Genomic DNA, 115,343 nt, shown 5'->3' with positions numbered 1-115,343 from the left:
TGGTACGTTTGTTATCAATATCGGCGATCTGGTGCAGCGCCTGACCAATGATCGGTATCTGGCCAATCTGCATCGGGTCGTGAACACCTCGGGGCGCGAGCGGTATTCGATCCCGTTCTTCATCGACGCCGATTACGATGCCGTGTTTGAACCTCTGCCATCTTGTGTTGATGCAGATAATCCTGCTCGCTACGCTCCTGTCACCTGTGGCAGCCACAAGTTCGGGCGCTTTGCCAAAAGCTTCCCGCATCTCCAGGCCAGGGTGGCCTGATCCAGTTCCGGCCCCGGTTGTCGGGGTCTCATTTCACCGCAAGTACGGTGGGAATATGAAATCCGGGGTGACGCCGTCACGGCCCGAAGATCTGTGAAGGAAACAAAATGAAATCACATGCGAAAGTGGTGGTTGTCGGTGGCGGATGCGTAGGTGCATCCATTCTCTATGGATTGACTCAGCACGGATGTTCGGACGCAGTGATGCTGGAGCGCACCACGTTGACTTCAGGCTCAACCTGGCACGCGGCCGGGCTGCTGGTGACTTTTGTGCGCTCGCACAACGTTTCGAAGATGACGATGGAAACCATTCGCATCTATACCGAAGTCGAGGAAAAGATGGGCTCATCGGTTGGTCTGCGCAAAGTCGGCCAGCTGCGCGTTGCCAATACCGAAAAACGCTGGGATGAGTTTCAGTCCTATATCTCGATTGCCGAGGCTGCGGGCGTGCCCTGCAAACTGCTGACCCCGGAAGAGATCGCCGAGGTGCATCCGCTGCTGAACCAAAGCCCGGATATTCGTGGCGGCATTCTGCACACCGAAGATGGTTACGTGAACCCCGCCGATATCACCATGGCGATGGCGAAACTGGCGCGGGACGCAGGCGCGAAAGTGTATCAGAACACTGAGGCGCAATCCTATGAAAAGCTCGATAATGGCCACTGGAAAGTGACCACAAACCAAGGCGAGATCACCTGTGAGCATCTGATTTTCGCCACCGGCAACTATGCCCGTGAAAACGCCCGCCGCGTGGGTTTGGACCTGCCCTGTATCCCGATCGTTCACCAGTACTGGACCACCGAGACCGTACCTCTGCTGAAAGAGCGCCGCGCCGAAGGCCTGCCTGAATTCCCGATCCTGCGGGATGAGGATTATGGCGCATATCTGCGCGAAGATGTGGGTGGTATCCAGTTCGGTCCCTATGAATTCACAAAGGATCTCAAGCTGTTCGCCGAAGACCGCGTGCCGCCCGATTTCGGTGCCGATCTGCTGCCCGAGGATTTCGACGCGGTGGAAACCCAGTGGGAACGCGCCATCGAGCGGGTGCCGACGTTGGGCGAGGTGGGCATCAAGGCCAACACCCGTGGCCCGTTCCAGATGACCCCGGACGAACTGCCTCTGGCCGGTCCCGCCCCGGGGCACGAAAACCTGTGGCTGGCCGAAGGGATGCCCGGTGGAATCCTGTGGGGTGGCACCGTGGGCGAACGCCTGGCCCGCTGGATCGTCTATGGCGATCCGGGTATGGATATGTCGGAACTCGATCCGCGCAGGTTCTCGGACTATGCCTCGAAACGCTGGACCATGGACAAGGTGCGCGAAACCTGGGGCACCCATATGAACGCCCACGTTCCGGGCGAAGATTTCCCCAATGCCCGCCCGATGAAGACCATGGGCTCCTATGACCTGCTGACCGCCCATGGCGCTGTCTGGACCAGCTTCAACGGCTACGAATTCCCCCGGTGGTTTGCCAAATCGCCGGAAGAGGCGATCCCCGAGCACAGCTTCCGCCGCACCGACCATATGGAACGGGTGCAGGACGAGGTGCGCACTACCCGTGAGAAGGCCGGTTTCATTGAAATGTCACCGATGACCAAGTTTATCGTGCGTGGCCCGGGTGCGGCCAAATGGTTGGACAGCATCATGGCCAACAAGCTGCCCAAGGTGGGCCGTATGACCCTGTCGCTGGCGCTGAACGCAAACGGCGGCATGGACGGCGAATACACCATCGTGCGCTATGCCGAGGATGATTTCTATCTGATTTCGACCCCGAACTGGTGCGCCTATAACTGGGATCAGCTGCAGCGCCAGATGCCCAAGGATGGCTCGGTCGTCATGGAGGATATCTCGGAGCAGTTGGGCGTGATCGCGCTGGCTGGACCAGAGTCGCGCGAAATTCTGTCGAAACTGACCGACAACGACCTGTCGAACGAAGCCTTCCCATGGCTGTCGGCGCAGATGGGCGAGGTGGGCTATGCCAAGGGTGTGCACCTGCTGCGCGTGTCCTATACCGGCGAGCTGGGCTGGGAGTTGCACCACCCGATCGGCTATAACCGCCACATCGTGGATCAGTTGCTGAAAGCGGGCGTGAAGCCTTTTGGTCTGGAAGCGCTGGAGTCGATGCGGCTCGAGAAATCCTATCGCGCCATCAACCGCGAAATCTGCAAGGACATGACCCCGTACGAGGCCGATCTGGGCCGCTTCGTGGCCTTGACGGAAAAGATCGGCGGGCAGGTTTGCGAACGCGATTTCGTCGGTAAGGCGGCGCTGCTGAAGCAGAAGGAAGAAGGTGGATACAACACTCTGGTGACGCTGAAACTGCCATTCTGCGATACCTCGGTGATGTTCGACGAAGGCGTCTATGCCGATGGCAAGCTGATTGGTCGGGTCACCTCGGGCGGGTTCTCGTATTACTGCAACCACGACATCGCCATGGCGCTGGTGCCGCAGGATATGACCGCGCCAGGCACCAAGATGCAGGTTCTGGTCCACAATGAGATGCGCGACGCCGAAGTGATCGATGTCTGCGCCGTTGATCCCACCAGCGCCCGAGCGCGCGCCTGATCCGGAGGATTTGAAATGGCAGAAGCAAGAGCACGCTCAGGCCGTGGCGGCGGACGCGCGGCACGGGTTCAGGCCCGTACAAACCCGGCCCCCGTCTATCTTTCGACCCTGAACCGCAAGGTCGGTCCCATCGATCTGCTTGGCCCCGAAGGGGTCGAGCGCATCCACAATGCCGCGATGACTATTCTGGAAACCACCGGCATCGAGTTCCGCGATCCCGTGGCGTTGGCCGATTGGAAGAAATACGGCGCGGATGTGCAGGGCGAACGCGTGCGCATCGGGCGCGAGATGCTGATGGACCTGATCTCGGCGGTGCCGTCAGAATGGGGCTATGCGGCGCGCAATCCCGACCGCTCACTGCGGGTGGGTAACCGCAACTCGGTGTTCGCCAACGCCTATGGCGCGCCTTTCGTCTATGGTCTGGACGGCGTGCGCCGGCCTTCGATGCTGGAGGATGCGCACAATTTCTTCAAGCTCAGTCAGATGAGCCAGTCGATGATGGTGCCGGGCATCCTGCCGGTCGAGCCGCAGGACGTTCCCGTCCCGCAGCGCCATCTGGAACTGGTGCATGCGGCGCTGACGCTGACCGACAAGCCGATCAAGGGCTCGGTGCTGTCGGAACAGGCGGCGCGCGACTCGGTTGAGATGACCCGGATCGTGTTCGGAGAGGAGTTTGTCGACAACAACGTCGTGATGGCCGCACTGCTGAACTGCAACACGCCACTGGTGTGGGACGAGACCATGCTGCAAAGCCTGCGCGTCTACGCCTCGGCCAATCAGCCCTGCCTGCTGTCGCCTTTCGTTCTGGCGGGTGCCTCGACCCCGGCCAGCCCGCAGGGCGGTGTGGCGTTGCTGATCGCGGAATCGCTCGCGGGCATGGCCTATAGCCAGATCATACGTCGCGGCGCGCCGATGGTGCTGGGCGTGGCGATCATGGGTGTGTCGATGAAAACCGGCGCGCCGATGATGGGCTCGCCCGAACCCGGTCTGATGAACCTGTTGGTGGGTCAGATGGCGCGGTTCTACGGCGTGCCGTGGCGCACCTGTACCATGTGGACCGGCTCGAAATCGCCGGACATGCAGGCGGCGTTCGACACCGCCAATACCATGTGGCCGGTGCTGCTGGGCGGGGCGAATTACATCGTGCACTCGGCGGGCTTTTTGGAAGGCGCGCTTGGGGTCAGCTATTCGAAGTGGGTGCAGGACACGCTGCAGCTGGAGAACTTCCACCGCTTTTTCAGCGGCTTGGTAGACGAAAACCTGGACGCGCTGTTGGGCGATATCGACAAGATCGGACCCGGAGGCCATTTCCTGGGCACCGACCACACTCGCGAAAACCCGATGCACATGAACCACTTGCAGAACAACGACAGTTTTGAACAGTGGGAGGCCGAGGGTTCGAAGACCGCAGAAACGGTCGGCACGGAAGAGGCGGAACGGATGCTACGAAATTATATCCAGCCGCCGATGCCCGACGATCAACGGGGTGCGCTGGATGAGTTCGTCGCCAAAAAGCGCATTGAATACAGCGCCTAATACATACAAATGAGGTGCCCAGGCACCTCTTTTAGTTTCATAAGGACAGGATCAGGCAGATGACTGAAATTGCAACAAAAACACTCTCGCTGGATGAGGTGAGGGATCTGGCGAAATCCGTCCTGGTTGCGGCTGGAATGGATGAGCGTGGCAGCGATCAACTCGCAGAGATTGTCACCAAGTCGGAACGTGACGGTCCGCGCAGCCACGGGTTGCGCATGCTGCCGGTCTATGTGCAGAGCTTTACCTCAGGCTATGCCAATCCTGCCTCCAATCCCAAAGTTGAGCGTATCGCACCCAGCGTTCTGCGCGGGGATGCCGGCAATGGGTATTATCAGATCGCCGCGTCCATGGCGCTGGACGAGTTGATTGCCATGGCTCGCGAAAACGGCATCGCAGCGTTTACCTGCGCCAACAGCCATCACCTTGCCGGTCTGCGCTTTGACACCGAGCCACTGGCCGAGGCCGGGCTGGTTGCACTGGGCGTCGTGAACTCATTGTCGATGGTGGTGCCGCAGGGTGGTGTGCGTCCGGTCTTTGGCACCAATCCGATGTCCTTTGCCTGCCCGCGTCAGGGTCAGGATCCGATTGTCTGGGATCAGGCCTCGTCAATGGTGGCGCTGATGGATATCCGCATGGCCGCAGCCGAAGGGCACGATCTGCCGCGTGCCGCCGGCCTCGACCCCGACGGTCAGCCCAGCACCGATCCGAATGCTATCCTGGAAACCCGCAGCCTGCTGCCCTTTGGCGAGCATAAAGGAGCTGCAATCGCCTTCCTGATCGAGGTGATGGGTGCAGCCCTGGCCGGGGGTACGCTGTCAGTGGACAACGCCAATCGCGAAGCGCACGGAGCGCTGAACATCAAGGGCGGCTCGACCCTGATCGCGATTGATCCGAAACGGTTCGGCAACGCCGCGTTCGACGACTATATCAAGCGCATCTGTGCCGAGATTGAAGGCAACGGCGCGGCGCGCGTGCCCGGAGATGGTCGATTGAAGAACCGTGCTGCCTCGCAAGCCAATGGCGTACAGGTCAGCACGGAACTGCTGGCTCAGCTGGCTGAGCTGCAATAATCTCCTTTCAAGCGATAGGCTCGGTGGCGTTTGCCACCGGGCCTATGTCCGGCACATTGACCACCTGAATTGTCATGCGGCTTGGTCTCTGGCGGGTGTTTCATTGACTGCGGTCATGAAGGCTGGGGCGTCTGACCAAAATCGGAACCGCCAATTTCGTACCTAGAGAACGGAACCGCCGTTAATCTGTTATTCGCAAAGATTTTATTCCGTGACGATTGCGATTGCACCAGCATGTTTTTTGCTGCGAGTTGGGTCAGTTTCACGAGTTTGCATAGGTGCACGACAGATGCGCCGCGCACGACCAGCAACATCGCAGCACCCGGTGCATCACGTCCGGGTGCCGGATCATGAGAAAACCGAGGGTTCCGGATTTTTATTGAGACAGAATTCTGGCTCCAGATCGGGTTCCACGAGTTATCTCGTAATATCAGACCGTACTGCCAACGCCGACATAGCTGTCAAAGCCCGCGCCCAGCACCATGGCGGAGGAATAGATGTTACGCAGGTCGACCATCCGGGCGGATTTCATCGTCTCGGCCAGATCGCTCAGATTCAGCGCGCGGAACTCGTTCCATTCAGTAAGCAGCACAATTGCATCAGCATCTTTCGCCGCTTCATACGGATCATCCATCCAGTTGACGCCGGGCAGCAGCTCTTCACCCTCGGACCGGCCCTGAGGGTCAACCACGCGCACGCGGGCACCACCGCCGATAAGGGCAGGGACAATGGTCAGCGAAGGCGCATCGCGCATGTCGTCTGTATTGGGTTTGAAGGTGACCCCGAGTACGGCAACGGTCTTGCCATTAAAGCTGTCATTGCAGGCCTCGCGGATTTTGTCGATCATTCGCTTCTTCACTTCGTCATTGACGCGCATGACAGTTTCGGTGATCTGCATCGGATAGGCGTGATCCTGTCCGATCCGAGCCAGTGCAGCAGTGTCTTTCGGAAAGCACGAGCCGCCATAACCGGGACCTGCGTGCAGGAACTTGTTGCCAATGCGTCCGTCCAGCCCGATGCCGCGTGCGACCTCTTTGACATCGCCACCGGCGCGTTCGCACAGGCCCGCTATTTCATTGATGAACGTGATCTTGGTCGCCAGAAAGGCGTTGGCCGCGTATTTGATCATTTCGGCACTTTCCAGATCGGTGGTCAGGATCGGGAAATCGCGCAAATATAGAGGGCGATAGATCTCGGCCATAACCTCGGCGGCGCGCTCGCTTTCGACACCAACAACCACGCGGTCCGGGCGCATGAAGTCGTCAATGGCTGCCCCTTCACGCAGGAACTCGGGGTTCGAGGCCACGTCGAATTCAGCCTTCGGATTGGCCGCTGCGACCACCGATTGGACCTTGCGGTTGGTGCCAACCGGAACGGTCGATTTTGTGACAACGACTGTATAATCGGTGATCGCATGCGCGATCTCTTCTGCCGCAGCCATTACATAGGTCAGATCAGCATGGCCATCGCCGCGCCGCGTAGGAGTGCCCACGGCGATGAACACCGCGTCGGCCCCATCCACGGCGCTGGCCAGATCGGTGCTAAAGCTCAGGCGCCCGGCGGACACGTTCTTGGCCATCAAAACATCAAGCCCGGGCTCGTAGATCGGAACCTCACCGGCTTGCAACATTTCTATTTTGCGTTCGGATTTATCAACGCAGATCACATCATGGCCAAAGTCGGAAAAGCAGACGCCGGAAACCAGCCCGACATATCCTGTGCCAATCATTGCAATACGCATTCTTCAAATCCTTTTCTTCGATCAGAAAACACCCGGTACCTGTCTGGTGTGATGGGCGAGCTTGCCCCTTCGGCATGGGGCCTATTCATCTTCGATGACCGAATATGCGCTTAACGTGACGGTGTTCAAGGCGATTTTGTCAGGACCGCAGGCAATTGCCCAAACTGCCGTAGTTTTAGTGCCAGGTGGGCCCTCAGCACATCGCATAACATCTGGCAACTTGAAAACTGAAGACAGATATACCGTCTGGCCGCAGGTCTGGAAGGTATCAACCCGCCAAAAGTGTCCGATTAGATTTCTGATCGCTGGGAGACAGCCCGAATTTGCGCGAAAACTCCCGGCTAAACTGCGTTGGGCTTTCATATCCCACGTCATAAGCAGCTGATGCGACCGAGCTGTTTCCCGATTGCAGCAACCGGCGCGCCTCGAGCAGGCGCAGTTCCTTCTGATATTGCAACGGGGTTGTCGAGGTGACGGCCTTGAAATGCTCGTGAAAGGCCGAAAGGCTCATTCCCGATTCATGCGCAAGATCAGCGACAGGGATGCTGTTCTTATAGTTGCTGCGAATAAAGGCGATGGTCTTTGAGATACGGCTTGCGGGACTTTCATGCCGCAATAGCTGCCGCAGCATACCCCCGTGACGGGCGCGCAGAAGGCGGAAATGGATCTCTTTCAGAACCAGCGGCGCAAGAGCGCAGGCCTCGACCGGATCGTGAGACAGACGATAAAGGCGCGCGACAGCATCCATCAACGCCTGATCCGAGGCGGCGACATTCAGCGTCTGTGCCTCACCGTCCTCGATGTCTCCGATCTCGTCCACCAGACTGCGGACCAGTGCAAGGTCGAGTGTCAGGGCCAGCGCGGCATATGGTTCATCGGCGCTGGCTTTGATCACCGCCGCTTCGACAGGCACAGCGTGGCTGACGATCAGCGTATCGCCCGCACTGTAGCGGATGACGCGCCCGCCGATATGCGCTTCTTTTGCACCCTGAAGGACCAGGCACATGACGGGCTCGTAGAAACCGGCGGAACATTCGGTCGTTTGGTCATTGCAAAACGCATAAAATCCTTTGACGCCGGTTTCGCACCCGACACCCATTGCGTCTTTCGAGCGTACCTGTGCGAAAACCTCCGCCACCAGATTATCGGGTACCATCAAAATCCCTCCTGCTCCTTGAAAATATAGCGGTTTCGCGCTGCCTGAAAACACTCATCCAAGGCTTGTCGGAGAATTAGGCAGATCATTCGGAGGATAAGGCAGCGCAATCGCCTCTCAGAGCATTACCCTTAACGGAAGCTAATCGCGGGAGGGTGTCATGTACAATAAGGCGGTCACGAGAATTGGCCTTGTGGCAGACCAGCGTATTGCCAAATCCGGTCTAAGTATCACGCTGGCTGAATTTCTCAGAAACAAGCTGATGCAAACGGCTTTGCGTCTCGAAGGTCTGCGACACAAGGGTATGAGGGCCATTCCCGTGACAACGGATGTAGCCAGCGCCGGTTTCGCACTGACCGGCGGCAGGCGAGGCCTCCCCGACGTTTTCCCGGAATTCGAACAAACCAACCACTTGCCAAAAGAGAGACCTTGAAGCCATGGCGATTGAACTGAAACTGAATGGCCAGACGCATAGCGTCGAGGCCGAACCGGGCACCCCGCTTTTGTGGGTGATCCGGGATGAGCTGAAGCTGACCGGCACCAAATTCGGCTGCGGTGTCGCGTCCTGCGGGGCGTGCACTGTTCATATGAATGGCGAGCCGATCCGGTCCTGCCAGACTTATATCGAAGATGTCGAAGACGCCGAAATCACTACCATAGAAGTGATCGATCAGGACAAGATCGGTGCCGCCGTGCAGCAGGCATGGCTTGAACTGGACGTGGTCCAGTGCGGTTATTGCCAGTCCGGTCAGATTATGAATGCGGTGGGCTTGCTGCGCGAAAATGCCAAGCCCACGGCGGCAGAGGTCGATGACTACATGCACGGAAACGCCTGTCGCTGCGCCACCTATCAACGTATCCGCGCCGGTGTTCTGCGCGCATCCGAAATTCTGGAGGCCTGAGATCATGACAGCCACTCTTTCCCGCCGTGGGTTCCTGAAAACCGCCGCCGCTGCAGGGGCGGTTCTGTATGTTGGTGCAAATGCCGATGGCGTCATGGCCGCATCCGGCCAGGCCGACGCGATGCTGAATCCCTTCGTCAAGATCGACAGTGACGGCAACGTCATAGCCATCGTCAAGCATTTTGAAAAAGGGCAGGGGCCTGCCACCGGTCTGACCTCGTTGATCGCCGAAGAACTGGGTGTCACCATGGATCAGATCGGCTATGAATTCGCGCCTTCTGATCCGAATGTGTACAACAACATTCTGTTTGGCCCGTTTCAAGGCACGGGTGGATCCACCGCGATGGCGAATTCCTGGGTGCAATACCGGACTGCTGGTGCCAATGCCCGCGATATGCTGATCAAAGCTGCGGCTGAGGTCTGGGGAGTCGACCCATCCTCTCTGGATATTCAGGAGGGCTTGATCACCGGGGCAGGCAAATCCGCACCTTTGGGTAAGTTCGTAGCCGCTGCTGCCAGTTTTACGCCCTCCGAAACGCCGCGCCTACGTGATCCGTCCGAATGGAAGATCATCGGTAACTCGAATACGCGTCGCAAAGACAGCCCGGTCAAGATCAACGGCACCGCTAAATTTGCGATGGACGTGCAACTGGACAACCAGATGGTCGTGATGGTCAAGCGTACCCCTCAGCGCGGAGGCACTGTTGCTGGCTTTGATGATAGTGCCGCCAAAGACATTAAGGGCTTCATCATGGCCCAGACCCTGCCGACCAAGCACGGTGTTGCGGTGTATGCCGAGAACACCTGGGCCGCGATGCAGGCGCGCGAAGCGTTGCAGGTCGAGTGGGACCTGTCCGCCGCCGAGACCCGCTCGTCGCAGGAAATCCGGGACGAGATCATGGCGGCACTGGATGCCGCGCCGATTTACAATGTCAACAAGGCCGATCAGGATGCGATTGCGGCTGCCGTGGATGGGGCGGCTACTATTGTGGAAAAAACCTTCTACTTCCCGCTGCTGGCGCACGCCCCGATGGAGCCTTTGAATTGCACCATCGAACAAACTGCGGATGGGGATATCGTGCTGCATGATGGTGCGCAGATGCCGACAGGTCCGCACATGGCCTATCAGCAGATCTTTGGCTTGCCTGCCGAGAAGATCCACATCAACACGATGCTGGCCGGAGGTTCGTTCGGGCGTCGCGCTACACCAGATGCGGATTATCAGGTCGAGGCTGCACTGGCTTTTGCGCTGACCGACCGTTCACGTCCGGTCAAGCTGGTCTGGGATCGCGAAGACGACATCCGGGGCGGTTACTACCGCCCGGCCTTTGGCCACAAAGTTCGGGTCGGGCTGGACCAAACCGGGGCCATCGTCGGCTGGCTGCATCAGGTCGCCGGTCAGCCCGTCATCAAAGGCACCCCATTCGAGGCGGTTCTTGTGCATGACGGAATTGATCATTCCAGCGTCGAAGGGTTGGCGGACAGTCCCTATGCCATTCCGGGCATGGCGGTTGGCCTGACCGACACGGAAAAGGCGACCTCGGTTCTGTGGTGGCGCTCGGTCGGGCATACCCATACCGGCTATGTCATGGAGGTCATGATGGACATGGCGGCCAAGGCGGTCGGTCAGGATCCGGTCGCGTTCCGTCTGAGCTATCTGCAGGGCGATGACAAGGATCGGGTGCGCAAGGCGGGGGTTCTGAAACTGGCGGCCGAGAAAGGCAACTGGGGCAACCCGCAACCGGGCAATGTGCAGGGTGTCGCCGTGCACAAATCATTCGGGTCCTATGTGGCCGAAGTGGTCGAAATCTCGGGCAGCGTAGAGGACGGCATCCGTATCGAAAAGGTCACCGCAGCCGTCGATTGCGGTATCGCGGTCAACCCGGATGTGATCAGGGCGCAGATCGAAGGCGGTATCGGCTATGGCATCGGGCACGCGATGCGCGATCAGATCACATTGGACGGTGGTGCGGTCGAACAATCCAACTTCCCGGATTACGAGCCGCTGCGGATCTCGGACATCCAGTCGATCGAGACCCACATCGTACCTTCGGCAGAGGCCCCGACTGGTGTTGGCGAGCCCGGAACACCGCCCGCGGCGCCTGCTTTGGCCAATGCGATTTCCGAGCTGGATCTCCGGGTTTCAGAATTGCCAATGAGCGAAAACGGAGTTTCGTTCGCTTGATCAAAAACGGTATCGCCGGTTTATTCGGCGATACCACGCGGCTGACGCAGCCCTAACACTTGCGTGATTTTTCGGCGTTGCAGCAAACTATCCTTTGCGCTGATCACCGTCTCAATCCAATACTGCGCCAACGGCCATAGTTTTCGGAGCGTTCATGCGGGTAAGCGTCGGCATCGCTGTTTCAATGCTGGTTGCCCTTTCGATTGGGGTCTCGACGTTCATCGTCCACTCGCTGTGGTGGACGACGGCGCGCGATAACAGCCGCATGCTTGCCGCCGAGATCAACACCCAGATCGCAAACACGGTTCGCATTGAGGTCGGCGTGACACTCAGATCAGCCGAGGCCGCCTGGGCCGCTGTGCGTACGATCTTTGTCCAGAATGTCATCGGAACACGTCAGGCCGACAAGCGCGAGTTTGTCTTTCTGTCGCAACTGCAGGCGCAGCCCAACATTTCATGGATTTTCTTCGGTTGGCCGGACGGGAATTTCTTTGCCTCGCACCGTCTTGGGGACGGCGGGCTTGAGATGATCGAGATCGACAAGAATATCCGCGACCGTATGTTGCGGAAAGACCGCTATATCTTCATTCCGGGTGATATCCAGTTCGAAGAACGGAGCTTTACCGAGACATCCTATGATCCGCGTGAACATGCGTGGTACGGCAATTTCTTGAATATGAGCTCTCAAGGCTGGATCGAGGCGCACGGCCTGCCGGGCAATGAAAAGACCGTTTATGCCTTTGCCGGTCCGGTCGATGTCAATCGCAGACGGCAGGGCGTGCTTGCGGTTGCGATCGAAACGGACCGGTTGTCGCGCTTTCTGGCGACGCTGCATCCTGGTGAGTTTGGCGCAGCTTTCATACTCGACGCAGACGGCAAAGTTATCGCCGTTCCCGATGCTGATGCCGATGAAACCACCCCGGCGCGCATGGGTGAAGGAGAGTTGTACGAGGTCGCCATGATCTCGGGCGAAAAGCTATTGGGTGATCGCGCGGCAAACATGGCTGGCAGCCAGACCACGCGGATCGTGATCGACGGCGTGCCCTATGCAGTGGCCTTGACACCATTGGGGTTCTACGGCTGGCGGGTGGCCACGGTCATCCCGGAATCCGCTTTCTTGTCGGGGATCGACAAGACTTTGATAAACCTTCTCTATATTCTGGTCGGCGTTGTTGTGGTTGCCACCGGGCTGGCGATCTGGCTGGTACGTCGAGTGGTTGCGAACCCATTGGCACAAATCGCCGAAGACCTCAGCAAGATCGAACGTTTTGATGTCGAGCGCATCTCGCGCAGACCCTCAAGACTGTCTGAGCTTGCAAACCTTTCGGCGGCCACGGCCAGTATGGCGGCGGGTCTGTCGGCGTTCCGGAAATATGTCCCGACGGATCTGGTGCGAATGCTGGTTGCCGAGGGCATCAAGACCGAACCGGGTGGTGATATTAAGCCGATCTCGGTCCTGTTTTGCGACGTCGCCGGTTTCACTGGACTGTCCGAAAAACTTGGGCCCCAAATTGTCGAACTGATGGAGCCGTTCTTTAGTGCGGCATCGGCTGCGATTGCGCGCCATGACGGCACCATCGACAAATTCATGGGCGACGCCGTGATGGCGTTCTGGGGCGCGCCACGCAAGGATGACTGTCATGCCCAGAACGCGTGCTGTGCCGCGCTTGATCTTGTGGCGGCGGTCAAGGCGGCGGGTATCGAGGACGAGGCTGGCAACCCGTTACGCGTGCGGATCGGGTTGAACAGCGGTGAGGCTCTGGTCGGGAACATCGGATCCGAACAACGTCTGAATTACACCGCGATCGGTGATGTTGTGAATGTTGCCAGCCGTCTGGAAGGGGCGAACAAGGAATACGGCACGATGATCCTGATTGGTCCCGAGACCCGGCAGGAGGCTGGGGATACCATCATCGTGCGCGAACTGGATACGCTGACAGTGTTCGGGCGCAGCAAAGAGCTGGTGGTCTACGAGCTGATCGCGATGTCTGATGATTTCGACGGATCAATGATGTGGATCGAGGCCTATGAACAGGGACTTGCGCATTATCGCGCCATGCGGTTTGAACAGGCTGTAGCCGCTTTTGATACCGCTGACCGGACACGAAACGGCGATCCGGCATCGTTGGTGATGAAGGCACGAGCCTTGACCTTGCTTGAGAACCCGCCTGCACAGGATTGGCATGCCGTCACGAATACGGAAAAATAACACCTGGCGGACTATTTCAGTACTGGGACAGATCGCAGCCTCTGCTTGGCGAAGTCGATGAAAGCGCGGGTTTTTGCGGGGGCTCGTCGGCCCTCGACATGAACCAGATGGACAGGCAGTGGGGACGGCTCGTAGGTGTCCAGAACCGATTGCAGTGTGCCAGCCTCAAGATCCGGTCCGATCTGATAGGACAGCACCCGGCATAAGCCCCAGCCCTGACGCGCAACCGAAATCGCTGCCGCCACGCTACTGACCATCAGGCGGGGCTTGATGCGCACCGTCTCTTGCTGGTCGAGGCCGAACCGCCAGTCGGTCACGGGGCTTATGCCAGCGGCGGATACGATCTGGTGCGATTGCAAATCGGACGGGGTGCCCGGCACGCCGTGCGTGTCGAAATAAGAGGGTGCCCCGCAGATCATTCGGCGCACATGCCCGACCCGCACGGCGGTTAACCCCGAGGACGGCAATTCGCCAATGCGCACCGCCAGATCAATGCCTTCCTCGACAAGATCCACCACGCGGTCGAGCATCAGGACATCAGCGGTCATCCCGGGGTGCTGATCCAGAAAATCGGTCAGGATGGGTGCAACATGAATGCGCCCGAACTCGTTCGGGCAGGTAATGCGTAACTGGCCAACCGGATTGGACGCCGCACCGCGCGCGGCATCATCGGCGGCTTGCAACTGCGCCAATATGTGTCGCGCGTCTTCCAGATAGGCATGGCCGACCTCGGTCAGGCGCACCCGGCGGGTCGTGCGCGTGAACAGACGCGCGCCCAACCGCTCTTCAAGTGCGTTGACCCCCCGGGTCGCCGAAGGGGCGCTGAGCCCCAGCTTGCGCGCGCCACCTGCAAAGCTTTCCGCGTCGGCAACGGCGATGAACACTTCAAGGGTCTGGAGGCGATCCATTATCATCAATTCCTGAAATAATGACTTTCCAACAGAGTATATTCCTTTGCTCGACAACGTAAACTAGCTGTTTGGCAACAGGTTCACCTCGAATTGGATTTGATCATGAACGCAGAACCCCCACGCCAACCCGTCCCGCCTTTCACTGAGGAAACCGCCAAGCTCAAGGTGCGATTGGCCGAGGATGGCTGGAATGGCCGCGACCCTGCCAAGGTTGCACTGGCCTATACGCCCGATACCGAATGGCGTAACCGCGCCGAGTTCCCAAAAGGCCGTGAGCAGGTGCAGGAGTTCCTGACCCGCAAGTGGAACAAGGAACTGGATTATCGCCTGATCAAAGAGCTGTGGGCCTTTGCCGGCAACCGGATCGCGGTGCGCTACGCCTATGAATACCACGACGACAGTGGCAACTGGTTCCGCGCTTACGGCAACGAGAATTGGGAATTCGACGAAAATGGCTACATGGCCCATCGCCATGCTTCGATCAACGAGCTTCCGATAGCGGAAGAAGACAGGAAATTCCGCTGGCCTCTGGGCCGCCGCCCTGACGACCATCCCGGCCTGAGCGATTTGGGCCTCTAACCAGAACTGGATACCACGATGACACCGATCAAACTCTACCGTAATCCCAAATCCGGCCACTGCCACCGGGTTGAATTGATGCTTGCGTTGCTGGGTCTTCCTTACGAGACGATCGATCTCGACATGGCCAATGGCGCGCATAAAGCCCCCGACTATCTGAAGATCAGCCCGTTCGGTCTGGTGCCCGCGATTGACGATGGCGGGTACACGCTGGCGGATTCCAACGCGATCCTTGTGTATCTGGTGCAGACCTACGCGAAAGATGCGCATTGGATGCCGACAGATCCTAAAACCGCCGCCGAAGTTCAACGCTGGCTGACGGTCGCGGCGGATAACGTCTATTCCGGCCCCTGCGCGGCCCGTCTGGTCAAGGTTTTCGGCGTGCCGCTGGATCATGGTGCGGCGGTGGCCAAAGCCCATGCTCTGTTCAATGTGATGGAGGCGCATCTGGATGGCCGCGACTGGCTGGCCGCCGATACAATCACTATCGCCGATGTAGCGGGCTACAGCTATATCGCGCATGCCCCAGAAGGCGGCGTGGATCTGGCGCCTTATCCCAACGTTCGCAACTGGCTGACCCGGATTGAATCGCAACCCGGTTTCGTCGGCATGGCAACCTCGCCCATCCCCGAGCTTGCCTGACACCCAAAGGTCAGTGCCCAGGCACTGACCTCTCCCTTCAGGAGGATTGGAGACATGGATCAGAAAGCAGAAAACACTCCCTTTCACGCAGGTGAACGCGCAGCGCAAGAGCGCGCGGGTGTTGGCGATATCTCGAAATGGGCCAGCGGGTTCATCCGGGATTACATGCCTGACCAACACCGGGATTTCTACGCTTCGCTGCCATTTCTGGTCCTGTCCGGACGGGACAGTTCTGGTGCGACATGGGTGACATTGGTCGACGGTCCCGAAGGGTTCATCCGCTCTCCGGACCCGCAAACCCTGACACTGGATACAGCCCTTCAAACGCGGGATCCATTGTCCGGGGTCTTTGCGGTGGGAACCGATGTGGGTCTTATCGGGATCGAGCTATCCAACCGTCGCCGCAACCGCCTGAGTGGACATATACGGTCGGCAAATGGTGGCTATGTGATCGATATCCGGCAGACTTTCGGCAATTGCCCGCAGTATATTCACGAGCGTGTCTGGCGCCGGGTAGACAACCAAGCCGGCTCGGCGAAGCACTCAGAAATGTTGACCCCGGATCAGATTGACCTGATCACCCGATCCGAGACGATGTTCATTGGGTCAGGGCATCAGCAAGGTGCTGACTCGCCCTCGCGTGGTTTTGATGCCTCACATCGCGGTGGCGCACCGGGGTTTGTACAGGTCAAAGACGCGCGCCATCTGCGGATACCGGATTACGCGGGCAACAATTTCTTCAATACCATCGGTAATCTGATTACCGACCCGCGGGTCGGATTGGTGTTTGTCGATTTCGAAACCGGCAGTCTTTTGCATGTCACCGGTCGGGCCAATATCGATTGGCATCCAACCGATGCCAACGATGATGACGCCTGGCGCATGATCGACGTGACCGTCGAGGCCGTGATCGAACGCCCGAATGCGCTCGCGCTGCGTTGGTCCAGGAAGGATCAGACCCGCCGGTTCAAACTTACGCGCCGCGTGCCCGAGGCGCAAGGCATCACTTCGTTCCATCTCAGCCCGACGGATGGAAAGGAGGTCTGGCCGTTTGCCGCCGGGCAGCATCTTCCCATCTCTGTCACTCTCCCGGGGCGGGCCGATGCGATATCGCGCAGCTATTCGCTGTCCGGTGACCCAGGTGCGACCGACAGCTATCGCCTGACCATAAAACGTGAACCCAGGGGTGTGGTATCCCGCTTCCTGCATGACGCTGTGCAAGAAGGGGCCGAGATCATCGCCTCAGAGCCTGCCGGTGATTTCACCTTGCCGCAAAGCGATCAGCCCGTGGTGCTGGTCAGTGCCGGAGTCGGTGTGACGCCTATGATAGCCATGCTGTACAGCGCTTTGGCGGAAGGGCGCGATCATCCACTGTGGTTTGTGCATGGGGCCAGAAACGGTTCTGAACATGCTCTGCGTGATGAAGTCTCGCAACTCGTTGCGCAAATTCCAGACGCGCAGGCCAGGATTTTCTACAGCCAACCTGCCGCGACCGATGTGCCGGGGGTAGATTATCAGAGCCGCGGGCGCATTACGCCGCAAGCGCTGATCGATCTGAATGCCGGACCGGATGCGCTTTATCTGCTTTGCGGACCGGGGCCTTTCCTATCAGATATCAAAACCGGGTTGGAGGCGCTGGGTGTTCCAGCGCAGAATATCTCATACGAGGTGTTCGGGCCGCAGCGGCAATGAAACCCTCTTCGATCAGGTCGGATCATCGTCCGGCCTGGGGTCTTTATACCGACCGAGGTCCAGAATTCCGGCCTGAACGGCATCCTGACGGATCAACGCATCCTGCACCTGATCGCTGACGGCCCAGAAATCAGGGCTGGTACGCCGTATCCCGAAGGCCGAGACCAGTTGCATCCAATCCGTACCGGTTTTCACCGCTTTCAGAGCGTGCACAAAACTGTCCAGTTGATCCCGCTCGACGGTGAAAAAGAAGTTCGGATAACTGCCGAACAGTCCGGGAATGATGGTCAAGATATCTGATTGCGGCTCGCGCCGTGCGGCCTCATCGAACAGAAAGGCCACATTGTCATGGGCCTTGTCGTGGATCAGCGTGAACATCTGCGGTTCGTTGGATTTATCGCTCACCACGAGGATCGACAGATCAGGCAGGAATTGCACCCAATCCCCCGTCTGGTTTGCGAGCGCACGCAAATGCTGCCCCGGGTCTGGGGCGTTTGCAGCCGGGGCACAGCCCGCCCCATCGCACCTGTTTATCGGGTCCGTCAGTGGCCAAAGCCCGGCACCACGCCGGAGCAGGTTCAGCAGGAACTCTTGCTTCGGGGTATCGGTTTCATATGCAATCGCAGTGGGAAAACTGTCGTCAACGCCGCGGCGATGCCAATAGGTGTGGATCTCGCTGAGTATCCCTTTGTACCAGCTTTTGTGCATGTCTGACCGCACGTCCTGCGGCATAAAAAACAGAAACGTATCCTCGCCCTCCATGCGCAACTCGTCCATATAAAGCCGCGTCAAAAGTTGATGCTCGACCCGTCCAAAAACATCGTATCCGGCCACGAGGTCATAGTAGATACGCTCAAAAATCGGATAATCGAGCACCCAGGCGGTTTCGGGAATGGTGCCATGAAACCCGGTCATGGCAGAGGCGTTGTCGAAATGGCGAAACACGGTGATCAGCGCATTTGGGTTTGAGCCATCGCCATCCCAGATGGCATCATATCCGAACCCGGTTTTATGCACCGGACTTTGCCCATAGCGGGCGTCGCGAAACTTGAGGTACTGCACCTGATTGTTGTGCGAAAAACCCTGCAGCTGATCCAGCACCCCGCCGCCGCTGTTCGAGACGGGCAGCTCAAGAAATTCAGACCCATCCTGCAGATAGCTGGGATCAATGACGGACAGATCTGCGTCCGGGTCCAGAAAGCTGACCCAGAACCGATCTTCGATGACATCTACAGCCGTTTCACCATGACAAACCGGTCCGCGAATAAAACTGCGGACAAAGAACAGCGCATCGTCGAGCAGAAACTGATAGCGACTGCGTGGCGGGATCGCGGCAAATGTCGTGAACGGGTTTCCACCCTCGCTTTCGCCGTATCCGGGCAGTTCTGCGAGGGTCCAGTCGGCGTTCAGGAACAAGTTCTGGTACCGCTCCATCCGTTCCGCGCTGAGCGGATAGACAAGGTGTTCCTTATGTACGATCGTCTCAGTGACCGGTTGCAGGCGATAATAGAACGACCCACTGCCCGGATCGTCAAAGGGGCGACGCGTGGCGATAACATCGATGGCTTTGCCCCCCGGTGTGCGCGAGCGTACGAGTTGAAAAAACCGGCCGGGGACATCGCCCTCAAAATGCAGCCGGGCCAGAAAGAGATGTTCATAGACATATCGGCTGATCAATTGGCCGCGCGGGTCGGTATCGTTCAGGAAAGCTTCCCATTCAACGATCTGGCGCTTGATCTCGTCAGGCAATTCCTCGGTTTTGGACGTCGTCGGTGCGCCTGCACGCGCCCATGCGGTCAGCAAGGTGTAGTCATCATCGCTCAAAGGCGCAGTCGCATAGGGCATTCCGGCCGAGGGATGGGACGCGCTGAAATCGTCGAACTCTTCTGATGTGGGACATACCAGGGGCCTGTCAAGCGCCAGGCCAAGCGTATCGGGGATTGGTTTATCTGGTGCCAAACCGTTCTGACGGCTCAGATCAAGGTAGCGTTCAAGCAATTGGGGCGTGACGGAATGAAACCCAAGTTTGTGCCATTCGGGTACGGATTGCGCATCCACTCCCAACCTTGTCGGCTGTGCATCCGAAAGCCGTTGAGTGTGATAGACCGCCTCTTTGCTGCCACCGCGCAAAAGGCCCTCGTGCGAGGTCAGTTTCAGCTGGCAAGGGGCGTCATAGCAGCTATGGCAAACCACGCAACGTCGATCCAGCACGCCACGCACAGCGGTCCAGTCTTCGGTTGACTGCGTCTGGGCCTGCGCTTGCAATCCCGCGTCGCAGAAAAAAACAAGCAAACCGGCAAAACCTGTCGCGATTATCCGTCTCAACAACGTTTGTGCTTGCAACATTGACGCCTCACCTGGCCACCGGCAATTCCCTGCTTCGGTAGATTGGCGCGGAGCGCGCGCCCATGTCGAGTCCCTTGAAAGAACCAATCGAGCAGCTTCGGGTTAACAAAACGTTTTATAAACCTGTCCTGAATCCACAAAGCGCGAAAGCTTGCACATTTGGCGCATTTGAATGCACTTGGTTATATTGCCGCTGACGATAACGGGTATTGCTTTTTGCCTAACTTCTCCAGTTCGCCATCCGTTCTGACAAAACGGGCCGTAACTCTTGGCTGCGCAGCTTTGGGCACCGGAGTGTTCTGGCTTCTGAAACTGCCGTTGCCGTTCCTGTTCGGCCCGATGACTGCCTGTCTGATTGCTGCATTGGCGCATGCCCCCATGGCGGGGTTCGGGCAGGTTTCGATTGCGGCCCGAACGATATTGGGCGTTGCGGTGGGTGCGTCGATCACGCCCGACCTTTTTGCGGAACTTCCCAAGATGGCGGCCTCGATCCTTCTGATGCCGCTCTTCATCATTCTGATCGCGCTGATCGGAGTGCCGTTTTTCCGCAAGATGTGGGGCTTTGACGGTATGACCGCCTTTTATGCCGCGATGCCTGGCGGTTTGCAGGACATGATCATTTTCGGCACAGAAGCGGGCGCTGACCCACGAGCGTTGTCCCTGATCCACGCCACCCGCGTTCTGATCATCGTCACGCTGGCACCATTGTTCCTTGCGGTTTTCTACGACGCTCAATTGTCCAACCCGATCGGCGAACCCGCGCGCGATCTACCGGTTCACGAACTGGTTTTGATGGTTCTGGCTGCGCTGATCGGCTGGAAAGGGGGTGAGCGAATTGGGCTCATCGGAGCCTCGATTCTGGGCCCCCTGATCCTGACGGCCGCGTTATCACTTGGCGATCTGATCCACACTCGCCCCCCAAGCGAAGCGATATTGGCCGCCCAGTTCTTTATCGGATGCAGTATCGGAGTGAACTTTCTCGGCGTCACCTGGCTCGAGCTGTGCCGGGTTGTGGCAGCGGGGTTTGCCTATGTGGTTCTGTTGGCGGTGCTGGCCGCCGTGTTCACAGCAATCGTCACCAACTTGGGTCTGGGGAAACCGGTTGAGGCCTTTCTGGCCTTCGCGCCTGGAGGTCAGGCTGAAATGACGGTTCTGGCAATCGTTTCGGGCGCTGATCTGGGTTTTGTGATCACGCATCACCTGATCCGGATCGTATTGGTCATCATCGGCGCGCCTATCGCGGCAAATCTCATCATGCGTTACTTCAAGCCCAGAAAGTAGCTTGCGCTTAAAACCTGACAATCGGCGGCCATTTTTCTGCCGGTGCCGTCCGGTTAAACGCCCAAACCCCCCATGCGCGCGCGCCAGATGGTTGCTTGTCCGATCCATTCGAGGCTAAGGGGAACAAAGGTCTCGATGTGGAAGCCCATCGGGCACATTCATAGTCAAGACAGGTCCGCTACGTGAAAACCAGCCAGAAAAGCAAAAGCCACAAAGCTGCGCCGTCTTTGCAGGAAAGAAACCGCCGTAAACGGATACGCAATCGTATCCTGATATTGCTGTCTCCGGTAATCCTTCTGCTGTCGCCCGTGCTGGTGCCAATCTACTTTATTGTGCGTAATTACAAAAACGCGTCACCGCAAAAGTCGGTTGGACGGATGGGCGCTCTTGCCGGCAATCTGGCGTCGGTCAAGCCCGCCCCGCAAGACCCCGATGAAGAAGCGCGCGTTGACGACATTCCCGACACTTTCGCGCTGTGCCGCGTGATCGGGAACGACCTGGTGCCGCGCCACAAAGCGGGGCAGTCACTGCAGAATGTCCGCTTCATACTCGAAAACGAACCTGACTTGCAGGACTGTACCAAACTCTGGATTCTGAACCGGATCGTTGACCCCGAGAACGAAGCCGCGCTGATCGCCCTGCTTGAGAAACACGGTCAGAAATACAAGCGCATTCCGTTTGATCCCGCCAAATTGCAGGCGATTGGCTATGATTTCGCGCCTTTCGATTCACCGATTTTGTTTGCCGACGGGACAATGGATGGGCTGGATGATGAGACCCGGGGCAAGCTGGTCACACAGGCTTATCGGGCACGCAACAATTATGTGATGAACAACAACGGTGCACGCAATCAGGCGCTGGAGTACTGTCTGGAGCACGCCAAATGGGCTCTGCCCTTCGACGGGAACTGCTATTTTACCAAAAGCGCCTGGGACGCGCTGCATGACGATATCGTTTCTCAGCGCGACAAGCGGTATTTTTGCGTGCCCATGGCGCGGATGCAGAACAATGACGATCTGCTTGCGGACGCAAGCAAACCTGACGCCAACGAAGAGCCGCAGATGGCCTTTCGATGCGACACACTCCTTAAGTTCGACGAAGCGCACCCATACGGGCGGCGGCCCAAGGTCGAATTGTTCGTGCATCTGGGCATTCCTGGCCCATGGCAGGACTGGCCGGTCGAAAATTTCGATATTCCCCCGCGCAAGGTCCACGCCGAGGGCCATCGCGTGGGTCATGCCGGGTGGGTGGCCCGGCTGTTTTCAGGGCAGGCAAAGCTGGAGCAATCAGGCGGTAAGACCCTTAAGAACCGCGGTCTGGCCCGGAACGAAGCGATCTGCGCCACCTTGGACATGCTCGAAGCGCGCCGTATGGCCGATACCGTTGCTGAGGGCGCGCCAGTGTTTTTTGATACAGCCCGGATTGATGCGCTGGCGGGGGCAGCGGAAGATGCCGATCTGATTGCGGTGACGTTGGCAGCCAGTGACGCCCTGACCCGGGGTCCGTTTTCAGTAGTCGACAAGCCCGAGCCCGGACCCAGCGGGGACAAGCACGACTATTTTCACCCGTCGCCCTATTGGTGGCCCGACCCGAAGAAGAAGGACGGTCGGCCCTATGTGTTCCGCGATGGAGAGAGAGTCCCCGGCACGCAGCTATATGAGCCAGAAAGCGACCGCTTTGACCGGACCAGATTGCAAAGACTGTTTGATGATACGACCGCCCTTGCGCTGGCGGCGAGACTTACTGGCGAGACCCGCTATGAGGACCACGCCGCACGTCTGGTCAAAACCTGGTTTGTCGATCCCGAAACCAGAATGAACCCCAATCTGGATTATGCGCAGGTGCGGTTGGGGCATAAGGGCGACAAAGGTCTGGCGCATGGTCTGATCGAGACCAAGGATTTCTATTTCTTCCTCGATGCAGTTCGGTTGCTGGACAATGCCGAACTCAGCCAGGGCCTGCGCGATTGGTGCGCTGATTTCCTCGGGTGGCTGACGTCCAGCGATCAGGGAAAGGGCGAAGCCCGGGCCAAGAATAACCACGGGACGTGCTTTGACCTGCAAGCGGCTGCTCTGGCGGCATTTTTGGAGGATTCAACGGCATTGCAGCGGATCAACCTGCGGGCGCAGGCGCGGATTTTGGGCAGCATAACCGAAGATGGCGAACAACCGCATGAGATGACCCGCACGCTGACCCAGCATTATTGCGCGTTCAACCTGCAAAGTTGGATCAACCTTTTCAACTTGCTTGAAGGAACCGGTTTGCAACCGTGGAGCAGCGATGCAGCCGACAGATTGATCGTGGCCATGCGCAGGTTACTGACGGATTCGGTCGAAGGCTGGACGCATGAGCAGATCGAGCCGTTCGAATTCGCGCGCTTGGTCCCTATCGACGTTACTCTGCGCCAGCAGACCGGTCAGGGGATTTTGCACTCGGCGGAGGCTCCGGCCTGCTTCCATCCCCATGACGGCATTCCGCCTTTCTGGCGGCTGGCTCGGGGCTATGACAGTCTTGGCTAATTAAACACGGTCAATAAAGCCTCAGGATTCCTGCGGGCCTTGCTCGAATTCGCAAAATTCTTCTGCGATTGCCGTTGCAGCCGCATCCAGCAAGCGCGCGCCGTCTTCAGGTGTTGCCAGCGCGGAATGCGATCCGACACGCCCGTCCGGAAAATCCGCTCGGTGCTCATCCGGCGGGCCATGCCGGTCGCCTGCGTGGACGCGCATATAGTCAGGGCTTAGCTTCTGGGGTGGCTCAGCAGCCTGATTGGAGGGAAGTATACCCAAAAGCGATTGCGTGATGGCGATCTCGGATGGGGTGGCGTGCATCCCTTCCCAGTCCCCATAGAGTTCCCTGCGCAGGGTGTTCACCACCTCCGGCTCCCACCAACTGCGGATTGCCATCTGACCGGGCAAAAGCGTTGCCGCAATCTGGCGTAACGGATCCAGATTTGCCCCGTGTCCGTTGACCACGAACACACCCTTGAAGCCTTGCGTCAGAAGCCCGTGGATGACTTCGGACGCGAGCCGTTGGAAAATCTCGGCAGAGACGGACACAGTTCCGGGAAACCCGGTGTTGAATGGGGCAGGGGTGTAGGCAAGAGGCGGCGCAACAATGGCGTCGCAGCGTTCAGCGGCGTCGAGTGCGATGGCTTCGGCACAGATCGTGTCGGTTCCGATCCGGCCCATCGGTCCGTGTTGCTCGGTCGATCCCACCGGGAGCATCACTGCCGCACCGCCTTTGATATGGGCGTCAACTTCGTACCACGTCAAATGATCCAGCTTCATGGCGATCTGAATGTCTGGTACGCGCCCGGCAATGGTGCCGGACGCCCGATCAGGTCAGAGACCCCATTTCTTGCGGTTTTCTTCAAAAAACCCTTGCGCCTTCTTAACTTCGATCCAGTTGTTCACGTAGTTGATCCAGACCTGATCGCCCTGCGGCAGGATCATTGCAATAGGCGATGGCGAACGTGGACCCGCGTTCTTGACGCGCTCGATTGGGAATTTCGCCTCGAGGGTCGAGCCCTCGATATTCGACGTGATGAAGACATCCGCACGTCCGGCGATCACTTCCTGAAAGCCACGGGCGGGGGCTTCGACCACTTTGATGTTGGCGTCGGGGAACCATTCGCGCACGCGCTTTTCAAAGGTTGTGCCAAGGGTGGTTGCAACGGTGACATCCGCATTGTTGATCGAGTCATAGCCATCGAACTTGTCCGCTTTGTCTTTGTTCGTATATGGGAACAGCTCGACTGCGATATAGCTGTCCGAGAACCCCGCCACCTTCATCCGCGGCGGCGAGATCGAGGCCGAGCCGGTCAGGTGGTATTTGCCCGCCACCACACCATTCACCAGCGTTTTCCAGTCGGTGGGCACATATTCGACCTCAACCCCCAGATCGGCGGCCAGCTCGTTCATGATGTCGATATCATAGCCCTTATAGCTGTTGGTCGCCGGATCACGTAGGGACATCGGGTTCCAGTCTCCGGTGGTGCCGACCTTCAGAACTCCGGAATCCAGAACCTCATTCAGGGCCGATTGCGCCTGTGCGGCACCGGACAAAACCAGTCCGAGCGCGGCAGCTGCCGCTGCTTTTAGAAAAGTGTTCATCAATTTCTCCTGTTGGTGGCGTTTCGGCCTTGAAGCCGTATTCTTTGTTGATTTAAGCGCAAAGGGAAAGATAACCTCAAGAAAATATTCAGCTAAGAATGAAATAGGGGCAGGCCAGCCAATGCCAGACGCCGCCATCGAACTTGTGGACGTGAACAAATGGTTCGGTACGTTTCACGTTCTCAAGGACATCAACCTGACGGTCGGAAGCGGCGAAAAGGTGGTGATTTGCGGGCCGTCCGGGTCTGGTAAATCCACTGTTGTCCGGTGCATCAACCAGTTGGAAAAACACCAGAAAGGCACGATCCGCGTGGACGGGGTCGAGCTGACGAATGATCCCAAGACCATTGCTGCGATCAGTTCTGAGGTCGGGATGGTGTTTCAGCAGTTCAACCTGTTTCCGCACCTGACCGTTCTGGAAAACCTGACGCTGGGCCCGATCAAGGCACGGGGTCTGAGCCGCAAAGAAGCCGAGGAAAAAGCCCGCCATTATCTCAACCGGGTCCACATCCCCGATCAGGCAGACAAGCGCCCGATCCAGCTGTCGGGTGGCCAGCAACAGCGCGTCGCGATTGCCCGGTCGTTGTGCATGGAGCCCCGGGTGCTGCTGTTTGACGAGCCAACTTCGGCGCTTGATCCCGAGATGATTTCGGAAGTGCTGGATGTGATGGTCGAGTTGGCGCAGGAAGGCATGACAATGGTCGTCGTCACCCATGAAATGGGCTTTGCCCGCAAGGTGGCCGACAAGATGATCTTCATGGATGCGGGTGAGATTGTCGAAGAAGGACATCCCGAGCATTTCTTCACCAAGCCTCAGTCCGAGCGGTGCCGCAAATTCCTCAGCCAAATCCTGCAGCACTGAGAGAGGCCGATGAAAAAACTTCTTCTGATATCGCCGCTTGTGTTGCTGGCAGGTTGCTCGTCTTCGCAGACCTGGGGCTGGTATGTCATCAACCCGACGACCGACTCGGGCTGGACGAATGTGAAATTCCTGATTTCGGGCATGGGGTCGACCATTTTGATCTCGTTGATCGCGGCGGTGCTGTCGATCGTGGTCGGTCTGTTGGTGGCGCTGCCGGGTCTGTCGGAAAAGCGCGGCTGGCGGCTGGTCAACCGGGTCTATGTGGAGTTCATCCGCGCCATCCCTCTGCTGCCGATGCTGTTCTGGGTGTTCTACGGGTTGCCTATCGTGTTCCAGTCGATGGGCCTGAATATTCCCATCGACCCGTTCTGGGGCGCAATTATCACGCTAGCGATCTCGGACAGCGCCTTTACCGCAGAAATCTATCGCGCCGGCATCCAGTCGATTGCGCGCGGCCAGCGCGAGGCGGCGCAGACGATCGGGCTGAACTATGCGCAGACCATGCGCTATGTGATCCTGCCGCAAGCGATCCGACGTATCCTGCCACCTCTGGCAAATCAGTTCATCTACATCGTCAAGATGAGCGCGTTTGCCAGCGTCATCGGCATGCAGGAACTGACCCGCCGTGCCAATGAACTGGTAGTGACCGAATACCGCCCGCTGGAGATCTATACCCTGCTGATTTTCGAATACCTGGTCCTGGTTCTAATCATCAGTGCGGGCGTGCGCTGGCTGGAGCGCCGCATGGGCGCGGATGAGCGCGGATAAGGAGCATACGCATGGATTGGAAAGATTTCATGGCCGAGACCGAGGCCAATATCGGAACCTTCTCGAAAGAGGTGCCGGAAACCGTGCGCGGGTTCGGGATCATGGGCAAGGCTGCTAAAACCGACGGGGTGCTGAGCGAGAAGACCAAGGAATTCATGGCCCTCGGTATCGCCATTGCCACCCGCTGCGACAGTTGCATCGGATTTCATGTCAAATCGCTGGTCCGACTGGGTGCCACGCGCGAAGAGATGTGCGAAGCCCTGGCGATGGCGACCTATATGGGTGGTGGTCCATCTTATGCCTACAGTGCCAAGGCGCTGAAGGCCTATGATGTGTTTTCGGAGTAAGCTAAATGCGCCCTGATCTGGCCGGAGCAAACGGGTTCATTCGAAACAGCTGGTACGTTGCGGGCCGGTCCGAGGATTTTGGCCGCGAACTCAATGCTGTACGGATGTTGGACGAAGAGATCGTGATTTATCGTGATACGGCAGGCAAGGCCATCGCGCTTGAGGATGCCTGCCCGCACCGCAAGCTGCCCCTGTCTCGTGGCACCATTGAAGGCGATCACGTTGTCTGCGGATATCACGGGCTGACCTTCGGCTGCGGCGGCGAATGCGTCAGCGCGCCGACCCAGTTGGACAACCCGCCACGTCGCGCTGCCGTGCACGCCTATCCGGCTGAGGATCGCTGGGGTTTCCTGTGGCTGTGGATGGGAGAACCGGAACAGGCCAGCACGGATGACATCATCGACATACCCAATTTCGACAACCCTGACTGGGGCAAAACCCAGAAGGGCGCGATGGAGATGGCGTGCCATTACCTCTATATCATCGACAACCTGCTGGACCCCAGCCATGTGGCCTGGGTGCATTTGACCTCATTCGCCGGGGCAGGGACGGATAATCGTCCGCTTGACGTAGACGAGACCGAGGGTGGCGTCATTGTGTCCCGCTGGATCGCGGACGAGCCCGCGCCGCCTTATTACGCGCCGATCCTGCCGTTTGGCCCAAGCTGCGACCGCAAGCAGCACTACGAATGCCGCTTGCCATCGACGGCAATCAACATGTCGGTTTATACGCCGACAGGTGAGGGAGGCGCAGACCGCCCGATGTCACCCAATGCCTTCGTGAACATCTCATACAATTTCATCACGCCGGTTGATCAGGAGACCTCGCGCTATTTCTGGTTCCAGCACCGCAACATGCACGCAGGTGATGCGGCCATGTCCCAGCGTATGTTCGAAGGTGCGGTGATGGCGTTCAATGAAGACAAAGAGGTGCTGGAATACGTCCAGACCGGAATGGCGCGCCGCAAGAGCGGTTATATCAATCTTGGGCTGGACGCAGGCGCGATGCGATTTCGATCGCGTGTCGCACGGGTGATCGCGGAAGAGGCGGGTTGATCAGGACGCGCTGAGCCTGCCATTGGCGCCCTGACCCACAGCTTGTTCCGGGGCGTCGAACACTGCTTTGACGCAGGGATATTGTTCAAGAATCTGGGCCCCTCCAGGTATTCGATCAGAGTGCAGCACGCCAGCATCCCACACTGCGACACCGTCCACGAGGACCGTCGGGTCCAGAACGTTCAGCGAAATCTCCCCCGGCGCATAGTGTCCGCAGGTGTGAAAATGCAGCAAGCGTGGATTTCCGAAGGCCGAACCGCTCCACTTCTCGAAATTCTGAAATGCGGGGGCAGTATAGGCACAGCCGGGATGAATACCCGCATGCCACGAATGCATGGTCAGCGGATCAAGGCCGAACATCTTGCCGATCTTTGCATAATGCATCTCGGCGCAATGCACATCCATCGGATGACCCGTAAAACCCAGCAGCTTGCTGTTTTCGAACTGAACGGCCAGCGATTCACGCAATTCGCAGCCGTAAGGCTCGTAGAATTTTGAACCGGTCCCGACCAGAAAGCCATCCTGCATTAAAGTGCCCGAAAACCCCTGCGCGGGAACGGGGGCGAAGACGGACATAGGGAACCGTGCAACACTGACATCCGTGGCACCCTTTTTGGGAAAGGCTGCGCCGGGACCGCTAAAATCCGTGCCCAAAGGACATGTGACTCGAATATGCTCCGCACCCGCCAGCAAGGTATTTACCGCGTTTTTCAGGGCGACAAAGCCGAAGTAATTCGCCCGTCCAAAACCTGACGCAAGCGCATCCTTGTCCAGCGCATAAGACATGATCGGATGCACGTCGGCCAGATCGGCATCGAACCGGATCTGGTCGCCGGTCCGCGACAGGAACAGGGTGCGGTCGGCGGCCTTCATTGCCGCGATGACATCACCGGACAGCTTTGGACCCATCGGATCAAAAGGGATGGTCTGCATCGTCGCCTGAATGCCCAGCGTCTGCGCGCATTCCAGAATGCCTTGTGCAATGTCGGTATCGTAATAGTCGCTACCAGGTGCTTCGCAGAGAACAAGCAACTGATCGCCCGCCGACAGCCCTCCGCATCGGACCAGCAGGTTTTCCGCACCGGCATGTAGGTCCGATTTGTGCATTCCGATGATTCCTCATGTGCCAGTTTCAAAGGAGATATATACCCGCCTCACGTTTCTGTTACCGCCAGAAAACGACGCCTTTCAGAAAATTTCTGCTGACACGTCTTTCCGCATTGTTCATATGCTGGATTAGCAGCCGACAGGAGGAACAGGAATGAGCGCCTGGATCGAGATGATCTCTGACGAGCAGGCGGATGGCCGTCTGAAGGAATTGCTGGATAATGCCAGAACACCACATGGCACGGTCGATACGGTGATGCGGGTCCATTCGCTGCGGCCAGAAACGATGAACGGGCATGTGGTTCTGTATCGTTCGATCCTGCATTCAGACGACAACAAGCTGCCATTCTGGTTTCTGGAGGTGGTGGCCAGCTATACCTCCATCCTTAACGACTGCACCTATTCACTGACGCATCATTTCATGAATGTCCGCAATCTGCTTAAGGATCAGCCTCGCAGCGACAGGATATTCATGGCACTCAAGGCACACCGGCCCGAGGATGAGTTTCAGGGCAAGGAACTGGCCCTGTTGCGTTATGCCGCGAAACTGACCACGGATGTCGGTAAGATGGTCAAATCCGATTTCGAGGCGCTGAAACTTGCCGGTTGTGACGATGGCGAGATACTCGAGGTCAATCAAGTCTGCGCATATTTCAACTATTCCAACCGCCTGCTGAACGGATTGGGTGCCACGACTGAAAATGATGTGATCGGGTACTACAAAGGCGACGACTGAGTGATCGACAGTGATCTGAATCGGTGACGCAAAAGGCGCGGCATTCGCAACAGCGGCAGTACAATAATGTGGCCCAATGAGGCTGCGAACCAGCAATTTTGGGCTTTGGCAAGTCCATGATAGGCTGGGGATGTTGCTGTTTGGCTTTTGCGGTTGTTTTTATGGTTTTTTCTGTCACCCGACTGATCGAAGATATTTCCAACAATATGATCGGTGCGGGCAGCTTCGAACAACGATGGCAGGTGATCGACAAGACACTCAAAGGTCTGGGGGCTTCGGCGTCCAACGCGACAGCGATCGACGCGCGAACCGGCGCTTCGCATTGGTTCAAAAGCAGTCTCGAACAAGCGGTTCTTGAAGCATACGTTTCGGAACAGCACTACAAAAATGACGTTCTGGTGCAGCATGCAGCCTTTGATGGCAGCCCGATTGTGTGGCAGCCGCACGAAGGATGGTCATCTGCGACCAAAGCGCAGGCACGTTTTGTTGATTTCGTGTCCGATAACGGGCACCAAGCTATTGTTTCTCAAACCAGAATTGGTCGGAACATAAACGATGTCCGGTGCCTGAGCTTCTGCTCAAAATTGCCGGTGAAAGAGGTTCTGGAGGCCGAAAACCTGGAGAGAATACAGCTGGCGATGAATCTGCTGCTGCCCTGGGTGAGTTGGCCCGAAAACCAGACCGGGCCGGGATTTGCAAAACTGAACGGCAAGCCATTGTCCATGCGCGAGGCAGAAGCACTGGCGTTTTTGGCGAGCGGGTTTCAGTATAGCCGCATTGCCGAGGCTATGGGCGTCTCGGAAGCCATGATAGCCAAGCATTTGCGATCTGCCCGGCGCAAACTGAATGCCCGCACCCGCGAACAGGCGGTAGCGATCGCTATTCGCGACAACCTGATCAGTTTGTAAATGTTGGGATTGCGGCCTTTTTTCCGGGGACCGGATTCAACCGCGGCTTCTGAATACAGTCTGAGAAAAAAATTCTTGTTCAAAACGAGACTGATTACAGAGGATTAAACAACGGTTTCAAGTTGCGCTGCGTTTATCGGTTTTGGCACGAACCCATCAGATGAGTTTCACGAATGCCCGGATCATCTTCACCATTCTGACGAATGGTCGGGCGATGCCCTTGATCTGTGCCACACTGATACGTTTTCTATACCAGAATGGCGGCGCAGCAGGGATGCAAAGATCAGGTGATGACTGAGATCAGAAACGAAGGCATGCGGATCGGCGGAGAAATCATCTTCACCGACGAAACAGTGCCGGTGCACTATCCGTATACCGACGAAGTGGTTGGCCACGTGCCCGCGGGAAAGGCTGAACATGCCAGCCGCGCCTTTGAGATTGCGGCAGCATATAAGCCCAAGCTGACCCGCTATGAGCGCAACCGGATCCTGCAGCGCGCCGGAGAGCTGATTGGCGAGCGCCGCGATTACCTCACCAAATGGCTGGTGCTCGAGCTGGGGATTTGCCACCAGCATGCGCTCTATGAAACCAAGCGCGCGCAGGATGTTTTTCAGTTCGCCGCCGCCGAGGCGCTGAGGGATGATGGCGAGATCTTTTCCTGCGACCTGACCCATAACGGCAAAGATCGCAAGATTTTCACTAAGCGCGAACCGGTCACTGCGATCAGCGCAAATACCCCGTTCAACCACCCGCTGAATATGGTCAGCCACAAGGTGGCACCGTCGATTGCCACCAATAACTGCATGGTCTGCAAACCGACCGAATTGACGCCGCTGACCTGCCTGACGCTGGCAGATATCCTCTATGAGGCGGGTCTGCCGCCCGAGATGTTCCAGGTGGTCACCGGCTGGCCTGGTGACATCGGGGATGAGATGATCACCAATGAACATATCGACATCATCACCTTCACTGGGAGTGTGCCAGTGGGCAAGATGATCGCGGCCAAAGGGGGCTACAAACGGCAGGCGCTGGAGCTTGGTGGCAATGATCCGTTGATCGTTCTGAATGATCTGTCCAGGGCCGATCTGGACCGGGCTGCGACCATTGCGGTGGCCGGTGCCACCGGCAATTCCGGCCAGCGCTGCACCGCGATCAAGCGTGTATTGGTGCAGGAAAGCGTAGCTGACGCCTTCGTGCCGCTGGTGCTGGAAAAGGCCAAGAGGATCAGGTACGGCGATCCGCAAAACCCCAAGACTGAGCTGGGCTGCGTTATTCACGACAAAGCCGCTGAGATGTTCGAGAGCCGCGTTTTCATGGCCGAGAAAGAGGGGGCAGAGATCCTTTATCACCCCGGCCGTCAGGGCGCGTTACTGCCGCCTATCGTGATCGATCATGTGCCCTATGGCTGTGAATTGGTAAAAGAGGAAACCTTTGGCCCGATCATCCCTATCCTGCGTGTACCCGACGATGATGAAGCAGTGATCGCGATCTCGAATTCAACAGAATTCGGGTTGTCGTCAGGTGTCTGCACCAATGACCTCAACCGCGCCATCGCCTGTATCAACGGGCTGGATGTGGGCACCTGCAACATCTGGGAACAACCCGGATACCGTATCGAAATGTCCCCCTTCGGAGGCATCAAAGCCTCGGGTAACGGCGTCAAGGAAGGTGTCATCGAGGCGATGAAGTTCTTTACCAGTGTCAAGACATACTCCCTCCCGTGGCCGGGGTGAGACTCCGACCGAACATATTCAGATTGTGCATTGTATTATCGGAAGATTCTGGCAGTATCGCAGCCGCATTCTGATCTTCTGGCAAATTCCTGGCTTGGCGATGAATCATTCGTGGATCGATAAATTCAAAGGTCTCAGCGGCTTGCCGGCTGAAGTTCGCGCAGATTTGATCCGCGGCAGCCAGATAGTGTCTGTCCCGTCGGGGACCCAGATTTTCGCGCCCGGCCAGACGGCTGACAATCTCTTGCTGCTGCTGGAAGGCACTGTCAGGGTTCAGCAAAAATCCGAAACCGGGCGCGAAGTGTTTCTGTACCGGGTTCACGCGGGCGAAAGCTGTGTGCTGACAACAGCGTGCATGCTCGCATTCGAGGACTATTCGGCAGACGGGATTGCCGAAACCGATGTGTCCGCCGTTGCGATACCGAGAAAAACCTTCGACGATCTGGTTGCACGATCTCCGGTATTTCGTGAGTTCGTGTTTACCGCCTATTCCCGCCGGATCACCGACCTGTTCACGTTGATCGATGACATCGTCTTTAAACGTATGGACGTCCGGCTTGCCTCTCGCCTGCTGGAACTGGCCCGGGAGGGGAGCGTCGTCCGCGCAACCCACGCTGTATTGGGCACTGAACTGGGAACAGCCCGCGAAGTGATTTCGCGCACATTGTCAGAATTCCAGCGCCGGGGCTGGGTGGAACAATCCCGAGGCGAGGTGCATCTGATCGATCGGGATGGTTTGCAACGGCTGGTGAAATCGGCAGGACCCGGGGTCTGAGTCCCGTTACATTCCAACTATTGAAGACTTTGGTGATCAAGTCACCAAAGCTCTGACTGTACATGTGCAAATGTCTTTCCATCGATTCTCGAAGGAGTGAGACATGCCTAAGAACATGGGGAAATTTGATCGCGTTATGCGCATCGTGATGGCCGTGGCTCTGGCATACGCGGCTTTGGGCACCAGTGCGTTTGGTGCTGGCATACTGGTCTGGCTGTCACTGATGATCGCCGCTGTTTTCACGCTCACGGCGCTTGCAGGCAATTGTCCGATCTACAGCATTATCGGCCTGAAAACCTGCCGGGACTGCTGATGGCTGAGACCGTATTCACACCTTGGACATCGCTGGCAGGCGGTGTCCTGATCGGGGTTGCATCGGTTCTGCTGATGTTGCTGATGGGGCGTGTGATGGGCGCGACCGGCATTCTGGACGGGATACTCCATCCGGCGTCGAAAAACGACCTTGCGTGGCGCCTGACATTGCTGGCTGGTATGGCGACCGGACCGTTGGTGATCTGGTTGACCACTGGACAGATGCCAGCAGTGCAGGTGCCCGAGTCCACCTCCGCCTTTGTTTTGGGTGGCGTGATCGTTGGGATGGGCGTGACCTTCGGAGCGGGCTGCACCTCGGGCCACGGAGTGTGCGGTATGGCACGGCTGAGCGTGCGTTCCATCGCTGCGACGCTGACATTCATGCTGTTCACCTTTGTCACAGTTTTCATCATTCGCCACATCATCGGAGGATAAAGCATGAGGCTAATCGCTACCTATCTGACAGGGCTGATCTTCGGCGTCGGTATATCGCTTTCGGGCATGTCGAACCCGGCCAAGGTGTTAAATTTCTTCGATGTATTCGGTATTTGGGACCCGTCCCTGATCTTTGTGATGGGCGGAGCATTGGTGACCACTTTCATCGGCTACAAGCTGGTATTTGGCCGGTCCGCGCCGGTGTTCGAACCTGCCTTCCACCTGCCGTCTGCCAAGCGGGTTGACGCAAAACTCATCGGCGGCTCTGCGCTTTTCGGTGTCGGCTGGGGCATCGCAGGCTTCTGCCCGGGTGGCGCTTTGCCTGCGCTTGGCACCGGCCGATGGGAGGTTTTTGCCTTCGTCGGCGCCCTGATCGCGGGCATCGCGTTTGCCAGATTCATCCAATCCGCGCTGACGCCTGACCTGCAGACCAACATCTGAATATCATCCTGAGGAGAGACGATATGACCCCCTATCCCGTGAACATCACCGTCAAACCCGAGGTTTTTGCGTTCTTTGACGCGGCAACCAACACAATCAGTTATATCGTGAAGGACCCGAGCTCGAATGCCTGTGCGATCGTCGACAGCGTCATGGACATCGACTATGCGGCTGGGCGCATCACCTTTGATCACGCAGACGAACTGATCCGAGTTGTTACCGACAAAGGTATGCAACTGGAGTGGATCATCGAGACCCATGTGCATGCCGATCACCTGTCCGCCGCGCCCTATATTCAGCAGAAGCTGGGGGGCAAGATCGGGGTCGGCTCAAAGATTACGGTGGTGCAGGACACATTCGGCAAGGTCTTCAACGAAGGGACCGAGTTTCAGCGCGACGGCTCTCAGTTCGATGCACTGTTTGAGGATGGCGACACTTACATGATCGGCAATATGCAGGCGTTTGCCATGTACACGCCCGGTCATACGCCCGCCTGTATGGTGCATGTGATGGGCGACGCTGCATTTGTCGGCGATACGCTGTTCATGCCTGATGGCGGGTCGGCCCGTGCCGATTTCCCGGGTGGCGATGCAGGCGTACTCTATGACTCGATCCAAAGGGTTCTGACCCTGCCGGACGAGACCCGGTTGTTCATGTGCCACGACTATGGTCCGAACGGACGCGATATTGCGTGGGAAACCAGTGTGGCCGAAGAAAAGGCGCACAATATCCATGTCGGCGGCGGCAAGACAAAAGATGAGTTCGTCAAGTTTCGTACCGAACGCGATGCGACGCTGGCCATGCCGAATCTCATCATCCCGTCGCTGCAGGTCAATATGCGCGCGGGCGAAGTGCCGACCGACCCGGACGGCAATCCGGTGCTCAAAGTGCCCGTCAACACGCTGTAACCGGTGAAAAGGAGCACAGAGATGGAGTTTCGCACCATATCGCCCAAGTTCACCGTCAGCCCCCAGATTACGGTTGAAGATGTCGCGACCATCGCGGCGCAAGGTTTTCGCAGCATTATCTGCAACCGACCCGATGGCGAGGGTGCAGATCAACCCTCGTTCAACGAGATTTCCGCCGCTGCCAGAGCCGCGGGAATCGAGGTGCGCTATGTTCCCGTGCAATCGGGCATGGTCAGGGATCAGGATGTTCAGGCGTTTGCCGAAGCGATGGATGATCTGCAGCGCCCCGTTCTGGCCTATTGCCGGACCGGAACGCGCTCGGCCACGCTGTGGTCATTTCACGAGGCGCAAAAGCGCCCGATCTCGGAAATCCTGATGGCAACCAAGACAGCGGGCTATGACATGAATGGTGTTGCCCGCCGCATTGCCAATGGTGGCAAAACGCCGACCGATGCCGGAGACGCCCATTTTCAGGTGGTGATAGTTGGCGCAGGTGCCGGCGGTATCTCGGTCGCGGCTGGCCTGAAATCGCGGCAACCCGATCTGGATATCGCAGTGATCGACCCGGCGGATATTCATTATTATCAGCCCGGCTGGACCATGGTTGGCGGCGGTATCTTCGATGCGCAGACGACGGCAAAGACGATGGGCAGCCTGATCCCGAAGGGCGTTCACTGGATCAAGGCCGGCGTCGCCGCGTTCGAGCCGCAGAACGATGCGATCGTGCTCGACGGTTGTCGGGTGGTGAAATACGACCGTCTTGTCGTGTGCCCGGGGCTAAAGCTGGATTGGGGCAAGGTCGAGGGGCTGGAGGATACGTTGGGCCGCAACGGTGTGACCTCGAATTATCGTTACGATCTGGCGCCTTATACCTGGCAGTTAGTGCAGAACATGAAGAAAGGCCGGGCGATCTTTACCCAACCGCCCATGCCGATCAAATGCGCCGGGGCGCCGCAAAAAGCTATGTATCTCTCAGGCGATGCCTGGTTTCGCCGGGGCGTGCTGGGGGATATCGATATCCAGTTCATGAATGCGGGCGGCGCGCTGTTCGGGGTCAAGGACTACGTGCCTGCGCTGATGCGTTATGTCGAGAAATACGACGCTACGCTGAATTACTTCCATAATCTGGTTGCAATCGATGGCCCGGCCAAACGGGCAGTGTTCGAAGTTGCCAAACCGGACAGTGCGCCCAGCACGCTTGAGGTTGCGTTCGACATGATCCATGTCTGCCCGCCGCAGACGGCACCGGATTTTGTCCGGGTCTCTCCACTGGCGGATGCTGCGGGCTGGGTCGATGTGGATCAGGCGACGCTGCGCCACAAGCAGTTTGACAATATCTGGTCACTTGGTGACGTGATGAATGCGCCGAATGCTAAGACCGCGGCTGCAGCGCGCAAACAGGCACCGGCCGTGGCAGACAACATCGTTGCCGACATCGCCGGACGCTCTGCCGTGGCGCAATATGATGGCTATGGTTCGTGCCCGTTGACGGTTGAGCGTGGCAAGATCGTACTGGCCGAATTCGGTTATGGTGGCGCATTGAAGCCCAGCTTCCCGCAATTTCTGATCGACGGCACGCAGCCCAGCCGTCTGGCATGGTTCCTCAAGGAAAGCCTGCTGCCACCGATCTATTGGAAGGCGATGTTGCGCGGCAAGGAATGGATGGCACGCCCGGAAAAACTGAATGTGGCCTCGGAATAACCCAACCCTCCGAAAGACCCAGATGATCGAACAATTCCGCCGATATGTCCCCATCCTGGACTGGGGGCGCCACTATACACGCGCGGCGCTTTCCAACGACCTGATTGCGGCGCTCATCGTCACGATCATGCTGATCCCGCAATCGCTGGCTTACGCGCTGTTGGCAGGGTTGCCGCCCGAAGCTGGCATCTACGCCTCGATCGCGCCCATCATGTTCTATGCCATCTTCGGTACCAGCCGTGCTCTGGCGGTTGGGCCGGTGGCGGTGGTCTCGCTGTTGACGGCCACGGCCATCGGACAGATTGCCGAACAGGGCACGGCGGGCTATGCCATCGCGGCCTTGACGCTGGCCTTCCTGTCCGGAGCAGTTCTGCTGCTTATGGGTATTCTGCGCCTGGGATTTATGGCCAACTTCCTGAGCCACCCGGTCATTGCCGGGTTCATTACGGCTTCGGGTCTGTTGATAGCGACCAGTCAGCTCAAACATATTCTAGGTGTCAGCGCACATGGGCATACTTTGCCTGACATGGTTATCTCGATCCTTGCGCATCTGTCCGATGTCAACTGGATCACTCTGACAACCGGCATGCTTGTCACCGGATTTCTGTTCTGGGTGCGCAAGAACCTCAAACCGTTTCTAAAGCGGCTCGGGGCGGGGGCGGTTCTGGCTGATATCCTGACCAAAGCCGGACCTGTCGCAGCTGTTATCGCCTCAACCGTTGCCGTCTGGGGTTTTGATCTGAACGGGCAGGGGGTGCAGATCGTCGGGGAAGTACCGCAAAGCCTGCCACCGCTGACTGTACCCGGCTTTTCGATGGACCTGTTGGAGGCACTGGTTGTTCCGGCAATCCTGATCTCGATCATCGGTTTTGTCGAAAGCGTCTCGGTCGCGCAGACGCTTGCCGCAAAGAAGCGCCAGAGGATTGATCCGGATCAGGAGCTGATCGGTCTGGGGGCGGCAAATCTTGGCGCCGCATTCACTGGCGGATACCCGGTCACTGGGGGTTTTTCGCGCTCGGTCGTCAATTTCGATGCCGGAGCAGAAACGCCTGCCGCCGGCGCCTTTACGGCAATCGGGCTGGCCATTGCGGCCGTTGCGCTGACACCGTTGGTCTATTACCTGCCCAAAGCCACGCTGGCAGCGACGATCATCGTGGCCGTCCTGAGCCTTGTGGACCTGTCGACCCTGCGAAAGACCTGGACCTACTCTCGTGCTGATTTCACTGCCGTTACTGCAACCATCGTGCTCACGCTTGGCCTGGGCGTTGAGGTTGGCGTTGCTTCCGGTGTGGCGATCTCGGTCTTGCTGCATCTTTACAAAACCTCGCGTCCGCATGTGGCCGAAGTGGGTCTTGTTCCCGGAACTCAGCATTTTCGAAATATCCTGCGTCACAACGTCGAAACCGATCCCTGTGTGGTGACCTTGCGCGTGGATGAGAGCCTGTATTTCGTGAACGCCCGCTTCCTTGAAGACCTGATTCAGAGCCGGGTGACCGAAGGCAGCGCAGTTCGCCATGTAATCCTGATGTTTTCAGCCGTGAACGAGGTTGACTATTCCGCGCTGGAAAGCCTTGAGGCGATCAACCATCGTTTGTCGGATATGGGTGTCGGCCTTCACCTGTCCGAGGTCAAGGGTCCGGTAATGGACCGGCTTCGGCGCACTCATTTCATTAGCGCGTTGAACGGGCAGGTGTTTCTATCGCAATTCGATGCCTGGGTCGGGCTGAGTCACCGACGGGCGTTGCACATTGCCGCCGAGCGGTCAGGGGTCTGAGGCCGCCTCAACTCATGCAGGATCCAGTTGGCTAGTTTTTCTTGAACGCGTCCCTCAAAGCATCTCCAAAGGCGCTGCTTTGAGTGTCCTGCCGCTGGTTCCGCTGTTGTGGTGCACGGGATTTGCCTGCGCTTTTCTGATGGCCACGCCCGGCTTTGTCCTCGCGCGCAGAGGCCCCGCCATCCTTGCGCATCGTCAGTCCGATGCGCTTGCGCGGTACATCGACCTCGACCACGCGTACTTTGACAACCTGACCGGTTTTGACCACCTCATGCGGGTCTTTGACGAAGCGGTCGGCCAGTTGGCTGACGTGAACCAACCCGTCCTGATGCACGCCGATATCGACAAATGCGCCAAAGGCCGCGACGTTTGTGACGGTGCCTTCAAGAACCATGCCGGGCTTCAGATCGGTGATCGCCTCGACCCCATCGGTGAATGAGGCTGTCTTGAAGCTGGGTCGAGGATCCCGACCGGGTTTTTCCAGTTCGGCAAAGATATCACGCACGGTCGGCAGGCCGAAGGTGTCATTGACGAATTGTTCGGCGCGCAGACCTTTCAAAGCTCCGTCATGACCCATGATCTGGCGGATATCGCGGCCACATGCGGCGACGACGCGGCGGGCGACGTCATAAGCCTCGGGGTGAACGGATGAGGCGTCTAGTGGCTCTGCCCCATCGCGGATACGCAGGAAGCCTGCGCATTGCTCAAAAGCCCGGGGGCCAAGGCGCGCCACCTTCAGCAGGTCTTTGCGCGAGGCAAAGGCCCCATTGATATCGCGGTGGGTCACGATCGCCTCGGCCAATCCCGGTCCGAGGCCTGAGACATGCGACAACAGCGGTGCCGAGGCGGTGTTAAGATCGACTCCCACGGCATTCACCACATCCTCGATCACTGACTCCAGCGACTGAGACAGTCGGTGCTGGTCCACATCATGCTGATATTGGCCAACGCCGATGCTTTTGGGCTCGATCTTGACCAGCTCGGCCAGAGGGTCTTGTAAGCGGCGGGCGATCGACACAGCGCCCCGCAGCGAGACATCAAGATCGGGGAACTCACGCGCTGCCAGTTCCGAGGCTGAATAGACCGAGGCCCCGGCCTCGGATACGACAACTTTGGTGGGCGCTTTGACGGTTTTGGGTAGCAGGGCGAGCGTATCGGCCACCATCCGCTCGGTCTCGCGGCTGGCGGTGCCGTTGCCGATGGCGATCAGTTCGATCTGGTGGGCGGCAATCAGGTTCAGGATGGCGGCCTGTGCGCCCCGCAGATCATTCTTGGGCTGGAACGGATAGAGCGTATCGGTCGCCACCACCTTGCCGGTCGCGTCCACGACAGCCGCCTTGACGCCGGTACGGATGCCCGGGTCCAGACCCAGCGTTGCCCGCGCACCTGCCGGGGCGGCGAACAGCAGGTCCTTGAGGTTACGTGAAAACACCTGAATAGCTTCGTCCTGCGCCCGGCTGCGCAGATCGGCCATCAGTTCGACCATCATCGACAGCGACAGCTTCACGCGCCATGTCCAGCCCGCCACCTTACGCAGCCATTTGTCTCCCGGCCCATCTCCGCTTGTATGCAGATGCGCGGCCACCATCGCCTCGGCCCGCGCGGCACCCGCTTCGGGTTCGGGCGCGATGTCCAGCGTGACGATCCCCTCTTTAGAGGCACGCAGCATCGCCAGCGCCCGATGCGAAGGGGTCTTGGCCCAAAGTTCAGTATGATCGAAATAGTCGCTGAACTTTGCACCTTCCTGTTCCTTGCCTTCGACGAGCTTCGCGGTCAGCAATGCCTCGCGTTGCATGAAATTGCGCAACTCTCCCAACAAGGCAGCATTCTCGGTCAACCGTTCGGTGATGATATCGCGCGCGCCGTTCAGAGCGTCTCTGGCGGCTGGAACAGCTTCACCCAGATATCCGGCGGCCAGTGTTTCGGGATCTGCCAAGCGATCCGCCAGAATGGCATCGGCCAGTGGTTCCAGCCCGTTTTCGCGCGCGATCATGGCCTTGGTGCGGCGCTTGGGTTTATAGGGCAGATAGATGTCTTCCAACTGGGCCTTGGTCTCGGCCTGCGCTATGGATTTCACCAGAGCGTCCGTCAGTTTCCCCTGATCCCTGATCGAGCCCACAATCGCCTCGCGCCGGGCTTCAAGCTCTCGCAGATACGTCAGGCGGTCTGACAGTGTACGCAGTTGTGTATCGTCCAGCCCGCCGGTCACCTCTTTGCGGTAACGCGCGACAAAGGGCACCGTCGCGCCTTCATCCAGCAGTTTTACCGCAGCCCCGACCTGTTCCGGGCGGGCATTAATCTCGGTGGCGATGGTGCGGGCGATGCGGTCCAAAGGGGCCTCCTGACAGACGGTTGGGGGACTGTCTTAGCCAGAGGGGCAGGCGAGGGGAAGAGGGTTTCCGCCTCAAACCCCGCTCTGCACGAAAACTGCACGAGCATTATGCGGCGATCTGCACCGCAACCCGTCAGAAAGAAGCCACGTCACAACAAAAAGGAGCAGTGATATGGGGCAGTTTATTGTGCGCGGGGTGCCGGATTCGGTGCTGCAGGATAGCTGGTGGTTCGATACGCCTGAGCAGGAACGCAACCGGAGCGACGGCAGTCTGGGTCCAGGCAAGCGCCACGCTGCAAGTGGCTTGGTCATTCTGGTGGCATTGGCGGATGTATTGTTTCTGGACCACGCACCGGGGGTGTCGCTTGCGGTTTTCGCGCTGGCGGTGGCTGGCGTCGTATGGCTGCTGCTGGGGCGGCGAACCGGCTTGATTGGGCCTGCGATCATGCTGATCCTGAGCGTTCTGCCAGTGGTGGAATACGTGCAGGCGCTGTCGGTTGCCTTTTTGCTGGGCGGTTCCACTGTAGCGTTATGCTGGGCAGTTCTGGGCCACCGGAGCGGCGCGTCCTGCCGCAGGTTTCTGTCTCAGTTCCCGGTTCTCGCTATCCGGCAAGCTATTGCAGCGATCCGCAACTGCCAGTCGTCCGCGCACGCTGACGGCGCGCTTCTGCGCTTGTTGCGCGATTGGGGCTTTCCGGTCGGTGGCGCTTTGATTTTGGCTTCTCTCATGGTCTCGGCGAATCCGGTTTTGTCGGATTGGATGGATCGGCTGTGGCGTTTTGATCTCAGGTTCGAGCGGGTTCTGTTCTGGCTGGGGGCGGCGGTGATGATCTGGCCGGTTCTGGCGGTCGCGGTGCAGCCCGGATTGCTTGCCCCGCGTGCGGGACCTCAACGGTCCCGTTCATTGCCCGGATTGGGATTGAATGCTGCGTCTGTGGCCAACGCGCTGATCACGTTCAACCTGCTTTTGGCTGTACAAACAGTTATGGACGTGGCGTTTCTGTGGGGGAATGCAGCACTTCCCGAGGGGATGAGCCACGCCGAATACGCCCACCGCGGTGCCTATCCCCTGCTGGCGACTGCATTGCTGGCCGGGGTCTTCGCATTGGCCGCGCGCCCGTTTCTGGCTGAACGGCGGGGGCTGACCGGTTGGATGATGCTGTGGTTGGGTCAAAATGTTCTGCTGGTGGTCTCATCCCTCATGCGGTTGTCACTGTATATCGAAGCATATGGCCTGACCTATCTGCGCGTACACGCCGCGATCTGGATGGCTTTGGTGGCCACCGGGCTGTGTTTGACCGGATGGCAGATACTGCGCGGCAAATCGAACCGCTGGTTGCTGATGCGATCCTGTGCGCTTGGCCTTGGTGTGCTCTATGCCTGCTGTTTCGTGAATTTCGCAGCACTAATTGCACGGGAAAACCTGCGTCACCCACAGCGATATGACGCGTATTACGTTTGCCAGCTTGGCCCGATGGCCGCCGCAGAGATTGCGCAATCCCCGCGCCCGACAGGCTGTTCCACATGGGTTCCACAGATCAGCAATTGGCGGGAATGGGGGTTTCGCGCAGATCGAGTGATCCGTAATCTGGCCACCAAAGCTAAGCCGGAGACAGCTCATGAAAATCCTCGTCGTGGATGACGACCCGCGCCTGCGCGAGCTGGTCTCGATCACGCTGGAACGCGCGGGCTATCAGGTTGTGACCGCCCGCGACGGACAAATGGCGCTGACCCATGCACTGCGTGAAGCCCCCGATCTGGTGGTGCTTGATGTGGGGCTACCCGAACTGGACGGGCTTGAGGTCTGCCGCAAGCTGCGCGCGCGGTCAGAGGTGCCGATTCTGTTTCTGACCGCTCGTGATGATGAGATTGACCGGATTCTGGGTCTTGAACTTGGTGCGGACGACTATGTGACCAAACCCTTCAGCCCGCGTGAATTAGTGGCGCGGATCAAGGCAATTCTGAAACGAAGCTCAGCCCGTGGGGCCGCGGCCATTCTGCGTCATGGGCCGGTCGAACTGGATGCGTCTGGTCATTCCGTGAAACTCGATGGCGCACCGCTGACCCTGACCGCGACCGAGCTGTCGATCCTGCGCCGCCTGATGCAGACGCCCGAGGCTATCGTCTCGCGTCCGCAATTGATCGACGCGATTTACGGCACCGGCAGCGCCGTTGCTGACCGGACGCTGGACAGCCATCTGCGCAATCTGCGGCGCAAACTGGGTGACCAAGGTTGGGCCAGTGCCATCGAAACCGTGCATGGCATTGGCCTGCGGATGGGGGCATGGCCGGTTTGAAACGCAAATGGCGCCCGTCGCTGGGCTTTGTATTGTGCGGAGCGCTGGCGGGCACACTGGTCCTGTCGCTGCTTGGTCTGATCGCGCTTCGCTATCTTGGTCCCGAGATCGGGTTTCGCCGCGCCGCCTTTTTGTTGTCGGTTCTGATTGGGTTGGAAACCGGCGTGTTGGGCTATCTTCTGGTGCGCCTGCTGCTCCGCCCGATTTCGGCATTGGCCACGTATTCGGCAACCATTGAACGCGGTCAGGTAGCAGAACCGCCCGAGCATTACGGTACGCAGGAATTATCTGGCCTCGCAGGCTCGGTTCTGGGGATGGCTGAAACCCTGCAGCGTCGCGAAACTTCGATCCGAAGCTTCGCCGACCACGTTACGCATGAGCTGAAAACCCCGGTAACCGCCATCCGCGCGGCGGCGGAATTGTTGGAAGAGGCCGAGGGCCTTTCAGATCAGGACCGCGCGTTGCTGCAACAGATTCTGGGCGCAAGCGATCAGATGCAATCCCACCTGCGCGCCCTCAACCAAGTCGCAGCCGCGCGCGTGCCGGAACACCATGGCACCGGCTCACTGGCTGAACTGTCTGACGATCTTCTGGAGCGGTTTCCAGAGCTCGACCTGACGTTCGAGGGTTCCGACCAAATCCTGCCGTTGGCTGCATCGGGCTTACGCGTGGTCCTGCTGCAGCTATTGGACAATGCCCATCGTCACGGGGCAGGGCAGGTTACGCTGAGCGCCAATGCAGGCAAATTGGTTATCCGGGACGATGGCCCGGGGATTTCGGAAGGCAATCGGGATCGCGTATTCGCACCGTTCTTCACCACCGCCCGCGAACGAGGGGGCACAGGCATGGGCCTGACCATCGCAGCCGGTCTTCTGGGCGCCCATGGTGGCCGAATTTCCCTGACCTCCTCCGCGCAGGGGGCACGGTTCGAAATCCTGTTCCCGGATGACTAAGGAAGCGGCTTTGACCGAGATTTGAGCCACCCGTGTCAATATGCGCCTCCAAACACGATTGATCCCAAGCCCATCCTGATTTAAGGGAGGCCCTGTCAAATCAGAGTCATCCGTGGGGCGTCCTCGCTCCGTAACGGCTCGGTGCCAGTATTGAGCAATGGCACACACTCTTGGATCGCACGCCCCGAAAGGCTTTAAAAAAGGTAAGGGAATATGGCAGAAAAATCGAACTTCGATATATTGTATACCATTGTAGACGAAGCGCCGGAGCTGGCGAGCGCATCGTTCCTGCCCATCATCCGCAAGTTCGCATCTGCCGCAGGCGTCAGTGTCGGCACCAAGGATATTTCGCTGGCCGGGCGTATCATCGCCACCTTCCCGGAAAACCTGACCGACGATCAGCGAATCACCGATGATCTGGCCGCTCTGGGTGAGCTGGTGAAGACGCCGGATGCCAATGTGATCAAGCTGCCGAACATCTCGGCCTCGGTGCCGCAGCTGGTGGCGGCCATTGAAGAGCTGCAATCGCAGGGCTACGACATTCCGAACTATCCCGAAGAACCCTCGACCGATGAGGAAAAAGCAATCCGTGCGCGGTATGACGCCATCAAAGGCTCAGCCGTGAACCCGGTTCTGCGTGAGGGCAACAGCGACCGCCGTGCGGCACGCGCCGTGAAGAACTATGCCCAGAACAACCCGCATTCGATGGGTGAATGGGCATCGGACAGCAAGACCAAAGTATCGTCCATGTCCGGCAACGATTTCTACGCCAATGAGAAATCAGCCACGATCACAGCCGCTCAGGCCGGTGCTGCGAAGATCGAGTTTGTCGGCAAAGATGGCGCCACCACCGTTCTGAAAGACGGCTGGCCGCTGGAGGAAGGCACCGTTGCTGATGCGACCTTCATGTCGGTCAAGGCGCTGTCCGCGTTTCTGGCCGAGGCCATCGAGGACACCAAAAAAGACGGCACCATGTTCTCGCTGCACATGAAGGCGACGATGATGAAGGTCAGCGACCCGATCATCTTTGGCTATGCGGTCAAGGCGTGGCTGGCCCCGGTGTTCGACAAGTTCGGCGCTGAGCTGGATGCGCTGGGTGTGAACCCGAACTCGGGTCTGGGTGACCTGCTGGACCGGGTGAAAGGCAACGCCGATATTGTGGCCGCCATTGATGCGCTGAAAGGCGAGCGCCCGTCGATGTATATGGTCGACAGCGACAAGGGCATCACCAACCTGCACGTGCCGTCGGACGTGATCATCGATGCCTCGATGCCTGCCGTGATCCGCGCAGGCGGCAAGGGCTGGGACGAGGCCGGTGCCAAGGGTGACACCAACTGCGTGATCCCCGACCGCTGCTATGCGTCGGTTTATGATGAGTCCATCAACTTCTTCAAAGCCAATGGCGCGCTGAATCCGTCCACTGCCGGTGCGGTTGCCAACGTGGGCCTGATGGCGCAGAAGGCCGAGGAATATGGCTCGCACCCGACTACCTTCCAGGCGCCTGCAAATGGCACCATCCGCATCGTTCTGGCCAATGGTGAGACACTGCACTCGCACGAGGTCGAAGCCGGAGACATCTGGCGCGCCTGCACGGTGAAGAAAGCGCCGATCGAGAACTGGATTCAGTTGGCGATGGACCGTCAGCGACTGACCGGGTCCGAGGCGATCTTCTGGCTGGATGCCAACCGCGCCCATGACGCCGAGCTGATCAAATACGTGAAGCCCGCGCTGGAAGCTGCTGGTGTGGCCGATAAATTCCAGATCATGGCCCCGCGTGAGGCGACGCGGCAGTCGCTGGATACGATCACCGCAGGCAACGACTCGATTGCCATCACCGGCAACGTGCTGCGCGACTATCTGACCGATCTGTTCCCGATCCTGGAACTGGGCACTTCGGCCAAGATGCTGTCCATCGTCAAGCTGATGAAAGGCGGTGGTCTGTTCGAAACCGGTGCTGGCGGTTCGGCCCCAAAACACGTGCAGCAATTGGTCGAGGAAAACCACTTGCGCTGGGATTCGATGGGTGAATTCTGCGCGCTGGGTGAATCGTTGAACTTCCTCGCCGACAGCAAGGGTAACGCCAAGGCCGGCGTGCTGGGAGCTGCCGCCGAGGCCGCAACGCAAGGCATTCTGGACAACAATAAATCGCCCAGCCGCAAGGTTGGTCAGCCGGATAACCGCGACAGCCATTATTGGTTTGCGCGTTACTGGGCCGAGGCCCTGGCCGCACAGTCAGATGATGCAGAACTGGCTGCAGAGTTTACACCTCTGGCGAAAGAACTGGCCGGCAAGGAAGAACAGATTCTATCGGAACTGGCAGCGGCGCAGGGTGCAGCAGCTGATCTGGGTGGGTATTATCACACCGACCCGGCCAAAGCCGCGGCTGTGATGCGTCCCAGCGCAACGCTGAACGCGATCATCGGCTAACGGGTTTTCCCCATTCCGGAACTTACGAAAGCCGGCCCTTCGGGGCCGGTTTTTTTGTGCCCAAATGTGAAAAAGGGTCGGCCCCCATAGCCAACCCTTTTCTGAGTGAGTAGTGGGGCTGGTCGCCTCACCGGTGCAGTTGAATTCATACTACGCTTATTACTCGCGCTGAATATTGGGGGATTCCCGTAGGAAGCTGCTTTTTATTGGCAAAAAGTGTTTTTTGTTAGCTTTATGTCTGCGCTTTAAGCCCAATACACTGTTTTCGACCCGTGATTCTTCGCCTTGTGGTTCTTGCGGTCTACTATTCTCCTTCGTCAGCAATAACCTGATAAAAAAAGGCCGGTCATAAGACCGGCCCAAAAATGGTCATATCGACCGAGGGATTAGTTGGATGCCGTGTTAAGCTTTTCGTTCTGTTCGCGCAGCGTGTCCGAGATAATCGCATACCATTCGCCGGATTCACGCATCTCAATCAGACCCTTGTTCATCATCGCAATGTATTCGCGTGCGAACGGGTTGGTGCGATGTGCGAGGAAACTCATCGACGACAATGTGGATACATACGGGTTTTCAACGATGTCAGCCGAAGTCAAACCCATGTCTTTCATTGTCGATGCGAACAGGTCGACCTCGAACGCGGCGACATCTGCGGTTCCGGTCAATACCGCATCAAGACAATCTCGAGCCGAATTGGGTTGAACAACAGTTGTATTCTCACGGTTCAGACCTTGTTCTTCCAGCACAACCATGCTCCAGCCTGCCATACGGCAAATGGTTGATCCCTCAAGGTCTGAGAAATCCGTTGCCTTTGCGTATTCGCTTTCAGGCAAAGTGAAGAAGCCGCCGACGATGTCATATACCGGAACAGAAGCGACAAATTGGGTGCAGCGGGCTTCGGTCTCTGCAGACCACTCATAAGAGCGGTTGGTGCAATCCGGTACAGTCCATGCGATCGAGATATCAAACGCACCCAGCGGCAACAATGTGTCCAGATGCGAGCTCCAGTCATCCACAAAGCTGACCGAATAGTCGCGGCTGTTACCAGCACGCTGAAGGCTGGTCGTCGCCAAGCGGGTCATAATTCCACCTCCGTTCAGCGCTTCGGTCGTGAACGGCTCCCAACCGTTGCCTGCAACCATCTTGATCGGCGGCGCATAAACATTTGAACGTTTGACGCTGGCCGCACGCTTTTCTTCGGCGGCGATCAGCTCTTGCGCAGATTGACCGTTGGGCAGACTGCCATCCTCACAGGGTAGCGCCAGAACCAGACCATTTTCGAGCGAGCCGGGGTTGGTGATCGCGTTGCGGTTCGCGTTGAAGATCGGCTGATAATTCGATGTGCCATAGGCGGCGATGGCAATTGTTGCCAGCGTATCGCCGTCCTGAACGGTATAGTTCGAGCAGGCCTCTTGCGCGGCGGCTGCACCCGCGCTCAGGGCGGTGAGGGCTGATGCCGACAATACTGCTTTCTTCAGTTTCTTGTTAAACATGTCCACTTCCTCCAGACTTTTGTTTTGTCAGGCCAATTGGGGCCTTAGCCATTTTCCATTTGATAGCGCAGTGCAGTCGACACGATGTCACGCCACTCGCCGGATTGCTGCATGATCGCCAGACCCTGATTGAGCGTCTCAAGGATCGCTTCCCCATCCGGATTATCTTTGTGGGTCATTACGTTAAGCGACTTGATTGCCGCCAGGTTGGGGTTTTCGATGATCTGATGCTCAAAGCCCAGGCGCCCAATGGCCTCGACGGCCAGATGGGCCTCGATCGCGACGATATCGGCCGAGCCATCCATGACGGCGCGAAAGCAGTCATCGGGTGAAACCGGGCGCATCAGTTTGATCGCTGGCTCATAAAGGCCAACTGCATCCATGTGTGACAGAGACCATCCCTCGGGTCGGCAAATCGTGGCGTCTACGAAATCTGAATAGGTCAGAGTTTCTTCGTAGCCCGATCCGTCTTTGGCGAAGAATGTATCAACAACTTCGTAAAACGGATTCGAGAAGTTGTAGGTCTCGCACCGCGTACGGTCACTTTCAGACAGGGCCTCAGCCTCTTCGCAGTTCGGGCGCGACCACGGGAAAGTGGCGTCAAAAGCCAAGGTCGGCATCAACAGGTCCAGATGCGATGACCAGTCGTTGACGAATTGAATCTTATAGGGCTGTTCGGGCGCAGCCCGCAGCATCGCGGTCTCGACCAGATCCGTATAGAGGCCACGGTTCGGTAGCGCCTCATCGGTGAAGGGCGCATAGTTGCCGCCGGTGATCAGCAGAAGCTGGCGATCCCGGATTTCCGGGCGTTCGCCGCCATCGGCATTACGGATCAGCGCGGCACCTTCCGCACGCGCGGCCTCGATCTCTTTCCTGGCCTCCGCTTTGGCCGCGACAACCGCATCTTCGCTGGCTTTTTTCGCCTCTGCCTCAGCTGCAGCAACGCGAGCTTCGGCCTCGGCGATGGCTTTGGCCGCACGTTCCTCTGCAGCCTTGACCAGTTCCGAGGCCATTTCAGCCGCCATGCGGCCCGCCTCGGTGTCCGGCAATTCAGGCGCACGACCGATATCTTCCAGACAGGGGAAGGTCAGAACGTCGCCGACGCGGATAATGTTAGGGTTCGAGCCGATGACGTCGCGGTTTGCGTCATAGATGACCCTGTAATCTTCGGTGGCGTAAACCTGGATCGCCAGATCACGCAGGCTGTCGCCGCGCTGGATCTCATAGGTCGAACAGGCTTCTTGCGCCGAAGCTGCCCCCGTCGCGGCCGCAAGAGCCAGGGTGGATACGATCAGATGGGTTCTCATGTTGTCCTGTGTTCCTGCCTTGTTTATGTCTGCGCCGGTTTGACCACGGCGATTGAGATGTTGTCCTGGTCCGGGTCCGCCTTTGCGTGCAGCGCCTGCAACAGCGCATCTGCAACATCGCGAGCCGGTGACGGGCTATGCTCGCGCAGCAGTGCCTCGATCTCGGGATTGCTGAGATACTGAAGCCCGTCGCTGCCAAGGATCAGAATGTCACCCGCGCGAAGCGCCAGTGGTTCTTCCGGGCAATCCACCTTGGGTATGGCGGCCCCCATAATGACCGAAGTCAGCTGATTGCGGTCGGGATGCGCCTGCGCCTCTTCCTCGGTCAGCAGACCCTGCGCGAATTGTTCATCGATCGTCGGGGCCATCGAGTGATCTTCGTTGATCTGAGACAGAGCCTGATCCCGGAACAGATAGAGGGGGCTGTCTCCGATCGAGATCCAGAACAGATTCTGGTCCACCAGCAGTGTGCCCAGCAAGGTCGAGCCAAGCTGAACCCCGGAGGTTTCGCCATGGCATGCCACCTGTGCATTCGCGTGCATGGCCGCCATGGGCAGGGCGTCGAGCAGTGCGCCCTTAGTTACGTCATCGCGTTCAAGCTGCGCGTCCAGTGCCTCTTGCCAGGCGGAAATCACCAGCTCGGAGGCAACTTCACCCGCGTCATGCCCGCCCATTCCATCGGCAACCACGACATAGCCCGCGTTGGCCTGATCAAAGAACCGCGCGGCAATCGCGTCTTCCTGCGTTTCGCGCTGACCCCGGTCCAGGATCAGGGCGATGTCATATGCAGGGGTCGCCAGCATCAATCGGCATCCCGCCAGTCGAAACCGTCATCGCAGAACGCCGCAAAGCGGATCGAGGTTTCGCTGATGCGGATCAGGTCACCGCTGGACAGGGCAACAGTACTGAGCACCGGTTTGCCGTTCAAACGCACAAGGTTCGCCTTGCCGCCATGGCCCAAATAGCATTTCCGGTCCTCAGGATCATAGGCGATTACCGCATGGTTGCTGCGCGAAATGCCGGTATCACCGAAATCCAGCTGAATGGCCTGATCGTCGTTGCGACCGATCTGCATAAGCCCTTCGGTCAACGTGACGCACGCGCCACGGCCCGGGCCGGCGGTGACAACAAGCCAACCCACCGGGAAAGTCTGCTGCGCGGCCTCGGTCTTGGCGACGGGTTCTGCGGTTTCGATCAGTTCCTGAACATGGGTGTCTGCGCGGTCAAAGCCCAGGAAAGTGGTCTTGACGCGCGACCGGCGATCTTCGGTTGGGGCAGGGGTCGCAACAAGTGTTTCTGCGACGGGCTCAGATGTGGGTTCCGGCGTGGGTTCGGGTTCAATCACGGCCTCGGCTTCGGGCTCGTGGATGACCTCCGGCTCAGGTTCCGGGGCAGGCACTGGCTGCATCTCGGCCATCGGCTCAGGCTCTGACGATGCGGCCTCTTCGACGGCCGCCGCCAGGATGTTTTCCTCTTCGGCCTCTGCGCTGATTTCAACTGTATCTTCCGCGCTCAGGTGAAGGGTAACGATCTGTTCCTCGTCTTCGGCCTCTGCGGGCGCGGCTGCCTCCTCTTCGAGTTCGACGGTTTCAGTCTCGACCGATCCTTCGTCAAACTCGGGCATCGCTTCTTCGGGGATCAGCTCATCCGATTCTTCATAGCTTTCGCTCGTCAGATTGCCGCCCCCAAGTGCTGCGCGCAGAGCGTTGAAATCGGCAATCGGCTCTGGCTTTTCGTCCTGTACCGCTTCGGCTTCGGGTTTTTCTTCTTCTTTCGGCTTGCCGGCACCTTCTAGAAGCCGGCTCAGAGGGCTTTTGTATTTGAACATGGTGTCGACACCTTCTTGAATCTGTCACGGGGACTATCCCGCGGGGCTGCTACAAACCGCTACACAACAGCGCAGCGACACTGACGAAAGAGAAACAGGGAAACTTGTCACATCGCGACGGGCCGGTTCCCGTCAGGGTGGCGATATTTGCGCCACCCTCAGCACACATACGCTGGCGATTTTCACTATGAACCGGTTCGAATTACTCCTGCGCGAGCGGCATGACCGCGGTGCTTACTCCACCGTTGCGCATAATGCTCAGGCGCGCGTTGGGTTGGTTATCGGACACAAGCTGGACCAGGATGGCATCCAGGCTTTCCGGACTATCAATCACCGCTCCGGTCTGCGCCTCGCTCAGCAGGACGTCGCCCACCTGCAAGTCACCCGGGGTGTCTTGCGGAACGGTAACGACCGCAGTTTGCCAACCGGCATCTCCGTTATGGCGCACGTCGAATGAATATCCGTTTTGCAGGCCAAACATACGGTGGGCGGGCAGGGCCAGCAGCCCGTTCTGAGCCCGGGTCTGACCAAGCGGACGATACCGCGCAGCGACGCGGATATAGCCGTCCGGATCGACCGCGAAGTTATCCAGAACCTGCGCAGCCAACGAGGCATTGGCCCGGACCGGCTCGCCGTTCAGCGTAAAGATCGTTGCACCACGCTGCACCCAATCGCCAATCACCGACATATCCTGACCCGCATCAACGCTATTGATCGCGATGACGCTGCCCGTCGAGCTGCGGCGCTGCGACATGGCAAAAGGAATCTCCACGTCCCAATGCCCAAACGCAACCTGATCCTGTGCCAATTCCACCGCTTTCGCCGGGTCGGATGCGACCTCGGCGGCGGTTGCCTCAGTTGCCGCTTCTGTCGGTGCATCTTCCACCTGCGCCTCAAGCGCGTTTGTGTCTGCCGCCGGGGCTTCCGATGCGGTCTCGACCTGCTCGACAGGTTGTACCGGCGCTGGTTCCGTTGCCAAGGTCGGTTCGGCCTGCTGTGGCTCTGTTGTGGCTTCGGCGGTCTGCTCGACCGGTTCCGGCTCAGCTGCAACAGGCGCCGGAGTGATCGGTGCCTCAGCGGTAACCGGTGTTGCCTCGGGCGCGGATTGGTCGCCCGACACTACGAAATATCCTCCGGCAGCCAGTGCTGCGACTACGACAGCGGCCCCCGCGATCATCTTGCCGCTGCCGCCCGAGCCGCTTTTGACCACGGTGTCAACGGCGGCGACTTCCTGTTCTTGCGGCGTGAATTTCGACAGATCTTCTTCGGGCTTTTCTTCATGGCCCAGGGTCAGATCCGCATTCCCCGCCAACAGAGCGGTCACCACGGCTTCGGCGTTTTCGCTTTCGGCCTTGATGCGTGCCTTTTCGGCCTCTTCATCCACCCGGTCCATGCCGACGATGACCGAGACCGGACGATAGGCGAATGTATCAAACATCACGCCGGGGCCACGGAACATGCGCAGCCAGTCCAGCGCCGATTGCAGACGGTCGGTGGCGTGTACCTCCATCGCCTTGTCGATCGCTTCGAGGAATTTATCCGGGTAACCTTTGAAACGGCCCGCCAGCGGCTCGTAGGGATCGTCCTGACCATTGTTGAACGCATTCAAACGTGTCTGGCCATCGATGGGGCGCTCGCCGCTGATTGCGTGATATAGCGTCGCGGCCAATACATAAAGATCACTGCTGGGCCCTTGCTCGGCACCGCGCACATAGAATTCATGCGGCGAATACCCGTCCTTGATCACCCGCAGGGTCAACAAGGCTGCCGACTTGTTGGCCGCCTGTTCCCGGGCTGCGCCAAAGTCGATCAGGATCGGCTCGCCGTTTTCATCGATCAGGATGTTGTCAGGCGAGATATCGCGATGCAGCATACCGCTCTGGTGGATGAACGAGACCGCCGACAGCATCTTTTCGGTCACCTGCACAATAAAGTCGGGGCCGCTTTTGTTCTCGGGGTTTTCGACGTAATCCAGCAGATCGAAGCCCCGGATCAAGTCCATGGCGATGTAGGCGGTGTTGTTGTCTTCGAACACCTGATGCACATCGACGATGTTCGGGTGAACCAGACGGGCATGGTTGCGCGCCTCAAGAATAAACAGATCGATGATCGCGCGCAGATCGTCTTTGTGATCGGGATTTGCCGGCTCGACCAGATCGCCGTTCCGCTGGCAGAGCGCCCCCGGATAGCACTCCTTGATAACCACATCCCGCTCGAGGCTGTCGCGCGCCAGGTATGTGATTCCAAACCCGCCATTGCTGAGGAAACGGAGGATTTCATACTGACCACGCAGCAGCTTTGCGCCTGGTTGCAATCCTTCGATCTGAGGTTCGTCGTGCGTTGCGCCGACAGCCTGGTTGTGGCTCATATCTTCCCGCCCATGTTACTCGTTTTGCGGTTTTCATAACTCGGGCTTCAGCCCACGAACTCACAACCAAATACAACCGCAGGACACTTGAGACGGTTAGACGGTTCAAATTTGACTTTATTGGGGCCGCCTGATGGCTTCACTAAGGATCAAAAAATCGACAAACATACATATAGGCCATCAGGAGCGTTGTGCGTCTATATGTTGTGTTTGCAGGTTGGGAAATTCGAAATCTATCTCGGCGAATTCGTCGCTTGGTCCACGAATCCGAAACAATGACGGCGTGATTCTCGTCGTCTCGAATCGCCGCAATGCGGCTCAATTTTAGCGGGAACGGGTCAGGTTCCGGTGCGCGGTGGCGCCGATGCAATCGTGCTGCCTGCCCAGGCGAGGTTGTCGCTGAGCTGTGCAAGGATGCTGATAGCGTCCTTCAGGGGCGCGTCGCCGGTCTCGAACTGAAGCAACAGAAGCAGGTCTGTGGCTTTCTCGAACTCGGCCGGAATCCAGTCAGCTTCGGGGTCGATCTCTTCACCCAATTCCAGCCGTTCGGCGAAGTCTTCGACGATTTCCTGACAGCTTTGCAGGAATGCGGCGGGTTGAATCTCCGAGCTTTCATGAAGATCGTGATAGATGCTGGCAATCGCAGCCAACCAGTCTTCGAGGATTGGATTGTTGAGCGGCGGAAGCGTGGACTCGAGACTCGCATGGACGGTTGCACCTTCGGTTTTCGCCTCCTTGGTGTCCGCCGGGTTCTGCTGTTCGAGGTATGGCAGGAACTCTTGGGTCAGATCCCGACGTGCCGCATCCAGATCCTGCTGACGATGGTCCGAGGCAATCTGCAACACCTGTTCGGCCAGATGCTGCCCGCCGCAGGTTTCCCAAAGCTCGAAATCCGGTTCCGGTTCCTGTTCCATCGCCCGGACTGCCACAGGGGTTCCGATGGGCACGACCGCCCGGAACAGGCCGTCTTTTTCCTTGTTCAATCGGCCCACCACCCGGTCCAGAGCATCGCGAACCGGGGGCAGATCGGCATGGGTGACGGCCAACAGGCTGTTATCCCGCAGTTTTTGTGAAACCTTGGACCACAGATGGCGTTCGGTTTCGCGCCAGGCATTCGTGCCATTGGTGCACCAGATCGCACAGTCCACATATTTCAGCAATTCCAGCGTCTGATTGTAGGTGTCGTCCAAAGCGCCTGCGCCGGGCAGGTCAAACAACGAGATTTCCTTCAGGGCAGGGGTGTTCAATCCGACCGAAATGAAATCAGGATTGTCAGCTGCCGCTTTTTCTAGGGCGATACCGGAATAAACCTTGGGCTCTTTGTCCCACCAGCCCACCGTGGTCTCGGGTGCGTCGGCATATGCCACGATGACCAGTGGAAGTTTCAGATGCTGCGGTCCCGTCGGCAGGATGTCTGCCCCGGCCAGCATATTGGCGAGGCTGGATTTGCCTGCGCCAAACTCCCCGGCAAAGCCGATGGACACCGCGTTCGACAACCGCTCGGCATGGGCCAGAGCGCGGGCGCGCATCACATCCAGTTCCGCCGAGGAGGGCTGTTTTTCGGTGACGGTCAAAAAGCGCTCCAGTTGGCGCACTTCTTGCTCGGTTCCGGGGAATTCAATCATTCTGCAGCCTCTGCCTGTCGCGTATCTACGGGTGCGGTGCCGTTCACCGATCCCAGTTCTTCGGTGATGCGGCGCGCCTGGTCAACCGCACGTTGTGCTTCTGCCCGCGCATTTGTACCACCGCCGCTGCGATGTTCCAAATGTCCGGCCAGCAGCGCCAGATAGTGATCCAGAACGGTCTGCAACCGTTCGGTCAGATCGCTGCGGGCGGTGTCCACCAGATCATCACCAATCATCTCAAATTCCTGCACGATCATCCGCTCGGCCCGGTTCAGCACGCTGCGGCGCGAAATCAGGCGTGACAACCATGTCACGCGCAACTCGACCGTGATGCCGCGGGTCAGGGCGCTTGTGTCAGGGCGGAACCACCGCACGGCGCTGGTGTTCATGCGATTATCTACCGGTTCCTGCCAGCCGGGCAGGGCGCGCAATGCGGCGTTGCTTTGCATGTCGATGGCGTAAAGCTCGCTCAGCATCCGTTGGCGCACGACCTGCGTCGCCCCTTGCACCAATTCACGCATGCGTTCGCGCAGAGGGGTGAAGTTCAGTTCGGTCTCGCCATCTTTGGCCAGCAGCGGAGACTGACCATCAGGCCCTCGGACCACGATCGAAACCGCCTCGGCCACGGTGTCGTCCATCACGCCGCGCAGATTGGCCAGCACGTTGTCCATGTCCGTGGTGATCGCCTTGGTCTTTTCGGCGACCATTTCGCGCAGTTCGGCCAGCGTCTGGTTGTTTTCTTCAGCATCCGAGGCGTCCGACGTATTCTGCGCCTCGGTCGCGCGCAGATGGGCGGTGCTGCGTTCCAGTTCACCTTGTGCAAAGCTGTTCAGGTGCTGCCACGCCATGTGCAGTTGTTCCTGACGCGGACCCTCGGTCAGCGCCTTGGTGACATGGCGGCGCAGATCGGGCAGTCCCGAAGCGATCATGGCGGCAAAGCGCAATACGCCTTCGCGGCTGATCGGACCGGGGCCTTGCTTGATCTCTTCTACCCCCGACAAATACTGCTTCATCTGCTCCGGATGCGCCCGCAGCCAGGCCAGAATCTCATCGTGGTTAATACCGGCCTCATCCCCGGTCAGCGCATAATGCGCCCACTGAGCGCTGCCCATCAGCACATCAATGTCCGAATTGCCAAGTGCCTGTTCCAACCCGCCCAAAACATCGGCGCGGACCTTCGAAGCATCCTCGGCCCCGCCGCCCAGTTCGTCGACGCGGTTGATGAACACGACGATCTGACCAAGCTCCAGCGCCTGCATCAGTCGGAACAGTTTCAGATCAGCGCGCGACAGGGCCTGATGCGCGGACAGGACCACGACAAAGAAATCGGATTCCTTGAGATATTGGCGCGAGATTTCTTCGCGGATCAGCAGCGGGTCATTGACACCGGGCGTATCCGTAACGGTCACCGGATACGGGAAATGGCCGATGTCGAAATAGACCTCGGCCTTGCGTGTGACGTCGCTGTAGAGACCCCGGTCCGAACCCGGATCATGGTCGCCTTCATCGGTGGGATCGTCCCCAGCACAGACGTAGCGCGCCAGATCATCCGAGTTCAGTTCATCCAGATCGTGATGCTGCCCCAGCAGGTGCTTGTAGCTTTCGCCCAGTCGTAGCTTGGCGCGGGTTTTCATCGCCTCGACCTGCTCTTCGATCATCTCGCGCTTATAGCTGTCCTCTTCGTCAGGGAACATATTGCGCAGCTCTTCACCCTCGGCGATCAGGGCCTTCCATTGACGGTCGTCGAAGAAATGAAACTCAGCCCCCGAGGTCCGACCGGACGGGTGGCCGAAATGCATGTCGGTGATGACGGTGGTCCAGGGGTTTACATCAGAAGGCAGAAACTCGGCCTGACCTGTGAAGCCATTGATGAGGCGAGATTTACCGGCTTTGATCTGACCAACGAAGGCAATCGATGGTTTGAGATTTGACAGGTCGTCGACGATACGCGAGATGAACTGACGGGTTTCGTCATTGCTCATCTCATTCATGTCTTCAGCGATGCGAATAAGTTCGCGGCGGTTCAGTTCACTCATTAGACTACCCTGGTAACTCGTATTTTAGATTTAGGTTTGTAAAAAGGACACTATTTGGCAGGAACACGGTCATTCGACGGCGGGTTTCAATGATTTCCACAGGCTCACGACAGCGCCGAGTTTGCGGGCGTCATGCACGGCGGCCGCTGTCTTTGCACCATCGCTAATCATTGCAAGACCGGCACCCTGACCCCCTGAAGGTCGCATGACAATCAATTGCGGTTGCGGCACCGCGTCGACGGCATCCGCCTGCCAGCCGGACAGATCCCGGGCAAAACGGGCCAACAGGTCCTGACCCGGATGGGCGGGCTGATCTTTTGCACAGATACCGTCAAAGGCCGAATCCTCACCTCCAGCGCCAAGCAACACCCGACCCAGCGCGAAGCGATTGCAGCCATCGTAGAACTTTTCGGCAACGCCGGATTGTGGGGGCTCGCCGTCCTCCGTCTCGGGTTCGGGGTCCGGTACAATCGACATGCGCGGCTCTTCGGGCAGTTCGATTTTAGCGCAGGCCGCCTCGACTTCTGAGAAGGTGATGCCAACATCATCCGCTTCCAGCGCCGTATCAGGCCGCTGTGATACCAGTTCCAATGGCCCGGCAGCCATCGAAATCTCGGACACCAATTGCGCCAGCCGTTCTGTCAGATCAGCCCGCGCCTCGGTCTCAAAATCCGGCACCGGGCCAGAAACGCAACGGAAGACATCCGTGACCCGCGAGCTGTTGACCTCGATCGCCAGAACCGAGCCATCGGCGGCGGTGAATTCCAGCCGCCGGGGCAGGATGGTGCCGCGGATCGCGCTCAGAACCTGGCCTCGTCGAATCTGTGCGCTGTCACCAGCAAGAAAGGTCGCCGGTGACAACCGCGCGACCGACGACCGCCCGATATCTTCGAGCAATTCCAGAATTTCACTATCCATCATGCCGTGACCCCCTCTGGTCGCGTCTAAACCGCTGCCGCTACCGGCCCGAGGCTGAGATGTGATTTCGTAAGCGCAAGCCCGACATTCGCACTGTCGCGGCAGATATAGCACACCACGTGATCAGGATATTCCCTTGTCCTGAGAAAGATGTGCAGACGATCAATTGAAAACACCGCGATTTCCCCAAATCCCGGATGCTCCGCATTGTCGATTTCTGCGCTGCGCAACAAATCTTCGAACCCTTTTACCCCGCGGCCCTGAAACAGATTGGCAACCGCAAGGGCCAGTTGATCGAGCGTGTCTGCGCTGTCGTGATCCGAGGTGCTGGTCCCAAGCAACATCCCCGTTTCCATATCGACATACCCGGCTGCAATGCAGTCGGGTATGGTCTCGATGGCCGAGTTCAAGGCGGTGTCAATCGACATGGCATCGCCTCCTGCCCCGAAAAGCACTCAGGAGCGCATTAAATCGCATGCCACTCGGCCCCGCTGTTTTCGCCGGATTTTGCTACTGCGCGCAGCAATCCGCCATCCTTTTGTTCACGATGCTCACGTGCGATCTCGTCAAACTCGGTCAGGAAAGCGGCAAATGCACTTCTCAGGCCATTCGCATCCTCTGGCAAAGTGTCCGAGGCTACAATCTCGTTCCACATGGCAGCTGCGCTGAGTGGTGCCTCCGAAGTGCGATCAGCCACGGGGGCTGGTTCGTCCACCACATCGACCATTGCCCCTTCTGGACCCTCATGCGTCAATGATACAAGCCGAACCGATCTCAGATCATTGGTGTCGGGCTCTGGTTCATAGTCTTCCTCTCGCGCTTCGGGCTGTTCAGAAAGAAGTGCGGTGATCGAAGACGCCGACGCTTCGATATCAGGTCCTGTGTCTTCGTCTTCGACAGGGGACAGATCTTCGGCTTCGGCTTCGTCATCTTCCGCAGCCGCTTCCAAATCTTCCGGCTCGTCGGCCTCAGGGCCCAGAACGATCAGCTCGGCCTCTTCTTCATCTTCAAGGTCATCAGCCATGAAGTCGAACTCGTCCACATCGGTGACCGGATGCGCCAACAGGTTGAGATCAAGCAGCTCTTCTTCCTTGTCGGCAAAGAGGGCGCGCAGGTCCTCCTCGGCGGGTTCTGCCTTGGCTTCCATTTCAGCGCGCAGGCGCTCAGCCTCTCCCGCGTCGATCCGAGGGCGCTCGGCCTCTTCCGAGCGGCGTTCAACCCGTGCGGGGCGCACCGGGAAACTGGTGATAACCTCGTTCGAACCTGAGGACGGATCGACCGGATCAACCAGCTTGAGCGGCGCGTCACCAGTTGGGCGGGCAGGGTGCAGATGTTGAACTTTCGGTGCATCGGGCAAGGATTTGTCGATCTGATAGCGCGCCAGCATGTCGGCGCGGTTGTCCATGATCTGTTCAGTGATCTCAAGGAAGCTGTCGACCATCTTGCCACCGCCGCTGCGCGACCAAAGCTCGGCGTCACCGGTCTTGTCGCGCGCCAGAATAGCATCGCGGGCCGAGAACAGGATTGTGCGGTTGAACAGATGTCCGGCTTCGCGGTTCACGCGGCGCAGCACCTTCTGACGATCTTTCTGATTCAATGCATCCGCACGGGTAACAAGCAACAGCGACTTGTGCTGCAAACGCTCGGGCAATGATACCCAGGTTGCACGTTCGGTTTCGCGCCAGGCCTGGGTCGAGTGCGTGCACCACAACACGCCGTTGGCCTGACCGACTGCGCGCCGCCAGACGTCGGTTGTGATCTTCGGATCCGAGATGCCGGGCGTGTCGATCAGGTCGACGGCTTCGAGGATATCAGCCTCAAGAAAGATGCGGATGAATTGAGCGTCGTTGACACCCACGCTTTCAAGCTGGTCCAACTCGATCGTCCGCGTGCTGCCATCATGGCCGCGAACATAGGCGGGGCGATTGCCCCAACTGAACCAGATCGGTGGCAGCTGCGTTGCCGTGACCTGTGTCGGCAAGGCCTGCTTGCGCAGAAGAAAGTTCATCAATGTCGATTTACCGGCACTGAATTCCCCCATAAGCGCAAACACAGGTTTGCGGCGGGACCACTGCTCGATGCGGTTCCAGGCCTTGGGAGAGACGAAGCGGGTTTTAGATTCTTTTACCATAACTCTTCTTATGCTGCTTCGTTACTAAGGTCTTTCAGGATGTCACCCAGAATGTCGTCACGCGACTTCTGCGGTTTCTGCTCAGCGACCTGCGCCGCAGCCCTGTCTGGCGATTTCGAGATGCTGAGCAGCGTGTCCTTCTGCTCGGCCATGAAATCCATCAGCGCCGCGCGGACGTTCTCCAGAACCGCAGCAATCTGGTTCTCCTCGATATCCTTGGTGATCGAGTTCGCCTCGGAGGCGATCAGACGTGTGTAATCCGCAGCATATGCTTCGAACCCTTTGCGACGTTGCCACCATCGCCGCCACCAGGTGCTTTGCAAGTCCAGCGCGATGGTGCGTCCGATCCCCAGCGGTGGCGGAACACGCGGCACAATCGGGGCTTCGATGGTGAACTCACCCAAATGGTTGCCCAACAGTTTCTGATAAAGCGCTTCGACATCCGACGCGGCGGCGGAATACAGCGCTCCTGCGTCTTTCCGCATTGCACGGGCAAAGCTGAAATAGGCCGCTTTCTGAAGGGTCCGAAGGCCCGCGGGATCATATTGCCAAGTGCCCTGCTCGCCGTTCTGTTCCAGATGCGAGATCAGCGAGTCTGTGGCGCGTTTGACAAAATTCGCCTCGGCTGATGTCAGCCGCTCCAGCACTTTGTCACGCAGCTTGGAGGTCAGTTCCGATGCTTTCTTTTCGTATTCAGCGGATACCGTTGCAATCGCGTCTTCCGGCGACACACCGTCCAGATCGCGTACAATGCCGTCGGTGTTCGACAGCGTCTTGGCAACCGCCGTGGCCCTGATCTGGCTTGCGATGTTGCGCGCACGATGGCGCACACGATCCAGCAGCCGGGATCCGGCGCCTTCGGCAATGCGTTCGTTCATCGCCAGCAACAGATCGGGCAGACCTGAAAGCGCCCAGATCTTGTCGAGCGACGCCGCCTGATCGCCAAACCCGGCGGCCAGATAGAATGTGTTCAGCGCCTCGCGCGATTCTTCGGTCAGAATATCGGGGTTGCCGGTCAGCGCCGCCTCGGCCCACAGCGCGCTGCCGAAAACGACACTGGTGTTGGTGTCGATATTGTTCTGTTTCAGCGTGTCCTGAATGCGGTCACGAATCTCGGGCACCTGATTTACGGGATCCGATAGCTCGTCAATGCGGTTCACGAACAGGACGATCTGACGGTTCTCGAACTGCGCGATGATCCGCATCAGCGCCATGTCCATGGTCGACAATGCCTGGCTTGCCGCCAGCACAACCACGCAGACTTCGGAACCGCGCAGACTGCGCAATGTGATCTGCTCGCGCACCATGAAAGTATCGTTGACGCCGGGTGTATCGCAAAGCTTCAGCGAGATCGGATATTGCGGGATATCCATATAAAGCTCGGCCGATTTCGTGACATCGGCAAAACGTCCCGTCTTGGGATTGATATCCGGATCGTCCTCATCCCCAAGGCAGACATAACGCTGGATCAGCTCATCATCGAAATAGTCATATTGATGGCTTTGACCCAGAATCAGGTCGAAATGTTTGCCCAGCCGCTCTTCGGACTTCGCTTTCATTTCTTCAACCTGACGGCGGATATCGTCCATCTCGTCATCTGCGCCGGCGCGATTGGCAAGCTCGCCCAGCCGACCGCCGCCAACCATCAGGTTGTCCCATTCTTCCTGCTCGAAGAAGGTAAACTTGGATCTGGTATCACCTTCGGTGCGGGTGTTGATGTTCAGCGTGGTTACGACCGAAGTCCACGGGTTTACATCCGAGGGCAAAAGGTTCGGACGCCCCGCCAGTATGTTCACGATCGAGGATTTCCCCGCCTTCACCTGCCCCACAAGCGTTACGCTGGCGGTGAAGCTTTCCATCTTGGTTTTCAGCGTCGCCAGCCGCGCTGAGGAGCGCGCATCCGCCACCTCTGTCAATTGGTCGATCTGCGTCGTCAACGAGGACATCGTCTCAGTCATCTCGGACAGAGCCTCGTTTCCTACCGACAAAAGGTGGTCATTGCGCGCCATATGTTAGCCTCCGGTGCCAGTTGCGGCGATCTGGTCCCCTGCCCCGTCGGGCAAGCAGGCCAAAGTGTCGATACGAGCGATCAGATCCAGCGCATTCCCGAGAATCGCAGCTTCGCTGCTCGGAGAGATTGATTCATACGCCAGAGAATCGGCCAGAACTTCGATCGAGCTGAAGCCTTCTCCGTTTTCCAGGCAGGCCACACGGCGCCCGGTCGGGAAGTTCTGTGATTTATGAGACGGCAGCGGCATGCGGGCATTGGCCAGCAGGTACCGATTGCCGGAATGGGTTCGAAGCGCGATTCCGAAACCCGTGCCAGGATGCTGGCGGTTCAGGGTTTTCAGTTCGCCGATGAAGCTTTCACGTGCAAGACTGACGACGTCCTGCTCGGAGGCAGCGGTTTTGATCTGGTTGGTCACGACAGAGACCCTTGTACTGGAGTTGAGCAGAAACTCGTACGGTGCCAGATGGCAAAAAGACTCATTAACTCCTGCGCTTAATCAAGTACGATCACCGCGGTGTTATTTTGACGCGAATAAGATTTTTTGGCGTTTGAAATGTGGCGCAAATGTGGTCGGACCCCATAGAAATGCCTCAACCAAGGGGAGAGCTTTGCTGAAGAGCTGGACTTTCGTGTCAACTAACCTCGTGGCCGTCAAAATCTTCAAAATTCACCGCCTGGTCGTTTGAAGGGAGAGAATGATCTCTGTAATAATAATGCTATAACAATATATTACACCCATCGCCATTCGCTGTTTTCTATTGTCCTGTCGGGAGGTGAGTTTTCGGGGGGCGGGTTGCATGACAAATCCCCTCGGTATCAAGTCTTTGCAAATCATACCAAATCGTTCCACCTATAGGTGTGGACAATATCACCCATCACTAGCCCACTGTGGGCAACGGGGAAACGATAAATTAGGCACCGTAAATCCAGTCATTTGTCAGCATAGGTATTCTTTGTTGTCAGAGACGACATCGACCCCGGATATACAAATCGCAGACGAGCGCTTCCTGAAGGCTGCTCCCGCTGAAACAACCGTGGCATTCTCTGTGCTCCTCAATTTCGCTCTATCGGCTAATCTTGGGGGTCACCCAATTTTACCCCTCGCCCTCACTCAAAAGCTTTGCTATGCAGCGCGTCATTGCGGTGCCGTGGCACCGGGTTGCGGGTGTGGCGAAATTGGTAGACGCACCAGATTTAGGTTCTGGCGCCGCAAGGCGTGGGGGTTCAAGTCCCTCCACCCGCACCAAAGTTTCTGAAATTACACGCCGTAGCGCGCCATGAACATATCGACCGCCTGTAACGCGACTTCGTCGATTTCGTCTTGGGTGAAACTGTTTTGAATCCCGAACGCAGCGCGGCCCCACAGACGAACCTTGCAGAGTTCCGAGAACTGTTCGGCGGCCAAATTTACATCCTCAATCGCCAACTCACCCTTGGCGACAGCTTTGGCCAGATATTCCGCCATTTTTTGCTGACCATTTTGCGGGCCAGATTCGTAGAAAGCATTACCCAGGTCGGGAAATCTGTCACGCTCAGCCACACAGATGCGGAAAATTTGCTGCGCAAATTCCGAAACCAGAAAGGCAGTCAATTGCGTCGCGGCGATAGTGAGGACTTCGCGCGCCGGGTTGGTTTCGTCGATCATCGCGATGATACGCTCGGACATCAGGCGGCATTCGGTCTGGACCACTTCAGTAAACAGCAAGCGTTTGTCCGGAAAATAGCTGTACAGCGTCGCCTTTGAGACACCTGCGGCGCGCGCGATATCATCAACGCTCGCGCCTTCGAAACCATCCGCCATGAACACCTCTCGGGCGCCGCGCAGAACCTGATCGAATTTCCGGCCTGTGCGCAGGATGGTGGCGGCTTGAGTCATGGAGGCTCCTGATTTGCTGATCCTGCAACTTTATAAACCGGTCGGTTCAGTTTCAATGCTTTTCGCCCGGCTCGCGATTTTGTCACTTGATTCATCAGGCACTGATTGCTTGGCCTTGCCGTGCAAGAAAACCATGCTACGACTTCCGCATGGTCGAGATATTTCTGCGCACCCTGCCCTTCTTTGCAATCATCGGCCTGGGCTTCTGGGCGGGGCGCAGCCGGTTTTTCCCACCCGAAGCAACGGCCTACCTGACCAGGTTCGTGTTTTTCTTTGCGTTGTCGGCGATGTTGTTTCGCTTTTCCGCAACGCTACCGTTCGCCGAGATTTTCGACGGGCGGCTGGTCGTCGGCTATCTGCTGGGCACCCTCGGAGTATACGCACTGGCCACGCTGATCGCATATCTGCGCAGGCTGGATATCCCGACCGCTGCGGTCGAGGCGCAATGCGCGGCAATCGGCAATGTCGGCTTTCTGGGGTTGCCCATGCTGGCGCTGTTGTTCTCCGAGGCGGCAATCGGACCGGTGATGTTGGTTCTGACCGTAGATCTGGTGGTGTTTTCGTCTCTGATTGTGATCCTGATCAACGGCGGGCGCGAAGGTCGGATCAGCGCGAATACCTTGCGTTTGATCGGTCTTGGACTGCTGAAAAACCCTATGATCCTGTCGATATTGGCCGGATTGATTTGGTCGGCTCTGCGCGCACCCATGCCCGCGCCTTTGAACGACTTCCTGACCATTCTGGGGGGTGCGGCCACGCCAGGTGCTTTGTTCGCAATCGGAGCTTCTCTGGCCGACAAATCCGCAGAACGGATACAAATCGCAGGCTGGTTGAGTTTCTGCAAACTGGTGCTGCATCCGCTTTTTGTGGCGATCATGGTGATCTGGCTGATCCCGGTCGCCCCCTTCCCGGCCATGGTTGCAATCGCTGCAGCCTCACTGCCGGTGGCGGGAAATGTCTATATGCTTGCAGCTCATTACAATGTGGCCCCTCAACGCGCCTCCGCTGCCATTCTGCTTTCGACCATCGCCAGCATCCTGACCGTGCCATTTGTGATTGGCTGGGTCAGTTCGATCTGATCTTCACCTTTTCGAAAAATATGCACCCCAAAGGTGCTCGGACTTTACGCCAACGCCACAGAGCGTTAGCCATGACCCAGACATAATGCAAGGAAACAACCTGATGGAAACCGTTTCGGAAAATGCCTGTTTTGGCGGTGTGCAGGGCGTCTACCGCCATGCCTCCTCGGCCTGCAAATGCGACATGACGTTTGGTCTGTTTCTCCCGGCCGAGGCCAAGGATGGCCCGGTTCCAGTATTGTGGTATCTGTCGGGGCTGACCTGCACGCATGAGAATGCGATGACCAAAGCGGGCGCGCAAAGCTGGGCTGCGGAACAGGGTATTGCGCTGGTGTTTCCCGATACTTCACCACGTGGCGAAGGTGTGGCGGATCATGAAGATTATGATCTGGGTCAGGGCGCGGGCTTCTATGTCAATGCAACGCAGACGCCTTGGGCGCCCCACTTCAAAATGTGGGATTATATTGCCGAAGAACTTCCTGCGCTTCTGGTCGAGAATTTTGCCATCGATCCAGACCGTCAGGCAATCACCGGGCATTCGATGGGCGGACACGGTGCGTTGACACTGGCGATGAACCTGCCGGGGCGGTTCCGCTCGGTCTCGGCCTTTGCACCGATTTCCAACCCGATGGGCGCGGATTGGGGTCGAAAGCAACTGAGTGCGTATCTGGGCGATGACGAAGCCGCATGGGCGAAACATGACGCTTCGATGATGATGCGCAGCACCGGATTTGACGGCCCGATCCTGATCGACACCGGCGCCAATGACCAGTTCATCGACCTGCTGCGCCCCGAAGCGTTGGCGCAGGCGATTGCCGAACGTCGCCAACAGGCCACTTATCGCCTGCAGCCGGGCTATGATCATTCGTATTATTTCGTGTCCACCTTCATGGAGGACCACATCACCTTCCACGCCGAAGCGCTGTACGGAGACTGAGGCATGAGCAAATATGACTATGATCTGATCATCATCGGATCAGGGCCCTCGGGGCGGTCGGCGGCCATACAGGCGGGTAAATTGCAGCGACGTGTGCTGGTGATCGACCGCAAGGATCGCTTCGGCGGTGTTTCAGTTCATACCGGCACCATCCCGTCCAAGACCCTGCGCGAAACTGTGCTGAACCTTTCAGGCTGGCGCGAACGCAGCTTCTATGGTCGCTCATATAGGGTCAAAGATCAGATCCGGGCCGAGGATCTGAAAGCCCGATTGCACATGACACTCGATCACGAGGTCGATGTGCTGGAACACCAATTCAACCGCAATCATGTGGAAACTCTGAACGGGCTGGCAAAGTTCACCGGCCCGCATGAGGTCGAGGTTGCTACGGATGCGGGCGAGACCACGCGCCTGACCGCGGCCAAGTTCCTTATCGCCACCGGCACAAAGACATATCGCCCCGATTACGTGCCATTCAACGGCAAGACCGTCGTTGATGGCGACGATTTCCTGGAGATGGAGGAGATCCCGCGCTCGCTCTGCGTAATTGGTGCGGGCGTGATCGGTGTGGAATATGCCACCATGTTTTCGGCACTGGATGTGCGGGTCACGCTGATCGAGCCGCGCGAGACGTTCCTGGATTTCATCGACAAGACGCTGATCCATGATTTCACCCACCAAATTCGCGAGAACGGTGTCGATCTGCGTCTGGGATCAGCCGTCGAAAAGATCGAGGATGCCGGTACGCATGTCGAGATCACCCTGGACAACGGTCGCCATGTGCGCGCCGAAATGTTGCTTTTTGCGGCCGGGCGCATGGGCGCAACCTCGGCCCTGAATCTGGACGCGGTTGGGATCGAGACGGATCATCGCAACCGTATCAGCGTGGATCGCAAAACCTATCAAACCGCGGCACCGCACATCTATGCAACGGGTGATGTGATCGGGCATCCATCGCTGGCCTCGACGTCTTTGCAGCAGGGGCGCGTCGCAGCGTGTCACGCGTTGGAGACCCCGACCCTGCCGGAGAGCCCTTGGTATCCGTATGGCATCTATTCGGTTCCCGAGATCTCGACCTGCGGCATGTCCGAGGAAGAGTTGCAGGAGCGCGGCATCCCTTATGAGGTGGGCGTGGCGCGGTTTCGCGAAACCTCGCGCGGGCATATCATGGGGTTGGAACATGGAATGCTGAAGATGCTGTTTTCGCTGAAAACCCGCCGGGTTCTGGGCGTGCAGATTGTTGGCGAGGGCGCGACCGAGCTGATCCATATCGCGCAGGCAGTGCTGAACCTGAAGGGTACGGTGGATTACTTCGTGCAGAACACCTTCAACTATCCGACGCTGGCCGAGGCCTACAAGATCGCGGGTCTGGACGCGTTCAACCGGATGCCGATCCCCGAAGAGTTCAAGGTACGTAAATCCGCGACCAAAGCGAAACCGGCGAAACAGGCCAAAGAGGCGTGACCACGCTCTACATTGATGGCGACGCCTGCCCGGTGAAGGCCGAGGCCGAACGGGTCGTGACCCGGCACCGGGTCCCGATGGTTCTGGTGTCGAACGGGGGATTGCGGCCATCGGCGAACCCTCTGGTTCAGGTTGTCATCGTGTCCGAGGGTGCAGACGAAGCCGACAAGTGGATCGCTGAACGCTGCGGCCCGGGCGATGTGGTGGTGACATCCGATATCCCTCTGGCCGCCAAATGCGTTGAAGCCGAGGCACGGGTGCTGCGCCCCAATGGAGAGCCTTTCACCGCGGCAAATATCGGTCAACAACTGGCCATGCGTGACCTGATGGCCGACCTGCGCGCGGCCAATCCGTTGGGCTCGGGCGGGGGCGGAAAACCCTTTGGCAAGGCAGACCGATCCCGGTTCCTGGACGCGCTCGAGCGCGAGATTCGGGCAACCCTGCGCCGGTAGCTCTCCCGCCGGTCGAAGACGCATCAAAGATGCGCCATCTCCCGTTGGGCCGGGCAGCGCGTTCCGCGCTGCGTTTGGCGCTTGCATATCGGTTCCGGGATTGGTTCAGTCCGTTACAATCTGAACAGGTTAAGCAGGTTCGCATCATGGCCATCAAAGCCGTCATCTTTGACATCGGAAACGTGCTGATCGAATGGCAGCCCGAACGCTACTACGACAGGGTGATCGGCGAAGAGCGCCGCCGCGCCATGTTCGCCGAGGTCGATCTGCATGGCATGAACGATCTGGTCGATCAGGGGCACCATTTCACCGACACCATCTATGACTGGGCCGAAAAATATCCCGATTGGCGCGCCGAAATCCGCATGTGGCACGACAAGTGGATCGAGCTTGCGACACCAGAGATACCATACTCGGTCCGATTGCTCAGGGCACTGCGCGCAAATGATGTGCCAGTATTTGCCCTGACCAATTTCGGGGTACAGAATTTTGATTACGCTACCACTGTTTATCCGTTTCTGAACGAATTTGACGGGCAATATGTTTCCGGTCGGATGAAAGCTGTCAAACCGCACCAGCCGATTTATGAGATGGTCGAGGCAGATTGCGGTTTGCCGCCAGCAACACTGCTCTTTGCGGATGACCGCATCGACAACATCGAAACGGCACGCGCGCGCGGGTGGCAAACGCATCACTTCCAGTCGCCGCAAGGTTGGGCGGATTGTCTGGTGGCCCAGGGGTTGCTGTCAGAGGACGAGGCGCGTTGAACATCCTTCAGATACCCTTCGCCGAAGGTGAGGCCAATCTGAACTGGGTTGAGTTGACCGAGGCGTTCGCCAAGGGCCACCAGCGACCGAAGGCACAGATCGAGGATACGTTTCTTTATCGTGGCAAAGACACTTTGTTGTCGCGTTCCGCTTGGGTGGACGGCCTGGGTCTTGCTGTAAAATCAACGACAATATTCCCCGGCAATGCGCAGATCGGACGGCCCGTGATCGATGGGTCAGTCAGCGTGTATGGCGACACGGACGGACGGCTTGCCGCTTTGGTAGATTTCTTCCTGGTGACCAAATGGAAAACCGCCGGAGACAGCCTGCTAGGGGCGATGAGATTGGCAAACCCGGAGAGTCGTCGAATACTGATCGTTGGTGCCGGGCGTGTCGCGGAGTCCTTGTGCGAAGCCTTTGCGGCTGGTTTTCCCCGCGCTCGAATTTCGCTTTGGAACCGGACAAGCGCCAAGGCCGAGATGCTGGCCAAAAAGCTGAGGCATGTCAACGTCGTCTATGATTTGCCGGATGCTGTGAATGGTGCGGATATTGTTGCCACTGCCACGATGAGCACGCAGCCCATCATTCGAGGAGAATGGTTGCGCCCGGGCCAACACCTGAACCTGATCGGAGCCTACAGGCCCGACATGCGCGAGGCGGACGACACCGCCCTCCAGCGCGGGTTGATCTATTTGGACAGCTTTGATTCGACAGTTGACTATATCGGCGAGATCAAAACCCCCATCGCCAGCGGAGCCATCTCACGCGATGACCTGATCGCGGATTACTATGCGCTTGATAAGTTCGCGCCTGATCCGTCGGCCATTACGGTCTTCAAGAACGGCGGTGGGGCGCATCTGGATCTGATGACCAGCCGCTATATCATTGACAAATATCAGGCCTGATCAAGCAGCGGCGACCGCGTCAGAGCGGTCCTCGCGGATCGGCAGATGGACGATGGCACTGAACGCTCCGATCCCGATGCCGATCCACCAGACCAGAGTGTAGTCGCCATACTGATCATACATGCGCCCGCCCAGCCAGATGCCCAGAAAGCTGCCGATCTGGTGGCTGAGGAACACGATGCCATAGAGCGTGCCCATATATCTCAGCCCGAACAGATGCGCCACAAGACCCGATGTGAGCGGAACCGTTGCTAGCCACAGAGAACCCATAGCCAACGAGAAAGCAATCACCGTCAGCGGAGTGATCGGGAACAGGATAAAGGCGGCCGCTGCGATGGTGCGGCCTGTATAAACCGTTGCAAGCAAGTACTTCTTAGGGAAGTGGTTGCCGGCCCAACCCGCCAGCAAGGTGCCGCCGATATTCGCAAGACCGATCAATGAAATCGCGACAGCCCCAAGGGCCGAGGTAGTCGTGATGCCAATTGAATGAAGAACGCCCCCGGGTTGGATCGGGCCACACATCTCGGTCACAAAGGCCGGAAAATGTGCCGTGACAAACCCGAGTTGGTAGCCGCAGCTGAAAAATCCGATGGCGATCAGCGCATAGGACGGATCGCGTAGCGCTTTGCCAAGGATTTGTGCCAAGCCCTCTTCCAGTTCCGCTTTTGAGGCAGGTTTTGGGCCGCGCATAAAGGGCAACGTCAGCACCAGCGCCAGTATCGCGACGGCGAAGACAAGAAAGACCTGTTGCCATGGAAGGAATGTCAGCAGCCACTCTGCCGTTGGCGCGCCGATAACCTGGCCAAAACTGCCCGCTGCGGTAACGATGGCCAGCGACATTGAGCGGTTCTGATCGGACGAAGCCCGCCCCACGACGGCCAGCACGACCCCAAAGCCGGTTCCGGCGATGCCGAACCCCACCAACCAGGCGTACGTTTGGTGTTCGAAGGGCGTGACGGACCATGCGCTCAGGACCATACCTGCGGTATAGGTCAATGCGCCCAGAATTATGGCGCGCCGGTCACCGATCTTCTCGGCGATGGCGCCAAAGATCGGCTGCCCGATGCCCCAGGCGAGGTTCTGTATCGCAATCGCCATCGAAAAATCGGTGCGCAGCCAGCCGAACTCGTCGGCGATGGGAATCTGAAACACGCCAAACGACGCCCGCACCGCAAAACTGACGGTGATGATGATGCAGGCAACAATCAGGATCGGATTCAACAGTCGAGCGGATTGGGGCATGGGGGCTCCGGGGTGTTAGCCCGACGAGAGTAGCGGGCATAGGAGGCGCGTCAATTCAGGAGTTTTGCGACACCGCTTCAACAAAATTGATGTGTCTGGAAAAAAGGTTTCTTTTCAACACGTGGGTCGGAGGTTATGCGTCAGTTTATGACGGAATTGATATCGCTTTATGAGACGCGCATCGGCGATGGCACGCTGACCCGTGATGACGCGCAAGAGGCTGTTTTGCCCCGGTTTGAACGAATCCGCGCAGCGCTGGCGGAACCGGTCAAACGCGGGTTCTTCCGCAAAGCCCCGCCGCCGCCCAAGGGGCTGTATCTTTGGGGCGGTGTCGGGCGCGGTAAATCCATGCTGATGGATATGTTCGTCGAGTCGCTGGGTGACATTCCGGCCCGTCGGGTTCACTTTCATGCCTTCATGCAGGAAATCCACGCCGGGCTGCACAAAGCCCGCGACGAGGGTGTCGAAGACGCTTTGGCACCAGTGGCAGACGCGGTGGTAAAATCGGCCAAGGTGCTGGCCTTTGATGAAATGCAGATCACCGACATCACCGATGCGATGATTGTCGGACGCTTGTTCGATCTGTTGCACGCGGGCGGTGTTGTCGTAGTCACAACCTCGAACCGCCATCCGGATGATCTGTACAAGGATGGTCTGAACCGGCAATTATTCCTGCCCTTCATCGCGCATATCAAAGAACAGCTTGAGGTGTGGGAGCTGGTTTCACCTACCGACTACCGGCAGAACCGCCTCGAGGGGTCTCCGGTCTATTTCGCGCCGATCGGGCCGGAAGCGCGTGAAAAGATCAGGGCCGTTTGGAACGATCTGTCGGGTGGTCCGGCCGAGCCTCTGGCGTTGCAGGTAAAGGGGCGTGAGGTTGTTCTGCCTGCGTTTCGAAACGGGGTGGCCCGGGCGTCGTTTTATGACTTGTGCGGACGGATGTTGGGGCCCGGAGATTACCTTGCCGTTGCCGAGGCCGTAAAGGTGCTGGTGCTGGAGGATGTCCCCCGGCTATCGCGTAACAACTTTAACGAGGCCAAGCGTTTTGTGACCCTTATCGATGCGCTGTATGAGGCCAAGGTTCGGCTGATCTGTTCGTCTGCTGCAGAACCCGAAATGCTGTATGTCGAAGGGGAAGGAACGTTCGAGTTTGAACGCACCGCCTCGCGTCTGCGCGAGATGCAGGATCAGAACTGGGGAAACTAGGGGGCCCTGCCCCCGTCGCCTTTGGCGACACCCCCGGAGTATTTTTGGCCAGATGAAGCTTTAACCGTTTTCACGCAGGATATTGCCTGCGAGATAAAGCGAGCCGCAGATCAGGATGCGCGCTTGCGGGTCTTTATCTGTGATCGCACTTAATGCTTCCGCAACGCTGTTTGCGGTTGATGCGGGCAGATCGACCTTGGAGGCAGCCTCGGCGGTATCTTCAGCACTGAGGGTGTTGGCCTCGCCCGGGATCGAAACGGCGGTCAGCGTGTCGGCTTGCGCGGCCAGTGGCCTGAGATAGCCGGTTACGTCCTTGGTATTGAGCATGCCGCAGATCATATGGGTCGGCTTTTTGGGCAGCTTTGACAGGATATCTGCCAGAGCGATACCGGCGGCGGCGTTGTGGCCACCGTCCAGCCAAAGCTCGGCCTGAGGGGCCTGTTGGGTCAGCAGTCCTGTTTTCAACCGCTGCATCCGAGCGGGCCATTCGGCGCGGGTGACGGCGGCCTCATACGCGGCGTCTCCCATCTGAAGGTGGCGCAGGACGGCAACGGCAGCGCCGGCATTCTGGATCTGATGCGCACCCAGAAGGTTGGGCAGCGGCAGGTCACGCAGGCCGGTTTCGTCCTGATAGACAAGGCGCCCGTTTTCTTCGTGCACATGCCAGTGCTGTCCATGCACCAGCAGCGGCGCGCCCAGACGGGCGGCGGTGTATTCGATCACCTCCAGCGCCTCGTCCTCTTGCGGGCCGACAATACAGGGCACGCCGGGTTTGATGATCCCGGCCTTTTCAGCGGCAATCTTGCCCAGCGTGTTGCCCAGGAACTGTTCATGGTCGATCGAGATCGGGGTAATCACCGTCACTTGGGGCTGTTCGATCACATTGGTAGCGTCCAGACGCCCGCCCAAGCCCACCTCAAGCAGCGTGAAATCGGCCTGCGTGCGGGCGAAGGCCAGAATGGCTGCGCAGGTGGTGATTTCAAAATAGGTGATGTTCTCACCATCATTAGCGGCGTAGCATTCATCCAGAATGGCCGTCAGGGCGGGTTCCGATATCAACTCTCCGGCCAGTCGGATACGTTCGTGAAACCGCGCCAGATGCGGTGAGGTATAAGCATGGACCGAGCGCCCTGCCCCCTCGAGCCCTGCGCGGATCATCGCCTGCGTCGAGCCTTTACCGTTGGTGCCCGCAATATGGATGACCGGGGGCAGCCTTAGCTGCGGGTTGTCGAGCGCCGCCAGCAAACGCCAGACGCGGTCCAAGGTCAGGTCGATGATCTTGGGATGCAACGCCATCATCCGGTCAAGGATGACGTCCGAACTCTGGCTGGTCATTTTTCAGCCGTTTCCTCGGCGGGGGCTTCCGGAGCGGGCGCGGGCAGATCGCCTTTGACGGCCGGAGGTTGGTTCATCAGCATACGCGTGATGGTAATCAACTCATCGCGCATTTCGGTGCGCTTGGTGACTCGGTCCAACATCCCGTGATCCAGCAGGTATTCGGCGCGCTGGAACCCTTCGGGCAATTTTTCCCGTATGGTTTGCTCGATCACCCGGGGACCGGCGAAACAGATCAGGGCGTTGGGTTCTGAAATATGCACATCGCCCAGCATCGCGTAAGATGCGGTAACGCCACCTGTGGTCGGGTGGGTCAACACGACGATATAGGGCAGGTTCGCCTCTTTCAGCATTTCGACGGCCACCGTAGTGCGTGGCATCTGCATCAGGCTGAGGATACCTTCCTGCATCCGCGCACCCCCTGCCGCCGAGAACAGGATCAGAGGGCGCTTTAGCTTCACCGCCTCTTGCGCGGCGGCGATGATGGCGTTGCCGACATACATGCCCATCGAGCCGCCCATGAACGAGAAATCCTGCGCGGCGGCCACAATCGGGGTGCGGCCAATCTCGCCCACGGCGACCAGCATCGCCTCTTTCTCGCCGGTTTTTTTCTGCGCCGCTTTCATGCGGTCGGGGTATTTCTTTTGATCGCGGAACTGCAGCGGATCATCTTTGGGCGCAGGCACCTCTACCTCGGTGAAAATGCCGCCGTCGAACAGATGACTGAACCGGTCTCGCGGGGTGATCGCCATGTGGTGATCGCATTGGGTGCAGACATTCTGGTTTTCTGCCAATTCGCGGTGGAACAACATCGTTCCGCATTCATCGCACTTGTGCCAGAGGTTTTCAGGCACTTCCCGGCGCGAGAAGATCGAGTTGATCCGGGGGCGGACGTAGTTTGTGATCCAGTTCATGTCGGAACCTTGCTGAGACTGCGTTGACGTCAAATAAGACGCTGGCGCAGGAATTGCAATCAGCGCCTGAGGACCAGCCGCGCAGTGAGCCACCCGACAATCATGAGCGCAAAGTCGACAAACAGCCAGGGACGGATGGCCTGCGTGTCCGAAGTCTCATATGGCAAGTGATACAGAGCCAGGCCGCTTAGACTGTCAGGCAGTGAAATGACAAGCAGTGCGGCGAAATTGTTGAAGAAATGCAGCGCGATTGCTGGGCCCAGCGTTCCCGATCGGGCGGTGAGATCGGCGGTCAGCAAGCCAAAGGCCATCGCCCAGACGGTGATCAGGACAGCGTTATCGCCAGCCATAGAAGGGTTGTAATGCCCGGTCGCGAACAGAAGTGAGGGCATGAGCATCCAGATCAACGGGGATCGGAACCGTGCTGCCAAACCTTGCTGCAAATAGCCCCGGAACAAGATTTCTTCGGCGCTGGTTTGTATCAGAACGGCGATCAGTGACAGCGGCAACAGGACCAACCATTTCAGCAGCGGCAGATTGGCAACCAGCGGCGCTCCAAAATCGTATGGCGGCAGGATCAGCAGCACAGCCCCCAAACAGGCCAACGCACGCAGGACCAGCCAGAATTGCCGGATAGCCACCGCCGGCGGCCCAATCATCGTGGCAAGTGAGCGGTGCTGGATCAATCTTGCCGCAACTGCGACGCCCAGAGTGACGAAGATGAAACTGCTCAGAACCAGCAAAAGCGCAATGGGGGATGAGCCGGTCAGAAACCGTGCAGCCCATTCAGCCGTGCCAAGACTGGCGACCATCGCAAAAAGAACTGCGTTCAACGACAGGATAACCGCGGCAACGATACCCGTACCGACAATCAGGCGCCAAAGCTCGGGGAATTTCCGCGCCTCAGTCAGAAGCACTTGATGAGGCTGATACGCTCCAGGAGACTTGTCAGGTGGCATTTGTCGGCTCGGCGTCCGGCGAAGAGGTTTCTTCGACCGGCAAGGCGTTTGGCACGCGCATTCGCTCGGCGGCAGAGGTCAGGTAACCTGCAACAGTTTCAAGAAGCTGAACGGCGACGCTTGCGTCACTTTCGATCACGGCGCGCAACTCCTCGGCACCGATCCTCAGAAAGGCGCAGTCTGTCGTCGCCACCAGATCCAGTTGTCGCGGCTCGTTAGTGATGATCGCAAGATCACCGATCAAGCGCCCCGGCTCGACTGTCGAGAGGGTTTCAAGCTCGCCATCCTTGTTCAGCCACTCCAGGCTGGCCTCGCCCGAGATGCACAGATAGGCGGCGTCGGGGGCCTGACCGCGCGCGAACACCACCTGCCCTGCGGCGGCCTCATACCACTGCGCCGAGAAGGCAAGCAGGCGCTGGTTGCGCCCGTCCAGCCGCGAGAACAACTCGGTCGACGAGATGATCTTGAGCTTGCGGCTCAGGTCATCAGAGGAACTGTCTTCAGTTTCGGGCCGCACGCGCGAGACGCCGTCGATGCGGCCATCCTTGACCTCGACAAACAGATCGTAGGCCTCGGGGTGGGCAAAATGATCTTCCATGAAGATCATGATCGCATCGGGCAGCAGTTCGCGCAGCTTCAACCTTGTGCGCAACCGGCTTTCCGAATCGTGGCTGGCCAACGCCTTGTCGAGGATCAGGATATCGGGACGTTTGATCCCGGCCCGCGAGAATGCGGCGCGTTCCTGAAACACCGTCGGCAGGTTGTTTCCGCCTAATCCCGAGGGCAGATCATAGATGATAGCCGCCGCGCGCCGGCGCAATCCGGCCTCGTTGAGGACCTCGGCCACCAGATCTTCGATCTCTTCGGCATGGGCACCGGCCATGATCGAGACCCGACCATACAGCGCGTTTTCCATCGCGGTCAGGCGCGGGACATACAGATCAGGCGTCACCGGTATGAACATCCCGCCCATGGCACTGCGCAACCTTTCGGCCTGGCTCTGGCGGATTGCAAGGATCTTGTCCTTGTATTCTTCGGGGAAGCTGGGTCCGATCTGTTCGGCAGTCAGCATGAAAGGAACGGTCAGCAACAGGGCACGTTCCTGATCATTCAGCGCCTCTTCCCCTTTGGATTTGCGGCGCTCTTCGATGTCGAGCAGGCGGTGATACATGTCTTTCGACAGGCCCAGTCGCAAGAACAGGGGGTGATCTGCGCCGTCGCGCCCGAAGGTCTGGTTCAACGTGTCCAGAACGGCCTCGGCAATGCTCAGCGCGTCATCGTCCAATTCATGTGCGGCCAGCATCGACATGAACCGTCCGTCTCCGGCCAGAATATCAGGCGAGATATCGTGCGAAGGCGCAGCGAACAGAAGATTGCCCCCCAGCGGAACCGCCGGGTTGAAACGGTCCGGATCAAAGCGATAGACGTATTTGTCCAACCCCCGCTCCTGCAACCGGGTTGCAACGGTTTCACGCAGATTGACAATCTCTTGCGCCAATTCTGGATGAAGCTCTGGGTCAAATTGTGAGCGCAAGGTGCGGCGGAACATGAACTCGTCGATGCCCATCGCCTCGACCAGTTGGAACCACCAATCGCGGATGTCCTCGATATCATCAAGTCCCGCGAGCCCCGGATCGATCCATTCGTCGCTGAGCGAATCCGGTGGATTGCCTGCGCGAACAGCCTCGATCTGGCGACGGCTGGGCACTTTCAACGCGTCTGCTTCATGTTGCGGATGTGTTCGTAGCGGCATCAACAGATTGTCGCCCAGCGTTCCGTCAAACAGATAAGGCCGCGAATAGGCATAGCCGATCCGGGCGGCAATGACGGATTGGTGCAGATCGTTCAGATTGTGACCCGCCAGAACAACCTCACCCTGAGCCGGAAGCAGCTCTCGGGTCAGCAACTGCGCAAGCGCGCTGCGCTCGGATGCGTGGGTCGATTGAATCGCCACGCGCGCGCCACGGGGAATGGTCAGGTCGATGTCTTCAAGGATAGTTTTGCCATCGTCATCACGCACGGTAACATTGCGCAGCTCGATATCACCGTTCAGGCGTGGAATTGACTCAGGTACACCCTCGAACAGACGTTCGGGGATCATGTTCGACGGCGCAAATCGCTCGGTCACGATTTCCCAGCGCAGCGACATGTCCTGCACCTGATTGTAGTAGGTCAGCAGATCCTTCCACGGACCGCTGAGGTCCTTATATGCGCCCAGAGCGGCCACCAGCGCGCCCACTGTAACCTCACCCGTGATCGCCAGATAGCCGCCCACCGAGTAGAACAGGAACGGAGTCATCTGAGTGATCAGATTGTTGAGGAACTTCATGAAGAATTTCTTGTTGTAGATCTTGAACCGGATCTCGAACAAGGTGCCCAGACGATGGCTGAACTGCGCCAGGCGATAGCGCCAGCCGCCATTGGTGCGCAGGTCACTGATCCCGGCGGCGCTTTCACCGATTTCAGAGCTCAGACGGCGGACCTCTTGAATCCGGTCCTTGTTCAGCAGGTTGATCTGACGTTGCAACTTGGGGATCAGCCATGCCTGCAGGGGGATCAAGGCAATACTGGCCAGCCCGAACCAGACGCTTTGCATGAACAGGAAGGTGACGATGGTCATCATCTGCCCGAATTGGAACACCGGCTGCGCAATGGCGTCGCCCATCAACCCGCCCATCGGCTCGGCCTCGGAGGTAATCATCGAGACCAGCTCGCCCTGGCTTGTCGTCGCGAAATAGGATTTCGGGAAGCGCATGGACCGGCTGATCAGGGTAAAACGCAGACGGCGCAGCATCCGTTCGGCCAGAACGCCCTTCATGGTGTTGATGCGCATCTTCATCAGGCCGCTGGCGATCACGGTGGCCAGAAAGGCAAAACACAGGATCATCAGATACTGAATCTGGGTCACCGTGAAGCCGAACACCGTTACCGTATCCGCAGGCGCACCAATCGCGTCATTGATGATCTGTTTTGGTAGTTCAAGCGAGGCGTAGAGAAAGGGAAACGACAGGACCGTCAGGACCAGCAGCACCATCTGCTGCTTCTTCGAATACTTCCAGATGAATGAAAATAAGGTGGGTTCCATACACCTGCCTCGTCCTGAAATTGAATGATCCAAAGGCGATGCGCAACATTCCCACGATCAGAGAGCCGAAGGTAAGCGTCGGCATGACCTATTGCAAGAATGAGTGCGCGCGTGTCCAGCGATTCGAGACTGAGATCGCACGCTTTGAAATCAACTTTTGAACAGGCCGGCGCAAGACGGGTTTGTTCCCCGCCCGCTCTTTGACTAAAGAAGGGAGAGCTACCGAAGATGAGGCAATGGGCAAACTTCTGGATCGATATTTGCAACGCAAGGTCTTGGCCCGATGGCGGGATGCTGTGCGACATGCGGATCAGGCCTCATTGCCTGAACTTCGGCGCCAGCGTGACGACGCCCGTCAACTGCGCAAAGAGCTGGCGCAGCTAACACAAGCCGCCGATGCCCGTCTGATTCAGCCGCTGATCGGATCGAACCAGTTTTCGCGACCGCTTGGCACGGATTGGTCCTGGAGGCCGGATCTCTGGAAGGCGCCCTCTGTCCGCAAAGGCCTCGCCTCGGCTGCGCGCAAGGCGACGATGGACAAGCAGGTGACCATCTTTCACGACTGCGACCGGTCAGAGATCGCGATGCGTCAGGAAAGAAACCGTGGCGACAAGGATCTTGCCCCCTTTAGTATGGCGATCGAAGTCTTTGACTTTCAAGGTTCTTTCCTATCCCTGTCGGTCGAATTGCCCGCAGACGCAGCAAAAGGCCTGACAGGTCAGCATCTGATGCGGGTCGATACGGTGGTCGAATGCGAACGCCCGGCGGTGGTGTTCGCGCGGCTCAACATTCAAAATGGCCCGAACACAGAACAAGTTCTGCGCGCGCTTGATCTGTCGCGGCCGGAAGCCGCAATCGATTTTGATCTGGCGCATCTGCATCTGAATGAACACAGAATTGAAAAGTTGTGGCTTGATCTGATACTCGAGCAGCCCGCGATGAACCGGGTTGTTTTGCGGGACCTGACCTTTTGCCGCCACCATCGGGCTGATCTGTAAGTGAGCACAAATGACCCAAGTTACTCTGACACCGATCCGCTTTGAAAACGCCCTGTGGGAAGGGCACCTGACTGCTGAAAGCGAGCCGCAAATCGAGGTTCGCTATCTCGGCGAACAGGTGCCGGACATAGGGCTGACCCAGGAAACCGACGGGTGGGCCTTACGTATTCCGGTCCCAGCCGCCGCGCTGTCTGAAGGGGTGCATTGCATCGCCATCTTTGATGCCACAACAGATCAGAAACTTGGGGATTTCACGATCATCGCAGGCACCCCCGCCGCCGACGATCTGCGGGCCGAGATTGCATTGTTGCGTGCCGAACTCGATATGCTGAAACGGGCCTTCCGACGATCGCAAACACAGTCTTGAACCGCGCTCATTCGGGCCATTTGCCTATCTTTTCAGCCTCATCCGTGCATCATGAAGTCATTCGGCGCGGATTGAGGACCTTATGGACCGCAACAGCATTATCAAAGTGATCGCCCTGATGATAACGGGCTTCGGCATCGGGATCGACTTTACCGGTGCGTTGATGCTGGTCCCGGCCATCGAAAACAGCTTTGATGCGGATATCACCAGCACCCAATGGGTTCTGAATATCTATGCGCTGTTCTTTGCCATGACCATGGTTGCGGGCGGGCGGCTGGGGGATATGTTTGGTCACCGCAAGGTGATGATTATCGGCCTTGCGATCTTCGTGTTTGCCTCAATTCTGTGCTTTGTCTCTCCGGGTCTGGACTATCTGATTGGCGCCCGAGCGCTGCAAGGGATCGGTGCAGGCTGCGTTTGGCCCTGCACATTGGCCTTTGGGGCGACGAAAGTCTCAAAGGACGAGCATCGCGCATTGGTGATGGGTCTCATTCTGGCGGGCGTAACAACGGGCAATGTCTTTGGCCCGTTGATCAGCGGCACCGTAGTCAATCTGGGTGACTGGCGACTGTTCTTCCTGGCCAACGTCATTTTCTCAAGCATCTCCATGACCACCGCGATCCTGCTGATGGAGCGTGAGACCGAGCATAAGAAAGGCGAACATATCGACTATGCCGGAATGGGCATACTGTCCTTTGCGGTTCTGCTTCTGCTTTATGGGTTGGATGTTGGTGCGGATTGGGGTTGGACCTCGGTGCCGCTCTTGCTGTTGTTCTTCGTCAGCGCGGTGCTGTTCTTCCTGTTCCCGCAGGTCGAAAAACGCGTCAGGGAACCTCTGTTGCTGCCACAACTGATGCAGAACCGAGAATTTCTGATCACCCTTGGCCTGAACATGTTCAACGTCTCAGCGGCATTCGTAGCCTTGTTATATTTCCCGCAATACATGCAAAAGGTTCTGGGATGGTCGGTGTTCCAATCGGCGCTGGGGTTGGCCCCGCTAACCGTATTGCTCGCGGTTGGCTCCATCGTTTCGGGTACGCTGTATAATGATTTCGGGCCCAAACGGTTGCTGTTGTGGGGGTATATCTGCGCAACCGTAGGTGCGTTGAGCGTGATCATCATGCCAGAAAGCTGGGGGTATTTTCAGATCTTACCCGGTATGGCGCTAATGGGGCTTGGGGCCACACTGACAGTTGGCCCCTCAGGCACCGCCGCTGTCTGCGCCGTCAAACCCGAACGTGCAGGTCTGGTGGGTGGACTGAGCTTTATGACGCATCTGGTTTATGGCGCCATTTCAGTCGCTTGCGCGACCGCAGTAATGTACGTCGTCAGCCTGTCCAGCTTGCGCAATCAACTTGCCGCCGCAGGCATCAAACTGTCTGAGGCGGATCTAAAAGCGATCAATGGCGGCACGCTGACGACCGACTCGGCCAAGGCCGTCCTGCAAAAACTGAATTCCGGTGAGGTCGAAAAGGTAAAGGCCGCCATAGCGACGGCCTTTGACAGCGGGATGAACATCGCCTTTGTATTCGCCACTATCTCGGTTTCGGTCGGTATCATTCTCGCGCTGATGCTTGACGAGAAGAAACTGCACAAAGTCGAAAGCTAGAAGGGCCGCAATCTCTGCGGCCCTCGGCTGATTACTGCGACGGCCCGGTCGGGTTGAACGCTGACAGTCCCTTAAGGATGTCGATGGCATAGGCCAGCTGGTAATCCTGCTCGCGCAGCTCTGCCGTGGCTTCGGCCTTGGCGCGATCCTCTTCGATCTGACGGATTTCATCCTCGCTCAGGCTGTCATTGTTCAGGCTGCCGCGCAGGTCGGCTTCGGACCGGGTGCGGGCGTTGCTTTCCTCTTCCTCTTCGGTCACGGGTGTCGGACGCGGCTGTTCCACGATGATATCCGGACTGACGCCAAGCGCCTGGATTGAGCGGCCAGACGGTGTGTAATAACGCGACGTGGTCAGACGCATCGCGCCATCTCCGCGCAGCGGCATTACCGTCTGGACCGAGCCCTTGCCGAAGCTCTTGGTGCCCACAACGATGGCACGGTGATGATCCTGCAGAGCACCTGCCACAATCTCGGACGCCGAGGCCGAGCCACCATTGATCAGAACGACAATCGGCTTGCCGCCGGTCAGGTCGCCGGGCGTGGCGTTGAACCGCTCGCCGTCCTCGGGATTGCGGCCGCGGGTCGATACGATCTCACCCTCATCCAGAAATGCGTCGGAAACCTTGATCGCCTGGGTCAGCAGACCACCCGGGTTGTTGCGCAGGTCCAGTACGATGCCGTTGACGTTTTCGATACCGCCTGCCTCTTCAATCTGTTCTTCAAGACCCGTCTTGAGGTTGGGATAGGTCTGGTCGTTGAAGGTGGTAACGCGCAGCACAACGCTGGTGCCCTCAGTACGCGCACGCACAGCGGTCAGCTTGATGGTGTCACGGATGATGGTAACGTCGAACGGATCGGCCTCACCCTCACGCACAACGGTGATCACGATCTCGGATCCAACCGGCCCGCGCATCAGATCAACCGCCTTGTCCAGTGTCAGGCCCAGAATGCTTTCGCCATCCACATGGGTGATGAAATCGCCAGCCTCAATACCCGCAGCATCCGCCGGGGTGTCATCGATCGGAGAGACAACTTTTACAAATCCGTCTTCCTGAGTGACTTCGATTCCCAGCCCACCGAACTCACCACGCGTTTGCACGCGCATCTGTTCGGCATCGTCAGGCGACAAATAGCTGGAATGCGGATCCAGCGAGGTCAGCATTCCGTCAATCGCCGCCTCGATCAGCTCCTCGGTTTCCACTTCCTCGACATATTGCGCGCGGATGCGTTCGAAGATGTCACCAAACAGGTCCAGTTGCTCATAAACACTGGCCTTGTTCTCAGCCTCCTGTGCCAGCAAAGGACCTGCGATCTGAGTGGTTGCGATAATCCCTGCCACGGTGCCGGCCAGACCGGCCATCACAAATTTCTTCATACTCGTTTATCCATCCTTGTCCGTCCGGAACCAATTGTCCGGATCCACGGGGCTGTTGCCTTGTCTTACCTCTATATAGAGCGTTTCTGAACGGTCAGTTCCAGTGCCATCACCGCTTGTTGACATAATAGCGCCGATTCCGGGGGTTTCACCGGGCATCAGACCCACCGGAGTACCTTCGGGGATCACCTGTCCTGGTTGCCCATAGACCTCTTGCAGACCCGAGAACACGAAAAGCAGTCCGGGTTGCGGTTCGAGGATAACCAGATTCCCGAGATCCAGCAGCGGGCCACGGTAGCGTATCGTGGCGGCGGTCGGTGAAACAACCAGCGCCCGCGGGCGCGTGCCCAGTACCAGCCCAGGCCGCGTAACACCTGCCGCATCCGTCTCACCCGCCCCATGCAGAATCACGCCTTGCGTCGGCAACGCGATCCGGCCCTTGAGGTCAGTGACACTTGCGTTGGTCTCGGCAATCTCGCCAGCCGTGATTTCGGACAGGCCACTTGCAAACCCGTCCAGCGTTTCCGTCGACGAAATCAGAATGGCCGTGCGCACCGGGTCTTCAACAAAGCGGCGCGGCAGGTCGGTTCGGTCCGCGATGGCCTCGCTCAGGCGGGTGCGGGCATCCTGCACGCCTGTCAGACCCTCGGTCAGCGTGTTCGCAGCGCTTTGCTGAAGCCGTCGCAGCGTCTGAACCTCTTGCAGATCAGCCGCCAGGTTACGGGCCTGCGCATTCAGACCCGGAGTGACCTCGGACAGCATCATGCCAGTCCGCGCCGCCCCCAGCGGCCCCGACGGATGCAGCATAAGCACCGGCGGAGCGGTTGTTTCGATAGTTTGCAGAACGCCAAGCAATTGTGCCACTTCGCTTTCGCGCGCCTGCAACTCGGCGGTTAGCTGGGTTTCGCGCAGAGCGGCGCGGCGCAATCCGTCGCGCATGGCGGTCAGACCGGCCTCGTAGGCCTGTATCGTTTCGGTCAGCGCACGCACCCGGTCACGGGCAGAGTCGGCTTCGGACAGCGCGACCGATGCCTGCTCCAGCATTTGCGCAGCCTCCAGCGCAGCCTCGGATGGGCTGTACTGAGCCATGACGGGCCATGACCACAACAGCGTCAGGCTGAGCCAGAATGCCCTCATTTCAGCAGGCTTTGCCCGGTCATTTCAGGAGGCACCGGCAACTCCATGAGTTGCAGCAGCGTCGGCGCAAGATCGGCCAACCGCCCATCGCGCAGGACCGCACCTTTAGGGCCACCGACCAGAACGACGGGCACAGGGTTCAAAGTGTGCGCCGTATGAGGGCCGCCTGTTTCCGGATCGACCATCATTTCGCAGTTGCCATGATCTGCAGTCACGATCATGGCGCCGCCAACCTGCTTCAGGGCGGCAACCACCTGCCCCAGCCCCTGATCAACGGCTTCGCAGGCATCGATCGCCGCCTGCAGGTCGCCCGAATGGCCGACCATATCGGGGTTGGCATAGTTGGTGACGATCAGATCATAACCCTCATGAATCGCCTCGACGAACTTCTCGGTCACTTCGGCCGAGGACATCTCGGGTTGCAAATCATACGTCGCCACCTTGGGTGATTTGGGCATGAAGCGATCCTCACCGCCTTCGGGCTGTTCCTTGCCACCGTTCAAGAAGAAGGTGACATGGGGATATTTCTCGGTCTCGGCCAACCGAAACTGACGCAAACCCTGTTTTGCGACCCATTCGCCCAGCGTGTTCACGATATCCCGCTTGGGAAACACGGTGGTCATATAGGCATTGTGACCGTCAGAATATTCCACCATCCCCAGCAGCGCCGACAGCTGCGGACGGGGGCCGGTGTCGAAATCGGAAAATCCGGGCTCTCCGATCGCGTGCAGAATTTCGCGGGCGCGGTCGGCGCGGAAGTTGAGGCAGAAAAAGCCGTCTCCGTCCCGAATGCCGTCATAGTCGCCCAATACGGTCGGCGCGATGAATTCATCCGTTTCCGACTGGTTGTAGGCATGATCCACAGCGTAATGCGCAGTGCTCTCGACCCGGCCCTGCCCTTTGACCATGGCCGCGTAAGCCTCGGCCACCCGTTCCCAGCGGTTGTCGCGATCCATGGCAAAAAAGCGCCCGCAAACGGTGACGATCTTCGCGTTTTCAGGCAGGCGGTCCTGCAGCTCGGAAATATAGGTAAAGGCCGATTTGGGCGCCACATCCCGCCCGTCGGTGATGGCGTGCAGCGTCACCGGAACGCCTGCATCGGAGATGGCTTTTGCGGCGGCCACGATATGGTCGAGATGCCCGTGCACCCCGCCATCCGAGACCAGCCCCATCAGATGCGCCGTTCCGCCCGCGTCTTTCACCCGGGTGATAAAGTCCCGCAGCGCCTGGTTGCCAAAGAATGAGCCATCCTCGATCGCCAGATCGATCTGGCCCAGATCCATTGCGACCACCCGCCCTGCCCCGATATTGGTATGGCCGACCTCTGAATTGCCCATCTGGCCGCTCGGCAGACCAACATCCGGCCCGTGCGTAATCAGTTGCGCATGGGGGCCTTCAGCCATGAGCGCGTCGAAGGTCGGAGTGTTTGCCAGATAGGGCGCGTTGGCTTCGGTGTCGTCAGACAGGCCCCAACCATCGAGGATACACAAAACAACGGGTTTGGGGGCGGTCATGAAAGCTCTCCGATTGAGGCGGCGTTGCTGTCTTCTATCCCCTGCCCGCGCAAGGTTGAACCGTCTTTTAGGGCTGTTGGCACAGAATTAATCCGCCTTGTAATCCCCATAAGGCCGCGCCTTACGGTTGCGGTACTTCACGGTCAGTTCAAGCGGCATATCGTTTTCGTCGTAGATACCGATTAGCACGCCGGTCCCACGGCTGGATTCGCGCATGTTCAGCAGTTGCTCTTCGGATCGGGTGGTGCGCTGGGATTGGCGCCGTGTCCAGGTGAACAGGTGATCATACATCTCGGCGATGACCTCTGCGTGTTCAGCACTGTCGCCCAGATCGGTCAATTCGTTTGGGTCATTCTGAAGATCGAACAAGAGCGGGCGATAACCGCCCTCACAATGGATCAGCTTCCATTTCTCATTCGCTACCATGAACATGACCGCATCGCGAACCGAGGCATTCAACATCTGGGCAATGGGCGATGCCGAGTAGTCGTATTCACAGATCACCACATCACGCGGCGTGCTGTCGGCCTGACCGCGGAGAACAGGCATCAATGAATGCCCTTCAAGGATGTGGCCCGCAGGTTTTCCGCCAGCAACCTCCAAAAAGGTGGGTGCCAGATCGATGGATTCGACCAATGCGTCGCAGGTGGTGCCGCGTGTGGCATCGGCCTCGGGCGATGGATCGTAGATGATCAGTGGCATTTTGGTCGAGGCGTCGTGGAAAAAAGTCTTCTCTCCCATCCAGTGATCGCCCAGAAAATCCCCGTGATCCGAGGTCAGCACGATCATCGTATCCTGCATCCGCCCGGTCTGCTCCATCCAGTCAAACAGCCGCCCCATCTGGTCGTCGGCCTGTTTGATCAGACCCATGTAGGCAGGTATGACCGCCTCGCGAACATCCTGGCGCGAGAAGGTCTGTCCGATTTTCGTGTCCATGAATGCCTTGAGCACCGGATGCGCATTCTGCCGCTCGGCCTCGGACCGAACGACGGGCAAGACGTGCTCGGGACCATACATCGAGGCATAGGGTTCCGGCACGATGTAGGGCCAATGCGGCTTGATATAACTCAGGTGGCAGCACCACGGCCCGTCATGGCTTTGCATGAACTCGATACCACGGGTGGTCAGATAGGGTGTTTCGCTGTCTTCCTCCGCGATGTTTGCGGCTTCAGAGGAATTGTTCAGAAACCAACCCGAGAGCACATTGCCATCCGCGTCCAGCCCGGAATTGGCAAAATCGTGCCAGGGGTTGTCACTCTCATACCCTTTGTCTTTCAGATATTCGTTGTACTTTTTAGCCCCATCCGGATCATAGAACCCATCCGGCCCCTCGGGGCGCATCCCATCGTCACGTTCGAAGACATCGAAACCACATTCGGCGACGCGCGCACCGATCAGGCTATCGGGTTCAAGCCCCAGCCGCGCCATGCCTTCGGCATCTGCACGCATGTGGGTCTTGCCAACCAGCCAGCAATCCATCCCTGCCTTGCGCAGGTGATCGCCCATGGTGATCTCACCGACTTTCAGCGGGATGCCGTTCCACGACGCGCCATGTGAATGCACATAGCGGCCGGTATAGGTCGACATCCGCGAACTGCCGCAGATCGGCGACTGAATATAGGCGCGGGTAAAGCGCACGCCCTTAGAAGCGAGACGGTCGATATTCGGAGTTTGAAGATGCGGATGCCCGTAACAGCTGAGGTAGTCCCAGCGCAGTTGATCGAACATGATGAAGAGAATGTTCTTTGCCTTGGTCATGCCAAGACAGCTAAACTAGCCTTCCATCTGTTGCAGCATCTTTTTGGCACGCTTGCATTGAAGCTGGTCGCGCAGAGGGCTGTCGGGGTCGATATCCTTCTGACAGACCACGCATTTATCCGCCCCGGAAATCGCGTTCAAACCACCACAGCTGCCCTTGATGGTCTTGCCCATCAGCATCACACCCAGGGACATCCCGACCATGATGATCAGCAACAGGATGAATGCCAGAATAAAGGTGCTCATAACGGTTCCTACCGGTCAGTTGGTCCCCAGCGCATCCTTGAGCGCGCTGCTTTGTACCGTGATATAGGCTTCTGACCCGCTTGTCACATCCCGAGAGATGAAGAACACGGCAAGTTTATGCTCTTCGGCCAGTTCCATACCTTTCTCGTACCCCAAGGCCAGCATCGCCGTCGCCCAAGCATCCGCCATCATCGCACTTTCGGCCAAAACCGTGACCGAGGTGGTCCGGTGCGTAATCGGGCGTCCGGTGGTGGGGTCGATGATATGGGAATAGCGCACGCCGTCCTGTTCGAAGAAATTCTTGTAATCGCCTGAGGTCGCCATACCCAGATTATCCAGCGGCACGATCATTTGAATGGCTTGCGCCCCGGTTTCAGGCTTTTCGATACCAATGCGCCAGCTTTCACCCTTTTCGTTCTCGCCCATGGCGACGAGGTCGCCGCCGATTTCGACCATGTAGTTTTCGATGCCTGCTTCGCGGAGTTGCGCTGCCAGCGCATCGATCCCATAGCCCTTGGCGATGGCCGACAGGTTGATACCCACGCCCGGCTCGGATTTTGCCAGGGTGCCCGCGTCGCGATCCAGTGTCAGCAACCGGGCCTGACCAACCCGATCCAGCGCCGCGGCGATCTCGGCATCAGCGGGAACCGGGTCTTCGGGTTTGCGCGGGCCAAAACCCCAAAGCTCGATCAATGGCCCCAGGGTAACGTCAAAGGTGCCATCAGATTTGGTGTGCACGTCGTTTGCCGCCTCGATCACCAGCGCAAAGGCATCGGAAACCGGCATCGGGTCCGTGCTGGTCGAGGCCGAAAAGGTCGAGACCTCGGAATTCGGGTCCCAGTTGGACATTTTCGCATTCACCTCGGCCAGGGTGTCCTGAACCGCCTTGCCAAGCGCTGCCTCGTCCAGATCCTCGCCGATTGCAGTGATGTTGTAGGTCGTCCCCATGGTTTCGCCCGAAAGGCGCACCACATCAGGTTCTTTGTCGAAAAGGCATCCGGTTACGAACAGCAGTGAAGTCAGTGCAATCAGACGTCGCATCGGGGTCTCCTGGGAAAACACGTGTCCGGCGTATGCCAGCGGCCCCGATCAGAGTCAAACCGGCGTCAGACCTTGAGCGGTAGAAACGCCAGCGCAAAAAGGCCGATCGCGGCGGGCACACCGAACATCCAGGCGCGTTTTTGCCATCCCTGCGGCTGCAGCTTCCATGCCATGCGGAAATTGTGGCCGCAGACGACAACCACAAAGAAGATCAGCGCAGCCACGGGCGGGGTCAGATAGAGATCGCTCAGCAGTGTGGATTTCCCTGTATTGCGGCAAGGTTGCACCGGATTTCGAAATTGCACCCTATACAGGGTCTGTCCCTGCGATAAGGTAGAAGAGATAGCCAATTCCTGTGAAGGAGGAGACCGCCCATGGCCCCAAGCTCTTACCAGCCCCCGACACGCGGCGACAAGACCGCGTCGTCAACGCGTAGCCAGTCAGTTGAAACCAACCTGTCGCACACCCATACGACGGTTGCAAAACTGCTGGAAGGCAAAGGGGATGCGGTATTTGCAGTGCGCCCAAACGACACGATCCATTCGGTGGTGGATATATTGCGGGAAAAACACATCGGTGCCGTTGTCGTGACGGATCAGAACGGTACGCTGCAAGGCATCCTGTCGGAACGCGACATCGTGCGTCGGATGGCCGAAACACCGGGTCAGACTTTGCCGCAATCGGTATCCGACCTGATGACAACCGAAGTCAAGACCTGCACGCCCGAGGATCTTCTGAACGACGTTCTGAAGACCATGACTGAAGGGCGATTCCGTCACATGCCGGTTCTGAGCGATGGAAATCTGCGCGGCGTCATCACCATCGGAGACGTTGTGCATTTCCGGTTGAAGGAACTGGAATACGAAGCGCTGAAAATGAAGCAGATGATCGTCGGCTAAGGGTTCAGACAGAACTGCGGATGATACCGGTACGGTCGGTCGAAATGAATCGGATGTCCCCATCCGAAATTTCGGCTGCCGTCAGTTGATTGGTGGCGAACGCGCCGGTGTCGATTGAGATGACTTCACCCCGGACGCACGGTTGGTCGACAATCGTATGCCCGTGAACGACCCATTGCCCGTCTTTTCGGGGCTTTTCGGGGAATTTTGGATGACCCCAAAGACAGACCCGCTCGGATTGGCCGTCAACCGGTCGGGCAGGATCGAGGGCGCCGTGAACCGCAGTAACATTGCCTTGCGTCCAGATCAGGGGCCGCTGGCGCAACCATTCCAAAAGCGGATCGCCTATGGCAAGCCGCAGTTGGTCGGCAACTTTTTCAGGCTCCTGATCGCCGGAATAGGTCAATCCGAATGAGGCGAGTGTTTGCGCGCCTCCGTTGTGCATCCAGACGCGCTCCATCTTTGACGGATCATCGAGAAATTTCAGCAGCATTTCTTCGTGATTGCCCTTCAGGCAGATAGCCCGACCATGCCTGCTGGTGCTGAGATGGCGCACATGTCGCAAGACCTGCGCGCTATAATTCCCCCGGTCGATATAGTCGCCCAGAAATACCACAGGCACCGTTTCATCCAGCACCGCCAGAAGTGTCTGCAACAGATCAAGCCTGCCGTGAATGTCGCCAATCGCGTAGAAGTGACCGCCGGGGGCCAGCGTCGACAAGTCGACCCCTTGCGATTGCGCCGGTTTCGTCAGCACAAGGTTCTTGATCCATTTCGGTAGCATTTGCCAGATGCCTACCCCGGCAGGCCCGGTGCGGCAATCACCAAATCAGGTCCGCATCGCCTGCTGCCGCCGGAAAGCCAAAAAATCCGCTTGACGATCTGGCGGGGAAAGTATCCCTGAGGGGTAGGTTTGGACAGCGGTGTACGGCATATGAAACGGGTTTTGATTACGGGAACGGCAGGCTTTATCGGTTTTTATCTGGCGAAACTGCTGCTTTCTGAAGGGTTTCGGGTGCATGGCTATGATGGGATGACAGACTATTACGACGTCAGCCTGAAACAACGTCGGCATCAGATGTTGCTGCAAAACCCGGGCTTCACCGCGACCGAGGCCTTGCTGGAAGAGCACGAGAAGCTGATGCAGGTGGCCGAGGAGTTCCAGCCTGAAATCATCGTGCACCTCGCCGCGCAAGCCGGGGTACGATACAGCCTGGAAAACCCGCGCAGCTATATCGACTCGAATGTCGTGGGCACGTTCAACGTGATGGAGGCCGCACGTGAGCACAAGGTCGATCACCTGCTGATGGCCTCAACCTCCTCTGTCTATGGCGCGAACGAAGACATGCCTTTTACCGAGGTTGAAAAGGCTGACCATCAGCTGACGATTTATGCCGCGACCAAGAAGGCCAACGAGGCAATGGCGCATTCCTACGCGCATCTGTGGGATCTGCCGACGACCATGTTCCGGTTCTTCACTGTCTACGGACCATGGGGACGCCCGGATCTGGCGCTGTTCAAATTCGTGGACGCGATCCTCGATGGCCGCCCGATCGATATCTATAATCACGGGGATATGTATCGGGATTTCACCAATGTCGAAGACCTCGTACGCGGTATCCGGCTGCTGATTGATGTACCACCTGTGCGTCCTGCCAGCCGTGATGAGATCGAAGCGGGGGACAGCCTTTCGCCAGTTGCACCGCATCGTGTGGTAAATATCGGAAACGGAGATAAGGTGCGTTTGATGGATTTCATCGAAGCCATCGAAGACTCCATCGGCCAGAAAGCCATCCGGAATTACATGCCTATGCAGATGGGGGATGTGCCGGCCACATGGGCCGATAGTGAGTTGCTGCAGCGCCTGACGGGATACCGCCCGCAGACCGACTTCAAGGATGGGGTTGCGCAATTCGTCAAATGGTTCCGTGAGTATTACGGGAAATGATCTGAATGACAGCCATGTTTGAAACCGACCCGAATGCGCGCAAGATCGCTGTCATTGGCCTCGGCTATGTCGGCTTGCCCTTGGCGGTGGCCTTTGGCCGGATCGGACCGGTAGTGGGGTTCGACATCAATCCCGAACGGATCGCCGCACTGCGTGCCGGACAAGATACGACGCTCGAAGTTGAACCTGCCGAGTTGCGCACAGCCGATGGTTTGACCTTTACCACTGACGCGCGCGATCTGGCTGCGTGCGACACGTTCATCGTAACGGTCCCTACTCCGATTACAGCGGGCAAACAGCCGGATCTTGTGCCCTTGCTCAGCGCATCCGAAACGGTTGGCGCTGTGCTGAAACCCGGAGGTCTGGTGATCTATGAATCCACCGTCTATCCGGGCGCGACCGAGGAAGATTGCGTCCCGGTACTGGAGCGTGCCTCGGGCCTGACCTTCAATCGGGATTTCTTTGCAGGCTACAGCCCGGAACGGATCAACCCCGGCGACAAGAGCCACCGGATCGCCGATATCTGCAAAGTCACGTCCGGGTCTACGCCCGACGTGGCCGATCTGGTCGACACGCTTTACGCACGGATCATCACCGCCGGGACGCACAAGGCCGAAAGCATCCGCGTGGCCGAAGCGGCAAAGGTGATCGAGAACACCCAGCGCGACCTGAACATAGCGCTGGTGAATGAGCTTGCGATGATCTTTGGCCGTATGGATATCGACACCGACGCGGTGCTGCGCGCGGCCGGAACCAAGTGGAACTTCCTGCCCTTTCGTCCCGGCCTGGTGGGCGGGCATTGTATCGGGGTTGACCCCTACTACCTGACCCACAAGGCCGAGGCTGTGGGCCACCACCCGCAGATCATCCTGGCCGGACGGCGGCTGAATGACCGGATGGGGGCCTATGTCGTCTCGCAACTGATCAAGCGCATGACCCGTGACGGCATCAACGTGGGCGCGGCACGGGCGCTGGTGATGGGGCTGACCTTCAAGGAAAACTGTCCCGATCTGCGCAACACCCGCGTCATCGATATTGTCGAAGAACTGCAAAGCTATGGCGTGGCCGTGGACGTGCATGACCCGCACGCGGACCCGGCAGCGGCAGAAGAGGAATATGGTCTTTCCCTGATCGATGAACCGCAAGACGGAACCTATGATGCAGTCATTCTGGCGGTGGCCCATCGGGAATACCGCTCATTCGACCCGGCGCAGTTCCGGGCCTACGGCAAGGAAAACAGCGTTGTATTCGACATTAAATCCTGCCTGCCCCGCGAAGCCAGCGATTTAAGACTGTAACCCAGATCCAAGGCACAAAGAAAAACCGGCGCTTCGCAGCGCCAGTTTTTTTCCATTACCCGCCGAAATCGTCGAGCATGATGTCTTCGCGGTCCACACCCAGATCCAGCAGCATGTTGATGACCGACTGGTTCATGATTGGCGGACCACACATATAGTATTCGCAATCCTCAGGCGCGGGATGGTTCTTGAGGTATTCCTCGAACAGAACGTTGTGGATGAAGCCGGTATAGCCTTTCCACTCATCCTCGGGCTGGGCATCCGACAGGGCCACATGCCATTCGAAATTGTCGAACTCTTCGGCAAGTGTGTCGAAATCCTCGACAAAGAACATCTCTTTCTTCGAGCGCGCACCGTACCAGAAGCTGATCTTGCGGTTGCGATTTTCCAGCCGCTTGAGCTGGTCGAAGATGTGGCTGCGCATCGGCGCCATCCCGGCGCCACCGCCGATGAACACCATCTCTTTTTCCGTCTCGCGGGCGAAGAACTCGCCGAACGGACCCGAGATGGTGACCTTGTCACCCGGTTTGAGGTTGAAGATATACGACGACATCTGACCCGGCGGGATGCCTTCCGAGCCCGGAGGCGGCGAGGCAACCCGGACGTTCAGCATGATCATGCCCCGTTCGTCGGGGTAGTTGGCCATCGAATAGGCGCGTTCGATGGGTTCGTTGACCACGGACTTGTATTGCCACAGGTTAAAGCGATCCCAGTCCTCGCGGTACTCTTCTTCCACATCGAAATCGGTATACGAAAGTTGGTGCGCAGGCGCTTCGATCTGGATGTAGCCACCGGCGCGGAAATTCACATCCTCGCCTTCCGGCAGGTCCAGCGTCAGGGCCTTGATGAAGGTCGCCACGTTTTCGTTCGACCGCACCGTGCATTCCCATTTCTTGACGCCAAAGACCTCTTCGGGAACCTCGATATCCATGTCCTGCTTGACCGCGACCTGACAGGACAGGCGGTCACCACAGGCGGCTTCGCGCTTGGTGATATGGCTTTCTTCGGTCGGCAGGATCGAACCGCCGCCCGAATGCACCTTGACCCGGCATTGCGCGCAGGTGCCGCCGCCGCCGCAGGCCGATGGCACGAACAGTTTCTCGGCGGCCAAGGTCTGCAACAGCTTGCCGCCTGCGGGAACCGAAATGGTTTTCTCGCCATTGATGGTGATGTTCACGTCACCGGTCGAGACCAGCTTCGACCGCGCCGCCATGATGATGGCCACCAGCGCAATAACGATCAGAGTGAATAGGGCGACGCCTAGGGTGAAAGTTTCCATCGGCCCCTCCTTACAGTTTCACGCCCGAGAAGGACATGAAGGCCAGCGCCATCAGTCCCGCGGTGATGAAGGTGATGCCAAGACCCTGCAGACCATCGGGAATATCCGAATATTTCAGCTTTTCGCGCACACCCGCCATGGCGGTGATCGCCAGCGCCCAGCCAAAGCCGGATGACAGGCCGTAGGTTGTCGCCTCGGCAAAGTTGTAGTCGCGCTCTACCATGAACAGCGAGCCGCCCAGAATGGCGCAGTTCACGGTGATCAGCGGCAGGAAGATTCCCAGCGCGTTGTAAAGCGGCGGGAAATACTTATCGAGCACCATTTCCAGAATCTGCACCATCGCCGCAATCACGCCGATATACGAGATCAGGCCAAGGAAGGTCAGGTCAACGTCGGGAAAGCCCGCCCAGGCCAGCGCACCCGGTTTCAGCAGATAGCTGAGCAGCAGGTTGTTGGTGGGAACGGTGATTGCCTGCACGACCATCACCGAAATGCCCAGACCCAGCGCGGTGGAAATCTTCTTGGACACGGCGATGAAAGTACACATGCCAAGGAAGAAGCTGAGCGCGAGGTTTTCGACAAAGATGGCCTTTACGGCCAGTGAAATCAGACCTTCCATCAGTGGGCCTCTACCTGCTGGATTTTGTATTCACGTTCTTCCACCTGACTTGGCTTCCAGGTGCGGAAGGCCCAGATGATCAGACCGATGATGAAGAACGCCGAGGGCGGCAGCAGCAACATGCCGTTGGGCACATACCAGCCGCCATTGTTCACGGTCTCCAGAATGGTGACGCCAAACAGTGACCCGGCCCCGAATAGTTCGCGGATGAAGCCGACAAGCATCAGGATCAGGCCATAACCCATGCCATTGCCGACACCGTCGATGAAGGAGGCCATCGGCGGGTTCTTCATCGCAAACGCCTCGGCGCGGCCCATTACGATACAGTTGGTGATGATCAGGCCCACAAAGACCGAAAGGGTTTTCGAGATCTGGAAGGCATAGGCTTTGAGGATCTGGTCCACCAGGATCACCAGCGAAGCAATGATCACCATCTGTACGATAATCCGGATCGACCCGGGAATCTGGTTGCGCAGCATCGAGATGAACATTGACGCAAACCCGGTCACGAAGGTCACCGCCAGCGCCATTACAAAGGCCACCTGCAGCGACGAGGTCACCGCCAGCGCCGAACAGATGCCCAGCACTTGCAGGGTGATCGGGTTGTTGTCGACAAGTGGGTCGACCAACAGCTCTTTCTTGGTCTGGGACATCAGAACTCTCCTGCTTGCAGTTTGGCCAGGAAGGGGCCATAGCCCGCGTCACCCATCCAGAATTTCACCAGATTATCGACACCGACCGAGGTCAGCGTGGCACCAGCCAGCGCGTCGATGTAGAAATCGGGTCCGGCAGCGGGTTGTGACTTGGCGACGGTGATCTGCAGATCGCCCGCCTCATCCCGCAGTTTCTTGCCGTTCCACAACGCTTTCCAGCGCGGGTTGTCCACCTCGGCCCCAAGGCCGGGGGTTTCGCCGTGCTGATAGAATTGCAGGCCGAAGATATCGTTGCCGTTATTCTCCAGCGCGATAAAGCCATAGAGCGTGGACCACAGACCATAGCCGTGCAGCGGCAGGATCACCTTGTCCAGGGCCCCCGCATCGTCGCGCAGCAGATAGATCACCCGGTACTTGGCCTGACGGCCAATGCCAGCCGGGTCATCATCCAGCGCGACGCTCAATTCGGGGTCGCTGGCGGCGGCGATATCGTCAAAGGTCGCCGGGTCGAACTGATCGTCGACAAAATCGCCGGTCGCCAGTTCCAGCACATGCGGTTCGAACGCGGCGAAAGCTTCGGTGACGTCGATGCCGGGCTCATAAACACCCGCCACCTGCAGAACGTTGACCTGCTTGTCCTTCAGCTTGTTGGCTTCTTGCACCGGGCGCAGACTGACGGCGGCGGCGGATACGACCATCGAGGCGACAAGGCAGACAGCGACGGCGATAAAGATCGTTTTGCCAACCGAATCCGGCGAGGCTGCCAGAAACCTGGCAATCGCGCCCTTGGGTGCGTCGTTGTTATCCGGGGTTTGCGTATCAGACATGGCGACGCGCCCTCCGTTTGATGTTGGCCTGCACGACGAAATAGTCGATCAGCGGGGCAAAGACGTTACCGAACAGGATTGCCAGCATCATGCCTTCGGGGAAAGCCGGGTTCACCACACGGATCAACACAACCATGACACCAATCAGCGCGCCATAGATATAGCGGCCCAGATTGGTGTGGCTGGCCGAAACCGGCTCGGTCACCATGAAGGCCAGACCGAAGGCATAGCCACCCAGCACGATATGCCAGTACCATGGCATCGCGAACATCGGGTTGGTGTCGGAGCCGATCAGGTTCAGCAGCAGGGTAAAGCCGATGGTCCCCGCAAGACAGCCCAGAACCAGGCGATAATTGGCGATCTTGGTCATCAGCAGGAAGGCCAGACCGATCATGCAGGCCAAGGTCGATGTTTCGCCAAAGCTGCCCTGAATAGTGCCGAAGAAGGCGTTGCCCAAGGTGATGCCCTCGGCCGCCAGCGCCTGCACGCCTTCGGCTGCAGATATCCCCAGCGCGGTTGCGCCGGAAAAGCCGTCAACCGGGGTCCAGACCGCATCGCCCGACATCTGCGCCGGATAGGCAAAGTACAGGAACGCACGACCCACAAGCGCAGGGTTGAGGAAGTTCTTACCAGTACCACCAAAGACTTCCTTGCCGATCACCACACCGAAGATGATCCCCAGCGCCACCTGCCACAAAGGCGTCGTGGCGGGCATGATCAGCGTGTACAGCATTGAGGTTACAAGGAAACCTTCGTTCACCTCATGGCCGCGCACGGTGGCGAAGATGACTTCGAAGATGCCGCCCGCGACAAGCGTCACGATATATATCGGCAGGAAATACAAAAGCCCGTGCATCACGTTGGCAAAGATACTGGACGGGTCCAGCGAGATGCCGAACATCTGCAGAAGGGCAATCCGCCAGCCGGTGGCCGCATCCGGACCCAGAGAGGCAATGGCCGAGTTGGCCTGATAGCCGGTGTTCCACATCCCCCACAAAATACAGGGGATCGTGGCGATCACGACATAGGTCATGATCCGCTTCATATCCACATATGACCGCGCGTGCGGTGCAACGGTGGTGACGGTTTTCGGAGTGTAGATGAAGCTTTCGACCATCTCATAGATGGGGAAATACTTCTCGTACTTGCCGCCCTTGGTAAAGTTCGGCTCGATCCGGTCAAAGAAGTTGCGCAAACCCATTCGGATCAGCCCTCCTTTTCAATCTTGGACAGGCAGTCGCGCAGCGCCAGCCCGTATTCATATTTCGCCGGGCAGGCAAAGCCCACAAGGCCCATGTCTTCTTCGTCCAGCTCAAGCGCACCCAGCGCTTGCGCGGCGTCGGTATCCATCACCAGCAGCGCCCGCAGCAACTGCGTCGGCAGGTAATCCTGCGGCATCAGCTCTTCGAACAGACCGGTCGGCACCATCGCCCGCCGACCGCCATTCAGGTTCGAGGTCAGGGCATAGAGCTTTTTCGAGAACGCCGAGCCCAATACCGGCTGGACAGAGAATTTCGACGGCATCGGACGAATCCAGCCCATCGGAATCTGGTCAGGATCTTCGCGGATGATGCAGATCTGGCGAGCAAACCGACCCAGATATGCCGTGGGCCCATCGGCATGCCGCCCCGAGAGGATTGAGCCTGAAATGATCCGCGCAGTGCCGTCCACATTGACCTCATCCCGGGTCAGGTCATCGGTCGACGCGCCCATGACGGTGCGGATCAGGCGCGGCTGACGCGCGCCTGGACCGGCCAGCGCAATCACGATATTCGGATCCAGATGCCCGGTCTGCATCAGGCGGCCAATCGCAATCACGTCCTGATAGCCGATTGTCCAAACCTGTTTATCACCGGCCAGCGGCTCAAGGAAATGGATATGCGTTCCGGCAAGGCCCGAGGGGTGAGGTCCGGAAAACGCAGCCGCTTCAACGCCGGGCAAATCGCCCCCGGGGATCGATGCACCTTCCTGCTGGCACAGATAAGTCTTGCCGTCGGTCAGTTGCGAGACAGTTGCGAGACCAGCCGCAAATGCCTCGCCCGCATCGGCGATGATCAATGACGCGTCGCCTGCCAATGGATCGCTGTCCATCGCGGTCACGAAAATTGCGGCAGGTTTGGTGCCCGGCTCGGGCATCTTCGAATAGGGCCGCGTCCGGAAAGAGGTCCACAAGCCAGCGGCACACAGCCTTGCGGTGACACCTTCGGCGGTTTGCGCATCTCCGACGCCTGCGAAGGCTACGCCGCTGTCAATGGCGTCCGAAACTTCAATTACGACGCTTTGCAAGACCCTGCGCGCACCGCGATTGATCGCCACGACTTTGCCGGTCAGCGGTGCAACCATCATCGCATCAGGCGCGTCCTTGTGGCAAAACAGCGGGGTGCCACGTTGAACTGCGTCGCCTTCTTGCACCAGCATCTTGGGCTTCAGCCCGATATAGTCTCCACCCAGCACAGCAACCGACGAGAATTCCGGCCCTGGCTGGATATTTTGTTCAGGCGCGCCTTCAACCGGCAGATTAAGCCCTTTTTTCAGTTTGAAAGTCTGCATGTCGCTATTGTCTTCCAAGCCTTCTTCCCTGCGCCCCGAAATCCGGGCTGTTGCATTGGTTTGTCCGCGCCCTGCATTGGGGCGCGATGCGTTGGCGCGCACCCATGACTTCAGTCACGCGCGCAGGCGTAATTTCATTCCACGCTCCTTTACGCAAGCGTGGCTGCGAACGCAAACCTGTTACCGCCGAAACTGGTGCGTTCGCATCACTTTCGTTTGATTTGCGTCAAAATGCCAGCAATTTGCGTCGTGCAATTTGCCTGTCGCGCCTGCCCGACTTCCGGTGTAATCAACCCGAATGGAAAACGACACCGAACTCGAGATCTTTCTTGTCGCCACACCGGGGCTCGAAGTACCGCTGTGCGCCGAAGCGCGCGAGCGCGGTTTTTTGGACGCACGTATCACGCCCGGTGGCGTCCTCTGTCGCGGCACGTGGCTCGAGGTCTGGCGCGCCAACCTTCAGCTGCGCGGGGCCACCAAGGTTCTGGTCCGACTGGGTAACTTCCCGGCCGTGCATCTGGCACAGCTCGACAAACGCGCCCGCAAATTTCAGTGGGCCGAGTTTCTGCGCCCGGACGTGCCGATCAAGGTCGAAGCCAGCAGCAGGAAATCCCGGATCTATCACGCAGGTGCAGCCCGTCAGCGTGTGGAACGGGCGATCTCAGAGACTCTCGGAGCACCGATTGCCGCTGACGCGACTTTGCGGATCATGCTGCGAATCGAGAAGGATATCTGTACCTTATCAGTCGATACGTCGGGTGAGCCCCTGCACAAGCGAGGGCACAAACCCGCTGTGGCCAAGGCCCCAATGCGCGAGACAATGGCCGCCATGTTCCTACGCGAGTGCGGGTTTGATGGCGCAGAGCCTGTGCTGGATCCGATGTGCGGCTCAGGCACTTTCCCAATCGAGGCCGCCGAGATCGCCGCGGGGCTGAACCCCGGTCGCTCACGCAAGTTTGCGTTCGAACAGTTAGCATCGTTCGATCTGGACAGTTGGCACGATCTGCAACACGCTCAGACCGCTATAGGGTCCGAACAGATGTATTTTGGCTCCGACCGCAATACAGGCGCCATCGAGGCCGCCAGGACCAATGCCAACCGGGCCGGGGTTGGCCCGATCACCCGCTTCCAGCACCGTGCCGTAAGCGACATCAAACCACCCGAAGGCCCTGCGGGTCTGGTGATCGTAAATCCGCCCTATGGCGCACGGATCGGCGATGAAAAGCGTTTACGTTCGCTTTATGGCGCTCTTGGCAAGGTGCTCATGAGCCGCTTTATCGGTTGGCGTGTGGGCATTGTTACTACAACCCCAGGCCTCGCCCGCGCCACCCGCCTGCCCTTGCTGCCCCCGGGTCCCGTTGTCGATCATGGCGGCACCAAGATCCGTCTTTTCCGCACGGATCCGCTGAAATAAAAGCCCAATGGCAACCTGCAGCTCGCCATGGCTATTCCCTGCATGCGGCATCTGACGGATACAACAAAAACCCTCTTGCACATCCAAATCCCCGGGTATAGATCACGCGCCACGGTCGGAGTGTAGCTCAGCCTGGTAGAGCACTGTCTTCGGGAGGCAGGGGTCGGAGGTTCGAATCCTCTCACTCCGACCAATAAAACAAGGCGCCCAAGGGCGCCTTTGTTGTTTGCGGAGGATAAGCCGCAACGATATTCGCAACGTTTCGTTCGATAGATGTGCTCAGTTCGTTCACAACCGGCATCCACCAACTACCGAATTAGCGCTTTATATCTTCCAGTCCATAATTCCCGCTGCGTTCTTAAGCGCATCTGGGCTGTAGGACCGATAGACGTTTTCCAGGGTTTCTCGCGAGGTTGCAAAATAGGCCGTGGCGTCCTCCAGCGTTATGCCGCGAATGAACGCCCAGGTAACAGCTGTGTGCTTTAGGGTGTGCGGCGTTACGTCCTTAAGACCGGTCCGCTGGACGGCCGCGCGAAAGGCCTTGTCGATCCGATCTATCGGCGCGCCCTTAAACGACACCACGTGGCTCCCTTCCTGGGCCCAGGTCTTCATCTCCGCGTGGAGCGTGCCAGGCATCTTGACCATTCCCTTACGCTTCTTGGTCTCGGCCTCGGCTTTGCCAAGGAAATGGATCACCCCGCTGTCAAGATCGACCCAGCCGCTATCAAGGGAGGGCATCCACTTGAGCCGCGTGATCGCGGTTTTCCGACGTCCGGTGTATAGCGCGATCTTGATAAACCGCTGGACGTGAGGAGCAGAGGCCTCCAGCAGGCGCTGGATCTCCTCCTCGGTTAGCCAGCGGTCATTGGCGACTCCCTTCTCAGGCAGGGTCACGATCGGTGCATGGCTGATCCTGCGCGACGCCAGGGCGTATTTGACAGCGGCGTTCAGTGTGTTCATCTCGCGCCGGACGGTCCATGCGGCGCATCGTCTCCAGGCGGTGTATGCTTGGTGTCTGATGTGTAGGTAAGGTGTATAAGAAGAAGGGTTCCCCTAGTTATTAGGGTGATGCGCGGTCGCAGAGGCAGCGATGAATGGCAGAACGCCTCAAAGTAAGCGTTTGCTGAACACTCAATGCTTTCATCCCTCGTGGAATCAGCACCTTACCACTCGTCAATCCGATAATTTTATGTCAAATTGGTGTGCTTAGGAGCTAATCGTATTCTCGGAGATACCAGCGCCAGGAGCTGATGTCGGTTTCGCTTCTCTCCGAGGAAGATCACTAAGCCGGCTAGGGCGCTCTCTGGCAGCGTCCAACGCTGTTTTCGACTCAAGACAAACTGAAGTCATGACGCAGGCCCAGAGCGTTCTCAGCGCTTAGCGTGTTCGGCCACACTACGAGCAATAATACAGGAGGTTAGGACCGCCGCGACGCGGCGGAGCCAGAATGCGTCCCCTTCACAATTAGGAGGGAAACCTAGGACTTCGATATTCTAGGGATCCGGCGAACGGGTTTGAGCGAGGCGCTGAGCCATTCCTCGCCCACTCACGTGATTGGGTTCGTTGTTTGCAGCTCTGCACCCATCAGACAGATCCAGCCGCTGCTGGTGTCCATTTTTTCAAACCCGAATTATCCCTTCGACTCGCGCTCTGGCCAACCACAACAGAACCAATAACTATGGCCGCTCCGATCGACTGAGTGAGGCTAAGCATTTGTCCCAAGTATACCCAACCGAGCACGACAGCTGTAACAGGACTCATCATGCCAAGCATAGAGACTGCACTGGGTTCCAGACGCGCTATCCCTCGAAACCAAAGAGCATAGGTTGCTGCAGCACCAATCAATCCAAGCCAAATAAGGCCGGCGACATTTGTCGCGCTGAGCGCAGGTAGAGGCGGCTCAAGGAACAGTGCGACCAGCAGCAGTATCAAACCACCGGCTGTTAATTGCCACGCTGTGAAACTCAGCGCCGAGACCGGAGGTTGCCATTTCCGGCTGAGAACAGTGCCAGCAGCCATTGACGCGGCTCCTCCCAAACCCGCTGCTATACCGATCCAATCAAGTTGTGCTTCTGGTCCGATCAGCAGCAGAGACACACCCATTACGCCAGTCGCGGCGGCGCCGAGAGCACCAAGTCGGATTGGGGTTCCCAGCCATCCCCGCGCCATCAAAATCACGATCATAGCTTGCAACGATCCTAGGGTGGCGGCCACACCACCGGGTAACCTATACGCAGCAACGAAGAGGAGCACCCAGAACAGAGCGAAATTGAGGCTGCCTAAGACGAAAACTCGACCAAGCCATTCGCGTGGTGGAACGCAGCGCGTCACTGCAAGCAACAACAAGCCAGCAGGCAGAGCTCGTAACGCAGCCAGGGTAATCGGATAGCCAGCCGGAAGCGCTTCGGTAGTTACCAGATAAGTGCTTCCCCATACCGCTGGGGCGAGTGAGGTGAAAAGAATATCGGTTGAGCGTGACATAGTATGTCTCCCGGCTAAGGCGTTTGAGAATTTGAGTGAGACGTCAGATGCGCGCGGGTTACGCTGCTTCCGCTTGGAGGTTTGATCCAACGAGGCACGCTGCAATCCTTGCAACATGAGCGCCCTGGAACCGCGCTCCGGCAAGGTCAATTTCGGTAGGTGTGCGGGAACCATCAGCACCGGCGATCGTTCCGGCACCATATGGTGCGCCGCCAATGATATCTTCTGATGTAGTCTGGCCAGCAAATGTGTAGGGCATTCCGGCAATCAGCATCCCAAAGTGTTGAAGAGGGACTTGCGTTGTCAGAAGGGTGGCCTCGTGCCCGCCATGTTGCGAACCTGTTGATGCAAAGACCGCTCCGACCTTGCCAACCAGTGCATTCCTGGCCCAAAGCCCTCCCGCCTGGTCAAGGAAGGACTTCATTTGGCCAGCCATCATGCCAAATCGGGTCGGTGTTCCAATGATGATTGCATCATAGTTTTCCAGATCTGTCGGCAAGGCGGCAGGTGTATCATCTACGACATAGCCAGCCTGCTGACGGACCTCCGCAGGGACGGTTTCGGGCACACGTCGAACGTCAACTTCAGTGCCGGGAACACTTCTGGCGCCTTCAGCTTCGGCATCGGCCAATGTGCGGACGTGGCCATAGCTTGAATAGTAGAGAACGAGAATACGTGACATAGGGTACCTCTCAGGGCTGCAACTTGTTCCCTGAGAGAATGGAGTTTGTTGCGCCGCCAATTAAGGCGCGCTCTTTGACATCACTCTTTACCCGTATTGAATAATGTCAGGATCTGAGAGCCAGGCGCAGATGATCAAGAAAGGCTGTGACCTTTGCGTCCATTCCCAAGCGAGATGCTGTAACGGCGAATACTTCTGGCGCAGGTAGTTCGTGGTCAGGAAGAACTCGCACCAAGGCCCCACTGGCTTCGGGAGCATCAGAGACGAACTCGGGCAGTGTTCCAATGCCTTGCCCCGCTATCAGCAGATCCCGCAAAACGAGGCTGTTGCCGACGCGCACGCGCGGATCAAGCTCTAATGTTGTGACACCTTCGGCGGCCGAGAGCTTCCAGCTCGTCAAATGATCAGCAAGCAAAAAGCCAATGATCGCGTGGTTTTTCAGATCCGCCGGCTGGGTCGGTGTCCCGCATCGCTCCAAATAGTCAGGAGACGCAAAAATCCGCTGTCGCATCACGCCGATCCGTCGCGCAACAAGGGCCGAGTCCGGCATGGCAGCGCGGATACGTATCGATAGATCGAACCCGCCCTCGACCATATCGATCACCTTGTCGTCCATCGAAAGAGTAAATCGCAGATCTGGATAAGTTTCCAAGAACTCTGGAAGCATCGGTGCGATAACGGTTTGGCCGAAGGAACTTGACGCATTCACCCGAAGGTGCCCACGCATCGCTTTAGCACCTTCCCTGATGGTCTGTTCCGTTTTTTCGACCGCGTCGAGAATTCCAATTGCATCTTGGTAATAGAGATTGCCGGTGTCAGTCAGTGACATCGATCGGGTCGTTCTGGTAAGGAGGACGGTTCCCAGACTTTCTTCCAGAAGCTTGATTTCTCTGCTGAGAAGCGCAGGAGAAACACTAAGGTCTTCCGCCGCACGGGCAAAGCTACCGCGTTCAACGATACGGCGAAAAGCTTGCATGACTGACAGTTTGTCCAACTCCAGGCCCCCGAGCAGTTTTTTGAGCCGCCCAGTTGGGCGTAACGAACTGCAAGTTATACGACTGCGTCGCTGGTGCGAAGGGGCGACGCGTCTGTGGTGCTGGCGTTGATCTCCGGGCGGTTGTCAGAAAACAATCACCGGTCTATTTTCGTCGAGGCCAGGAGTTAGTGGCAATGGCAAAATCTAAGAATCCGCATACACCGAAAAACGTTCCAAGCCGGTCGAACAATGAAAAGTCGGATCGCCCTGTCGAGAGCAGGCCCATACCAGTTAGCGACGCTGTTAGTGAGCCAACTCGACAGGAAAGACTCACGGCGATTGCAAAAGATGCGGAACGACGCCTCAAGGGTTCAATGAAGCTGCTCTCTTGAAGTCGCAATAGGATCTTCCAAACGAATAACAGCACATACAATCGAAGCACTGCCTTCTTTACGCTGCACCGCAAGTTACCGGCTCTCCAATGAGTGCATTGAAGCAACGGAGCATATAAGAGTCTCGTAAACACAAGCGCAAATTGGGTGCCGCCGCTGAGCACTCCCTCCTACGATTACCCCTCTACACACGCGCACCTCTTCTCTCTAGGCACACATGCACCTCTTACACGCATTCTCTCTATCGGTCGCTCTCTTGGGTGCTCTTACGTGTGTCCGTTCTCTTAGGGTGTTTCTCTCTAGGTGCATCTATTTCCGTAGTATGAGCAATCGTCGGTATTTCGTCTCCGGAGTAGCTCAATAGCTTTGCTGGCCTAGACCTGTGTGTTTGCTCTCTATGAGGTTTTAGCTCAGGCGCTCTCTACGCTGGCCTGAGTTACATCCGTTCTCTTACGTGCGTCAGGTGTTAGCTGGCCTGTGTTTCGCTCTCTGGTGAGCTTATTTGGCCTGAGTTCGTTTGTGTCGTTTTCAGAGAACCATGTTTTATTGGGTTTCTCTGGTTCAAAGGTTTACATTTTGGTCTGAAAAACTGGTTTTGAGCCGAAATCTGTCAACTTAATGTAAACTTAGTGTAAACCTTTTGGCCTGATTTGAGGTGTTTTTAATGTTGAAAGGTTTACATTCCGTCGATCCCGGGAAGGCGAATGTAAACCTTTGTCAACCTTGTGCAACCTCAGTTCAATCAGCGAGGGACCCGGCGAGGCAGGGTTCACCAGCCATTCCTCGCCGCAATCTCGAAAACCCATTCCATTTTTCTTTGTGAGGTCGACAAAGGCGCCTCAATAGCTGCACTCTCCGTAAGGTAGGCTCAGGATCACTTCCGTTGCTCACGTCACGGAGGAAGCGCAACCAGGCGAGTTCATTCAAAGTCAGGTCGTCCTTCCGATCATACATTGGCATCTATCTACCGAAGATGGCCTTGATCGCCTTCTCTGACCGACTGGTCAGCCGGGGATCAGTGTTGTTAGAGGCCTTGCGAATTGCTTTTAGCCAGACAAGTTCATTCGACGTGACAGTTTCTCCGAACACCTCGACAACTGCCTCGGCTGCGGTCAGGCCGATCGACTGCTCAATTGCGAGGCGCATAAGGTAGGCAGCGTCGCATTCTAAAGCTTTCGCCAAAGCCGGGACGCGATCCAATGCCACCTTGGAACCACCCTGCTTGATCATCGTGATCATGTTCGGGTTGACGTATCCCACCTGCGCCGCGATCTCGGCTTGGCTCTTGGTAGGTTTCAGTTCGAGCACCCTCCGTTCGACATACTTCGCCATCCGGGTGTCGCCATACGGTTTATTTGTCATCGCTATCCTCTCAGAAGTGATGCAGCAAACGCTGCATGTCTTTGATATAGCGACGGTGAGAATGGGAATTGCGGAGGGAAAAAATCAATCAACTAAATTGTTTAGCCGATTGGCAACAACTCATTCAAACTGGGTCCATCTATTCGGGCGGAAAAATTGCGGTCTTTTTTACCGTTCCATAGACAAAGCTGGTATCGATCGAGGCTATCCCACCGATAGGATGAATTCGGTGACGAATAAATTCCTCGTAGGCCTCGAGATCCGATACCAAAACCCGCAATTGGTAGTCCATTGCCCCGGTCAGCACGTGGCATTCAAGAACTTCATCGATCATCCGAACGCGTTTCTCGAAGTTCTGAACGTCCGTTTCGTTGTGTCGCTCCAACCTGATACGCACGAAGACGGTAATGGCGATCCCATATGCGGCTGCGTCAACGTCGGCGCTGTATCCCTTTATCACTCCGTTGGCTTCAAGGTTTTTGACCCGGCGCAAACACGGTGAGGGAGACAAGTTCACCTCGTCAGCAAGATCCTGGTTCGTCATGCGCCCGTCCCGCTGCAACGCTCGAATGATTTGCCTGTCCTTAGCGTCCACTCTACCCTCATTCTTAGCAGAATCTGCTAACATTCATTCTCATGTTGGCATACTTAGCAATCATTAACTCGAAACTAAGGCGCAAACTAGCTTCAACATGATTCAGGAGCTTGTAATGACCCGTTCAACCGGATTTGCCACCCGCGCCATTCACCATGCTTATAACCCTCTGAAAAATGACGGTGCTCTGACACCACCGCTACATTTGACGTCCACGTTTACCTTTGAAACCGCAGAGGCTGGCGGAGAGATGTTCGCTGGAGAGCGTGAAGGTCATATCTACAGCCGTATTTCAAACCCCACATGCGACCTTCTTGAACAACGTATTGCCGTGCTTGAAGGAGCCGAGGCCGGGCTAGCTCTCTCAAGCGGCATGGGGGCGATTACGGCAGTGCTTTGGACCCTGCTGTCGCCAGGTGACGAAGTCATCGTGGACAAAACGCTCTATGGCTGCACCTTCGCTTTCATGCGTCACGGTTTGGCAAAATGGGGAGTCACGATCACGCATGTAGACATGACAGACCCTGAGAACCTGAAAGCTGCCGTTTCTGACAAAACCCGCGTTGTCTATTTCGAAACTCCGGCTAATCCGAATATGCGCTTGGTGGACATCGCCGCGAGCGCCGAAATTGCGCATTCGGTTGGTGCAACGGTCGTCGTCGATAATACCTACGCTAGCCCGTATTTAACCCGCCCGATCGAGCACGGGGCAGATATCGTTCTGCACTCTGCCACCAAATACCTCGGTGGGCATGGCGATGTGGTTGCCGGCTTGGTTGTCGGGTCCGCCGAACAGATTGCTGAGATCCGCCTTGTTGGGATGAAGGACATGACCGGCGCGGTAATGGCCCCTTTCAACGCGATGCTGATCCTGCGTGGTCTGAAGACACTGAACCTGCGTTTGGATCGCCACTGTGCGTCCGCCAAGGTCGTCGCGGACTTCCTCGAAGCGCACCCCGCCGTCGGTGAGGTTTATTTCCCCGGTCTTGAGAGCTTCGCACAGCACGATGTAGCGCAGCGACAGATGTCCCAACCGGGCGCTATGATAGCGTTCGAGATCAAATCTGGTCTGTCCGGAGGAATTGAATTCATGAACCGCCTGAATATGATCCAGCGTGCGGTGTCGTTGGGCGACGCGGAAACACTGATCCAACACCCAGCCTCCATGACTCATTCGACGTATACCCCGGAAGAGCGGGCTGAGCATGGGATAAGCGATGGCCTGATCCGTCTGTCTGTCGGGCTAGAGGATGTCGAAGATATCCTTGCAGACCTGGAACAAGCTTTGCCCTACCCTGCTCGCAGCGCCGCCTAAACCAGGAGACCAACATGCACATAGATCCCACCCAACTGAAGATCGTCGAACAGCGCCTGTTGTGGTTGTCTCATTGGATGATCCACCATGCCAACCATGTCCGACCAAAGGTGGATGGGATCAAAATCGGTGGCCATCAGGCTTCGTCTGCTTCGATGGTATCTATCATGACCGCGCTCTACTTCTCGGCCCTACGCCCTGAGGACCGGGTCGCAGTCAAACCCCATGCGTCGCCGGTATTTCACGCGATTCAGTATCTCATGGGCAATCAGACCCGTGAGAAGATGGAGAATTTCCGCGGATTTGGGGGTGTGCAAAGTTATCCCAGCCGGACAAAGGACATAGATGATGTTGATTTCTCGACCGGGTCTGTAGGTTTAGGTGTCGCGATCACCTCGTTTGCCTCGATCATTCAAGACTACATCAAGGCCAAAAGCTGGGGTTCAGACGCCCCGATGGGGCGTATGGTGGCACTTGTTGGCGATGCTGAACTGGACGAAGGCAACGTCTATGAGGCGTTGCAGGAAGGCTGGAAAAACGACCTGCGAAACACGTGGTGGATCATCGATTATAACCGACAGTCGCTGGACGGTATCGTCCGGGAAGGTCTGTTTGAACGGATCGAGAAAATCTTCGATGCTTTCAGCTGGGATGTCGTTCGCGTGAAATATGGCGTCTTGCAACGTGCTGCCTTCGACGAGCCCGGCGGAGACCGCCTGCGTGATTGGATCGACGCTTGCCCCAACCAGGAATACTCAGCTTTGACTTTCATGGGTGGTGCGAATTGGCGACAGCGTCTGATGGACGATCTCGGGGATCAAGGGGATGTGACCGCTCTGATCGAACGGCGCACGGATGCAGAGCTCGCGGCCCTTATGGAAAACCTGGGCGGCAACTGCGTCGAGACCATGGCCCAAACATTTGCCGAAATCGATCATGATCGCCCAACATGTTTCCTGGCCTACACAGTCAAAGGATGGGGCACCCCCATTGCAGGCCACAAGGACAACCACGGCGGGCTGATGAACAATAGCCAGTTCGCCGCGTGGCAATCGCATATGGGTGTGCCAGAAGGCAAAGAATGGGAGCCGCTTGTGACGGTGCAAGACCCAGACGCGCTCGAGGATTTTCTGGCCTGCGCCCCGTTCTTTGTCAAAGGTCCGCGCCGCTATTTTGATGACAAGCTGGATGTGCCGACCATCGAGATCGACACCAGTCGCGAAATCTCGACACAGATGGCGTTTGGCAAGATCCTAGACGATCTATCAAAAGGCGACAGCCCAATGGCTGAACGCATAGTGACAACCTCTCCGGATGTGACAGGCACGACAAGCCTTGGTCCTTGGGTGAACCGGCGCAAACTATTCGCCCGATCCGAGCAAGCCGACGCCTTCATAGAACACCGGATCCCTTCGACGGCGAAATGGGAATTTACGCCGGAGGGACAGCATATCGAGCTTGGTATCGCCGAAATGAACCTCATGTTGCTTCTAGGAGCGGCGGGTCTGTCGCATTCCCTGTTCGGTAAGAGGCTGATCCCAATTGGCACCGTCTATGATCCATTTGTCAGCCGCGGCCTCGATGCGTTAAATTACGCCTGTTATCAGGACGCGCGTTTCATGCTGGTTGGCACACCTTCGGGTGTCACACTCGCGCCAGAAGGTGGAGCACACCAATCCGTTGGAACACCGCTCATCGGGATGAGCCAAGACGGGTTGGCCGCTTTTGAACCCGCCTTTGCTGATGAACTGGCGGTAATCATGGAATGGGCCTTCGACTACCTGCAGCGCGATGGCGAAGGGCAGCCCGACGAGCGCACATGGCTGCGCGATGAAACCGGAGGGTCTGTCTACCTGCGCCTGACGACCAACCCGATTGAACAGCCCGGCAAACGTTTCGATGACGAGTTCCGCCAAGGTGCCATTGATGGGGCCTATTGGTTACGAAAACCGGGGCCCAATTGCGAAGTTGTAATTGCCTATCAAGGAGCAGTCGCGCCGGAGGCAATCAAGGCTGCCGGTATGATTGGTGAAGGCCGTCGCGACATAGGTGTATTGGCCGTGACATCAGCAGATCGCCTAGATGCCGGATGGACCGCCGCTCAACGAGCGCGTTCTCGTGGCAATCGAGCGGCACGCTCTCACATCGAAACCCTGATGTCCGACCTTCCGCCACACTGCAAGCTTGTTACCGTTATCGATGGTCATCCTGCAACTCTATCCTGGCTCGGGGCAGTGCTTGGACATCAGACAATTCCAATGGGCGTCGAGCATTTTGGTCAGACCGGAACAATCGGCGATCTCTATCGCCATCACTGCATTGACGCAGACGCTATCCTGGAGAAAGTGAATGGCCTGACCCATGGCAGAACTCTTCACCGTGCATAAGTGGGTTGGATCTGGGCAATAATGCAGAGAACAAACTAGCACTGAATATAAGGTTCTGGATGACCTACAAAAAAACAAGAGCTTACCAAGATACGACAGGGGCCGGGTTTGCTCGCAATGAAACCGCAACGTTATCGCAGCGCAATCTGCTACTGAAGCGCAATAGTTGGCATTCAAGGCCCTTATTTTATTTACTTTCACCCCGGGAGCTCGCCTTCGGGAGGCAGGGGTCGGAGGTTCGAATCCTCTCACTCCGACCAATAAAACAAGGCGCCCAGGGCAGCCAGTGGAACCACGTGATTGTAGAGGATGAAAGTCACATCTTCGACAAATATGCGAGGAATTGGCTCTATACCGCTGTTACACGGGCTTCTGAATGCGCGACTCTGGTTACTCGTCTCTAGAAGCACTTCCACATTGAAGGCAAACATTGGGCAGGCACTTTCTGCCCAATGAAGATGTTCCCTGACGCTATATCCATGGGAGCATTGAACCTCAAAGTCTTGCGGGAGCCAGAATGCATCCCTTTCGCTTACAAGGGCTATTTCTAGGACTTCGCTTATACCAGAGGGCGGAAACCGGCCCTTCTCTGCAGGCGCAAGAAAATCATGTCGAAGCGGCGGAAGCCGCCGTTCAGACTGGGCTATGAAGCCATATTCTGGACCGGTCCTTCGCTGCGCTGGTACCCAACTGGGGAGATGCGGGACAAAGCCCCAATTCGCTGCGGAGCAACATCCGGGCTGTAGAACGCCAAAAAAAGCCCAGAAACCAGACTTTGCAAAGTTTAGTTGAGCATGGACTACACCATTACGTCCGATCAGTTCTAATATGCACTAAGTCCTTCTAACGAATTGTACCGCTAGAACAAATTCGTGGCGTCAAGACTAACCAATAGGATGAACGACCGCCACGACCTTCTAAACCGGTCTAGCGGAAATCGCAATTGACAACAGAAGCATCTCAAGAATCTATAGGCCCAGAGCCGGGGTCGATGCCCAAGATGCGAAAACGACCGACGCTGGCCTCATCAGGACGCCTGCGTTTCCCGCTGAAGTTACCAACACGGTAGCTATTCCAGGCGGCGTTAAGCGATAGCGTCCGGCACCACATTCACAACCTTGAGCCCAATCAAGACAAACTCAAGCGAGGCTAACGTCGGCATTGCTGACAGCAGCCCCCCAAGACCCATATAATCGCGATTGATCCGCAACCAGCAGTACGATACCGCTTCCTAATCGCTCTACAATTCGGTCATCAGTCGGTTGTGCCAGAGCCACTGCGATTTAAGACCGAATGTCTCACGAGGGTGGCCTGCAACTTACAGTAAATCGTTAGGGTCAGTGATGCCACTGACAAACAGTAGTGTTACGCTGTCACCAGAGGAAAACTCGACGGTTGTGTCTAGTTCCCCGTCGCCGTTGATGTCCGCCTCAGAGAGATTCTCGATGGTTAAGCCGCCGCTCAGTATCAGGGAGTCGGACAAAAGTTCAAAATCGCTGATAGTGTCATTGCCATCCCCAGGATTGAATTGAAACTCGTCGGCGTCAATACCACCGGCCATTTCATCATCGCCCGCTCCGCCAATTAAGACGTCAGTTCCCGCACCTCCTGCCAAACTGTCCTGTTCAGATCCACCATCTAAGATATCGTTTCCGAGACCACCAAATAGAAAGTCATCTCCTCCACGTCCAAGCAGCTCGTCATCGCCAGCAAATCCACTGAACACGTTAGCCCCTGAATCTCCTGCAACAAAATCTGACGCGCCACGGAACAAGTCTACAGACTCTATGCTACGAGCTATGCTTGTTTCTCCTGCACCGTTGGTGAACCAGAAGAACCCAGTTAAGTCAGATTGCAATCTAGCTGCGGTGTCGGGGTGAAGGGCGGCAAATCCTCCGAAAGTATCATCAACAAACTGCGTAACTTCTTCAGGTGTTAGCGCGTTTTCCATATCGATACTAACCGAGAGTGGGCCGGTAACATCGAGAGTGTCAAAGCCATCTCCACCATCAATCAAATCCGATGTGCCGAACACTGGATCACCCGGTGAAATGTCAGGGTTTCCGTCCGCAAACACCTGATCTCCTGCTCCCCCAAGAAATATGTCACTGTTTTGAGAGCCGGCGACATTCTCTATACTTATTAGGGTGTCTCGGTCACCTTGAGTGTCAACAACAACATCAGCGTTCCCAGCTTCGGTTGTCGAAAAAATTACTTCGAAACCGCGAGAGTTTTGATCCAACAATCCGTAGGAAACACCGTCGAAGCCAGCGCCTCCCGTGACCACATCGTTTCCACCAAATGGCTCATATATCGCTCCACCGGTTTCGGAAGAATTGAATTCATCATCGCCAATAGTGCCAAAAATAAACTCTGTATTTGTGATGGTGTCCAAATAGTCGACGCCCCCGAAACGGTGTGCCACCGTGCCATTAACGCCATCAACGAGATTTACAATTATCGGGGATTCGGAATTGGTATAGTCTACCGTGTCAAAACCCTCACCGGCGTCGATGTTGTCATTTCCAGCATCCGCAAGAATGTAGTCGCCGCCATCATCGCCCAGTATAGTATCGTTACCGCCAAAACTGAAAAAGGAGTCTGGGCCGGTAGTACCAATTAGGGTCTCATCATCCTCAGTGCCTTCAATTGGTCCTGCCGGTGGCAATTGATAATCAAACAGTGAGACATCTGCGAAAACAACGAGTGAAATATTTGAAAACGTATCAACACCGTCGCGCCCTGCCACGGAGTCAGTGATCCTGTAAGTGCTTCCTGCAACATTCTCAATCAAGTATTCAGTGCTGTTTCCCGATAGAATTATTGTATCGTTACCAAGACCGCCAATGATTGTGTCGTTTCCTTCACCTCCAACCAACGTATCATCTCCTGACCCGCCGTTCAGTGTGTCATTGCCGGTACCACCTCTCACGAAATCGTTGCCGCCAAGCGCGTTGACTTCATCGTTGCCAGCTCCGCTTTCGATCAAATTGTCTGAATCGGAACCTGTGATAAAGTCATCACCGTTTCCAGAGATCACGTTTTCTATCCCGATAAGCGCATCCAGATCGACATCTTCCCCTTCGGCAAATCCTGTCGGTGTATTTGAAGCCAAGGAAGGCGCTGGTGCAGGTGGGTTCGAAAGCAACTCGCCGATCGTGGCGAATGTTACTGAAAAGGCCGATGTTTGCGCGCTGCGATCTATCTCTCGTAGATCAACTACAACCCTATTTTCGGCAGATGTATATGTAATGGTGTCGTTGCCAGCGCCGCCGATATAAATATCATCTCCCGCTCCTTGACCCGCGACGATGGTATCATCCCCGCTACCGGCGTCTACATAGTCATTGCCGTCATCTGGGTAAATGAAGTCGCTACCGCTGCCGCTCAGTATCACATCGTTCCCGATGTTTCCCGTTATGTTGTCGCTGCCAGACCCAGTTGTGACGACGCTACCGACCTGACTTGTGATCTCTATTGTTTCGTTGGATGTAGAATCCGAAAGATCAACTACTTCCTGCAGGGGGTTAATCGGTTCTCCATCGACAATTAGCTCTACTAATTCAAACTTAGAAACTGACAGCTTTAGCGTCTCAAAATTGAATTTTTTCTTTCCGCTCGCAGTTTTTAGAAATTCGAAATAGGCTAAGATTTCGGTTTGAATCTCTGAACTAGCCCACTCCTCAGATGTTAACTCTAATCTCAGGGTGTCTTGACCTTTTCCTCCATCATAACGGTCCCAACCGTGTCCATTTGCAGCATTTTCGGCGAGATTGAATATTGCGATATCATCTCCACGACCGGCGAGAACGATATCTGCTCCGGAACCACCCTTGACAGTGTCGTTGCCCCGCCCTGCGACGATGATGTCTTTACCTGCCTTTGCGTCGACTTCGTCGTCACCAGCTCCTGCAAATATTAGATCAAATTTGTTTGTCCCAAAAATGCTGTCGTTTCCACCGCGCCTAAAGATCAAAGCCATCCCTGTTAGTCCCCTCTAAAAAAGTAACTTGAAACATTAAAACCTAAGCGACCAAAAGCGTCACAGGCTTGACCCGTTTAACATAAATTCTCGGATTTATGGGAAATTTTTAATCAATGGCGGAGCCAAAATGTGAAAACTCTTCCAGGAAAACTATATGGTCAAACCATTTTAGGTCCCGCCACCAGTTAGGTAGGCTCATTTACGAGTGCTTCCAGAAGTGGCCCGACTCTAAAGGTCCGCATGGGGTCGCTGTTTTACCGAATGCAACAGCAGCGCGCCTTTAATCCTGCGTGGTAGGTTTGGGCTCAAAACCGCCATTCGAGATATCGTCTTGGGCCGTGGTTTCTCCCTACCCGGGATATACCCGGCACCGAGTATACCCCGGGTAGGGGAAAATCCTTTTGCATACGCCTGCGGGCAAGACGGTTTCACTTGGCTGGCATTGCTGATAGCACTGACGGTGAAGCTGCGTTGGTCTTTATGTTAGAGCAATTCGGAATTGGAGGAGTGTAAGATTCGCTCCGCAAACGCTGCTGTTGTTTGCTCTTTGGCGTAGCGCTGGTGTAGCACTGGGCGCGGAAGCTCAGAACGCAAGAAGCGCCCCTTGGGGCGGTAAGTATTTGATATCCG

The 115,343-nt window shown here is 57.7% G+C and carries 95 protein-coding genes and 2 tRNA genes (1 of these 97 running past the window's edge); 50 read left to right on the top strand and 47 right to left on the bottom strand.

The annotated features are described in order from the left end of the window. The 4 genes from ACR0K9_RS10190 to ACR0K9_RS10175 all read left to right on the top strand — a co-directional run. Positions 1 to 271, top strand: the end of a protein-coding gene (locus ACR0K9_RS10190; protein WP_480822838.1) for an isopenicillin N synthase family dioxygenase. It extends 728 nt beyond the left edge of the window; only the last 271 of its 999 coding nucleotides appear in the window; its start codon lies beyond the left edge, outside the window; it ends in the stop codon at positions 269 to 271. A gap of 107 nt (positions 272 to 378) precedes the next feature. After that, a complete protein-coding gene (locus ACR0K9_RS10185) occupies positions 379 to 2,832 on the top strand; it encodes a GcvT family protein (RefSeq protein WP_480822836.1) in 2,454 nt (817 codons plus the stop codon). Positions 2,833 to 2,847: 15 nt separating this feature from the next. Then, positions 2,848 to 4,368: a trimethylamine methyltransferase family protein gene (locus tag ACR0K9_RS10180; protein WP_480822834.1), complete on the top strand. Its 1,521-nt coding sequence runs from the start codon at positions 2,848 to 2,850 to the stop codon at positions 4,366 to 4,368. 59 nt (positions 4,369 to 4,427) lie between these two features. Beyond that, positions 4,428 to 5,441 carry an Ldh family oxidoreductase gene (locus ACR0K9_RS10175; protein WP_480822832.1) on the top strand — a complete coding sequence of 338 codons (1,014 nt, stop codon included), beginning with the start codon at positions 4,428 to 4,430 and terminating at the stop codon, positions 5,439 to 5,441. A 430-nt stretch (positions 5,442 to 5,871) separates the two neighbouring features. Here the strand turns inward: ACR0K9_RS10175 and ACR0K9_RS10170 are convergent, their stop codons facing one another. Both ACR0K9_RS10170 and ACR0K9_RS10165 read right to left on the bottom strand, forming a co-directional pair. Continuing rightward, entirely contained in the window at positions 5,872 to 7,182 is a 1,311-nt protein-coding gene (locus ACR0K9_RS10170) for a UDP-glucose dehydrogenase family protein (protein ID WP_480531232.1), read from the bottom strand. Between the two features lie 268 nt (positions 7,183 to 7,450). After that, the gene (locus tag ACR0K9_RS10165) at positions 7,451 to 8,338 is read right to left on the bottom strand and encodes an AraC family transcriptional regulator (protein ID WP_480822830.1); all 888 of its coding nucleotides are present in this window, start codon (positions 8,336 to 8,338) and stop codon (positions 7,451 to 7,453) included. 160 nt (positions 8,339 to 8,498) lie between these two features. Between ACR0K9_RS10165 and ACR0K9_RS10160 the strand changes: the two genes are divergently transcribed. The 4 genes from ACR0K9_RS10160 to ACR0K9_RS10145 all read left to right on the top strand — a co-directional run bounded on the left by ACR0K9_RS10160 (position 8,499) and on the right by ACR0K9_RS10145 (position 13,634). Next, on the top strand, positions 8,499 to 8,771 hold the full coding sequence (locus tag ACR0K9_RS10160; protein ID WP_480822828.1) for a hypothetical protein: 273 nt from the start codon (positions 8,499 to 8,501) through the stop codon (positions 8,769 to 8,771). A 4-nt stretch (positions 8,772 to 8,775) separates the two neighbouring features. Next, positions 8,776 to 9,240, top strand: a complete 465-nt coding sequence (locus ACR0K9_RS10155) for a (2Fe-2S)-binding protein (protein ID WP_480531226.1) — start codon at positions 8,776 to 8,778, stop codon at positions 9,238 to 9,240. A 4-nt stretch (positions 9,241 to 9,244) separates the two neighbouring features. Next, a complete protein-coding gene (locus tag ACR0K9_RS10150; RefSeq protein ID WP_480822826.1) occupies positions 9,245 to 11,425 on the top strand; it encodes a xanthine dehydrogenase family protein molybdopterin-binding subunit in 2,181 nt (726 codons plus the stop codon). Between the two features lie 154 nt (positions 11,426 to 11,579). Then, a complete protein-coding gene (locus tag ACR0K9_RS10145; protein WP_480822824.1) occupies positions 11,580 to 13,634 on the top strand; it encodes an adenylate/guanylate cyclase domain-containing protein in 2,055 nt (684 codons plus the stop codon). An 11-nt stretch (positions 13,635 to 13,645) separates the two neighbouring features. Here ACR0K9_RS10145 and ACR0K9_RS10140 read toward each other — a convergent pair whose 3' ends face one another. Beyond that, positions 13,646 to 14,542, bottom strand: coding sequence for a LysR family transcriptional regulator (locus ACR0K9_RS10140; RefSeq protein WP_480822822.1), 897 nt, complete (start codon positions 14,540 to 14,542; stop codon positions 13,646 to 13,648). 105 nt (positions 14,543 to 14,647) lie between these two features. Here ACR0K9_RS10140 and ACR0K9_RS10135 point away from each other — a divergent pair, with 105 nt between their 5' ends. From ACR0K9_RS10135 to ACR0K9_RS10125, 3 genes are read left to right on the top strand one after another with little or no spacing between them, the layout of a single operon-like run. Continuing rightward, entirely contained in the window at positions 14,648 to 15,124 is a 477-nt protein-coding gene (locus tag ACR0K9_RS10135; protein WP_480531218.1) for a nuclear transport factor 2 family protein, read from the top strand. Positions 15,125 to 15,142: 18 nt separating this feature from the next. After that, positions 15,143 to 15,766, top strand: coding sequence for a glutathione S-transferase family protein (locus ACR0K9_RS10130; RefSeq protein ID WP_480531216.1), 624 nt, complete (start codon positions 15,143 to 15,145; stop codon positions 15,764 to 15,766). A gap of 54 nt (positions 15,767 to 15,820) precedes the next feature. After that, positions 15,821 to 17,458, top strand: a complete 1,638-nt coding sequence (locus tag ACR0K9_RS10125) for an FAD-binding oxidoreductase (protein ID WP_480822820.1) — start codon at positions 15,821 to 15,823, stop codon at positions 17,456 to 17,458. 12 nt (positions 17,459 to 17,470) lie between these two features. Here ACR0K9_RS10125 and ACR0K9_RS10120 read toward each other — a convergent pair whose 3' ends face one another. Next, positions 17,471 to 19,804 (bottom strand): fatty acid cis/trans isomerase, encoded by a 2,334-nt coding sequence (locus tag ACR0K9_RS10120; protein WP_480822818.1) that lies wholly within the window; start codon positions 19,802 to 19,804, stop codon positions 17,471 to 17,473. A 294-nt stretch (positions 19,805 to 20,098) separates the two neighbouring features. Between ACR0K9_RS10120 and ACR0K9_RS10115 the strand changes: the two genes are divergently transcribed. Both ACR0K9_RS10115 and ACR0K9_RS10110 read left to right on the top strand, forming a co-directional pair. After that, on the top strand, positions 20,099 to 21,085 hold the full coding sequence (locus ACR0K9_RS10115) for an AbrB family transcriptional regulator (RefSeq protein WP_480822816.1): 987 nt from the start codon (positions 20,099 to 20,101) through the stop codon (positions 21,083 to 21,085). A gap of 377 nt (positions 21,086 to 21,462) precedes the next feature. Next, complete coding sequence (locus ACR0K9_RS10110) at positions 21,463 to 23,604, top strand: alginate lyase family protein (protein ID WP_480822814.1); 2,142 nt, start codon at positions 21,463 to 21,465, stop codon at positions 23,602 to 23,604. A gap of 21 nt (positions 23,605 to 23,625) precedes the next feature. Here ACR0K9_RS10110 and ACR0K9_RS10105 read toward each other — a convergent pair whose 3' ends face one another. Both ACR0K9_RS10105 and ACR0K9_RS10100 read right to left on the bottom strand, forming a co-directional pair. Further along, the gene (locus tag ACR0K9_RS10105) at positions 23,626 to 24,372 is read right to left on the bottom strand and encodes a creatininase family protein (RefSeq protein WP_480822812.1); all 747 of its coding nucleotides are present in this window, start codon (positions 24,370 to 24,372) and stop codon (positions 23,626 to 23,628) included. 54 nt (positions 24,373 to 24,426) lie between these two features. Continuing rightward, positions 24,427 to 25,197 (bottom strand): transporter substrate-binding domain-containing protein, encoded by a 771-nt coding sequence (locus ACR0K9_RS10100; protein WP_480822810.1) that lies wholly within the window; start codon positions 25,195 to 25,197, stop codon positions 24,427 to 24,429. Between the two features lie 121 nt (positions 25,198 to 25,318). Here ACR0K9_RS10100 and ACR0K9_RS10095 point away from each other — a divergent pair, with 121 nt between their 5' ends. Genes ACR0K9_RS10095 through ACR0K9_RS10080 form a run of 4 tightly spaced genes read left to right on the top strand, consistent with a single transcriptional unit; the run spans position 25,319 to position 28,229 of the window. After that, on the top strand, positions 25,319 to 26,059 hold the full coding sequence (locus ACR0K9_RS10095) for an amino acid ABC transporter ATP-binding protein (RefSeq protein ID WP_480822808.1): 741 nt from the start codon (positions 25,319 to 25,321) through the stop codon (positions 26,057 to 26,059). A 9-nt stretch (positions 26,060 to 26,068) separates the two neighbouring features. Then, on the top strand, positions 26,069 to 26,827 hold the full coding sequence (locus tag ACR0K9_RS10090) for an amino acid ABC transporter permease (RefSeq protein WP_480822806.1): 759 nt from the start codon (positions 26,069 to 26,071) through the stop codon (positions 26,825 to 26,827). Positions 26,828 to 26,838: 11 nt separating this feature from the next. Continuing rightward, positions 26,839 to 27,174: a carboxymuconolactone decarboxylase family protein gene (locus tag ACR0K9_RS10085; protein WP_480531198.1), complete on the top strand. Its 336-nt coding sequence runs from the start codon at positions 26,839 to 26,841 to the stop codon at positions 27,172 to 27,174. Positions 27,175 to 27,179: 5 nt separating this feature from the next. Next, complete coding sequence (locus ACR0K9_RS10080) at positions 27,180 to 28,229, top strand: aromatic ring-hydroxylating dioxygenase subunit alpha (protein WP_480822804.1); 1,050 nt, start codon at positions 27,180 to 27,182, stop codon at positions 28,227 to 28,229. Here ACR0K9_RS10080 and ACR0K9_RS10075 read toward each other — a convergent pair whose 3' ends face one another. Further along, positions 28,230 to 29,336, bottom strand: coding sequence for a hypothetical protein (locus ACR0K9_RS10075; RefSeq protein WP_480822802.1), 1,107 nt, complete (start codon positions 29,334 to 29,336; stop codon positions 28,230 to 28,232). It abuts the gene before it with no gap. A gap of 154 nt (positions 29,337 to 29,490) precedes the next feature. Between ACR0K9_RS10075 and ACR0K9_RS10070 the strand changes: the two genes are divergently transcribed. The 10 genes from ACR0K9_RS10070 (at position 29,491) to ACR0K9_RS10025 (ending at position 39,059) form a co-directional block, all read left to right on the top strand. Continuing rightward, the gene (locus ACR0K9_RS10070; RefSeq protein WP_480822800.1) at positions 29,491 to 30,072 is read left to right on the top strand and encodes a carboxymuconolactone decarboxylase family protein; all 582 of its coding nucleotides are present in this window, start codon (positions 29,491 to 29,493) and stop codon (positions 30,070 to 30,072) included. 140 nt (positions 30,073 to 30,212) lie between these two features. Next, entirely contained in the window at positions 30,213 to 30,980 is a 768-nt protein-coding gene (locus ACR0K9_RS10065) for a helix-turn-helix transcriptional regulator (RefSeq protein WP_480822798.1), read from the top strand. A 290-nt stretch (positions 30,981 to 31,270) separates the two neighbouring features. Then, complete coding sequence (phnY, locus tag ACR0K9_RS10060) at positions 31,271 to 32,713, top strand: phosphonoacetaldehyde dehydrogenase (protein ID WP_480822796.1); 1,443 nt, start codon at positions 31,271 to 31,273, stop codon at positions 32,711 to 32,713. Positions 32,714 to 32,813: 100 nt separating this feature from the next. Continuing rightward, on the top strand, positions 32,814 to 33,488 hold the full coding sequence (locus ACR0K9_RS10055) for a Crp/Fnr family transcriptional regulator (protein WP_480822794.1): 675 nt from the start codon (positions 32,814 to 32,816) through the stop codon (positions 33,486 to 33,488). A 103-nt stretch (positions 33,489 to 33,591) separates the two neighbouring features. Next, entirely contained in the window at positions 33,592 to 33,801 is a 210-nt protein-coding gene (locus ACR0K9_RS10050; RefSeq protein WP_480822792.1) for a YgaP family membrane protein, read from the top strand. Continuing rightward, positions 33,801 to 34,235 carry a YeeE/YedE family protein gene (locus ACR0K9_RS10045; protein WP_480822790.1) on the top strand — a complete coding sequence of 145 codons (435 nt, stop codon included), beginning with the start codon at positions 33,801 to 33,803 and terminating at the stop codon, positions 34,233 to 34,235. The genes ACR0K9_RS10050 and ACR0K9_RS10045 overlap by 1 nt, the downstream gene beginning before the upstream one ends. A gap of 3 nt (positions 34,236 to 34,238) precedes the next feature. Beyond that, entirely contained in the window at positions 34,239 to 34,676 is a 438-nt protein-coding gene (locus tag ACR0K9_RS10040; protein ID WP_480531180.1) for a DUF6691 family protein, read from the top strand. 23 nt (positions 34,677 to 34,699) lie between these two features. Further along, a complete protein-coding gene (locus ACR0K9_RS10035) occupies positions 34,700 to 35,584 on the top strand; it encodes an MBL fold metallo-hydrolase (protein ID WP_480822788.1) in 885 nt (294 codons plus the stop codon). Between the two features lie 21 nt (positions 35,585 to 35,605). Next, the gene (locus tag ACR0K9_RS10030; protein WP_480822786.1) at positions 35,606 to 37,285 is read left to right on the top strand and encodes a bifunctional protein tyrosine phosphatase family protein/NAD(P)/FAD-dependent oxidoreductase; all 1,680 of its coding nucleotides are present in this window, start codon (positions 35,606 to 35,608) and stop codon (positions 37,283 to 37,285) included. A gap of 22 nt (positions 37,286 to 37,307) precedes the next feature. Continuing rightward, the gene (locus tag ACR0K9_RS10025) at positions 37,308 to 39,059 is read left to right on the top strand and encodes a SulP family inorganic anion transporter (RefSeq protein ID WP_480822784.1); all 1,752 of its coding nucleotides are present in this window, start codon (positions 37,308 to 37,310) and stop codon (positions 39,057 to 39,059) included. 31 nt (positions 39,060 to 39,090) lie between these two features. On the opposite strand, the gene ACR0K9_RS10020 is transcribed toward ACR0K9_RS10025, so the two are convergent. Further along, complete coding sequence (locus ACR0K9_RS10020; RefSeq protein WP_480822782.1) at positions 39,091 to 41,391, bottom strand: Tex family protein; 2,301 nt, start codon at positions 41,389 to 41,391, stop codon at positions 39,091 to 39,093. 172 nt (positions 41,392 to 41,563) lie between these two features. Here ACR0K9_RS10020 and ACR0K9_RS10015 point away from each other — a divergent pair, with 172 nt between their 5' ends. From ACR0K9_RS10015 to ACR0K9_RS10000, 4 genes are all read left to right on the top strand, one after another. Further along, positions 41,564 to 43,033, top strand: coding sequence for a DUF4153 domain-containing protein (locus tag ACR0K9_RS10015; RefSeq protein WP_480822780.1), 1,470 nt, complete (start codon positions 41,564 to 41,566; stop codon positions 43,031 to 43,033). Further along, entirely contained in the window at positions 43,011 to 43,688 is a 678-nt protein-coding gene (locus ACR0K9_RS10010) for a response regulator transcription factor (RefSeq protein WP_480822778.1), read from the top strand. The genes ACR0K9_RS10015 and ACR0K9_RS10010 overlap by 23 nt, the downstream gene beginning before the upstream one ends. After that, on the top strand, positions 43,676 to 44,641 hold the full coding sequence (locus ACR0K9_RS10005) for a sensor histidine kinase (protein ID WP_480822776.1): 966 nt from the start codon (positions 43,676 to 43,678) through the stop codon (positions 44,639 to 44,641). The genes ACR0K9_RS10010 and ACR0K9_RS10005 overlap by 13 nt, the downstream gene beginning before the upstream one ends. Before the next feature lie 213 nt (positions 44,642 to 44,854). After that, positions 44,855 to 47,068 carry an NADP-dependent isocitrate dehydrogenase gene (locus tag ACR0K9_RS10000; protein ID WP_480822774.1) on the top strand — a complete coding sequence of 738 codons (2,214 nt, stop codon included), beginning with the start codon at positions 44,855 to 44,857 and terminating at the stop codon, positions 47,066 to 47,068. A gap of 386 nt (positions 47,069 to 47,454) precedes the next feature. On the opposite strand, the gene ACR0K9_RS09995 is transcribed toward ACR0K9_RS10000, so the two are convergent. The 12 genes from ACR0K9_RS09995 to ACR0K9_RS09940 form a co-directional block, all read right to left on the bottom strand. After that, complete coding sequence (locus tag ACR0K9_RS09995; protein WP_480531164.1) at positions 47,455 to 48,561, bottom strand: peptidoglycan-binding protein LysM; 1,107 nt, start codon at positions 48,559 to 48,561, stop codon at positions 47,455 to 47,457. Positions 48,562 to 48,605: 44 nt separating this feature from the next. Next, the gene (locus ACR0K9_RS09990) at positions 48,606 to 49,868 is read right to left on the bottom strand and encodes a substrate-binding periplasmic protein (protein WP_480531162.1); all 1,263 of its coding nucleotides are present in this window, start codon (positions 49,866 to 49,868) and stop codon (positions 48,606 to 48,608) included. Positions 49,869 to 49,891: 23 nt separating this feature from the next. Continuing rightward, positions 49,892 to 50,671: a PP2C family protein-serine/threonine phosphatase gene (locus tag ACR0K9_RS09985; RefSeq protein ID WP_480531160.1), complete on the bottom strand. Its 780-nt coding sequence runs from the start codon at positions 50,669 to 50,671 to the stop codon at positions 49,892 to 49,894. Next, positions 50,671 to 51,696, bottom strand: a complete 1,026-nt coding sequence (locus tag ACR0K9_RS09980) for an FHA domain-containing protein (RefSeq protein WP_480822772.1) — start codon at positions 51,694 to 51,696, stop codon at positions 50,671 to 50,673. The genes ACR0K9_RS09985 and ACR0K9_RS09980 overlap by 1 nt, the downstream gene beginning before the upstream one ends. Positions 51,697 to 51,898: 202 nt before the next feature. Continuing rightward, positions 51,899 to 54,064 carry a serine/threonine protein kinase gene (locus ACR0K9_RS09975; RefSeq protein WP_480822770.1) on the bottom strand — a complete coding sequence of 722 codons (2,166 nt, stop codon included), beginning with the start codon at positions 54,062 to 54,064 and terminating at the stop codon, positions 51,899 to 51,901. A gap of 338 nt (positions 54,065 to 54,402) precedes the next feature. After that, positions 54,403 to 55,689 carry a dynamin family protein gene (locus tag ACR0K9_RS09970; protein ID WP_480822768.1) on the bottom strand — a complete coding sequence of 429 codons (1,287 nt, stop codon included), beginning with the start codon at positions 55,687 to 55,689 and terminating at the stop codon, positions 54,403 to 54,405. Beyond that, positions 55,686 to 57,725 (bottom strand): dynamin family protein, encoded by a 2,040-nt coding sequence (locus ACR0K9_RS09965; protein WP_480822766.1) that lies wholly within the window; start codon positions 57,723 to 57,725, stop codon positions 55,686 to 55,688. Before ACR0K9_RS09965 ends, ACR0K9_RS09970 begins: the two co-directional genes overlap by 4 nt. A gap of 69 nt (positions 57,726 to 57,794) precedes the next feature. Continuing rightward, a complete protein-coding gene (locus ACR0K9_RS09960; protein ID WP_480822764.1) occupies positions 57,795 to 58,646 on the bottom strand; it encodes a hypothetical protein in 852 nt (283 codons plus the stop codon). 23 nt (positions 58,647 to 58,669) lie between these two features. Further along, complete coding sequence (locus ACR0K9_RS09955) at positions 58,670 to 59,071, bottom strand: hypothetical protein (RefSeq protein ID WP_480822762.1); 402 nt, start codon at positions 59,069 to 59,071, stop codon at positions 58,670 to 58,672. Positions 59,072 to 59,109: 38 nt separating this feature from the next. After that, on the bottom strand, positions 59,110 to 60,774 hold the full coding sequence (locus ACR0K9_RS09950) for a dynamin family protein (protein ID WP_480822760.1): 1,665 nt from the start codon (positions 60,772 to 60,774) through the stop codon (positions 59,110 to 59,112). 8 nt (positions 60,775 to 60,782) lie between these two features. Further along, entirely contained in the window at positions 60,783 to 62,783 is a 2,001-nt protein-coding gene (locus ACR0K9_RS09945; protein WP_480822758.1) for a dynamin family protein, read from the bottom strand. Between the two features lie 3 nt (positions 62,784 to 62,786). Beyond that, positions 62,787 to 63,200, bottom strand: coding sequence for a hypothetical protein (locus tag ACR0K9_RS09940; protein ID WP_480531142.1), 414 nt, complete (start codon positions 63,198 to 63,200; stop codon positions 62,787 to 62,789). Positions 63,201 to 63,946: 746 nt separating this feature from the next. Between ACR0K9_RS09940 and ACR0K9_RS09935 the strand changes: the two genes are divergently transcribed. Beyond that, a tRNA-Leu gene (locus tag ACR0K9_RS09935) sits at positions 63,947 to 64,031 on the top strand. A 12-nt stretch (positions 64,032 to 64,043) separates the two neighbouring features. Here ACR0K9_RS09935 and ACR0K9_RS09930 read toward each other — a convergent pair. Beyond that, positions 64,044 to 64,661, bottom strand: a complete 618-nt coding sequence (locus tag ACR0K9_RS09930) for a TetR/AcrR family transcriptional regulator (protein WP_480531139.1) — start codon at positions 64,659 to 64,661, stop codon at positions 64,044 to 64,046. 149 nt (positions 64,662 to 64,810) lie between these two features. Between ACR0K9_RS09930 and ACR0K9_RS09925 the strand changes: the two genes are divergently transcribed. The 6 genes from ACR0K9_RS09925 to ACR0K9_RS09900 all read left to right on the top strand — a co-directional run bounded on the left by ACR0K9_RS09925 (position 64,811) and on the right by ACR0K9_RS09900 (position 70,265). Further along, positions 64,811 to 65,740, top strand: coding sequence for an AEC family transporter (locus ACR0K9_RS09925; RefSeq protein WP_480822756.1), 930 nt, complete (start codon positions 64,811 to 64,813; stop codon positions 65,738 to 65,740). 103 nt (positions 65,741 to 65,843) lie between these two features. After that, on the top strand, positions 65,844 to 66,677 hold the full coding sequence (fghA, locus tag ACR0K9_RS09920) for an S-formylglutathione hydrolase (RefSeq protein ID WP_480822754.1): 834 nt from the start codon (positions 65,844 to 65,846) through the stop codon (positions 66,675 to 66,677). A gap of 3 nt (positions 66,678 to 66,680) precedes the next feature. Further along, positions 66,681 to 68,141, top strand: coding sequence for a Si-specific NAD(P)(+) transhydrogenase (gene sthA / locus ACR0K9_RS09915; RefSeq protein WP_480822752.1), 1,461 nt, complete (start codon positions 66,681 to 66,683; stop codon positions 68,139 to 68,141). Then, complete coding sequence (locus tag ACR0K9_RS09910) at positions 68,138 to 68,593, top strand: YaiI/YqxD family protein (RefSeq protein WP_480822750.1); 456 nt, start codon at positions 68,138 to 68,140, stop codon at positions 68,591 to 68,593. Before sthA ends, ACR0K9_RS09910 begins: the two co-directional genes overlap by 4 nt. A 146-nt stretch (positions 68,594 to 68,739) precedes the next feature. Further along, entirely contained in the window at positions 68,740 to 69,360 is a 621-nt protein-coding gene (locus tag ACR0K9_RS09905) for an HAD family hydrolase (RefSeq protein WP_480822748.1), read from the top strand. Further along, positions 69,357 to 70,265 (top strand): ornithine cyclodeaminase family protein, encoded by a 909-nt coding sequence (locus ACR0K9_RS09900; protein WP_480822746.1) that lies wholly within the window; start codon positions 69,357 to 69,359, stop codon positions 70,263 to 70,265. The genes ACR0K9_RS09905 and ACR0K9_RS09900 overlap by 4 nt, the downstream gene beginning before the upstream one ends. On the opposite strand, the gene ACR0K9_RS09895 is transcribed toward ACR0K9_RS09900, so the two are convergent. After that, positions 70,266 to 71,507, bottom strand: a complete 1,242-nt coding sequence (locus ACR0K9_RS09895) for an MFS transporter (RefSeq protein ID WP_480822744.1) — start codon at positions 71,505 to 71,507, stop codon at positions 70,266 to 70,268. Between the two features lie 147 nt (positions 71,508 to 71,654). Here ACR0K9_RS09895 and zapE point away from each other — a divergent pair, with 147 nt between their 5' ends. Continuing rightward, positions 71,655 to 72,713, top strand: a complete 1,059-nt coding sequence (zapE, locus tag ACR0K9_RS09890) for a cell division protein ZapE (protein WP_480822742.1) — start codon at positions 71,655 to 71,657, stop codon at positions 72,711 to 72,713. 60 nt (positions 72,714 to 72,773) lie between these two features. Here the strand turns inward: zapE and ACR0K9_RS09885 are convergent, their stop codons facing one another. From ACR0K9_RS09885 to ACR0K9_RS09870, 4 genes are read right to left on the bottom strand one after another with little or no spacing between them, the layout of a single operon-like run. After that, positions 72,774 to 74,048, bottom strand: a complete 1,275-nt coding sequence (locus tag ACR0K9_RS09885) for a bifunctional folylpolyglutamate synthase/dihydrofolate synthase (RefSeq protein WP_480822740.1) — start codon at positions 74,046 to 74,048, stop codon at positions 72,774 to 72,776. After that, entirely contained in the window at positions 74,045 to 74,962 is a 918-nt protein-coding gene (accD, locus tag ACR0K9_RS09880) for an acetyl-CoA carboxylase, carboxyltransferase subunit beta (protein ID WP_480822738.1), read from the bottom strand. Before accD ends, ACR0K9_RS09885 begins: the two co-directional genes overlap by 4 nt. A gap of 59 nt (positions 74,963 to 75,021) precedes the next feature. After that, entirely contained in the window at positions 75,022 to 75,921 is a 900-nt protein-coding gene (locus tag ACR0K9_RS09875) for a CPBP family intramembrane glutamic endopeptidase (protein ID WP_480822736.1), read from the bottom strand. Continuing rightward, on the bottom strand, positions 75,911 to 79,006 hold the full coding sequence (locus ACR0K9_RS09870) for an ABC transporter transmembrane domain-containing protein (protein WP_480822734.1): 3,096 nt from the start codon (positions 79,004 to 79,006) through the stop codon (positions 75,911 to 75,913). The genes ACR0K9_RS09875 and ACR0K9_RS09870 overlap by 11 nt, the downstream gene beginning before the upstream one ends. 236 nt (positions 79,007 to 79,242) lie before the next feature. On the opposite strand from ACR0K9_RS09870, the gene ACR0K9_RS09865 reads away from it, so the two are divergent. The 3 genes from ACR0K9_RS09865 (at position 79,243) to ACR0K9_RS09855 (ending at position 81,980) form a co-directional block, all read left to right on the top strand. Beyond that, on the top strand, positions 79,243 to 80,004 hold the full coding sequence (locus ACR0K9_RS09865; RefSeq protein ID WP_480822732.1) for a DUF6478 family protein: 762 nt from the start codon (positions 79,243 to 79,245) through the stop codon (positions 80,002 to 80,004). 10 nt (positions 80,005 to 80,014) lie between these two features. Then, positions 80,015 to 80,371 (top strand): hypothetical protein, encoded by a 357-nt coding sequence (locus tag ACR0K9_RS09860; protein ID WP_480822731.1) that lies wholly within the window; start codon positions 80,015 to 80,017, stop codon positions 80,369 to 80,371. An 82-nt stretch (positions 80,372 to 80,453) separates the two neighbouring features. Continuing rightward, on the top strand, positions 80,454 to 81,980 hold the full coding sequence (locus ACR0K9_RS09855; protein WP_480822729.1) for an MFS transporter: 1,527 nt from the start codon (positions 80,454 to 80,456) through the stop codon (positions 81,978 to 81,980). A gap of 31 nt (positions 81,981 to 82,011) precedes the next feature. Here ACR0K9_RS09855 and ACR0K9_RS09850 read toward each other — a convergent pair whose 3' ends face one another. The 7 genes from ACR0K9_RS09850 to ACR0K9_RS09820 form a co-directional block, all read right to left on the bottom strand. After that, complete coding sequence (locus tag ACR0K9_RS09850; RefSeq protein WP_480822727.1) at positions 82,012 to 83,355, bottom strand: S41 family peptidase; 1,344 nt, start codon at positions 83,353 to 83,355, stop codon at positions 82,012 to 82,014. Positions 83,356 to 83,361: 6 nt separating this feature from the next. Continuing rightward, positions 83,362 to 84,492 (bottom strand): murein hydrolase activator EnvC family protein, encoded by a 1,131-nt coding sequence (locus ACR0K9_RS09845; RefSeq protein WP_480822724.1) that lies wholly within the window; start codon positions 84,490 to 84,492, stop codon positions 83,362 to 83,364. Next, positions 84,489 to 86,006: a 2,3-bisphosphoglycerate-independent phosphoglycerate mutase gene (gene gpmI / locus ACR0K9_RS09840; RefSeq protein WP_480822722.1), complete on the bottom strand. Its 1,518-nt coding sequence runs from the start codon at positions 86,004 to 86,006 to the stop codon at positions 84,489 to 84,491. The genes ACR0K9_RS09845 and gpmI overlap by 4 nt, the downstream gene beginning before the upstream one ends. Before the next feature lie 87 nt (positions 86,007 to 86,093). Beyond that, entirely contained in the window at positions 86,094 to 87,764 is a 1,671-nt protein-coding gene (locus ACR0K9_RS09835) for a sulfatase-like hydrolase/transferase (protein WP_480822720.1), read from the bottom strand. Between the two features lie 15 nt (positions 87,765 to 87,779). Continuing rightward, complete coding sequence (nqrM, locus tag ACR0K9_RS09830; RefSeq protein ID WP_480531099.1) at positions 87,780 to 88,010, bottom strand: (Na+)-NQR maturation NqrM; 231 nt, start codon at positions 88,008 to 88,010, stop codon at positions 87,780 to 87,782. 15 nt (positions 88,011 to 88,025) lie between these two features. Further along, complete coding sequence (locus tag ACR0K9_RS09825; protein WP_480822718.1) at positions 88,026 to 89,051, bottom strand: FAD:protein FMN transferase; 1,026 nt, start codon at positions 89,049 to 89,051, stop codon at positions 88,026 to 88,028. 65 nt (positions 89,052 to 89,116) lie between these two features. Beyond that, on the bottom strand, positions 89,117 to 89,275 hold the full coding sequence (locus tag ACR0K9_RS09820) for a hypothetical protein (protein ID WP_480531095.1): 159 nt from the start codon (positions 89,273 to 89,275) through the stop codon (positions 89,117 to 89,119). Between the two features lie 150 nt (positions 89,276 to 89,425). Between ACR0K9_RS09820 and ACR0K9_RS09815 the strand changes: the two genes are divergently transcribed. Further along, positions 89,426 to 89,950 (top strand): CBS domain-containing protein, encoded by a 525-nt coding sequence (locus ACR0K9_RS09815; RefSeq protein ID WP_480822716.1) that lies wholly within the window; start codon positions 89,426 to 89,428, stop codon positions 89,948 to 89,950. A 4-nt stretch (positions 89,951 to 89,954) separates the two neighbouring features. On the opposite strand, the gene ACR0K9_RS09810 is transcribed toward ACR0K9_RS09815, so the two are convergent. Then, a complete protein-coding gene (locus ACR0K9_RS09810) occupies positions 89,955 to 90,734 on the bottom strand; it encodes a metallophosphoesterase family protein (RefSeq protein ID WP_480822714.1) in 780 nt (259 codons plus the stop codon). A 150-nt stretch (positions 90,735 to 90,884) separates the two neighbouring features. Here ACR0K9_RS09810 and ACR0K9_RS09805 point away from each other — a divergent pair, with 150 nt between their 5' ends. Beyond that, complete coding sequence (locus tag ACR0K9_RS09805; protein ID WP_480531089.1) at positions 90,885 to 91,898, top strand: GDP-mannose 4,6-dehydratase; 1,014 nt, start codon at positions 90,885 to 90,887, stop codon at positions 91,896 to 91,898. Positions 91,899 to 91,912: 14 nt separating this feature from the next. Then, a complete protein-coding gene (tviB, locus tag ACR0K9_RS09800; protein WP_480823125.1) occupies positions 91,913 to 93,196 on the top strand; it encodes a Vi polysaccharide biosynthesis UDP-N-acetylglucosamine C-6 dehydrogenase TviB in 1,284 nt (427 codons plus the stop codon). Positions 93,197 to 93,251: 55 nt separating this feature from the next. On the opposite strand, the gene nqrF is transcribed toward tviB, so the two are convergent. Genes nqrF through ACR0K9_RS09770 form a run of 6 tightly spaced genes read right to left on the bottom strand, consistent with a single transcriptional unit; the run spans position 93,252 to position 99,124 of the window. Then, the gene (gene nqrF / locus ACR0K9_RS09795; protein WP_480822712.1) at positions 93,252 to 94,475 is read right to left on the bottom strand and encodes an NADH:ubiquinone reductase (Na(+)-transporting) subunit F; all 1,224 of its coding nucleotides are present in this window, start codon (positions 94,473 to 94,475) and stop codon (positions 93,252 to 93,254) included. A 10-nt stretch (positions 94,476 to 94,485) separates the two neighbouring features. Continuing rightward, positions 94,486 to 95,094, bottom strand: coding sequence for an NADH:ubiquinone reductase (Na(+)-transporting) subunit E (gene nqrE / locus ACR0K9_RS09790; RefSeq protein ID WP_480531085.1), 609 nt, complete (start codon positions 95,092 to 95,094; stop codon positions 94,486 to 94,488). Then, positions 95,094 to 95,747 (bottom strand): NADH:ubiquinone reductase (Na(+)-transporting) subunit D, encoded by a 654-nt coding sequence (locus ACR0K9_RS09785; RefSeq protein WP_480822710.1) that lies wholly within the window; start codon positions 95,745 to 95,747, stop codon positions 95,094 to 95,096. The genes nqrE and ACR0K9_RS09785 overlap by 1 nt, the downstream gene beginning before the upstream one ends. After that, positions 95,747 to 96,574, bottom strand: coding sequence for a Na(+)-translocating NADH-quinone reductase subunit C (locus ACR0K9_RS09780; RefSeq protein WP_480822708.1), 828 nt, complete (start codon positions 96,572 to 96,574; stop codon positions 95,747 to 95,749). The genes ACR0K9_RS09785 and ACR0K9_RS09780 overlap by 1 nt, the downstream gene beginning before the upstream one ends. Next, positions 96,567 to 97,775: an NADH:ubiquinone reductase (Na(+)-transporting) subunit B gene (locus ACR0K9_RS09775; RefSeq protein ID WP_480822706.1), complete on the bottom strand. Its 1,209-nt coding sequence runs from the start codon at positions 97,773 to 97,775 to the stop codon at positions 96,567 to 96,569. The genes ACR0K9_RS09780 and ACR0K9_RS09775 overlap by 8 nt, the downstream gene beginning before the upstream one ends. A gap of 5 nt (positions 97,776 to 97,780) precedes the next feature. After that, on the bottom strand, positions 97,781 to 99,124 hold the full coding sequence (locus ACR0K9_RS09770; protein WP_480822704.1) for a Na(+)-translocating NADH-quinone reductase subunit A: 1,344 nt from the start codon (positions 99,122 to 99,124) through the stop codon (positions 97,781 to 97,783). A gap of 298 nt (positions 99,125 to 99,422) precedes the next feature. Between ACR0K9_RS09770 and ACR0K9_RS09765 the strand changes: the two genes are divergently transcribed. After that, complete coding sequence (locus tag ACR0K9_RS09765) at positions 99,423 to 100,538, top strand: THUMP domain-containing class I SAM-dependent RNA methyltransferase (protein ID WP_480822702.1); 1,116 nt, start codon at positions 99,423 to 99,425, stop codon at positions 100,536 to 100,538. Between the two features lie 116 nt (positions 100,539 to 100,654). Continuing rightward, positions 100,655 to 100,731, top strand: a tRNA-Pro gene (locus ACR0K9_RS09760). A 131-nt stretch (positions 100,732 to 100,862) separates the two neighbouring features. On the opposite strand, the gene ACR0K9_RS09755 is transcribed toward ACR0K9_RS09760, so the two are convergent. The 6 genes from ACR0K9_RS09755 to ACR0K9_RS09730 form a co-directional block, all read right to left on the bottom strand. Further along, on the bottom strand, positions 100,863 to 101,498 hold the full coding sequence (locus ACR0K9_RS09755) for a site-specific integrase (RefSeq protein ID WP_480822700.1): 636 nt from the start codon (positions 101,496 to 101,498) through the stop codon (positions 100,863 to 100,865). Positions 101,499 to 102,122: 624 nt separating this feature from the next. Then, positions 102,123 to 103,019 (bottom strand): EamA family transporter, encoded by an 897-nt coding sequence (locus ACR0K9_RS09750; protein ID WP_480822698.1) that lies wholly within the window; start codon positions 103,017 to 103,019, stop codon positions 102,123 to 102,125. Between the two features lie 58 nt (positions 103,020 to 103,077). Continuing rightward, positions 103,078 to 103,701: an NAD(P)H:quinone oxidoreductase gene (gene wrbA, locus ACR0K9_RS09745; protein ID WP_170716086.1), complete on the bottom strand. Its 624-nt coding sequence runs from the start codon at positions 103,699 to 103,701 to the stop codon at positions 103,078 to 103,080. A gap of 106 nt (positions 103,702 to 103,807) precedes the next feature. Next, a complete protein-coding gene (locus ACR0K9_RS09740) occupies positions 103,808 to 104,695 on the bottom strand; it encodes a LysR family transcriptional regulator (protein WP_480822696.1) in 888 nt (295 codons plus the stop codon). Between the two features lie 1,334 nt (positions 104,696 to 106,029). Continuing rightward, on the bottom strand, positions 106,030 to 106,431 hold the full coding sequence (locus tag ACR0K9_RS09735; protein ID WP_480822694.1) for a helix-turn-helix domain-containing protein: 402 nt from the start codon (positions 106,429 to 106,431) through the stop codon (positions 106,030 to 106,032). 139 nt (positions 106,432 to 106,570) lie between these two features. Then, on the bottom strand, positions 106,571 to 107,026 hold the full coding sequence (locus ACR0K9_RS09730; protein ID WP_480822692.1) for an Lrp/AsnC family transcriptional regulator: 456 nt from the start codon (positions 107,024 to 107,026) through the stop codon (positions 106,571 to 106,573). Positions 107,027 to 107,141: 115 nt separating this feature from the next. Between ACR0K9_RS09730 and ACR0K9_RS09725 the strand changes: the two genes are divergently transcribed. Genes ACR0K9_RS09725 through ACR0K9_RS09715 form a run of 3 tightly spaced genes read left to right on the top strand, consistent with a single transcriptional unit; the run spans position 107,142 to position 111,132 of the window. Continuing rightward, on the top strand, positions 107,142 to 108,341 hold the full coding sequence (locus tag ACR0K9_RS09725) for a methionine gamma-lyase (protein ID WP_480822690.1): 1,200 nt from the start codon (positions 107,142 to 107,144) through the stop codon (positions 108,339 to 108,341). Positions 108,342 to 108,355: 14 nt separating this feature from the next. Then, positions 108,356 to 110,728, top strand: coding sequence for a 1-deoxy-D-xylulose-5-phosphate synthase N-terminal domain-containing protein (locus ACR0K9_RS09720; RefSeq protein ID WP_480822688.1), 2,373 nt, complete (start codon positions 108,356 to 108,358; stop codon positions 110,726 to 110,728). Positions 110,729 to 110,787: 59 nt separating this feature from the next. Continuing rightward, positions 110,788 to 111,132 (top strand): ATP-binding domain-containing protein, encoded by a 345-nt coding sequence (locus ACR0K9_RS09715; protein ID WP_480822686.1) that lies wholly within the window; start codon positions 110,788 to 110,790, stop codon positions 111,130 to 111,132. 914 nt (positions 111,133 to 112,046) lie between these two features. Here ACR0K9_RS09715 and ACR0K9_RS09710 read toward each other — a convergent pair. After that, entirely contained in the window at positions 112,047 to 114,710 is a 2,664-nt protein-coding gene (locus ACR0K9_RS09710) for a calcium-binding protein (protein ID WP_480822684.1), read from the bottom strand. Positions 114,711 to 115,343: the final 633 nt, after the last annotated feature.

Source organism: Ruegeria sp. L12, assembly GCF_056531745.1.
Note: the sequence above shows the minus strand (reverse complement) of the source record. Positions and strands in the feature narration are given on the sequence as shown.

What these genes read in the sequence shown, in the direction of transcription:
- ACR0K9_RS09845 (WP_480822724.1), bottom strand. Translation starts at nt 84,492, where the DNA reads ATGAGGGCATTCTGGCTCAGCCTGACGCTGTTGTGGTCATGGCCCGTC.
- ACR0K9_RS09720 (WP_480822688.1), top strand. Translation starts at nt 108,356, where the DNA reads ATGCACATAGATCCCACCCAACTGAAGATCGTCGAACAGCGCCTGTTG.
- ACR0K9_RS10015 (WP_480822780.1), top strand. Translation starts at nt 41,564, where the DNA reads ATGGGGCAGTTTATTGTGCGCGGGGTGCCGGATTCGGTGCTGCAGGAT.
- accD (WP_480822738.1), bottom strand. Translation starts at nt 74,962, where the DNA reads ATGAACTGGATCACAAACTACGTCCGCCCCCGGATCAACTCGATCTTC.
- ACR0K9_RS09985 (WP_480531160.1), bottom strand. Translation starts at nt 50,671, where the DNA reads ATGCTGGCGACCCCTGCATATGACATCGCCCTGATCCTGGACCGGGGT.
- ACR0K9_RS09850 (WP_480822727.1), bottom strand. Translation starts at nt 83,355, where the DNA reads ATGAAGAAATTTGTGATGGCCGGTCTGGCCGGCACCGTGGCAGGGATT.
- ACR0K9_RS09835 (WP_480822720.1), bottom strand. Translation starts at nt 87,764, where the DNA reads ATGACCAAGGCAAAGAACATTCTCTTCATCATGTTCGATCAACTGCGC.
- ACR0K9_RS09755 (WP_480822700.1), bottom strand. Translation starts at nt 101,498, where the DNA reads ATGAACACACTGAACGCCGCTGTCAAATACGCCCTGGCGTCGCGCAGG.
- ACR0K9_RS10040 (WP_480531180.1), top strand. Translation starts at nt 34,239, where the DNA reads ATGAGGCTAATCGCTACCTATCTGACAGGGCTGATCTTCGGCGTCGGT.
- ACR0K9_RS09965 (WP_480822766.1), bottom strand. Translation starts at nt 57,725, where the DNA reads ATGAGTGAACTGAACCGCCGCGAACTTATTCGCATCGCTGAAGACATG.
- ACR0K9_RS10170 (WP_480531232.1), bottom strand. Translation starts at nt 7,182, where the DNA reads ATGCGTATTGCAATGATTGGCACAGGATATGTCGGGCTGGTTTCCGGC.
- ACR0K9_RS09860 (WP_480822731.1), top strand. Translation starts at nt 80,015, where the DNA reads ATGACCCAAGTTACTCTGACACCGATCCGCTTTGAAAACGCCCTGTGG.
- ACR0K9_RS10135 (WP_480531218.1), top strand. Translation starts at nt 14,648, where the DNA reads ATGAACGCAGAACCCCCACGCCAACCCGTCCCGCCTTTCACTGAGGAA.
- ACR0K9_RS10180 (WP_480822834.1), top strand. Translation starts at nt 2,848, where the DNA reads ATGGCAGAAGCAAGAGCACGCTCAGGCCGTGGCGGCGGACGCGCGGCA.
- ACR0K9_RS09710 (WP_480822684.1), bottom strand. Translation starts at nt 114,710, where the DNA reads ATGGCTTTGATCTTTAGGCGCGGTGGAAACGACAGCATTTTTGGGACA.
- ACR0K9_RS09735 (WP_480822694.1), bottom strand. Translation starts at nt 106,431, where the DNA reads ATGACAAATAAACCGTATGGCGACACCCGGATGGCGAAGTATGTCGAA.
- ACR0K9_RS09925 (WP_480822756.1), top strand. Translation starts at nt 64,811, where the DNA reads ATGGTCGAGATATTTCTGCGCACCCTGCCCTTCTTTGCAATCATCGGC.
- ACR0K9_RS10010 (WP_480822778.1), top strand. Translation starts at nt 43,011, where the DNA reads ATGAAAATCCTCGTCGTGGATGACGACCCGCGCCTGCGCGAGCTGGTC.
- tviB (WP_480823125.1), top strand. Translation starts at nt 91,913, where the DNA reads ATGTTTGAAACCGACCCGAATGCGCGCAAGATCGCTGTCATTGGCCTC.
- ACR0K9_RS09770 (WP_480822704.1), bottom strand. Translation starts at nt 99,124, where the DNA reads ATGCAGACTTTCAAACTGAAAAAAGGGCTTAATCTGCCGGTTGAAGGC.
- ACR0K9_RS10100 (WP_480822810.1), bottom strand. Translation starts at nt 25,197, where the DNA reads ATGAACACTTTTCTAAAAGCAGCGGCAGCTGCCGCGCTCGGACTGGTT.
- ACR0K9_RS09980 (WP_480822772.1), bottom strand. Translation starts at nt 51,696, where the DNA reads ATGTTCAAATACAAAAGCCCTCTGAGCCGGCTTCTAGAAGGTGCCGGC.
- ACR0K9_RS09955 (WP_480822762.1), bottom strand. Translation starts at nt 59,071, where the DNA reads ATGTCGATTGACACCGCCTTGAACTCGGCCATCGAGACCATACCCGAC.
- ACR0K9_RS09875 (WP_480822736.1), bottom strand. Translation starts at nt 75,921, where the DNA reads ATGCCACCTGACAAGTCTCCTGGAGCGTATCAGCCTCATCAAGTGCTT.
- nqrM (WP_480531099.1), bottom strand. Translation starts at nt 88,010, where the DNA reads ATGAGCACCTTTATTCTGGCATTCATCCTGTTGCTGATCATCATGGTC.
- sthA (WP_480822752.1), top strand. Translation starts at nt 66,681, where the DNA reads ATGAGCAAATATGACTATGATCTGATCATCATCGGATCAGGGCCCTCG.
- ACR0K9_RS09765 (WP_480822702.1), top strand. Translation starts at nt 99,423, where the DNA reads ATGGAAAACGACACCGAACTCGAGATCTTTCTTGTCGCCACACCGGGG.
- ACR0K9_RS10030 (WP_480822786.1), top strand. Translation starts at nt 35,606, where the DNA reads ATGGAGTTTCGCACCATATCGCCCAAGTTCACCGTCAGCCCCCAGATT.
- ACR0K9_RS09815 (WP_480822716.1), top strand. Translation starts at nt 89,426, where the DNA reads ATGGCCCCAAGCTCTTACCAGCCCCCGACACGCGGCGACAAGACCGCG.
- ACR0K9_RS10150 (WP_480822826.1), top strand. Translation starts at nt 9,245, where the DNA reads ATGACAGCCACTCTTTCCCGCCGTGGGTTCCTGAAAACCGCCGCCGCT.
- ACR0K9_RS10120 (WP_480822818.1), bottom strand. Translation starts at nt 19,804, where the DNA reads ATGTTGCAAGCACAAACGTTGTTGAGACGGATAATCGCGACAGGTTTT.
- ACR0K9_RS09865 (WP_480822732.1), top strand. Translation starts at nt 79,243, where the DNA reads ATGGGCAAACTTCTGGATCGATATTTGCAACGCAAGGTCTTGGCCCGA.
- ACR0K9_RS10125 (WP_480822820.1), top strand. Translation starts at nt 15,821, where the DNA reads ATGGATCAGAAAGCAGAAAACACTCCCTTTCACGCAGGTGAACGCGCA.
- ACR0K9_RS10145 (WP_480822824.1), top strand. Translation starts at nt 11,580, where the DNA reads ATGCGGGTAAGCGTCGGCATCGCTGTTTCAATGCTGGTTGCCCTTTCG.
- ACR0K9_RS10050 (WP_480822792.1), top strand. Translation starts at nt 33,592, where the DNA reads ATGCCTAAGAACATGGGGAAATTTGATCGCGTTATGCGCATCGTGATG.
- ACR0K9_RS10140 (WP_480822822.1), bottom strand. Translation starts at nt 14,542, where the DNA reads ATGGATCGCCTCCAGACCCTTGAAGTGTTCATCGCCGTTGCCGACGCG.
- ACR0K9_RS09960 (WP_480822764.1), bottom strand. Translation starts at nt 58,646, where the DNA reads ATGATGGATAGTGAAATTCTGGAATTGCTCGAAGATATCGGGCGGTCG.
- ACR0K9_RS10185 (WP_480822836.1), top strand. Translation starts at nt 379, where the DNA reads ATGAAATCACATGCGAAAGTGGTGGTTGTCGGTGGCGGATGCGTAGGT.
- wrbA (WP_170716086.1), bottom strand. Translation starts at nt 103,701, where the DNA reads ATGTCACGTATTCTCGTTCTCTACTATTCAAGCTATGGCCACGTCCGC.
- ACR0K9_RS09990 (WP_480531162.1), bottom strand. Translation starts at nt 49,868, where the DNA reads ATGAGAACCCATCTGATCGTATCCACCCTGGCTCTTGCGGCCGCGACG.
- ACR0K9_RS10085 (WP_480531198.1), top strand. Translation starts at nt 26,839, where the DNA reads ATGGATTGGAAAGATTTCATGGCCGAGACCGAGGCCAATATCGGAACC.
- ACR0K9_RS10110 (WP_480822814.1), top strand. Translation starts at nt 21,463, where the DNA reads ATGGGCGCTCTTGCCGGCAATCTGGCGTCGGTCAAGCCCGCCCCGCAA.
- ACR0K9_RS09885 (WP_480822740.1), bottom strand. Translation starts at nt 74,048, where the DNA reads ATGACCAGCCAGAGTTCGGACGTCATCCTTGACCGGATGATGGCGTTG.
- nqrF (WP_480822712.1), bottom strand. Translation starts at nt 94,475, where the DNA reads ATGGAAACTTTCACCCTAGGCGTCGCCCTATTCACTCTGATCGTTATT.
- nqrE (WP_480531085.1), bottom strand. Translation starts at nt 95,094, where the DNA reads ATGGAAGGTCTGATTTCACTGGCCGTAAAGGCCATCTTTGTCGAAAAC.
- ACR0K9_RS10070 (WP_480822800.1), top strand. Translation starts at nt 29,491, where the DNA reads ATGAGCGCCTGGATCGAGATGATCTCTGACGAGCAGGCGGATGGCCGT.
- ACR0K9_RS10175 (WP_480822832.1), top strand. Translation starts at nt 4,428, where the DNA reads ATGACTGAAATTGCAACAAAAACACTCTCGCTGGATGAGGTGAGGGAT.
- ACR0K9_RS09855 (WP_480822729.1), top strand. Translation starts at nt 80,454, where the DNA reads ATGGACCGCAACAGCATTATCAAAGTGATCGCCCTGATGATAACGGGC.
- ACR0K9_RS09825 (WP_480822718.1), bottom strand. Translation starts at nt 89,051, where the DNA reads ATGCGACGTCTGATTGCACTGACTTCACTGCTGTTCGTAACCGGATGC.
- ACR0K9_RS09930 (WP_480531139.1), bottom strand. Translation starts at nt 64,661, where the DNA reads ATGACTCAAGCCGCCACCATCCTGCGCACAGGCCGGAAATTCGATCAG.
- ACR0K9_RS10045 (WP_480822790.1), top strand. Translation starts at nt 33,801, where the DNA reads ATGGCTGAGACCGTATTCACACCTTGGACATCGCTGGCAGGCGGTGTC.
- ACR0K9_RS10075 (WP_480822802.1), bottom strand. Translation starts at nt 29,336, where the DNA reads ATGCACAAATCGGACCTACATGCCGGTGCGGAAAACCTGCTGGTCCGA.
- ACR0K9_RS10165 (WP_480822830.1), bottom strand. Translation starts at nt 8,338, where the DNA reads ATGGTACCCGATAATCTGGTGGCGGAGGTTTTCGCACAGGTACGCTCG.
- ACR0K9_RS10155 (WP_480531226.1), top strand. Translation starts at nt 8,776, where the DNA reads ATGGCGATTGAACTGAAACTGAATGGCCAGACGCATAGCGTCGAGGCC.
- ACR0K9_RS09870 (WP_480822734.1), bottom strand. Translation starts at nt 79,006, where the DNA reads ATGGAACCCACCTTATTTTCATTCATCTGGAAGTATTCGAAGAAGCAG.
- ACR0K9_RS10160 (WP_480822828.1), top strand. Translation starts at nt 8,499, where the DNA reads ATGTACAATAAGGCGGTCACGAGAATTGGCCTTGTGGCAGACCAGCGT.
- phnY (WP_480822796.1), top strand. Translation starts at nt 31,271, where the DNA reads ATGACTGAGATCAGAAACGAAGGCATGCGGATCGGCGGAGAAATCATC.
- ACR0K9_RS10080 (WP_480822804.1), top strand. Translation starts at nt 27,180, where the DNA reads ATGCGCCCTGATCTGGCCGGAGCAAACGGGTTCATTCGAAACAGCTGG.
- ACR0K9_RS09785 (WP_480822710.1), bottom strand. Translation starts at nt 95,747, where the DNA reads ATGTCCCAGACCAAGAAAGAGCTGTTGGTCGACCCACTTGTCGACAAC.
- ACR0K9_RS10055 (WP_480822794.1), top strand. Translation starts at nt 32,814, where the DNA reads ATGAATCATTCGTGGATCGATAAATTCAAAGGTCTCAGCGGCTTGCCG.
- ACR0K9_RS09970 (WP_480822768.1), bottom strand. Translation starts at nt 55,689, where the DNA reads ATGATTGAATTCCCCGGAACCGAGCAAGAAGTGCGCCAACTGGAGCGC.
- ACR0K9_RS10025 (WP_480822784.1), top strand. Translation starts at nt 37,308, where the DNA reads ATGATCGAACAATTCCGCCGATATGTCCCCATCCTGGACTGGGGGCGC.
- ACR0K9_RS09715 (WP_480822686.1), top strand. Translation starts at nt 110,788, where the DNA reads ATGACCTACAAAAAAACAAGAGCTTACCAAGATACGACAGGGGCCGGG.
- ACR0K9_RS09995 (WP_480531164.1), bottom strand. Translation starts at nt 48,561, where the DNA reads ATGTTTAACAAGAAACTGAAGAAAGCAGTATTGTCGGCATCAGCCCTC.
- ACR0K9_RS10000 (WP_480822774.1), top strand. Translation starts at nt 44,855, where the DNA reads ATGGCAGAAAAATCGAACTTCGATATATTGTATACCATTGTAGACGAA.
- zapE (WP_480822742.1), top strand. Translation starts at nt 71,655, where the DNA reads ATGACGGAATTGATATCGCTTTATGAGACGCGCATCGGCGATGGCACG.
- ACR0K9_RS10090 (WP_480822806.1), top strand. Translation starts at nt 26,069, where the DNA reads ATGAAAAAACTTCTTCTGATATCGCCGCTTGTGTTGCTGGCAGGTTGC.
- ACR0K9_RS09805 (WP_480531089.1), top strand. Translation starts at nt 90,885, where the DNA reads ATGAAACGGGTTTTGATTACGGGAACGGCAGGCTTTATCGGTTTTTAT.
- ACR0K9_RS10130 (WP_480531216.1), top strand. Translation starts at nt 15,143, where the DNA reads ATGACACCGATCAAACTCTACCGTAATCCCAAATCCGGCCACTGCCAC.
- ACR0K9_RS09780 (WP_480822708.1), bottom strand. Translation starts at nt 96,574, where the DNA reads ATGTCTGATACGCAAACCCCGGATAACAACGACGCACCCAAGGGCGCG.
- ACR0K9_RS09975 (WP_480822770.1), bottom strand. Translation starts at nt 54,064, where the DNA reads ATGAGCCACAACCAGGCTGTCGGCGCAACGCACGACGAACCTCAGATC.
- ACR0K9_RS10005 (WP_480822776.1), top strand. Translation starts at nt 43,676, where the DNA reads ATGGCCGGTTTGAAACGCAAATGGCGCCCGTCGCTGGGCTTTGTATTG.
- ACR0K9_RS09950 (WP_480822760.1), bottom strand. Translation starts at nt 60,774, where the DNA reads ATGGTAAAAGAATCTAAAACCCGCTTCGTCTCTCCCAAGGCCTGGAAC.
- fghA (WP_480822754.1), top strand. Translation starts at nt 65,844, where the DNA reads ATGGAAACCGTTTCGGAAAATGCCTGTTTTGGCGGTGTGCAGGGCGTC.
- ACR0K9_RS09905 (WP_480822748.1), top strand. Translation starts at nt 68,740, where the DNA reads ATGGCCATCAAAGCCGTCATCTTTGACATCGGAAACGTGCTGATCGAA.
- ACR0K9_RS09750 (WP_480822698.1), bottom strand. Translation starts at nt 103,019, where the DNA reads ATGTCACGCTCAACCGATATTCTTTTCACCTCACTCGCCCCAGCGGTA.
- ACR0K9_RS09810 (WP_480822714.1), bottom strand. Translation starts at nt 90,734, where the DNA reads ATGCTACCGAAATGGATCAAGAACCTTGTGCTGACGAAACCGGCGCAA.
- ACR0K9_RS09895 (WP_480822744.1), bottom strand. Translation starts at nt 71,507, where the DNA reads ATGCCCCAATCCGCTCGACTGTTGAATCCGATCCTGATTGTTGCCTGC.
- ACR0K9_RS09725 (WP_480822690.1), top strand. Translation starts at nt 107,142, where the DNA reads ATGACCCGTTCAACCGGATTTGCCACCCGCGCCATTCACCATGCTTAT.
- ACR0K9_RS10105 (WP_480822812.1), bottom strand. Translation starts at nt 24,372, where the DNA reads ATGAAGCTGGATCATTTGACGTGGTACGAAGTTGACGCCCATATCAAA.
- ACR0K9_RS10095 (WP_480822808.1), top strand. Translation starts at nt 25,319, where the DNA reads ATGCCAGACGCCGCCATCGAACTTGTGGACGTGAACAAATGGTTCGGT.
- ACR0K9_RS09945 (WP_480822758.1), bottom strand. Translation starts at nt 62,783, where the DNA reads ATGGCGCGCAATGACCACCTTTTGTCGGTAGGAAACGAGGCTCTGTCC.
- gpmI (WP_480822722.1), bottom strand. Translation starts at nt 86,006, where the DNA reads ATGACCGCCCCCAAACCCGTTGTTTTGTGTATCCTCGATGGTTGGGGC.
- ACR0K9_RS09775 (WP_480822706.1), bottom strand. Translation starts at nt 97,775, where the DNA reads ATGGGTTTGCGCAACTTCTTTGACCGGATCGAGCCGAACTTTACCAAG.
- ACR0K9_RS10035 (WP_480822788.1), top strand. Translation starts at nt 34,700, where the DNA reads ATGACCCCCTATCCCGTGAACATCACCGTCAAACCCGAGGTTTTTGCG.